The sequence below is a fragment of the Streptomyces virginiae genome, assembly GCF_000720455.1.
GTDB classification, from domain to species: domain Bacteria; phylum Actinomycetota; class Actinomycetes; order Streptomycetales; family Streptomycetaceae; genus Streptomyces; species Streptomyces virginiae.
In genome coordinates, this window is record NZ_JOAK01000001.1 from 56,415 (window position 1) to 168,855 (window position 112,441).

At 71.4% G+C, this 112,441-nt stretch carries 106 protein-coding genes, 4 tRNA genes and 3 pseudogenes (2 of these 113 only partly in view); 55 read left to right on the forward strand and 58 right to left on the reverse strand.

Annotated features, from left to right (window positions below; all coding sequences use genetic code 11):
- Window positions 1–363 carry the 5' portion of a uracil phosphoribosyltransferase gene (gene upp, locus IG86_RS0100290; RefSeq protein ID WP_030816862.1) on the reverse strand. Its footprint begins 273 nt before the window's first position, so only the first 363 of its 636 coding nucleotides appear in the window; its start codon is at window positions 361–363; its stop codon lies beyond the left edge, outside the window.
- 164 nt (window positions 364–527) lie between these two features.
- On the opposite strand from upp, the gene IG86_RS0100295 reads away from it, so the two are divergent.
- The 10 genes from IG86_RS0100295 (at window position 528) to IG86_RS0100340 (ending at window position 7,364) form a co-directional block, all read left to right on the forward strand.
- On the forward strand, window positions 528–1,469 hold the full coding sequence (locus IG86_RS0100295; RefSeq protein ID WP_030816865.1) for a universal stress protein: 942 nt from the start codon (window positions 528–530) through the stop codon (window positions 1,467–1,469).
- A gap of 84 nt (window positions 1,470–1,553) precedes the next feature.
- Window positions 1,554–1,733, forward strand: a complete 180-nt coding sequence (locus tag IG86_RS0100300; protein WP_030027564.1) for a hypothetical protein — start codon at window positions 1,554–1,556, stop codon at window positions 1,731–1,733.
- A 271-nt stretch (window positions 1,734–2,004) separates the two neighbouring features.
- The gene (locus IG86_RS0100305; RefSeq protein ID WP_030816866.1) at window positions 2,005–2,553 is read left to right on the forward strand and encodes a tRNA adenosine deaminase-associated protein; all 549 of its coding nucleotides are present in this window, start codon (window positions 2,005–2,007) and stop codon (window positions 2,551–2,553) included.
- 59 nt (window positions 2,554–2,612) lie between these two features.
- Window positions 2,613–3,041, forward strand: a complete 429-nt coding sequence (gene tadA / locus IG86_RS0100310; RefSeq protein WP_045936263.1) for a tRNA adenosine(34) deaminase TadA — start codon at window positions 2,613–2,615, stop codon at window positions 3,039–3,041.
- Between the two features lie 103 nt (window positions 3,042–3,144).
- Window positions 3,145–3,229, forward strand: a tRNA-Ser gene (locus IG86_RS0100315).
- Between the two features lie 153 nt (window positions 3,230–3,382).
- A complete protein-coding gene (locus IG86_RS0100320) occupies window positions 3,383–3,712 on the forward strand; it encodes a hypothetical protein (protein ID WP_030647093.1) in 330 nt (109 codons plus the stop codon).
- A gap of 365 nt (window positions 3,713–4,077) precedes the next feature.
- Complete coding sequence (locus tag IG86_RS43430; protein ID WP_167344740.1) at window positions 4,078–4,239, forward strand: hypothetical protein; 162 nt, start codon at window positions 4,078–4,080, stop codon at window positions 4,237–4,239.
- A 227-nt stretch (window positions 4,240–4,466) separates the two neighbouring features.
- Window positions 4,467–5,369 (forward strand): RNA polymerase sigma factor SigF, encoded by a 903-nt coding sequence (locus tag IG86_RS0100330; protein WP_234348758.1) that lies wholly within the window; start codon window positions 4,467–4,469, stop codon window positions 5,367–5,369.
- Between the two features lie 230 nt (window positions 5,370–5,599).
- Window positions 5,600–6,442 (forward strand): RNA polymerase sigma factor SigF, encoded by an 843-nt coding sequence (locus tag IG86_RS0100335; RefSeq protein ID WP_030027569.1) that lies wholly within the window; start codon window positions 5,600–5,602, stop codon window positions 6,440–6,442.
- 139 nt (window positions 6,443–6,581) lie between these two features.
- Window positions 6,582–7,364 carry a hypothetical protein gene (locus IG86_RS0100340; RefSeq protein WP_030893848.1) on the forward strand — a complete coding sequence of 261 codons (783 nt, stop codon included), beginning with the start codon at window positions 6,582–6,584 and terminating at the stop codon, window positions 7,362–7,364.
- Between the two features lie 76 nt (window positions 7,365–7,440).
- Here the strand turns inward: IG86_RS0100340 and IG86_RS0100345 are convergent, their stop codons facing one another.
- A complete protein-coding gene (locus IG86_RS0100345; RefSeq protein ID WP_030816873.1) occupies window positions 7,441–7,680 on the reverse strand; it encodes a hypothetical protein in 240 nt (79 codons plus the stop codon).
- A 117-nt stretch (window positions 7,681–7,797) separates the two neighbouring features.
- On the opposite strand from IG86_RS0100345, the gene IG86_RS0100350 reads away from it, so the two are divergent.
- Both IG86_RS0100350 and IG86_RS0100355 read left to right on the forward strand, forming a co-directional pair.
- Window positions 7,798–8,229, forward strand: a complete 432-nt coding sequence (locus tag IG86_RS0100350) for a MarR family winged helix-turn-helix transcriptional regulator (RefSeq protein ID WP_030816875.1) — start codon at window positions 7,798–7,800, stop codon at window positions 8,227–8,229.
- A 61-nt stretch (window positions 8,230–8,290) separates the two neighbouring features.
- Window positions 8,291–9,847, forward strand: a pseudogene (locus IG86_RS0100355) (MDR family MFS transporter); the annotation flags it as partial.
- Window positions 9,848–9,988: 141 nt separating this feature from the next.
- Here IG86_RS0100355 and IG86_RS0100360 read toward each other — a convergent pair.
- The 9 genes from IG86_RS0100360 to IG86_RS0100400 all read right to left on the reverse strand — a co-directional run bounded on the left by IG86_RS0100360 (window position 9,989) and on the right by IG86_RS0100400 (window position 19,297).
- Entirely contained in the window at window positions 9,989–10,609 is a 621-nt protein-coding gene (locus tag IG86_RS0100360) for a TetR/AcrR family transcriptional regulator (RefSeq protein ID WP_030816879.1), read from the reverse strand.
- 130 nt (window positions 10,610–10,739) lie between these two features.
- Complete coding sequence (locus IG86_RS0100365; protein ID WP_037941780.1) at window positions 10,740–12,911, reverse strand: glycosyltransferase family 39 protein; 2,172 nt, start codon at window positions 12,909–12,911, stop codon at window positions 10,740–10,742.
- Complete coding sequence (locus tag IG86_RS0100370; protein ID WP_051784897.1) at window positions 12,908–14,188, reverse strand: bifunctional glycosyltransferase family 2/GtrA family protein; 1,281 nt, start codon at window positions 14,186–14,188, stop codon at window positions 12,908–12,910. Before IG86_RS0100370 ends, IG86_RS0100365 begins: the two co-directional genes overlap by 4 nt.
- A gap of 25 nt (window positions 14,189–14,213) precedes the next feature.
- Complete coding sequence (locus IG86_RS0100375; RefSeq protein WP_037941781.1) at window positions 14,214–15,779, reverse strand: sensor histidine kinase; 1,566 nt, start codon at window positions 15,777–15,779, stop codon at window positions 14,214–14,216.
- The gene (locus tag IG86_RS0100380) at window positions 15,779–16,546 is read right to left on the reverse strand and encodes a response regulator transcription factor (RefSeq protein WP_030893860.1); all 768 of its coding nucleotides are present in this window, start codon (window positions 16,544–16,546) and stop codon (window positions 15,779–15,781) included. The genes IG86_RS0100375 and IG86_RS0100380 overlap by 1 nt, the downstream gene beginning before the upstream one ends.
- 76 nt (window positions 16,547–16,622) lie before the next feature.
- Window positions 16,623–17,504, reverse strand: coding sequence for an amidohydrolase family protein (locus IG86_RS0100385; RefSeq protein WP_030816889.1), 882 nt, complete (start codon window positions 17,502–17,504; stop codon window positions 16,623–16,625).
- A complete protein-coding gene (locus IG86_RS0100390; RefSeq protein ID WP_030816891.1) occupies window positions 17,488–17,826 on the reverse strand; it encodes an antibiotic biosynthesis monooxygenase family protein in 339 nt (112 codons plus the stop codon). The genes IG86_RS0100385 and IG86_RS0100390 overlap by 17 nt, the downstream gene beginning before the upstream one ends.
- 146 nt (window positions 17,827–17,972) lie before the next feature.
- Window positions 17,973–18,866 (reverse strand): DUF2797 domain-containing protein, encoded by an 894-nt coding sequence (locus IG86_RS0100395; RefSeq protein WP_030893866.1) that lies wholly within the window; start codon window positions 18,864–18,866, stop codon window positions 17,973–17,975.
- Complete coding sequence (locus IG86_RS0100400; protein ID WP_030816896.1) at window positions 18,863–19,297, reverse strand: Lrp/AsnC family transcriptional regulator; 435 nt, start codon at window positions 19,295–19,297, stop codon at window positions 18,863–18,865. Before IG86_RS0100400 ends, IG86_RS0100395 begins: the two co-directional genes overlap by 4 nt.
- Window positions 19,298–19,404: 107 nt before the next feature.
- Between IG86_RS0100400 and IG86_RS0100405 the strand changes: the two genes are divergently transcribed.
- Complete coding sequence (locus tag IG86_RS0100405; RefSeq protein WP_030893869.1) at window positions 19,405–20,316, forward strand: SMP-30/gluconolactonase/LRE family protein; 912 nt, start codon at window positions 19,405–19,407, stop codon at window positions 20,314–20,316.
- Between the two features lie 18 nt (window positions 20,317–20,334).
- Here the strand turns inward: IG86_RS0100405 and IG86_RS0100410 are convergent, their stop codons facing one another.
- From IG86_RS0100410 to IG86_RS0100420, 3 genes are all read right to left on the reverse strand, one after another.
- Window positions 20,335–20,700 (reverse strand): PH domain-containing protein, encoded by a 366-nt coding sequence (locus tag IG86_RS0100410; protein ID WP_030816900.1) that lies wholly within the window; start codon window positions 20,698–20,700, stop codon window positions 20,335–20,337.
- A 203-nt stretch (window positions 20,701–20,903) separates the two neighbouring features.
- A tRNA-Arg gene (locus IG86_RS0100415) sits at window positions 20,904–20,976 on the reverse strand.
- Between the two features lie 249 nt (window positions 20,977–21,225).
- Window positions 21,226–21,316 (reverse strand) — tRNA-Ser (locus IG86_RS0100420).
- Between the two features lie 186 nt (window positions 21,317–21,502).
- On the opposite strand from IG86_RS0100420, the gene IG86_RS0100425 reads away from it, so the two are divergent.
- The 3 genes from IG86_RS0100425 (at window position 21,503) to IG86_RS0100435 (ending at window position 25,979) form a co-directional block, all read left to right on the forward strand.
- A complete protein-coding gene (locus IG86_RS0100425; protein WP_030816902.1) occupies window positions 21,503–21,928 on the forward strand; it encodes an SSI family serine proteinase inhibitor in 426 nt (141 codons plus the stop codon).
- Window positions 21,929–22,048: 120 nt separating this feature from the next.
- Window positions 22,049–25,390 (forward strand): response regulator, encoded by a 3,342-nt coding sequence (locus IG86_RS0100430; protein WP_030893872.1) that lies wholly within the window; start codon window positions 22,049–22,051, stop codon window positions 25,388–25,390.
- A gap of 13 nt (window positions 25,391–25,403) precedes the next feature.
- A complete protein-coding gene (locus tag IG86_RS0100435; RefSeq protein ID WP_030647192.1) occupies window positions 25,404–25,979 on the forward strand; it encodes an antibiotic biosynthesis monooxygenase in 576 nt (191 codons plus the stop codon).
- Window positions 25,980–26,001: 22 nt separating this feature from the next.
- Here IG86_RS0100435 and IG86_RS0100440 read toward each other — a convergent pair whose 3' ends face one another.
- The 10 genes from IG86_RS0100440 to IG86_RS0100485 form a co-directional block, all read right to left on the reverse strand.
- Entirely contained in the window at window positions 26,002–27,651 is a 1,650-nt protein-coding gene (locus IG86_RS0100440) for a long-chain fatty acid--CoA ligase (protein ID WP_030893875.1), read from the reverse strand.
- 152 nt (window positions 27,652–27,803) lie between these two features.
- On the reverse strand, window positions 27,804–28,337 hold the full coding sequence (locus IG86_RS0100445) for a SigE family RNA polymerase sigma factor (RefSeq protein WP_030816909.1): 534 nt from the start codon (window positions 28,335–28,337) through the stop codon (window positions 27,804–27,806).
- Between the two features lie 136 nt (window positions 28,338–28,473).
- Window positions 28,474–29,640 carry a lipid-transfer protein gene (locus tag IG86_RS0100450; protein WP_030893878.1) on the reverse strand — a complete coding sequence of 389 codons (1,167 nt, stop codon included), beginning with the start codon at window positions 29,638–29,640 and terminating at the stop codon, window positions 28,474–28,476.
- Entirely contained in the window at window positions 29,637–30,020 is a 384-nt protein-coding gene (locus tag IG86_RS0100455) for a MaoC family dehydratase (protein WP_030893881.1), read from the reverse strand. The genes IG86_RS0100450 and IG86_RS0100455 overlap by 4 nt, the downstream gene beginning before the upstream one ends.
- Window positions 30,017–31,048 carry an acyl-CoA dehydrogenase family protein gene (locus IG86_RS0100460; RefSeq protein WP_030893884.1) on the reverse strand — a complete coding sequence of 344 codons (1,032 nt, stop codon included), beginning with the start codon at window positions 31,046–31,048 and terminating at the stop codon, window positions 30,017–30,019. The genes IG86_RS0100455 and IG86_RS0100460 overlap by 4 nt, the downstream gene beginning before the upstream one ends.
- Complete coding sequence (locus IG86_RS0100465) at window positions 31,048–31,995, reverse strand: bifunctional MaoC family dehydratase N-terminal/OB-fold nucleic acid binding domain-containing protein (protein WP_030893887.1); 948 nt, start codon at window positions 31,993–31,995, stop codon at window positions 31,048–31,050. Before IG86_RS0100465 ends, IG86_RS0100460 begins: the two co-directional genes overlap by 1 nt.
- Window positions 31,992–33,143 (reverse strand): acyl-CoA dehydrogenase family protein, encoded by a 1,152-nt coding sequence (locus IG86_RS0100470; RefSeq protein WP_030893890.1) that lies wholly within the window; start codon window positions 33,141–33,143, stop codon window positions 31,992–31,994. Before IG86_RS0100470 ends, IG86_RS0100465 begins: the two co-directional genes overlap by 4 nt.
- A 178-nt stretch (window positions 33,144–33,321) precedes the next feature.
- On the reverse strand, window positions 33,322–33,633 hold the full coding sequence (locus tag IG86_RS0100475) for a hypothetical protein (RefSeq protein ID WP_030893894.1): 312 nt from the start codon (window positions 33,631–33,633) through the stop codon (window positions 33,322–33,324).
- Window positions 33,634–34,064: 431 nt separating this feature from the next.
- A complete protein-coding gene (locus tag IG86_RS0100480) occupies window positions 34,065–34,478 on the reverse strand; it encodes a DUF6344 domain-containing protein (protein WP_030816920.1) in 414 nt (137 codons plus the stop codon).
- 293 nt (window positions 34,479–34,771) lie between these two features.
- Window positions 34,772–35,707: a LuxR C-terminal-related transcriptional regulator gene (locus IG86_RS0100485; RefSeq protein ID WP_051784927.1), complete on the reverse strand. Its 936-nt coding sequence runs from the start codon at window positions 35,705–35,707 to the stop codon at window positions 34,772–34,774.
- A 273-nt stretch (window positions 35,708–35,980) separates the two neighbouring features.
- Between IG86_RS0100485 and IG86_RS0100490 the strand changes: the two genes are divergently transcribed.
- Both IG86_RS0100490 and IG86_RS0100495 read left to right on the forward strand, forming a co-directional pair.
- Window positions 35,981–36,307, forward strand: coding sequence for a hypothetical protein (locus IG86_RS0100490; RefSeq protein ID WP_157854744.1), 327 nt, complete (start codon window positions 35,981–35,983; stop codon window positions 36,305–36,307).
- A 189-nt stretch (window positions 36,308–36,496) separates the two neighbouring features.
- The gene (locus IG86_RS0100495) at window positions 36,497–36,952 is read left to right on the forward strand and encodes an SCO4225 family membrane protein (RefSeq protein ID WP_030893902.1); all 456 of its coding nucleotides are present in this window, start codon (window positions 36,497–36,499) and stop codon (window positions 36,950–36,952) included.
- A 139-nt stretch (window positions 36,953–37,091) separates the two neighbouring features.
- On the opposite strand, the gene IG86_RS0100500 is transcribed toward IG86_RS0100495, so the two are convergent.
- The 6 genes from IG86_RS0100500 to IG86_RS0100525 form a co-directional block, all read right to left on the reverse strand.
- Window positions 37,092–37,181 (reverse strand) — tRNA-Ser (locus tag IG86_RS0100500).
- A gap of 49 nt (window positions 37,182–37,230) precedes the next feature.
- Window positions 37,231–38,187: a trypsin-like serine peptidase gene (locus tag IG86_RS0100505; protein WP_030816924.1), complete on the reverse strand. Its 957-nt coding sequence runs from the start codon at window positions 38,185–38,187 to the stop codon at window positions 37,231–37,233.
- 194 nt (window positions 38,188–38,381) lie between these two features.
- Entirely contained in the window at window positions 38,382–39,401 is a 1,020-nt protein-coding gene (locus IG86_RS0100510; RefSeq protein ID WP_045936269.1) for a YeiH family protein, read from the reverse strand.
- 26 nt (window positions 39,402–39,427) lie between these two features.
- A complete protein-coding gene (locus IG86_RS0100515; protein WP_030816928.1) occupies window positions 39,428–39,976 on the reverse strand; it encodes a cysteine dioxygenase family protein in 549 nt (182 codons plus the stop codon).
- A gap of 79 nt (window positions 39,977–40,055) precedes the next feature.
- Window positions 40,056–40,961 carry a LysR family transcriptional regulator gene (locus IG86_RS0100520; protein ID WP_030816930.1) on the reverse strand — a complete coding sequence of 302 codons (906 nt, stop codon included), beginning with the start codon at window positions 40,959–40,961 and terminating at the stop codon, window positions 40,056–40,058.
- Between the two features lie 89 nt (window positions 40,962–41,050).
- Window positions 41,051–42,619, reverse strand: a complete 1,569-nt coding sequence (locus IG86_RS0100525) for a trypsin-like peptidase domain-containing protein (protein ID WP_030893905.1) — start codon at window positions 42,617–42,619, stop codon at window positions 41,051–41,053.
- Window positions 42,620–42,855: 236 nt separating this feature from the next.
- Between IG86_RS0100525 and IG86_RS0100530 the strand changes: the two genes are divergently transcribed.
- The 3 genes and pseudogenes from IG86_RS0100530 to IG86_RS0100540 all read left to right on the forward strand — a co-directional run bounded on the left by IG86_RS0100530 (window position 42,856) and on the right by IG86_RS0100540 (window position 45,542).
- Complete coding sequence (locus IG86_RS0100530) at window positions 42,856–43,644, forward strand: glycerophosphodiester phosphodiesterase (RefSeq protein ID WP_173429155.1); 789 nt, start codon at window positions 42,856–42,858, stop codon at window positions 43,642–43,644.
- Between the two features lie 84 nt (window positions 43,645–43,728).
- Window positions 43,729–44,330, forward strand: a pseudogene (locus IG86_RS0100535) (ATP-binding protein).
- 237 nt (window positions 44,331–44,567) lie between these two features.
- On the forward strand, window positions 44,568–45,542 hold the full coding sequence (locus tag IG86_RS0100540) for a DUF5926 family protein (RefSeq protein ID WP_030647241.1): 975 nt from the start codon (window positions 44,568–44,570) through the stop codon (window positions 45,540–45,542).
- A gap of 182 nt (window positions 45,543–45,724) precedes the next feature.
- Here IG86_RS0100540 and IG86_RS0100545 read toward each other — a convergent pair whose 3' ends face one another.
- Both IG86_RS0100545 and IG86_RS0100550 read right to left on the reverse strand, forming a co-directional pair.
- Window positions 45,725–46,297, reverse strand: coding sequence for a hypothetical protein (locus IG86_RS0100545; protein ID WP_037941782.1), 573 nt, complete (start codon window positions 46,295–46,297; stop codon window positions 45,725–45,727).
- Between the two features lie 109 nt (window positions 46,298–46,406).
- Window positions 46,407–47,165 carry a bifunctional DNA primase/polymerase gene (locus tag IG86_RS0100550; RefSeq protein WP_030893909.1) on the reverse strand — a complete coding sequence of 253 codons (759 nt, stop codon included), beginning with the start codon at window positions 47,163–47,165 and terminating at the stop codon, window positions 46,407–46,409.
- 396 nt (window positions 47,166–47,561) lie between these two features.
- On the opposite strand from IG86_RS0100550, the gene IG86_RS0100555 reads away from it, so the two are divergent.
- Window positions 47,562–49,115, forward strand: coding sequence for a PP2C family protein-serine/threonine phosphatase (locus tag IG86_RS0100555; RefSeq protein ID WP_078905755.1), 1,554 nt, complete (start codon window positions 47,562–47,564; stop codon window positions 49,113–49,115).
- A 118-nt stretch (window positions 49,116–49,233) separates the two neighbouring features.
- Window positions 49,234–50,700: an aminopeptidase P family protein gene (locus IG86_RS0100560; protein ID WP_030893914.1), complete on the forward strand. Its 1,467-nt coding sequence runs from the start codon at window positions 49,234–49,236 to the stop codon at window positions 50,698–50,700.
- 75 nt (window positions 50,701–50,775) lie between these two features.
- Here IG86_RS0100560 and IG86_RS0100565 read toward each other — a convergent pair whose 3' ends face one another.
- Window positions 50,776–51,219, reverse strand: coding sequence for an ATP-binding protein (locus IG86_RS0100565; RefSeq protein ID WP_030816951.1), 444 nt, complete (start codon window positions 51,217–51,219; stop codon window positions 50,776–50,778).
- Window positions 51,220–51,480: 261 nt separating this feature from the next.
- Between IG86_RS0100565 and IG86_RS0100570 the strand changes: the two genes are divergently transcribed.
- The 9 genes from IG86_RS0100570 (at window position 51,481) to IG86_RS0100610 (ending at window position 61,224) form a co-directional block, all read left to right on the forward strand.
- On the forward strand, window positions 51,481–52,308 hold the full coding sequence (locus tag IG86_RS0100570) for a hypothetical protein (RefSeq protein WP_030816953.1): 828 nt from the start codon (window positions 51,481–51,483) through the stop codon (window positions 52,306–52,308).
- 110 nt (window positions 52,309–52,418) lie between these two features.
- Entirely contained in the window at window positions 52,419–53,144 is a 726-nt protein-coding gene (locus tag IG86_RS0100575) for a YcnI family copper-binding membrane protein (RefSeq protein ID WP_030893917.1), read from the forward strand.
- A gap of 76 nt (window positions 53,145–53,220) precedes the next feature.
- A complete protein-coding gene (locus IG86_RS0100580; RefSeq protein WP_030816958.1) occupies window positions 53,221–53,877 on the forward strand; it encodes an SCO family protein in 657 nt (218 codons plus the stop codon).
- Window positions 53,874–54,353, forward strand: coding sequence for a copper chaperone PCu(A)C (locus IG86_RS0100585; RefSeq protein WP_030816961.1), 480 nt, complete (start codon window positions 53,874–53,876; stop codon window positions 54,351–54,353). The genes IG86_RS0100580 and IG86_RS0100585 overlap by 4 nt, the downstream gene beginning before the upstream one ends.
- Before the next feature lie 22 nt (window positions 54,354–54,375).
- The gene (locus tag IG86_RS0100590) at window positions 54,376–56,352 is read left to right on the forward strand and encodes a copper resistance CopC/CopD family protein (RefSeq protein ID WP_030893920.1); all 1,977 of its coding nucleotides are present in this window, start codon (window positions 54,376–54,378) and stop codon (window positions 56,350–56,352) included.
- Window positions 56,349–57,635, forward strand: coding sequence for an iron uptake transporter deferrochelatase/peroxidase subunit (gene efeB / locus IG86_RS0100595; protein ID WP_385871273.1), 1,287 nt, complete (start codon window positions 56,349–56,351; stop codon window positions 57,633–57,635). The genes IG86_RS0100590 and efeB overlap by 4 nt, the downstream gene beginning before the upstream one ends.
- A gap of 42 nt (window positions 57,636–57,677) precedes the next feature.
- Window positions 57,678–58,613: a prephenate dehydratase gene (pheA, locus tag IG86_RS0100600; protein ID WP_030026448.1), complete on the forward strand. Its 936-nt coding sequence runs from the start codon at window positions 57,678–57,680 to the stop codon at window positions 58,611–58,613.
- 524 nt (window positions 58,614–59,137) lie between these two features.
- A complete protein-coding gene (serS, locus tag IG86_RS0100605; protein ID WP_030816969.1) occupies window positions 59,138–60,415 on the forward strand; it encodes a serine--tRNA ligase in 1,278 nt (425 codons plus the stop codon).
- Entirely contained in the window at window positions 60,412–61,224 is an 813-nt protein-coding gene (locus IG86_RS0100610) for an HAD family hydrolase (RefSeq protein ID WP_030893926.1), read from the forward strand. Before serS ends, IG86_RS0100610 begins: the two co-directional genes overlap by 4 nt.
- Before the next feature lie 137 nt (window positions 61,225–61,361).
- Here IG86_RS0100610 and IG86_RS0100615 read toward each other — a convergent pair whose 3' ends face one another.
- Complete coding sequence (locus tag IG86_RS0100615; RefSeq protein ID WP_063761482.1) at window positions 61,362–61,910, reverse strand: hypothetical protein; 549 nt, start codon at window positions 61,908–61,910, stop codon at window positions 61,362–61,364.
- Between the two features lie 163 nt (window positions 61,911–62,073).
- Here IG86_RS0100615 and IG86_RS0100620 point away from each other — a divergent pair, with 163 nt between their 5' ends.
- A complete protein-coding gene (locus IG86_RS0100620; RefSeq protein ID WP_051784898.1) occupies window positions 62,074–63,063 on the forward strand; it encodes a sensor histidine kinase in 990 nt (329 codons plus the stop codon).
- Window positions 63,064–63,073: 10 nt separating this feature from the next.
- Window positions 63,074–63,718 (forward strand): response regulator, encoded by a 645-nt coding sequence (locus tag IG86_RS0100625; RefSeq protein WP_030816978.1) that lies wholly within the window; start codon window positions 63,074–63,076, stop codon window positions 63,716–63,718.
- Here IG86_RS0100625 and IG86_RS0100630 read toward each other — a convergent pair.
- The 5 genes from IG86_RS0100630 to IG86_RS0100650 all read right to left on the reverse strand — a co-directional run bounded on the left by IG86_RS0100630 (window position 63,715) and on the right by IG86_RS0100650 (window position 67,976).
- On the reverse strand, window positions 63,715–64,377 hold the full coding sequence (locus IG86_RS0100630) for a rhomboid-like protein (protein WP_030816979.1): 663 nt from the start codon (window positions 64,375–64,377) through the stop codon (window positions 63,715–63,717). The two genes, IG86_RS0100625 and IG86_RS0100630, sit on opposite strands and share 4 nt — an antisense overlap.
- Window positions 64,378–64,460: 83 nt before the next feature.
- A complete protein-coding gene (locus IG86_RS0100635; RefSeq protein ID WP_030647296.1) occupies window positions 64,461–65,180 on the reverse strand; it encodes an ABC transporter permease in 720 nt (239 codons plus the stop codon).
- Between the two features lie 21 nt (window positions 65,181–65,201).
- Window positions 65,202–66,113 carry an ABC transporter ATP-binding protein gene (locus IG86_RS0100640; RefSeq protein WP_030026437.1) on the reverse strand — a complete coding sequence of 304 codons (912 nt, stop codon included), beginning with the start codon at window positions 66,111–66,113 and terminating at the stop codon, window positions 65,202–65,204.
- Window positions 66,110–66,997, reverse strand: a complete 888-nt coding sequence (locus tag IG86_RS0100645) for an ABC transporter permease subunit (protein WP_030816980.1) — start codon at window positions 66,995–66,997, stop codon at window positions 66,110–66,112. Before IG86_RS0100645 ends, IG86_RS0100640 begins: the two co-directional genes overlap by 4 nt.
- Window positions 66,987–67,976, reverse strand: coding sequence for an ABC transporter ATP-binding protein (locus IG86_RS0100650; RefSeq protein ID WP_078905756.1), 990 nt, complete (start codon window positions 67,974–67,976; stop codon window positions 66,987–66,989). Before IG86_RS0100650 ends, IG86_RS0100645 begins: the two co-directional genes overlap by 11 nt.
- 216 nt (window positions 67,977–68,192) lie before the next feature.
- Between IG86_RS0100650 and IG86_RS0100655 the strand changes: the two genes are divergently transcribed.
- From IG86_RS0100655 to IG86_RS0100665, 4 genes and pseudogenes are all read left to right on the forward strand, one after another.
- A complete protein-coding gene (locus IG86_RS0100655; protein WP_051784899.1) occupies window positions 68,193–69,077 on the forward strand; it encodes a M24 family metallopeptidase in 885 nt (294 codons plus the stop codon).
- Window positions 69,074–70,864 (forward strand): SDR family oxidoreductase, encoded by a 1,791-nt coding sequence (locus IG86_RS0100660; protein WP_030893935.1) that lies wholly within the window; start codon window positions 69,074–69,076, stop codon window positions 70,862–70,864. Before IG86_RS0100655 ends, IG86_RS0100660 begins: the two co-directional genes overlap by 4 nt.
- Before the next feature lie 23 nt (window positions 70,865–70,887).
- Window positions 70,888–71,046: pseudogene (locus tag IG86_RS44090) on the forward strand (metal-dependent hydrolase); the annotation flags it as partial.
- Window positions 71,047–71,056: 10 nt separating this feature from the next.
- Window positions 71,057–71,971, forward strand: coding sequence for a MerR family transcriptional regulator (locus IG86_RS0100665; protein WP_030816985.1), 915 nt, complete (start codon window positions 71,057–71,059; stop codon window positions 71,969–71,971).
- Window positions 71,972–72,087: 116 nt separating this feature from the next.
- On the opposite strand, the gene IG86_RS0100670 is transcribed toward IG86_RS0100665, so the two are convergent.
- Window positions 72,088–72,921, reverse strand: coding sequence for an aquaporin (locus tag IG86_RS0100670; RefSeq protein WP_078905757.1), 834 nt, complete (start codon window positions 72,919–72,921; stop codon window positions 72,088–72,090).
- Between the two features lie 134 nt (window positions 72,922–73,055).
- Here IG86_RS0100670 and IG86_RS0100675 point away from each other — a divergent pair, with 134 nt between their 5' ends.
- Complete coding sequence (locus IG86_RS0100675) at window positions 73,056–73,595, forward strand: RNA 2'-phosphotransferase (RefSeq protein ID WP_030816990.1); 540 nt, start codon at window positions 73,056–73,058, stop codon at window positions 73,593–73,595.
- Window positions 73,596–73,699: 104 nt separating this feature from the next.
- On the opposite strand, the gene IG86_RS0100680 is transcribed toward IG86_RS0100675, so the two are convergent.
- A complete protein-coding gene (locus IG86_RS0100680; protein ID WP_030893944.1) occupies window positions 73,700–74,605 on the reverse strand; it encodes an LLM class flavin-dependent oxidoreductase in 906 nt (301 codons plus the stop codon).
- A gap of 107 nt (window positions 74,606–74,712) precedes the next feature.
- Here IG86_RS0100680 and IG86_RS0100685 point away from each other — a divergent pair, with 107 nt between their 5' ends.
- A complete protein-coding gene (locus IG86_RS0100685; protein WP_045936272.1) occupies window positions 74,713–75,600 on the forward strand; it encodes a Cof-type HAD-IIB family hydrolase in 888 nt (295 codons plus the stop codon).
- Between the two features lie 11 nt (window positions 75,601–75,611).
- On the opposite strand, the gene IG86_RS0100690 is transcribed toward IG86_RS0100685, so the two are convergent.
- The 4 genes from IG86_RS0100690 to IG86_RS0100705 are packed head-to-tail and all read right to left on the reverse strand — an operon-like array spanning window position 75,612 to window position 83,511.
- Window positions 75,612–77,363 carry a sensor histidine kinase gene (locus IG86_RS0100690; RefSeq protein ID WP_078848041.1) on the reverse strand — a complete coding sequence of 584 codons (1,752 nt, stop codon included), beginning with the start codon at window positions 77,361–77,363 and terminating at the stop codon, window positions 75,612–75,614.
- A gap of 24 nt (window positions 77,364–77,387) precedes the next feature.
- On the reverse strand, window positions 77,388–80,966 hold the full coding sequence (cydD, locus tag IG86_RS0100695) for a thiol reductant ABC exporter subunit CydD (RefSeq protein ID WP_030816998.1): 3,579 nt from the start codon (window positions 80,964–80,966) through the stop codon (window positions 77,388–77,390).
- Between the two features lie 19 nt (window positions 80,967–80,985).
- A complete protein-coding gene (gene cydB / locus IG86_RS0100700; protein ID WP_030647345.1) occupies window positions 80,986–81,987 on the reverse strand; it encodes a cytochrome d ubiquinol oxidase subunit II in 1,002 nt (333 codons plus the stop codon).
- Window positions 81,988–82,005: 18 nt separating this feature from the next.
- Entirely contained in the window at window positions 82,006–83,511 is a 1,506-nt protein-coding gene (locus IG86_RS0100705) for a cytochrome ubiquinol oxidase subunit I (RefSeq protein WP_030817000.1), read from the reverse strand.
- Window positions 83,512–83,700: 189 nt separating this feature from the next.
- On the opposite strand from IG86_RS0100705, the gene IG86_RS0100710 reads away from it, so the two are divergent.
- Window positions 83,701–84,069, forward strand: coding sequence for a cyclophilin-like fold protein (locus IG86_RS0100710; RefSeq protein ID WP_107051790.1), 369 nt, complete (start codon window positions 83,701–83,703; stop codon window positions 84,067–84,069).
- A gap of 13 nt (window positions 84,070–84,082) precedes the next feature.
- On the opposite strand, the gene hisC is transcribed toward IG86_RS0100710, so the two are convergent.
- Entirely contained in the window at window positions 84,083–85,162 is a 1,080-nt protein-coding gene (gene hisC, locus IG86_RS0100715) for a histidinol-phosphate transaminase (protein ID WP_030817004.1), read from the reverse strand.
- A 361-nt stretch (window positions 85,163–85,523) separates the two neighbouring features.
- Here hisC and IG86_RS0100720 point away from each other — a divergent pair, with 361 nt between their 5' ends.
- The 3 genes from IG86_RS0100720 (at window position 85,524) to IG86_RS0100730 (ending at window position 89,169) form a co-directional block, all read left to right on the forward strand.
- Window positions 85,524–86,639 (forward strand): LacI family DNA-binding transcriptional regulator, encoded by a 1,116-nt coding sequence (locus IG86_RS0100720; RefSeq protein WP_030028209.1) that lies wholly within the window; start codon window positions 85,524–85,526, stop codon window positions 86,637–86,639.
- 260 nt (window positions 86,640–86,899) lie between these two features.
- The gene (locus IG86_RS0100725; protein WP_385871240.1) at window positions 86,900–88,204 is read left to right on the forward strand and encodes a metallophosphoesterase; all 1,305 of its coding nucleotides are present in this window, start codon (window positions 86,900–86,902) and stop codon (window positions 88,202–88,204) included.
- 149 nt (window positions 88,205–88,353) lie between these two features.
- Window positions 88,354–89,169 carry a membrane protein gene (locus IG86_RS0100730; protein WP_030893951.1) on the forward strand — a complete coding sequence of 272 codons (816 nt, stop codon included), beginning with the start codon at window positions 88,354–88,356 and terminating at the stop codon, window positions 89,167–89,169.
- 21 nt (window positions 89,170–89,190) lie between these two features.
- Here the strand turns inward: IG86_RS0100730 and IG86_RS44990 are convergent, their stop codons facing one another.
- Complete coding sequence (locus tag IG86_RS44990; RefSeq protein WP_053216830.1) at window positions 89,191–89,967, reverse strand: collagen-like protein; 777 nt, start codon at window positions 89,965–89,967, stop codon at window positions 89,191–89,193.
- A 323-nt stretch (window positions 89,968–90,290) separates the two neighbouring features.
- Here IG86_RS44990 and IG86_RS0100740 point away from each other — a divergent pair, with 323 nt between their 5' ends.
- Window positions 90,291–91,379, forward strand: coding sequence for a glycosyltransferase (locus IG86_RS0100740; protein ID WP_051784901.1), 1,089 nt, complete (start codon window positions 90,291–90,293; stop codon window positions 91,377–91,379).
- Window positions 91,380–91,463: 84 nt separating this feature from the next.
- Here the strand turns inward: IG86_RS0100740 and IG86_RS43855 are convergent, their stop codons facing one another.
- Both IG86_RS43855 and thiC read right to left on the reverse strand, forming a co-directional pair.
- Complete coding sequence (locus IG86_RS43855; protein WP_244305755.1) at window positions 91,464–92,414, reverse strand: hypothetical protein; 951 nt, start codon at window positions 92,412–92,414, stop codon at window positions 91,464–91,466.
- Between the two features lie 605 nt (window positions 92,415–93,019).
- Window positions 93,020–94,807, reverse strand: coding sequence for a phosphomethylpyrimidine synthase ThiC (thiC, locus tag IG86_RS0100750; protein WP_030893958.1), 1,788 nt, complete (start codon window positions 94,805–94,807; stop codon window positions 93,020–93,022).
- 211 nt (window positions 94,808–95,018) lie between these two features.
- On the opposite strand from thiC, the gene IG86_RS0100755 reads away from it, so the two are divergent.
- Window positions 95,019–96,395, forward strand: a complete 1,377-nt coding sequence (locus tag IG86_RS0100755) for a YibE/F family protein (protein ID WP_051784902.1) — start codon at window positions 95,019–95,021, stop codon at window positions 96,393–96,395.
- 92 nt (window positions 96,396–96,487) lie between these two features.
- Here IG86_RS0100755 and IG86_RS0100760 read toward each other — a convergent pair whose 3' ends face one another.
- The 4 genes from IG86_RS0100760 to IG86_RS0100775 all read right to left on the reverse strand — a co-directional run bounded on the left by IG86_RS0100760 (window position 96,488) and on the right by IG86_RS0100775 (window position 98,754).
- Window positions 96,488–96,937, reverse strand: a complete 450-nt coding sequence (locus IG86_RS0100760; protein ID WP_030647381.1) for an SsgA family sporulation/cell division regulator — start codon at window positions 96,935–96,937, stop codon at window positions 96,488–96,490.
- 97 nt (window positions 96,938–97,034) lie between these two features.
- On the reverse strand, window positions 97,035–97,781 hold the full coding sequence (locus tag IG86_RS0100765) for an IclR family transcriptional regulator (RefSeq protein WP_234315954.1): 747 nt from the start codon (window positions 97,779–97,781) through the stop codon (window positions 97,035–97,037).
- Window positions 97,782–98,058: 277 nt separating this feature from the next.
- Window positions 98,059–98,286, reverse strand: a complete 228-nt coding sequence (locus tag IG86_RS0100770) for a DUF5326 family protein (protein WP_030647385.1) — start codon at window positions 98,284–98,286, stop codon at window positions 98,059–98,061.
- A gap of 150 nt (window positions 98,287–98,436) precedes the next feature.
- A complete protein-coding gene (locus IG86_RS0100775) occupies window positions 98,437–98,754 on the reverse strand; it encodes a cupin domain-containing protein (protein WP_030817023.1) in 318 nt (105 codons plus the stop codon).
- A gap of 89 nt (window positions 98,755–98,843) precedes the next feature.
- On the opposite strand from IG86_RS0100775, the gene IG86_RS0100780 reads away from it, so the two are divergent.
- From IG86_RS0100780 to IG86_RS0100800, 5 genes are all read left to right on the forward strand, one after another.
- A complete protein-coding gene (locus IG86_RS0100780) occupies window positions 98,844–99,224 on the forward strand; it encodes a phage holin family protein (RefSeq protein WP_030817025.1) in 381 nt (126 codons plus the stop codon).
- A gap of 11 nt (window positions 99,225–99,235) precedes the next feature.
- Window positions 99,236–99,727: a low molecular weight protein-tyrosine-phosphatase gene (locus IG86_RS0100785; protein ID WP_030893965.1), complete on the forward strand. Its 492-nt coding sequence runs from the start codon at window positions 99,236–99,238 to the stop codon at window positions 99,725–99,727.
- Entirely contained in the window at window positions 99,724–100,893 is a 1,170-nt protein-coding gene (locus tag IG86_RS0100790) for a cystathionine gamma-lyase (RefSeq protein WP_173429148.1), read from the forward strand. Before IG86_RS0100785 ends, IG86_RS0100790 begins: the two co-directional genes overlap by 4 nt.
- Before the next feature lie 177 nt (window positions 100,894–101,070).
- Window positions 101,071–101,976 (forward strand): LysR family transcriptional regulator, encoded by a 906-nt coding sequence (locus IG86_RS0100795; RefSeq protein ID WP_030817035.1) that lies wholly within the window; start codon window positions 101,071–101,073, stop codon window positions 101,974–101,976.
- A gap of 60 nt (window positions 101,977–102,036) precedes the next feature.
- Window positions 102,037–102,516, forward strand: coding sequence for an NUDIX domain-containing protein (locus IG86_RS0100800; protein ID WP_030647396.1), 480 nt, complete (start codon window positions 102,037–102,039; stop codon window positions 102,514–102,516).
- A 57-nt stretch (window positions 102,517–102,573) separates the two neighbouring features.
- Here the strand turns inward: IG86_RS0100800 and IG86_RS0100805 are convergent, their stop codons facing one another.
- Both IG86_RS0100805 and IG86_RS0100810 read right to left on the reverse strand, forming a co-directional pair.
- Window positions 102,574–103,980, reverse strand: coding sequence for a globin domain-containing protein (locus IG86_RS0100805; protein ID WP_234315956.1), 1,407 nt, complete (start codon window positions 103,978–103,980; stop codon window positions 102,574–102,576).
- The gene (locus tag IG86_RS0100810) at window positions 103,904–104,554 is read right to left on the reverse strand and encodes an HAD family hydrolase (RefSeq protein ID WP_030817039.1); all 651 of its coding nucleotides are present in this window, start codon (window positions 104,552–104,554) and stop codon (window positions 103,904–103,906) included. The genes IG86_RS0100805 and IG86_RS0100810 overlap by 77 nt, the downstream gene beginning before the upstream one ends.
- 130 nt (window positions 104,555–104,684) lie before the next feature.
- Between IG86_RS0100810 and IG86_RS0100815 the strand changes: the two genes are divergently transcribed.
- The 3 genes from IG86_RS0100815 to IG86_RS0100825 all read left to right on the forward strand — a co-directional run bounded on the left by IG86_RS0100815 (window position 104,685) and on the right by IG86_RS0100825 (window position 107,300).
- Window positions 104,685–105,587: a GNAT family N-acetyltransferase gene (locus IG86_RS0100815; protein WP_107056187.1), complete on the forward strand. Its 903-nt coding sequence runs from the start codon at window positions 104,685–104,687 to the stop codon at window positions 105,585–105,587.
- A 14-nt stretch (window positions 105,588–105,601) separates the two neighbouring features.
- Window positions 105,602–106,063 carry a GNAT family N-acetyltransferase gene (locus IG86_RS0100820; protein ID WP_030817043.1) on the forward strand — a complete coding sequence of 154 codons (462 nt, stop codon included), beginning with the start codon at window positions 105,602–105,604 and terminating at the stop codon, window positions 106,061–106,063.
- Window positions 106,064–106,124: 61 nt separating this feature from the next.
- Window positions 106,125–107,300: a winged helix DNA-binding domain-containing protein gene (locus IG86_RS0100825; protein WP_030893972.1), complete on the forward strand. Its 1,176-nt coding sequence runs from the start codon at window positions 106,125–106,127 to the stop codon at window positions 107,298–107,300.
- A 16-nt stretch (window positions 107,301–107,316) separates the two neighbouring features.
- Here the strand turns inward: IG86_RS0100825 and IG86_RS0100830 are convergent, their stop codons facing one another.
- Entirely contained in the window at window positions 107,317–108,702 is a 1,386-nt protein-coding gene (locus IG86_RS0100830) for a serine hydrolase domain-containing protein (protein ID WP_030817047.1), read from the reverse strand.
- 9 nt (window positions 108,703–108,711) lie between these two features.
- Complete coding sequence (dnaB, locus tag IG86_RS0100835; RefSeq protein ID WP_030893973.1) at window positions 108,712–110,172, reverse strand: replicative DNA helicase; 1,461 nt, start codon at window positions 110,170–110,172, stop codon at window positions 108,712–108,714.
- A gap of 452 nt (window positions 110,173–110,624) precedes the next feature.
- Between dnaB and IG86_RS0100840 the strand changes: the two genes are divergently transcribed.
- Window positions 110,625–111,962, forward strand: a complete 1,338-nt coding sequence (locus IG86_RS0100840; RefSeq protein ID WP_030893976.1) for an MATE family efflux transporter — start codon at window positions 110,625–110,627, stop codon at window positions 111,960–111,962.
- 132 nt (window positions 111,963–112,094) lie between these two features.
- On the opposite strand, the gene rplI is transcribed toward IG86_RS0100840, so the two are convergent.
- A protein-coding gene (rplI, locus tag IG86_RS0100845; protein ID WP_030647419.1) for a 50S ribosomal protein L9 crosses the window boundary here: on the reverse strand, window positions 112,095–112,441 show its 3' portion. 100 nt of this gene lie beyond the right edge of the window; only the last 347 of its 447 coding nucleotides appear in the window; its start codon lies off the right edge, out of view; the stop codon is at window positions 112,095–112,097.

Here is a 112,441-nt window from a genome sequence, read left to right on the forward strand (position 1 = left end):
GAGGTCCTCCGGCATGCGGGTCGCGTACGTGGAGGCCTCCAGGGTCTCCTCGTTGCGGACCATGCCCATGAAGCCCACCTCGGCGGTCGGCAGCAGCCGCACCATGCCGTCCAGCATGCCCAGGCCCGCCCGCAGGATCGGGACGATCAGCGGCCGCGGGGCCGAGAGCTTCACGCCCGTGGTCGCGGCGACGGGGGTCTCGATGTCGGCCTGCTCGGTGCGCACGTCCCGGGTGGCCTCGTACGCGAGCAGGGTCACCAGCTCGTCCGCGAGCCGCCGGAACGTGGCGGAGTCGGTGCGCTTGTCGCGCAGGGTGGTGAGTTTGTGCGCCACCAAGGGGTGATCGACGACCTGCAAACGCACAACATCCTCCAAAACTCAGCCTGCGACCTGCAAAAACGGTCGCCCGACGCGACCTGCACCCAAAAGGCTACGCGCTGACGCGGCCCCTTCGCGTCCGAAGCGGCCGTCCTCGCCCACGGCGGCCTGCGGATGCGACGCGCGCGCCGGCCCAGCACGCTGGACTGATGAGCCACGCACCGGTGATCGCAGCCGTCGACGGGTCGGAGCACAGCCTCAAGGCCCTCCAGTGGGCGCGGGGCGCCGCCCTGCGGCACGGTACCGGGCTGCTCATCGCCCATGTACTGCCCGATCACGCCCAGTTGTACGCGGGCCGCCGGGCGGCCCTGCACGACGCCTCCGAGCCGGCGGAGTACCCCGACCCCGTGCACGACTGGGTCCGCAGCATGCTGGGCGGGGGCGCCGCGCTGCCCGACGGGGTCCGCTACGAGTCGCTGGAGGGCTCCGTCCCCGAGGCGCTGCGGGTGATCGGCGCGGGGGCGCTGATGCTCGTGATGGGTTCGCGGGGCCGCGGCGGCTTCGCCAGCCTGCTGCTCGGGTCGAGCAGCAGGGCGGTGGCCTCGACCGCCCCGTGCCCCGTGGTGGTGGTCCCGCACGCCGACCGCGACGCCGGGGCGGCCGGCTCCGAGGACTCCGCGGGACGCGTGGTGCTCGGCCTGCACGCCGCCGAGACCCCCGACGACGTGCTCTCCTTCGCCTTCGCGGAGGCGGCCGTGCGGGGGACCACCGTCCAGGTGGTCTCCGCGTACGCCGTCCCGCCCGCGCCGGCCCTCGTGATCGACAGGCCCTTCGAGGTGATCCCGCCGGAGGGCCTCGCCGACGAGGGGGACGGCGTACCGGCCGAACGGGAGATGCTCCGCTCCCAGACCCAGCGCCTGGCACCGCTGCGCACGCGCTATCCGGACGTCCCCGTGGAGCAGGCCGCGGTCCCCGGCGACCCCGCCGGCCGGCTGGTCGACGCCTCCCGCTCGGCGGCCCTGGTGGTGGTCGGCCGCCACCACCCGCGGCGCACCGCCATGTCGCTGCAGATCGGCTCCGTGGCGCATGCCGTACTGCACCACGCGCACGGCCCGGTCGCGATCGTCCCGACCCTCAAGGACGACGTCTGACCTGCACGGGGGTGGCATCAAACGCTCCGTCCGGGGCAAGGTGGGTGCAGGGGGAAACGACCGACCAGCCCAGGGTGGTGGCCGATGCCCGACACGCAGCCGAGCGACGACGCTCCGGAGACGGCGGCGCAGCGCCGAGCACGCCGCGCGCAGTTCCTGCGTGACCTGATGGAGGCCCGCGCCCTGCGCGATCGCGTACAGCCCCGCCGCGCCCGTGCGGCCCGTATGCGCCAGCAGATGCGCATGCGCACGTTCCGCTGGTGAACCGGGCGCGCTCCGGCGCGACACGAGCGGCCCGCCGGGCAACCGGCCGGGCCCCCGCCGACCCCGGAACGCCCCTGCGCCACAACCCCGCACCGGCCCCGGCGGGGCACGGCGCGGCACGACGCAAGCGCGGAAGACCTCTCGCAAAGCCGCTGTTTCTGCCACGATGCCGATTGGGCGGGGCAGGCGGCGAGCAGCACGGCCGCTTTGTCCCAACCTCCGGCCGGGGGGACCTCCAACCGGCACGCCTAAGACCAGTGGGAGAGTCACGGTGTATTTCGCCGCACTGCTCGCGCGCACCGAAGACGGGTGGGAAGCGAGCGACATGGAACTCGACGACGTCGAGTCCCTCAGTGATCTGATCGATCTCGCCCGGTCCGCCGCTGTCGACGACGACACGGTGGTCGCCCTCATCGAGCAGGAGGACGCCTGGTTCGGCGTCGTCCGCGTGGACGGCGAGGAGGACCCGCGGTATTTCGTGTCGAACGCCGCCGCGGCCGCCCGCAGCTCCTACGGCTCGATGCTGACCAAAGAGCTGCTGGGCAGCGACGAGGAGGACGACGAACTCGACGAGCTGGACCTGGACGGCACCGAGGACGGCGAGGAGGATGCCATCGCCGCGTTCACGGACGAGGACTCCGACGAGGACGGGGAGCGCGGGGCCGGCTCCGAGCCGGTACCGGCCGGTCCGCTCGGCGATCCCCGGCTGCTGGACGACCTCGGGGTGACCAACAAGCAACTGATGACCCTCGACGGGGACGCCCTCTCGGAGATCGCCGAGTCCCTCGGCGCCACCGAGGTCCTGGAGGCCGTCCGCTAGTGCTCACCGCGAACACCACCGATCCCGTCGACCCCGTGCGGGACCCGTGGCGGGACTCCATGCGCCTGGCGCTCCAGGAGGCCGCCCGGGCGGTGCCGGCCGGCGACGTGCCGGTCGGCGCCGTCGTGCTGGGCCCGGCCGGGGAACTCCTCGCCACCGGGTACAACGAGCGGGAGGCGAGCGGCGACCCCACGGCGCACGCCGAGGTCCTGGCGCTGCGCAGGGCTGCCGCCGCACGCGGGGAATGGCGGCTTCCGGGGTGCACCCTCGTGGTCACCCTGGAGCCGTGCGTGATGTGCGCCGGCGCGCTCGTGCAGTCGCGCGTCGCCCGTGTCGTCTACGGCGCGGACGACGACAAGGCGGGCGCGGCCGGCTCGCTGTGGGACCTCGTACGGGACCGCAGGCTCAACCACCGGCCGGAAGTGGTGCGCGGGGTGCTCGGCGACGAGTGCGCACGGCAGCTGACGGACTTCTTCCGCGACCTGTGAACGGGCTCGTGGGGGAGCCCGTGACGGGCTCGTGACGGGCTCGCGGTGGGGCTCGCGCACACCGATTTCAGCGGATGGGGTTCCTTAGGCTAGGATCCATCTCGGTAGTGTGTCCGAGTGGCCGAAGGAGCTCGCCTCGAAAGCGAGTATGGGGCAACCCATCGGGGGTTCAAATCCCTCCACTACCGCTCCGTTCGAGAGCCCCGCCCCGCAAGGGACGGGGCTCTCGTCGTGTTCGGGGCTGTTCCGGAGGCCGTTGCGGGCTTCCGGCGTTCAGCGCGACGGCCCGCCCGGTGCCCCGTACGGCGGTCCGTCCGATCGGCTCTCCGGAGGACAGCGGCGTGACCGCCCGCCCCGTCGGCCGTTGTCACGGCATGACCAAGACCCAGCGCATCCTCGCCGCCTTCGCCCTCGCGGGGGCCGCCGCGGGCCTCGCCGCACCCGCCGCCTCCGCGGACACGGCTCCGATCTCCCCGCTCACCCTCCCGGACGTGCCGATCCCCGCACCCGGGATGCCCGCGGGGACCCAGCCCGCCTCCGTCCAGGAGGTCGTCGGGAAGGTCGGCGACGGCGCGAACGGGCTCAACGCGCTGATGGACCTGCCCAACCAGCTGGCGCCCGTGATCGCCCCCGTACAGCCCCTCACCGACCTGGCCGGCGCCATCCAGTGACCGCGGCTCCGCAGCGGCACGCGAAGAAGGCCCCGACCGGGGCCGGGACCTTCGACGCGTAGGACGGGGGAAGTGGCATCGGGGGGACAAGCCACTTCCCCCGACGAGGACGGGCCTGCCGGTCCGGGCCGCAGTCAGGGGGAAGCTCGCGGCCCGGACCCCGCAGTGAGGCCCTGTCCCTCACCCACCGGTTTCCTGCCAGAACCGGTGGGCTCACATCAATCCTGTGCCCGCCGCAACCGCCGGCCGCCCGGCAAAGGGCCCGGACCACCGGGTCATTGGTCCCTAAAGGACAGGTGAGTGCCCAAACCTGACCGGTTAGACTCACCCGACTTGCAAGGACCGGTTGGGGAGGCCGCCCGCACGTGGACACCAAGAAGCTCATCACGGGTGCCCTCACCGTATTCGCCCTCTTCGTGATCATCACCCAGCCGAAGCGAGCCGCCGAGATCGTGGAAATAGGGTTCCAGGGGATATCGGATGCCGCCTCCGGCATCGGCGAGTTCATAACCGAACTGGTGCGCTGACCCGTACGCCGAAGCGGTTCCCGGACTTCCGGCCCCCCACTCGACGGGTGGGGGGCTTTTGCGTACCCACCGCCGGGCATAATGCCCCGATATGCCCAACTTGCCCTCAACACGGAGATATACGGTGCTTGCACACAGTGCACATCTCTTGTGATGCTATGACCGCTTTTGACGGATGAGTTGACTGAAGGGGTGGCGTGACCGTGCCGGCCAGTACTGCGCCTCAAGTGCCACCCCGACAGGACCCTCAGGTACCGCCCCAGCAGGAACCCCGTACGGGAACCCTCCAGCCGCAGCCGCCCGAGGAGCCTCCGGCAGCCGTCCCGCCAGTCCTCCCGGCAGCCCCGGCGGCCCCGAGACCGGCGAGCCGGGGTGCGGACACCCGGGCCCTCACCCAGGTCCTGTTCGGCCAGCTGAAGGGCCTCCAGCCGGGCACCAGCGAGCACGCGCGGGTCCGCGGGGCCCTGATCGAGGCGAACCTCCCGCTGGTCCGGTACGCGGCCGCCCGCTTCCGCAGCCGCAACGAGCCGATGGAGGACGTGGTCCAGGTCGGCACCATCGGCCTGATCAACGCCATCGACCGGTTCGACCCGGACCGCGGCGTGCAGTTCCCGACCTTCGCCATGCCGACGGTCGTGGGCGAGATCAAGCGGTACTTCCGCGACAACGTCCGCACCGTCCACGTCCCGCGCCGCCTCCACGAGCTGTGGGTGCAGGTCAACGCCGCCACCGAGGACCTCACCACCCTCCACGGCCGCACCCCGACCACCGCCGAGATCGCCGAGCGGCTGCGCATCACCGAGGACGAGGTGCTGTCCTGCATCGAGGCCGGGCGCAGCTACCACGCGACCTCGCTGGAGGCCGCCCAGGAGGGCGACGGCATGCCCGGACTGCTGGACCGCCTCGGCTACGAGGACCCGGAGCTGGCCGGGGTCGAGCACCGTGACCTCGTCCGCCACCTCCTCGTACAACTGCCCGAACGCGAGCAACGGATCCTGCTCCTGCGGTACTACAACAATCTGACGCAGTCACAGATCAGTGCCGAGCTGGGGGTGTCGCAGATGCACGTCTCGCGACTCCTCGCCCGGAGCTTCGCCCGTCTGAGATCCGCAAACAGGATCGAGGCGTAACCGGAACGGGTGTAGATCAATCACGTGTTTCCCGACAGAACGGGCTGATCACGTTCTGCCCCCTTCTGTCGTCGGAGCTATATGTCGACATGGCGCTACAGCGTGTTGCCGACATGTGACATTCTGCGTGAACCGCGTTTGCCGCGGCTCCGCCTCCGGTATTCAGGTGGAAGCTGCGTTCCTCTGACGGGCGCGCCGTACGCGACCGTCCGCGACCTCAAGGGGGTGGCATGTCCGTAGACCAGGGCAGCTCCAAGGTGCTCACGCTCGTAAAGCCCGTGACGCCGCCGGCAGTGTCCGAACGCTCGGAAGCCATCGACACCCGCACCCTCTCCCGCTCGCTCTTCCAGCGACTCGCCACCCTGGACGCGGACAGCCCGGAACGGGCGTACGTACGCGACACCCTGATCGAGCTGAACCTGCCCCTCGTGCGGTACGCCGCCGCCCGCTTCCGCAGCCGCAACGAGCCGATGGAGGACATCGTCCAGGTCGGCACCATCGGCCTGATCAAGGCGATCGACCGGTTCGACTGCGAACGCGGCGTGGAGTTCCCGACGTTCGCCATGCCGACCGTCGTGGGCGAGATCAAACGATTCTTTAGGGACACCTCCTGGTCCGTGCGCGTACCGCGCCGGCTCCAGGAGCTGCGCCTGGCGCTGACCAAGGCCAGCGACGAGCTCGCCCAGAAGCTGGACCGCTCGCCGACCGTCCCGGAACTCGCCGCCGTGCTCGGGGTCTCGGAGGAGGACGTCGTCGACGGCCTCGCCGTCGGCAACGCCTACACGGCCTCCTCGCTCGACTCGCCCTCCCCGGAGGACGAGGGCGGCGAGGGCTCGCTCGCGGACCGGCTCGGCTACGAGGACACCGCGCTCGAAGGCGTCGAGTACCGCGAGTCGCTCAAGCCGCTGCTGGCCAAACTCCCGCCCCGGGAACGGCAGATCATCATGCTGCGCTTCTTCGCGAACATGACGCAGTCGCAGATCGGCGAGGAGGTCGGCATCTCCCAGATGCACGTCTCCCGGCTGCTGACGCGCACGCTCGCGCAGCTGCGCGTGGGCCTGATCGGGGACTGACGCGGGGGCCGGATCGCCCGGTGGGGCGATCCGGTGCCGGACTAGTGCCGGCCGGACTAGTGCCGGCCGGACGCGTGTCGACCGATCGCGTACCGGCCGATCGCTTCCCAATTGACGGAGCGTCAGGAACACTGGCGCGATGCGAAAGGGATCGCGAGCGGCCACCGCCCTGCTCGCCCTGTGCTGCACGGCGGCCGCCGGCCTCACCGGCTGCGGCGGCCCGGCGCGCGAGGGCTTCTCCGCCGTGGGCGCCGCCGCCCCGGGCCCCGAGCGGGGCGCGGGGGAGAACGTCGCACCGCAGGGCGGGGTGGAGTTCCAGCAGCTCGGCGGCCCGTCCGCGGCGGGCGGATCCACCGAGTCGTCCGCTACGTCGGCCGCTCCCCCGGGATCGGGGACCGCGGGCGGTTCAACCCCGGGCGGAGCCACGACCACCCCTACCGGCGGCTCCGGAAGCACCTCCGGCACCTCGGGCGGCCCGGGCCGCACCACCCCATCACCCGGCGCCCCCGGCACGCCGACGAATCCCACCGGCCCCACGAGCCCCACGGGCCCGGCGAGCCCCACCGGCCCTCCCGGCAGGCCGGGCACGACGCCCCCGGCGCCGCCCCCGGCCACCCCGGCGCGCCTGACGCTGTCCGCTCCGGCCCGGTCGGCCGCTGCCGACCGCTGGTGCGAGCGGGTCACCGTGACCTTCACCAACACCGGGAGCACCGCGGCCCGCTCGGGCACGGTCAGCTTCGCGACGCACGTCATCGGCGCCCTCGGCATCGACTGGGCCACGATCACCACGACCCAGCCGCTGCCCGCACCCATCGCGGGCGGAGCCTCGAAGACGCAGACCTACACGGTGTGCCTGGAGGCCTGGCGGGTACCGCTGGGCATGCACGTGGACACCCGGGAGGTCACCGCGACCTGGAACTGATCGCGGCGACCCCTCGTCGGCCCGCGGCCGGCCACCGCCGGCCGCCGGCCCTCCGCATCCGCCGGGGCCCTCGGCCTCAGTGCAGGACCACCCAGGCGGCCGCGCCGATCACCAGCACGAGCGCGAGGACGAGCCCCACCTTCACGGCCGGACCGGAGGACTTGGACGCCTCCTGCTCGGCACGGCGCTGCTGGCGTGACCCCGGGCCCGCCTGCCGGGCCGGTGCGGCCTCCTCGACGAAGGCCCGGAACATCTGGGTGCTGCCCGCCGGGTCGTAGTTGCCCTCGGGGACCTGTGAGTTGTGGTTCTCAGCCATGGAGCAGGACCCTAGCCGGTTTTCCGATTCTTTTACCGCCCCACCCCCCGGATTAATTTGCCTGTAGCAACCACCCGCTTCTATGGTTGCCTCAAGCAACAAGATGGGGGTCGCCCGGTGCCTACACAGACAACGCGGACCACTCCGCACGAGGAGCTGGCCGGCCGGCTGACCGGGATCGGCGCGGTCAAGCGCGAGCTCGCCCGCAACCTGCCCGCCGACTGCCCGCCCGGTGCCGCCGCCGTACTCACCGTGCTCGACCGGCACGGGGAGATGCGGCTGAGCCGCCTGGCCGACCTCATGGCCGTCGACATCTCGGTCACCAGCCGGCACGTCACCCACATCGCCGACCGCGGCTGGATCGAGCGCGAGCCGGACCCGGGCGACGGGCGCTGCCGCATCCTGCGGCTCACCCCGGCCGGACGGGCGCTGCTCGCCGAGATCGGCGCCCGGTACACGGCCGCCCTGGAGAGAGCCCTCCACGACTGGTCCGCCCAGGACATCGACGTACTCAACACCCTGCTGGCCCGACTCCGATCGAGCTTCTAGCGGAAGGAAAGACATGGCCCAGTCGGAGACGACGACCGCCCCCGTGTCCACATCCGTGGACATGACCCATCCCCAGATCATGAAGGCGCTGTCCGGGCTCATGCTCGGCATGTTCGTGGCGATCCTGTCCTCCACGATCGTTTCCAACGCCCTGCCCCAGATCATCAGCGACCTCGGCGGCTCCCAGTCCTCGTACACCTGGGTGGTCACCGCCGCCCTGCTGTCCATGACGGCGGCCACCCCGCTGTGGGGCAAGCTGTCCGACCTCTTCAGCAAGAAGCTGCTGGTCCAGATATCCCTGGTGATCTACGTCCTCGGCTCCGTGGTCGCGGGCATGTCCCAGAACACCGGCACCCTCATCGCCTGCCGCGTGGTCCAGGGCATCGGCGTGGGCGGCCTCTCGGCCCTCGCCCAGATCGTCATGGCCGCGATGATCTCGCCCCGCGAGCGCGGCCGGTACAGCGGCTACCTCGGCGCGGTCTTCGCCGTCGCCACCGTCGGCGGCCCGCTGCTGGGCGGCGTCATCACCGACACCGAGTGGCTGGGCTGGCGCTGGTGCTTCTACGTCGGCGTGCCCTTCGCGATCATCGCGCTGATCGTCCTGCAGAAGACGCTGCGGCTGCCGGTGGTCCGGCGCGACGTGAAGGTCGACTGGCTGGGCGCGTTCCTGATCAGCGCCGCCGTCTCACTGCTGCTGATCTGGGTCACCCAGGCCGGCGACTCCTACGAGTGGATCTCCTGGCAGACCTGGGCGATGACGGGCGGCTCGGTGGTCCTCGGACTGCTCTTCGTCCTCGTCGAGTCCCGTGCGAGCGACCCGATCATCCCGCTGCGGCTCTTCCGCAACAAGACCATCACCCTCGCCTCGGCCGCCTCGCTCTTCGTGGGCATCGCGATGTTCTCGGGGACCGTGTTTTTCAGCCAGTTCTTCCAGTTGGCCCGTGGCGAGTCCCCCACGATGTCCGGAATCCTCACGATTCCGATGATCGGCGGCCTCTTCGTCTCCTCCACCGTTTCCGGTCAGGTGATCACCAAGACCGGTAAGTGGAAGGCGTGGCTCGTCTCCGGCGGTGTGCTGCTGACGGCCGGACTGGGCCTGCTCGGCACCCTGCGCCACGACACCCCGTACTGGCACATCGCGGTCTACATGGCGGTGACCGGCCTCGGTCTCGGCATGATGATGCAGAACCTGGTCCTCGCCACCCAGAACCAGGTGGCCCCCGAGGACCTGGGCGCGGCCAGCTCGGTCGTCACCTTCTTCCGCTCCCTCGGCGGCGCCATGGGCGTCTCGGCGCTGGGCGCGGTCATGGCCCACCGGGTCACGCACTACGTCCAGGACGGGTTCACCGCCCTCGGCCCGAAGGCCGCGGCCATGGGCCAGGGCGGCGCCGCCGGTGGCGGGATTCCCGACCTCGACAAGCTGCCCGCGCCCATCCGCGAGGTCATCGAGTCCGCGTACGGGCACGGCGTCGGCGACGTCTTCCTCTACGCCGCCCCCTTCGCGCTCCTCGGACTGATGCTGGTGGTCTTCATCAAGGAGGTCGCCCTGAAGTCGAAGCCCGCGGTGCACAGCCCGGCGGCGGCTTCGCAGGAGGCCGCGGCGGCCGAGGTCACGGACGCCGCCGTCAAGGCCTGATCCCCCAGCTGATCCCCGCAGCTGATTGCCGCAGCTGATTGCCGCGGCTGATCCCTGCGGATGATCCCTGCAGCTGTTGTCGACTGAGCGCCGCCGGACGGCTCCGGCGGCGCTCTGCTGCGCTCAGGCGGTGGCCTTGGCCTCGATGCCCGCGATCAGGACGTCGAGCGCCAGGCAGAAGTCGCCCTCGGGCGTCCGCCGCGCCGCGCCCCCGCAGCCGTGCAGGAACTGCCGGACGGCCAGGTGGGCGCCGGTCCGGGTGGCGCCCACCAGACCGGTGGCGTCCATCAGCCGCTGGAGGGCGGCGTCGAAGGCCCGCGCGTGCGGGCCGATGTTCGGGTAGGCGGCGCTCAGCGGAGCAACCCAGGGATGGTCCGCCAGCACCCTCCGGTATGCCCGGGCGAGGTCCTTCAGCCCGCCCGTCCAGCCGGTTTCCGCCGGCCCGCCGGACCCGGCCGGCAGGGCCAGCTCGCCCAGGGCCCGGTCCAGGGCCAGTTCGAGCAGATCGTGCTTGGTGTCCACGTACCAGTACAGGGACATCGCGGTGACCCCGAGCCCGGCGGCCAGCCGCCGCATCGAGAAGCGGGCGAGCCCCGCGGCGTCGAGCAGCCGCACGGTGGCTGCGGTGATCCGCTCCCGGTCGAGCCCTGAGGGTGCCTCGGTACGACGTCTGCCGGGTGTGGTGGGCCTGGCCACCAGCCACACGCTGGTCCGTGTCTCGCCTGGATCGGCCGCGGTCACCATGCGGGCACCCTCCTCGCGACAGATGGACCAGCCCGAAATGCCCGGTCCGCCCTCGTGATGCTAGCGGGACACCCCCTCGGGGGTGTCCCGCCGACCGGGCCGGATGACGGGGAATCAGGACGTCGGGGGATCAGGGCGTCGGGGCCGTCAGGTCGTAGAAGGTGGCTCCGCCGACCGTGGACTCCTTGTACGTGGCCTTGACCCAGTTCTCGATCTCCGAGCTGGTGCCGCCGCCCGGGCCTCCGGGGCCGCCGCCGCCACGGCGGCCGCCGTCCTCGCCGGCGCCCGCGGCGGTACCGCTGCCGCCCTGGCCGATGAACCAGTGGATCTTCCCGTCCCGGACGTACTGCTTGAACTGCTCCAGGGTCGGCGAGGGGTCGCTGCCGTTGAAGCCGCCGACGGGCATGACGGGGACGCCGGTGGCGAGCTGGTAACTGGCCGCGTTCTGCGAGCCGATGGCCGCCGCCGCCCAGGTGTAGGTGTCGGCGTCGGCGGTGAGGGCCGCCTTCGCCTCGGCACTGACCCGGGCGCCGTTGAGCAGACCGCCGGCGCCGCCGCCGGGGCCGCCGCCCGTCATGCCGCCGGGGAAGCCGCCCGCGCGCTCGGCTCCGCGGCCGTCCGCGCCCGGCGTGCCGCCCGGGCCCTGGCCCGGGGGTACGGCGCCCTGCGGCAGCGCGCCGCCCGGCTGCGGCCCGCCGCCCGGAACGCCCTGGCCGCCCTGGCCGCCCTGGCCGCCCTGGCGCAGTTCACCGAAGCCGCCCGGGCCACCCGGGCCGCCCATCATCCCGCCGGGTCCGCCCCGGCCTCCCGCCACCGCCGGTCCGGCGGTCACGATGGACCCGGTGTGCCCGGTGCTCACGGTGGTCAGGCAGTACGCGAACGGCCCCGCGAGGGCCGCCGCCACCCCGAGCCCCGCCGTGGCCCGCAGCACCTGCCGCCCGGCCCGCCCCGCGAACGGCAGAGCGACCGCGGCGAGCAGCCCGCCCACCAGCACCGCCCAGCGCAGCCACGGCAGGTAGCCGGTGGCGCGGCCGAGCAGGACGTACGACCAGACCGCCGTCAGCGCGAGCGTGCCGGAGAGGGTGACGGCGGCCGCCGCGCTGCCCCGCTCCTCCCACAGCACGGCGACGCCCATGCCGATCAGCGCGGCCACGAAGGGTGCCAGTGCCACGGTGTAGTACTCGTGGAAGATGCCCTGCATGTAGCTGAAGACCACCGCGGTGATCAGCAGCGAGCCGCCCCAGGCCAGGAAGGCCGCGCGCGCCATGCCGTCCACCGAGTCGGTGGCCCGGCGGGCCCGCCAGGTGATCACCAGCCCGGCCACGAGCAGGACCAGGGCCGCAGGCAGCAGCCAGGAGATCTGTCCGCCGATGTTGCCGGAGAACAGCCGGTCGATGCCGCTCTCGCCCCAGCGTCCGCCGCCGCCACCACCGGGGCCGCCCGCACCGCCCCCGACGCTGCCGGTCTCGTTGCCGTTGATCCGGCCGAGGCCGTTGTAGCCGAGGGTCAGCTCCAGGAAGGAGTTGTTCTGCGAGCCGCCGATGTACGGGCGGGAGGAGGCGGGCCACAGCTCGACGACGGCGACCCACCAGCCGCCTGCCACCGCCATCGCGCCCCCCGCGAGCAGCAGCTGCCCCAGCCGGCGGCGCAGCCCGGTGGGCGCGCAGACGGCGTACAGCACGGCGAGCGGCGGCAGGATGACGAAGGCCTGCAGCGTCTTGGTCAGGAAGGCGAAGCCGACTGCGGCCCCGGCCCAGAGCAGCCAGCGGGTCTGCGCCCCTTCGAGGGCCCGCAGCAGGCAGTACACGGTGACGGTCAGCAGCAGGGTCAGCAGCGCGTCGGGGTTGTTGAAGCGGAACATCAGGGCGGCGACGGGGGTCAGTGCGAAGGCGGCGCCGCTCAGCAGCGCGGCTCCCGGACCGAACTGGCGGCGCACGGAGGCGTACAGCACACCGGTGGTCGCCACCCCCATCAGTGCCTGCGGGACGAGGATCTGCCAGCTGCCCAGCCCGAAGAGCCGGACCGAGAGCATCATCGGCCACAGCGCGGCCGGGGGCTTGTCGACGGTGATGGAGTTGCCCGCGTCGGAGGAGCCGAAGAAGAAGGCCTTCCAGCTCTCGCTGCCGGCCTGAACGGCGGCCGAGTAGAAGGAGTTGGCGTAGCCGGAGGCGCCCAGGTCCCACAGGAGCAGGGCCGCGGTGGCGATCAGCAGCCCGGCGAGGGCGGGCCGTTCCCAGCGGGGCCGGGCGGTATGGGCTCCGGCCACGGCGGCCGGGAAGATCGGGAGTGCTGCCGTGGTCATCGGCCCTCCTTGGAAGTGGATGTGCGGGGATCGGTGCCGCGCCGCTCGGGGAAGACCCAGGCGCGCAGGAGCAGGAAGCGCAGCACGGTGGCTGCGAGGTTCGCGGTGATCAGGACGGCCAGCTCGGTGCCGTGCGCGGGATCGGGCGTGGCCGCTGTGAGGGCGGCGAGGGAGCCGCTGGTGAGGGCCAGGCCGATGGCGAAGACCACCAGTCCTTGGGCCTGGTGGCGTACGGCCCGTTCCCTGCCGCGGACGCCGAAGGTGAGCCGTCGGTTGGCCGCCGTGTTGGCCACGGCGGAGAGCAGCAGGGCGACGCCGTTGGCGAGCTGCGGGCCGACGCCGCCCCGGAAGGCGGAGTACAGCACCAGGTAGAGCAGCGTGGAGAGGACTCCGACGGTGCAGAAGCCGATGAGCTGGCGGGCGAGTCCGCCGTCCACGCCGGGCACTGCGGTGCGGTCGCGCGGGTCGTCGCCGAAGGGGCGGGCGAGCCGGTCGAGCGGGAGTGCTCCGACGGCCAGTGCCCGGCCCACGCGCCAGACGCCCTTGAGGTCCTCGGTGGCGGTCTTGAGGATGTGCACGGTGGAGTCGGGGTCGTCGACCCAGTCCACGGGCACTTCGTGGATCCGCAGCCCGGCCCGCTCGGCGAGCACGAGCAGCTCGGTGTCGAAGAACCAGCCCGTGTCCTCCACCAGCGGCAGCAGCCGCTCGGCGACCTCACGCCGGATGGCCTTGAAGCCGCACTGGGCATCGCTGAACCGGGCGGCGAGGGAGGACCGCAGCAGGAGGTTGTAGGCGCGGGAGACGAACTCCCGCTTGGCCCCCCGCACGACCCGCGAGGAGCGGGCCAGGCGGGTGCCGATGGCGAGGTCGGAGTGACCGGAGATCAGGGGGGCGACCAGCGGCAGCAGCGCGTTCAGGTCGGTGGAGAGGTCCACGTCCATGTAGGCGAGGACGGGCGCGTCGGAACCGGACCAGACCGTGCGCAGGGCCCTGCCCCGGCCCTTCTCCTCCAGACGGGTGCTGCGGACGCAGTCCAGTGCCGCGGCGAGCCCGGCCGCGACCTCGGGGGTGCGGTCGGTGCTCGCGTTGTCGGCGACCGTGATCCGGAAGGGGTAGGGGAAGGTCCGTGTCAGGTGCTCGTGCAGCCGGCGCACGCACGGCCCGAGGTCCTTCTCCTCGTTGAAGACCGGGATCACCACGTCGAGGACGGGCTCGCCGGGTACGGGCGCGAGGGGCGCCCGTACCGGAAGGGCCCCGGGAGAGGTGTCGGTTGGCATGCTCCGACCCTCGTGGAGCCGCCTGTCACCCCAGTGTGCTGAGCCTGTGGCCCGTCTGTGAGTCCGGATCCGCCGCTGCGGTGGCCCCGGCGAGCGGCAGAACGACCTCGAAGCGAGTCCGCCCCGGCTCGCTCTGTACGTTGACGCTCCCGCCATGGGCCGTGACCACTGCCTGGACGATGGCCAGCCCCAGGCCGGTGGAACCGGCGGCACGGGAACGGGAGGCGTCACCGCGGGCGAAGCGCTCGAAGACACGGGGGAGCAGCTCGGGCGCGATGCCGGGGCCGTCGTCCTCGATGCGCAGCCGGACGGCGGATGTTTCACGTGAAACATGGGCGGTGACGGTCGTGCCGGGCGGCGTGTGCGTACGGGCGTTGGCGAGCAGGTTGACCAGCACCTGCTGGATGCGGGCCGCGTCGGCGCGTACGGGCGCGGGCTCCTCGGGCAGGTTCAGGCGCCAGTGGTGCTCGGGCCCGGCGGCGCGGGCGTCGCTGACGGCGTCGACCACGAGCGGGGCGAGGTCTGTGTCGGTGTCGCCGGTGGACGGCGGGCGGCCGGCGTCGAGCCTGGCCAGCAGGAGCAGGTCCTCGACCAGGCCGGTCATCCGGGTGGCCTCCGATTCGATCCGGCCCAGGGCGTGCCGGGTGTCGGGGCCCGGCTCCTCACGGCCCCGGCGGGTGAGTTCGGCGTAGCCGCGGATGGAGGCGAGCGGCGTACGCAGCTCGTGACTGGCGTCGGCGACGAACTGCCGTACCCGCATCTCGCTCTGCTGGCGCGCGGTGAGGGCGGAGGAGACGTGGCCGAGCATCCGGTTGATGGCGGCGCCGACCTGGCCCACCTCGGTGCGGGGGTCGGCCTCGGCGTCCGGGACCCGTTCGTGGAGGGCGGGCTCGCCCTTGTGCAGGGGGAGTTCGGAGACCCGCGTGGCGGTGGCGGCGACCCGGCGCAGCGGGCGCAGGGCGACGCCGACCAGGGCCTGCCCGGCGAGCGAGGCGGCGATCAGCCCGGCGAGGGTCACGCAGACCTCGACCCCGACCAGGGCGCGCACCGTGGAGTCGACCTCGCTGAGCGGGAAGGCGAGGACGACGGTCCGGTCCGGTGAGGTGAGCACCCGGTAGGTGCCGAGGCCCGGCAGCTCCGCGCCCACCGCCCGCCCGGACGAGCCCTGCACGGCCTCCTGGGCGGCCTCCTGGGCGGCCTCGGCGAGGGTCGTGGTCTGGGCTTCGGTGAGGGCCGGCGGCACCTGGTCGGGAGACCATCCCTCGCGGCGGGTGTTGCGGGCGCTCCCTACGACCGTGCCGTCGTGGTCCAGGCGGATCCCCACGGCGTCCAGCGGGCTGCCGGGGGGCATGGCGAAGCCCGTACCGCTCTCCCGGGCCGCCTTCCCGCCGGGTACCCGGGCGGCCATCCTCAGGGACGTGTCCAGCCGCTCGTCGAGCTGAGTGACCAGGTACGAGCGCAGCGCGAGGGTGGTGACGGTTCCGATGGCCGCACCCACCACGGCGATCAGCGCCACCGCCGAGACGACGAGCCGGGTCCGCAGCGACCAGGGCCGGCGCCCGCCCGGTCGCCGGCTCCCGCGCGGTGCCACTACTCGGCCGGCTTGATCAGGTAGCCGGCGCCGCGCCGGGTGTGGATCATCGACGGCAGGCCGAGGCCGCTCTCCAGCTTGCGGCGCAGGTAGGAGATGTAGAGCTCGACCACGTTGGCCTGGCCGCCGAAGTCGTAGGACCAGACCCGGTCCAGGATCTGCGCCTTGCTCAGCACGCGCCGCGGGTTGCGCATCAGGTAGCGCAGCAGCTCGAACTCGGTGGCGGTGAGGTGGACCTCCCGGCCGTCCCGCACCACCTCGTGGCTGTCCTCGTCGAGGCGCAGGTCCCCGACGGTCAGGACCGAGCCGCCGCGCGCCGCCTGTGCCGCGCCCGAACGCCGCACCAGGCCGCGCAGCCGGGCCACGACCTCCTCCAGGCTGAAGGGCTTGGTGACGTAGTCGTCGCCGCCGGCGGTGAGACCGGCGATCCGGTCCTCCAGGGAGTCCTTGGCGGTCAGGAACAGGACGGGGACCTGGGGGATCTCCCGGCGCAGTCGGCCGAGGACGGCGAGGCCGTCCATGTCGGGGAGCATGACGTCGAGGACGACCACGTCCGGGCGGAAGCCGCGCGCGGCTCGCAGCGCCCCGGCCCCGTCGCCGGCGCTGCGGACCTCGCAGCCTTCGTAGCGCAGGGCCATCGAGAGCAGCTCGGAGAGCGAGGCCTCGTCGTCGACGACGAGCACCCGGCAGGGCCCGCCGTCGGGCCGCACCAGGGCCGTGTGGTTGCTGGTGGACGTGGACGCATGGGAGGTGGTCGTCGCAGTCATGTGCATACGCTCCCCGGTGCCTCTGAGAGCGTTCTTGCCCCAACCTGTGAATTTCCTGAGAAAGGGTGGGGCAGGGTCAGCCGGCGAGGCCGAAGAGCCGGGCGCCGTTGTCGTGGCAGACCGCCCGCAGCCAGTCGTCGCCCAGGCCCAGCCGTTCGAGGGCGACGAGCTGGTGCTCGTACGGGTAGGGGATGTTCGGGAAGTCGGTGCCCAGCAGGATCCGGTCGCCGAGGTCCGCGAGCCGTCCGAGGTCGGCGGGCGGGAATCCGCTCAGCCGTTCGGAGAAGTCGGTGAAGGCCATGGTCGTGTCGAGACGCACCGCGGTGTGGCGGTCGGCGAGGTCGAGGAAGTCCGTGTACTCGGGCATGCCCATGTGGGCGATGATCAGCGGCAGCCGCGGATGGCGGGCCAGCAGCCGGGCGATCGGGGCGGGACCGGTGTACTTGCCGGGGGCCGGCCCGGAGCCGCAGTGGATCACGGTGGGGATGCCGGCCTCGGCCAGCAGCCCCCAGACGGGGTCGAGCAGGTCGTCGTTCGGGTCGTAGCCGCCGACCTGGAGGTGCGCCTTGAAGATCCGGGCCCCGGAGGCGACGGCCTGGCGGACGTACGCGGCCACGCCCTCCTCCGGGTAGAAGGTCGCGGTGTGCAGGCAGTCGGGGGTGCGGGCCGCGAAATCGGCGGCCCAGGCGTTGAGCCAGGCGGCCATCTCCGGCTTGTGCGGGTAGAGCATGGAGGTGAAGGCCCGGACCCCGAACTCCCGCAGGAGCGCGACGCGCTGCTCCTCCTCGTGGCGGTAGGTGATGGGCCACTCGACGCCGGTCAGCGGCCCGACCGCGTCGAAGTAGTCCCACACCTTCTCCAGGACCCGCTCGGGCATGAAGTGCGTGTGGACGTCGACCAGTCCGGGCAGCCCGAGCCGCTCCCGGAAGGCGCGCACCGCGTCAGTCGTTGCGGACAAAGCCGTGACTCCGCTCGACGGTGGCGACGTGCAGGGTGTAGCTCTCGTACCAGTCCGCGCGGCCCTTCTTCATGGCCGCCTGGTGCTCCATGTTCTCCCGCCACACCGTGAGGGCTTCGTGGTCCCGGAAGTAGGCGACGGTGATGCCCAGGCCGCCGGGATTGCGCGCGGACTCGTAGCCGAGGTAACCGGGGATCGCCTGGACGATCTCCTCCATACGGTCGTTGCGCTCGTCGAACCCGGTCTCGTCCGAAGTGCGGATGCTGGTGAAAACGGCCATGACGTAGGGCGGTTCGAAGGCCGCCACCGGCTGAGTGGTCATGCCCTCCACCCTCGGTGGAGGGCCCCCGGCGTGTCCACCCGGATCGGCCCCGGACCGCCAAAGGGATCCAAGACTTGACCTGGTACGCGGGGCACTCATGCCCCGTGGACCGTCATGATCCCGCGCGGCCGCCGGCGTCCGCAACGTCAGAACAACCCGTCCTGTTCGGCGGGAGGGGCGGCCGCGGACGGGATCTGCGCCACCGGCACCGAGGTAACCGCCCCCTCACCCGGGGCGGCCAGCTCCCAGCCGGCCAGCAGCCGGGTGTCGACCACGAGCCCGTCCTCGAAGTGCAGGTCGGGCCCGGCGGCGCCGGCCAGCCGCCCTACGACGGCCCCGTCGGCCACCATCTCCGCGACCACCCGGTCCGGAGCCGGAAGCCCCGCCCAGCCGTCCATCCCGAACACCGCCGCGTGGTCGGCGACTTCGCACCCCAGCCGCTCCAGGGACTCCGGCCACCCGGCCAGCGCCGCCGCCCGGCCGTGCAGCTCGGAGACCTCCCGCGCCCGCTCCGGCGCATCCGGCAGGTGCGCCCGTACGGCGCGCTTGCGGGCGTACGCGATCCGGTCCGGCACCCCGAGCGCCGCCCGCAACAGCTCCTCGGTGCGCCGGGTCGCCATCAGCGGCCCCCGCCCCAGCCAGGTCCACGCCATCGCCCCCTGCTCCAGCAGCCGGGCGGAGCCGCGCTCCTCGGCGGTGATCCCGACCTTGACCATGCCGGGCCCGAACCAGGCCAGATAGACCCGGTAGGTCCGCGGATCGGCGGCGTTGGTGTCGGCCGCCACGGAGAACGACCGGTCGAGGCGGGCGCATTCGGGGCATTGCGCACTCCCTCCGCGACCGGGCACGGTGGCGGAAGTGGGGCAGGGCGTCCGCTTACCGGCCCTCCACACGCCGAGGCAGTGCCGCTCCCCGCGGGCGACGAAGGCCAGCCGCTGCCCGTATGCCGGCGCGCTGACCCGCTCGCCGCGCCCCTGGCCGTACCACCCGATGACGGGAGCGCAGCCCTTCCACCGGATCCCGGTGCACCACCAGGTCACAGCGGCAGCGGCCGCTCGAAGAAGCTGTCCAGGACGACGGTGGCGTGCGTACCGCTGACGCCGTCGATGGCGTAGAGGCGGCGCAGGACGTCCTGCAGCTGCTCGGTCGAGGCCGTGCGCACCTTCACCAGCACCGACGCGCTGCCCGCGATGATGTGCGCCTCCTGGATCTCGGGGATGGCGGCGAAGTCGTCCGCCGACTCGCCCATCCACGCGTTGGAGTCGACCATCACGTAGGCGAGGACACCACTGCCGACCGCTGCCGGGTCGACGTCGATGGTGGTCCGCCGGATCACCCCGCGCTCGCGCAGCTTGCGTACGCGCTCGTGGGTGGCCCCGGCCGAAAGCCCGACGGCCGTACCGAGAGCCGCGTAGGACTGCCCTGCGTCCTGCTGCAGGCGCAGGACGAGCGCCCGGTCGATGTCGTCCACGCAATCTTCCTCTCATGGGCCTGAGAACTCTTGCGAAGACGGTACCGGATCCTGCAATCTCACCATCGAACCGAACAGAATTCGGCAAATCTCTCTCAGGGGGAACCATGTCTGCCATAGTCGACCTCACCTTGTACGAGATCCTGGACGAGCGCTTCAAGACCGGCCGCTGCACCAACGGCGACGCCCGGCTGGAGCGGCTCTACGACGACTGCCGCTGGGCGGAAGGCCCGCTGTACCTGCCGGCCTGGCGGCAACTGGTGTGGAGCGACATCCCCAACGACCGGATGCTGCGCTGGGACGAGGCGACCGGGGCGGTCGGCGTCTTCCGCTCGCCCGCCGGCCACTCCAACGGCAACACCCTTGACCGCGAGGGCCGCCTGATCTCCTGTGAACAGGGCAACCGCCGCGTGACCCGCACCGAACCCGACGGCAGCATCACCGTGATCGCCGACCGCTTCGACGGCAAGCGGCTCAACAGCCCGAACGACGCGGTGGTCCGCTCGGACGGCTCCGTCTGGTTCTCCGACCCGGACTTCGGCATCACCACCGACTACGAGGGCCACCGCGCGCCCAGCGAGATCGGAGCCTGCAACCTCTACCGGGCCGACCCCTCGACCGGAGAGGTGCGCATGGCCGCCGACGGCTTCCTCGGCCCCAACGGCCTCGTCTTCTCCCCCGACGAGAGCGAGCTGTACACGGCAGACACCAGGGCGGGCCACATCCGCGCCTTCAAGGTCGCCGACGACGGCACCCTCACCGGCGACCGGGTCTTCACGACCTGCCCCGGCGTCGACAACATCCGCTTCGACGACGAGGGCCGGCTGTGGGCGGCCGCGATGGAGAACGGCGTCCAGTGCTACGCCGCGGACGGCACCCTGATCGGCCGCCTGCGCGTCCCCGAGCCCGTCTCGAACATCGCCTTCGGCGGCCCCAAGAACAACCGCCTCTTCATCACCGCCACCACCTCCCTCTACTCCCTGGTGATGTCGGTGACCGGCCTGCCCCGTGTCCTCTGAGACCGGCCGGACGCCGGGCTACCGGGCGACGAACTGCGTCAGGATCGCCTGCACCTCGTAGATGTCGACGCCCTTGGTGAAGGTCTTCTCGATCGGCGTCGAGCTGCCGGATATCCAGATCTTCAGCTCGGCGTCGAGATCGAAGTGGCCCGCGGTCTCCACGGAGAAGTGCGTGATGCTCCGGTACGGGACGGAGTGGTACTCCACCTTCTTGCCCGTGATCCCCTGCTTGTCGACGAGCACCAGCCGCCGGTCGGTGAACAGGATCGTGTCCCGGATCAGCAGGTAGGCCGCGTGCACCTGCTCCCCCTGCCCCAGCAGCCGCGCGTAGTCCCGCTGCGCCGACACGGGGTCGACGGTGTGCGCATTCCCGAACAGTCCCATGAGTGCCCCCGTTTTCCGGCTTCGGACGATCTTCAAGAACCGTACCGACGCCACCGGGTGGCCGGCGTCCCCCGCCAGAGCCATTCCGTCCCTGACACCTTCCGGGGGACCCCCTCCCCAACAAGGAGGAGACCCCGCCCGGCACATCCGGGGGGACATACGACAGAGGCCCCGGACTTTCGTCCGGGGCCTCTGCCCTGCTGTGCACTCGGCAGGATTCGAACCTGCAACCTTCTGATCCGTAGTCAGATGCTCTATCCGTTAAGCTACGAGTGCTTGGGCTTCCCGGGGTTTTTCGCCCCGTTGGCCTTGCGAGAACAACAATACATGGACCTCGCCGGGACGCGAAATCCATTAGCCAAACCCATCCTGACCTGCGGAAACGCCCTGGATGAAGATCGTCCGCGTGAGGTCGCGCAAGGGCCGGGCCTGAACGCCCCGCCGGCCACGCGAGCCCGGGCCGGCGCGCAAGCCCTGGAACGCATCGAAGCCCCGGTCCTGATGGACCGGGGCTTCGATGAACTGCGGAGGCGGAGGGATTTGAACCCTCGATGGGTGGTAAGACCCAAACCGCATTAGCAGTGCGGCGCCATAGACCGGACTAGGCGACGCCTCCAGCACACCCCCGCGTACGAGGGTGCGTGCAGATGATGACACAGGCGCAGGGCCCCTCACCAATCCGCTCCCACGGTACTAGGCGGGACGGGCCGAGGGCAAAGCCTTAAAGGCCCCGCCGCACGCAACATCGGCGCGCCCGCGTCGTTGGGCAGGCGAATGACGTACGGACGACCTGGAGTGCCCCATGCTGCGTCTCGCCGCCTTCGCCGTCACCTCGGCCCTGGCCACCGCGGCCGCCGGGCCGCTGCCCCCACTGCCCCTGGGACAGCTGCTGGCCCCGCCCGACCGGCTGACCATGACCATGGCCGACACCGGCAACCGACAGCTGGACCGGGAGTACAGGCTCGAATGCGGACCCGTCGGCGGTGACCACCCGGAGGCGGAGGGCGCCTGCGCGCGGCTGGAGCAGTTCGCCAAGGAGGGGCGCGACCCCTTCGCCCCCGTCCCTCCGGACCAGATCTGCACCAAGCAGTACGGGGGACCCGCGACCGCGCGCGTCACCGGAACATGGAACGGACGCAAGGTGAACGCCACCTTCCGCCGGACGGACGGATGCGAAATCAAGCGCTGGGACGAGTTGGAACCTCTGCTTCCGAGTGGGCGTTCCTGACCTGGGAGGATGCCCGGAAGGGGAGTCGCCGGCCCCACATCGGCCACCCCGCCGCGAGCCTGTGGCCTTAGACTCCTCCCGTGACTTGCCGGTAGTCGTTGGTCAGGGAGGAAGCTCGTCGTGAGCAGCAGGCCATCCCGAGGCGCTGCTCGCCTCGCAGCAATACTCGACGCCCTTCCGGACGCGCTGTTGCTCGTCAACGCCAACGGCACGGTCGTCAACGCCAATTCGATCGCGCTCGAGGTCATGGAGAGCCCCGGCACCGGGCTCGTCGGCCGGGGCGTGCTCGACCTCCTGCCCGAGTTCGACTCCAAGCTGATCCCCGGCTCCATGCGCCGGCCCGGCGAGGACGAAGGCGGCCGGACCAAGCCCAAGCGGATGGTCGCCCGCCGCACCGACGGCTCGGAGTTCCCCGTCGAGGTCACCAGCGCCCACCTCGACGGCCGCGACGCCTACCGCGAGCCGCAACCCGCCTACACCGGTGACGAGCTGCTGATGCTCGTGGTCCGGGACCTCTCGCAGACCGTCGACACCGAGGCCGAGCTGGCCCGCTCCCAGCGGCAGACCGAGATGATCCTGCGCGCCGCCGCCGAGGGCGTCGTGGGCACCGACACCGACGGACGGGTGGTGCTCGTCAACCCGGCGGCCGCCCAGATCCTCGGCTACCGCGCCACCGACCTCGGCAACCGCGAACTCCACGGCCTGGTGCAGCACTCCCGCGCCGACGGCTCGCCCTTCCCCTTCGAGGAGTCCCCGCTCGCCGACACCCTGCGCAGCGGGCGCAAGCACCGCGTACGCGGGCAGGTGCTCTGGAACAAGGCCGGGCAGCCGGTCGCCGTCGATCTGACCACCTCTCCCGTACGGGACGGGGAGCAGCTCGTGGGCGCCGTCATGACCTTCACCGACCGCCGGCCCTACGACGCCCTGGCCGCGCGCCACGCGCAGCTGCTCGCCGTCCTCGGGGACTCGCTGCGCGGGCCGCTGGACGAGCTGCGCGCGGAGCTGGCGACCCTGGCCGCCGACGACGCCGGACAGCTGTGGCCCGAGGCCAACCAGCTGCTGCACCACCTGGCCGCCGGCTACTCGCGGATGACCACCCTGGTGGACAACGTGCTCGGCTTCCAGCGCCTGGACGCCGGCCGCGAGAAGCTCGCCAAGAAGAAAGTCCTGATCAACGGAGTGGTCACGGCCGGCGTCGACGGCGCGGTCGAACTGATCGGGCCCGGGCGCGCGCAGTTCGCCGTCCACGCACCGACCATCGAGGCCGAGGTGGACGCCGAGCGGATCTCGACCGCACTCGCACACCTGGTCGCGGACGTCGCCGGTGTGGACGCCACCGGCAAGACCCGTCAGGGCAGCGGGTACAGCGACTCGACGATCGTGGTGGCCGCCGCACAGCGCGGCGATGTCGTACGGATCGAGGTGCGCGGCCCCTACGAGGGCGGCAACCCGGTCCACGAGCCGATCGTGCGGGGCATCGTGGCCGCTCACGGCGGCGTGCTGCAGACGGTGGAGGTCCCGGGCGCGCCCGGCGGGGCCTACGTGCTGGAACTGCCGCTCGGCTCGGGTGCCGGCACGGTGACCCTGCCCGAGCCGGCGGAGCCCCCGGCGGGCACCGGTCCGGACGGCGCCGGGACGGCCCCGGGCGCCGCTCCCGGCAAGGTCTCCGGCGGCCGGCGGGGCCGGCGCGGAGTGGACGCCTTCCTGGAGGACGAGACCGCGGGACCCGAGGCCGCGCAGGCCGGCCAGGGCGGGGGCGCGCTGGCGCTGCCGTCGGGCCGTCGGCGCGCCGGCGAGGCCGGCCCGACGGCGGGGCCCGAACTCGCGCAGTCCCCGGTGAACCCGGCGGGGCTCGGAACCGGACGCAGGCGCGGCCGGGCCGGTGACGACAGCGGCGAGGGCGGCGGCGAGGGCCAGGGCGGCCCCGGTCGGCCCGCGCAGCCGCAGGGCAGCGCGATGCCCGCGCTCCCGCCCGTGCCCGCGGTGCCCCCGGTGCCGGTGACCGAACACCCGGCCGGCCGACGGCGGGCGCTGGGTCCGGCCGGTCCGGCGCAGCCCGGCGGTCCCGTACCGGCGACGGGGCTCGGTCCGACGCCCGCTCCGGCCCGGCCCATCGCACCGGAGGGCGGCTTCGCGCTGCCGGCCGGTCCGGCTCCCGTTCCCCCCGTCCCCTCCGCTCCGTCAGCTCCTGCGGGCCCCGGTGCCGCCGCCTCCGAGGGCGAGAGCGGACCCGACGCCGAGGCACCGGCCGGGCGGCGTGCCCGCCGCGCGCTGGGCGCCCCCGGAGCCGAGCCCGCCGAGGCGTCGGCCGCACCGTCCGACGCTCCCGCCGAGAACCCGACCGGGCGGCGGCGTGCGCTGGCCGGCGCCCCCGCGTGGCCGGTTCCGGCAGCCCGTACGGCCTCCGAGGACGACGGGGCCACCGGCCAGGTCGCGGTCCCCGGAGCGCGCCAGTCGCAGGACGCGCCCGCGCAGGGGCAGGCCGCGCAGCCGATCAGTGTGCGCGCTCTGGGCACCCTCGGCCAGGGCATCGCCGTCGACCCCACCGCCGCGGCCCCCGCTGCGGCTTCCGGGTCCGGCCGGCGCCGCCGGCTCGCCGAGCCCAGCCCGCAGGGCCGAGCCTTCGCCATAGGCGCCCCGGAGGCGGGCGCCGACGAGGGTCCCGAGCCGCTGGACGGCCCGGGCGGTGCGGTCGAGGTGGTCAACCGGCCCGTGCCGCAGCCCGTGGACGACGAACTCCCGCCGGAGCCCCTGGACAACCCGCGCCGGCTCCTGGTGTGGCCGGCGCCCGATGTGCAGACGCAGCAGGCGCTCAGCGACCGGGGCTACCGCCCGGTGGTCGTCCACTCCCGTGAGGAGGTGGACGCGCAGATCGCCGCGTTCCCCGCCGCGCTGTTCGTCGACCCGCTGACCGGGCCGATCACCCGGACCGCCCTGCAGTCGCTGCGGCAGGCCGCGGTGGCCGCCGAGGTGCCCGTACTGGTCACGGCCGGGCTGGGGCACGCCACGCGCGAGGCGGCGTACGGAGCCGATCCGGCCGTGCTGCTCAAGGCGCTGGCCCCGCGCGACAGCGAGCAGCATCCCTCCCGGGTGCTGCTGATCGAGGAGCACGACGAGATCGCGACCGCGCTGACCGCGGCTCTGGAGCGGCGCGGCATGCAGGTCGCCCGGGCCGGCGCGGACACCGACGCGGTGGAGCTGGCGACGCGGATGCGGCCGAACCTGGTGGTCATGGACCTGATGCAGGTGCGCCGTCGGCGGGCCGGGATCGTGGACTGGCTGCGGGCGAACGGGCAGCTGAACCGGACCCCGCTGGTCGTCTACACGGCGACCGGCATCGATCCGGCCGAACTGCCGCGCCTGGCCTCGGGCGAGAGCGTGCTCTTCCTCGCGGAGCGGGCGACCACGACGGACGTCCAGGGCCGCATCGTGGACCTGCTGGCCAAGATCGGCACCAACTAGCGATCCTGGCCCGATGGCCATCATCAACACGACCGAGCACACCGTCCCCGCCGACAACGGGGAGGTGAACCTGCTCATCGCGCGACAGGTGGAGCCGGGGCACGAGGAGACGTTCGAGGCCTGGGCCCACGGGATCCTGGAGACGGCCGCAGGATTCCCGGACCACCTGGGCTACGGGCTCTTCCGGCCGGCGACGGAGGGCGGTCCGTGGTTCCTGGTCCACCGCTTCCGCAACCAGGCCGCCTTCCAGCGCTGGCAGGACTCCCCGGAGCGGGCGCAGTGGTTCTCCAACTGCCTGGGCCACCACCACACGGAGATAGCCCGGCGGGAACTCCACGGCATGGAGACCTGGTTCGCCAAGCCGGGTACGACCCGGCCCGCGCCGCCGCGATGGAAGATGGCGATCAGCTCTGGGCTGGCCATCTTCCCGATCTCGCTCGCCGGCAACGCGGTGCTCGGGCCGTACCTGGTGGATCTGCACTTCGTACTGCGCACGGCCGCCTTCGCCGTCGTGTTCAGCACGCTGATGACCTATGTGGCCATGCCCGCCGTCAGCAGGCTGCTGCGGCCATGGCTCACGCGGGGTTAGGCCCCCTCGGGGCCCGGGGGCGTCAGGCGAGCTTGGTGACGTCCAGTGCGCCGTCCGCGTACTGCTGGCGGATGACCTTCTTGTCGAACTTGCCGACGCTGGTCTTCGGCACGGCCGCGATGATCGTCCAGCGCTCCGGCAGCTGCCACTTGGCGATCGAGTGCGAGAGGAACTCGCGCAGCCCCGTGTAGTCCACGGTCGCGCCCTCCTTGAGGACGACCGTCGCCAGCGGCCGCTCGCCCCACTTCTCGTCGGGTACGGCGACCACCGCGGCCTCGGCGACCTCGGGGTGCGCCATCAGCGCGTTCTCCAGCTCGACACTGGAGATCCACTCGCCGCCGGACTTGATGACGTCCTTGGCGCGGTCGGTGAGGGTGAGGTAGCCGTCGGGGCTGATGACGCCGACGTCCCCGGTCTTGAGCCAGCCGTCGGCGCTGAACTTGTCCTCGGGCGTGAAGGGTTCGCCGGACGCACCGCCGTAGTAGGCGCTCGCGATCCAGTTGCCGCGCACCTCGAGTTCGCCGGCCGACGACCCGTCCCAGGGCAGCAGGTCGCCGCCGGGGCCGACGAGGCGGGCTTCGACGCCCGCGGGGAAGCGGCCCTGCGTGATCCGGTAGGGCCACTCCTCCTCGGCGCTCAGACCGGCCGGCGGGTGCGCCATCGTGCCCAGCGGGGAGGTCTCCGTCATGCCCCAGGCGTGGCAGACGCGGACCCCGAGCTTGTCGTAGGCCTCCATCAGGGAGGGCGGACAGGCCGCGCCGCCGATGGTGACCTGCTTCATCGAGGTCAGGTCACGCGGGTTGGCGGTGACCTCGGCCAGCAGCCCCTGCCAGATGGTGGGGACGGCCGCGGCGTGCGAGGGCCTCTCCCGCTCGATCATCTCGGCGAGCGGGGCGGGCTGGAGGAAGCGGTCCGGCATCAGCATGTTGATGCCGGTCATGAAGGTGGCGTGCGGCAGGCCCCAGGCGTTCACGTGGAACTGCGGAACGACCACGAGGGTGGTGTCCTTGTCGGTCAGCCCCATCGACTCGGCCATGTTGACCTGCATGGAGTGCAGGTAGAGCGAGCGGTGGGAGTAGACGACGCCCTTCGGCTCCCCGGTCGTGCCGGAGGTGTAGCACATCGCGGCCGCCTGGCGCTCGTCCAGCTCGGGCCAGTCGTAGCTGTCGGAGCGGCCTTCGAGGAGCTCTTCGTACTCGTGCACGCGCACGTTGGCGCCGTCGAGCACGGAGCGGTCGCCGATGCCGGTCACGACGACGTGCTCGATGGTCGGCAGGTGCGGCAGCAGCGGGGCGAGCAGCGGCAGCAGGGTGCCGTTGACCAGGACGACCCGGTCGGCGGCGTGGTTGACGATGAAGACCAGCTGCTCCGGGGGAAGCCGCAGGTTCAGGGTGTGCAGGACGGCGCCCATGGAGGGGATCGCGAAGTACGCCTCGACGTGCTCGGCGTTGTTCCACATGAGGGTTGCGACCCGGTCGTCCTGCTGCACTCCGAGCTCGTCGCGCAGGGCGCCGGCGAGGCGGGTGGCCCGGGCACCGATCTCGGCGAAACTCCGGCGGTGCGGCTCGGCCTCTCCGGTCCAGGTCGTGACCTGGGACTTCCCGTGGATCGTCATCCCGTGACGAAGTATGCGGGTGACGAGGAGCGGTACGTCCTGCATGGTGCTGAGCAAAGCGTCCTCCCGGTGAGCGCTGCGGCGCTGCGGCGGCTACGGATGCTGCCGATTCTGCTCACATACCGGTCGGTCTGTCACTACCCGAGGGTAGAACCCGCCTCGTGTTTCACGTGAAACAGCCCCTTGTTTCACGTGAAACAACGCCCGTCTCAGCGGACCGGGGTGAGCTCCGGGTCCTCACGGAGCTTGCCCAGCGCGCGGGAGACGGCGCTCTTGACCGTGCCGACCGAGACTCCCAGCAGCTCGGCGGTCTGCACCTCGCTCAGGTCCTCGTAGTAGCGCAGGACGACCATGGCACGCTGCCGGTCGGGCAGCCGGGTCACCGCACGCCACATCGCGTCGCGCAGCGCCTGGGCCTCGGCGGGGTCGGAGGCGGGGGCCGGCTCGGTCTCCGGGAGTTCGTCGCAGACGAACTCGTCGACCTTGCGCTTGCGCCACTGGGAGGTACGGGTGTTGACCAGGGTCCGCCGGACGTAGCCGTCCAGTGCGCGGTGGTCCTCGATGCGGTCCCAGGCCACGTACGTCTTCGCGAGGGCGGTCTGGAGCAGGTCCTCCGCATCGCACGGGTTGGCGGTGAGGGAACGCGCGGTGCGCAACAGGACCGTGCCGCGGTTCCGGACGTACGCCGAGAACGACGGGTACGGCGTCGGGTTCGAGGCGAGCGGGCACACAGGCGGGGTCATGTCTCCACGCTAGGAGCGCCCGCCAGCCCTGGAATCGCCCGTAGGTGCCGATGGGGGATCCATCTCAGGTTGTAGGAGTAGGGCCATCCCCACCCCCTGAAGGTGGAGGGGGCGGGGCCCGGCACGGACCGGGGTCTCAGCCGTCGGCGCCGAGGATCAGCCCGGACGTCGGCACCCCGGTGCCGGCCGTGACGAGTGCGTGCGAGGCTCCCGCCACCTGGTTGACGGAGGTGCCGCGCACCTGGCGGACGGCCTCGGCGATGCCGTTCATGCCGTGCAGGTAGGCCTCCCCGAGCTGGCCGCCATGGGTGTTGAGCGCGAGCGCGTCCGCGGCCACGAAGTCGGCGGCCACGCCCGGCTCGCAGAAGCCGAACTCCTCCAGCTGCATCAGGACGAAGGGGGTGAAGTGGTCGTAGAGGATGCCGACGTCGATGTCGGAGGGTCGCAGCCCGCTGGTGCGCCACAGCTGGCGCGCGACCACGTCCATCTCCGGCAGGCCGGTCAGGTCGTCGCGGTAGAAGGAGGTCATGCCCTCCTGACGGCGTCCGGCTCCCTGCGCCGCCGCGGTGATCACGGCGGGCGCGCGGCGCAGGGAGCGGGCCCGCTCGGTCGTGGTGACGACGAGGGCCTGGCCGCCGTCGGTCTCCTGGCAGCAGTCCAGCAGCCGCAGCGGTTCGACGATCCAGCGTGAGGCGGCGTGGTCGGCGAGGGTGATCGGCCTGCCGTGGAAATAGGCGGCCGGATTGTTCGCGGCGTGCCGTCGGCCGGTGACGGCGACGTGCCCGAAGGCTTCGGGATTGAGGTTGTAGGTGTGCAGGTAGCGCTGGGCGGCCATGGCCACCCAGGAGGCAGGGGTCAGCAGCCCCCAGGGCAGCGACCAGCCCAGTGCCGCGCCCTCCGCCGAGGCCTCGCGCTGCTGGACGCCGGAGCCGAAGCGGCGTCCGGAGCGCTCGTTGAACGCGCGGTAGCAGACCACGACCTCCGCGACCCCGGTGGCGACGGCGAGGGCGGCCTGCTGGACGGTGGCGCAGGCCGCGCCTCCGCCGTAGTGGATGCGGGAGAAGAAGGACAGCTCCCCGATGCCCGCCGCCTGCGCGACGGTGATCTCGGGGCTGGTGTCCATGGTGAAGGTGACCATGCCGTCGACGTCTGCGGGGGTGAGCCCGGCGTCGTCGAGGGCCGCGTGCACGGCTTCGACGGCGAGCTTGAGCTCGCTGCGGCCGGAGTCCTTGGAGAACTCGGTCGCGCCGATGCCGGCGATCGCGGCCCGGCCGCCGAGCTGGTCCCGGGTGCGGACGCTCATCGCGCCACCTCCGCGGTGACCGTTCCCGACACGTGGTGGCCTATGCCATTGGTTCCGACGACCCGGATCTCGACGGTGTTGCCGAGCACAGCGGTGACGGTGCCGGTGAGGGTCATGGTGTCCCCCGGATAGTTGGGGGCGCCGAGGCGGATGGCCACCTTGCGCAGGACGGCCCGCGACCCGAGCCGGTCGGTGATGTAGCGGCCGACCAGTCCGTTGGTGGTCAGGATGTTCATGAAGATGTCGGGGGAGCCCTTCTCCCGCGCGAGCGCCGTGTCGTGGTGCACGTCCTGGTAGTCGCGGGAGGCGATCGCGCCCGCGACGATCAGGGTGCGGGTGACCGCGATCTCCAGCGGCGGCAGCGTGTCGCCGACGTTCATGCCTGTTCTCCCTCGGCTATCGACGCCCCCAGCTCGGCCAGCAGCTCGCTGCCGCAGCCCAGGTAGGCGTCCAGCTGTCGTCCCCACAGGAAGTGCCGGTGGACCGGGTGGTCGAGGTCGGCGCCCATGCCGCCGTGCAGGTGCTGGCCCGCGTGCACGACCCGCTTGCCGGCCTCAGAGGCCCACCAGGCCGCCGTCAGCGCGTGCTCGCGCGCCGCGAGCCCCTGGTCGATGCGCCAGGCCGCTTCGTACGTGGTGACCCGGATCGCCTCGGTGTCCATGTGGGCGTCGGCCGCGCGCAGCATGACGCCCTGGTTGGTGGAGAGCGGCCGGCCGAACTGCTCGCGGGTGGAGGTGTACTCCACCGCACGGGCGAGCGAGCCCGCGCAGACGCCCGCCTGGAGCCCGGCGAAGGCGGTGCGGGCGGCGGCGAGGGTGTGCTCGTAGGCGCCGTCGGACCCGATGCGTTCGGCCCCGGCCCCGCTGAGGACCAGGCGGCCCGCCGACCAGGGGGCGGTGGTCTCGACCGGGGACGTCCGTACGCCGGGCGCGTCGGTCCGTACGAGCCACAGGGCCCGCTCGGCGTCCGGAACCAGTACGTGCGTGGCGTCGCGCAGCCAGGGGACGGCGGGGGCGGTGCCGGTGAGCCGGCCGTCCTCGGCGGTGATCCGGCCGCGGGCCGGGAAGGCGCCGGTGGCCACCGCGTCCCCGTTGCCGAGGGCGGGCAGCAGGCGGGCGCGTTGGTCCGCGCTGCCGTGGGCGGCCACGGGGAGGATCCCGTACGCGCAGGTGGCGGCGTAGGGGACCTGCGCGGTGGTGCGGCCCTGTTCCTCCAGGAGCAGGACCAGTCCGAGCAGGCCGATCTCCTCGACGGCTGCGGTCAAGCCGGCGGCGGTGAGGGCCTTCCAGAGTTCGGCGTCGCTGCCGGTGCCGGCGGCGGCGAGGCGCTCATGGGTGGCGAGGTCGGAGAAGATCCGGGCGGCGAGGCCGGCCGCGGCGGCCTGTTCCTCGGTGGGGTGGAAGTCCATCAGCCCTCGCTCCCGCGGAAGACGGGGAGTTCGAGGTCGTCGTCGACGCGCAGGAACTCCAGCTGGACGGGCAGGCCGATGCGCACCTTGTCGTACGGGACGCCGGTGATGCTGCTGATCATGCGGACCCCTTCGGCGAGCTCGACGAGCGCGACCGCGTAGGGCGGATCGAAGGCCGGGAACGGCGGGTGGTGCAGGACGACGTAGCTGAACACGGTGCCGGCGCCGGAGGCCTCGACCGTGTCCCAGTCGGGGCTCGCGCAGGCGTTGCAGCCGGGGAGCCAGGGGAAGCGGAGGGTGGCGCAGGAGGTGCAGCGCTGGATCAGCAGTCTGTGGTCGCGGACCCCGTCCCAGAAGCCCTGGTTGTCGCGGTTGACCACGGGGCGCGGGCGTCGCGCCGCGGTCTTCGGGCGGGGCCCGGGCTCCTGCGCCGGTCTTGCGGCGGGCGCGTACTTGAGGATCCGGAAGCGGTGGGTGCCGGCGGGCTGCCCGCCCGCCCGGACGTCCATCCGGGTGGTCACGAAGTGGCCGGTGCCCAGCTTGGTCGTCTTGCGCGGCGACACGGACTCGATGACGGCGTCGAAGGTGATCGTGTCGCCGGGGCGCAGCGGACGCAGGTACTCCTGCTCGCAGTCGGTGGCGACGACGGAGGTGAAGCCGGCGCCGTCGAGGAGCGCGAGGAGCTCGTCGTAGGCGGAGGAGCGGTCGGAGTGACCGGAGAGCCCGCCCATGGTCCAGGCCTGGAGCATGGTGGGGGGAGCGATGGCGTCCGGCCCGGAGTAGGCGGGGTTGGTGTCGCCCATCGCCTCGCACCAGTGGCGGATCATCGGCTCGTTGACCGCGTCCTTGCCCCGGCCGGCGGTGGCGGCCGGCTGTCCCTCGAAGGCCGCCAGCAGCGCGTGGAACCGGGCCGCCTCCTCGGCCGTGCCGGTTGCGTCCGCCGTCATCGCTTCCTCCCCTTCATGCCGAGCCGCATCATGGCGACGATCTCCCGCTGGACCTCGCTCACCCCGCCGCCGAAGGTGTTGATCTGCGCGGCCCGGTTCATCCGTTCGAGCTCGCCGCCCGCGAAGGCCGCGAGGCCGCGTACGAGCGCCTCCTCGCCCACCACCTCCTGGCACATCCGGTACACCTCGACGGCGGACTCGGTGCCGAGGAACTTCACGCCGCTGGCCTCGCCGGGGGCCAGGCTGCCGCTGCCCACGTCCTGGACGAGGCGCCAGTTGAGGAGGCGTACGGCGGCCAGCCGGGCGTGGGCCTCGGCGAGGCGGGAGCGTACCCAGGGCAGGTCGGCGGGCCGCTCTCCGGTGGCCGGGTCGGGGGTGCGGGCGTGCCGGAGCGCGTGCCCGTAGAAGTCCTCCGCCTGCATGCCGATGGCTGCGAGGGCCACGCGCTCGTGGTTCAGCTGGTTGGTGATCAGTCCCCAGCCGCCGTGCTCGGGGCCCACGAGGTTTCCGGCCGGCACGCGGACGGAGTCGTAGTAGGTCGCCGTGGTCGTGAGTCCGCCGACGGTGTCGATCGGGGTCCACGAGAAGCCGGGGTCGTCGGTGGGGACGAGGATGATCGAGATGCCTTTGTGCTTCGGGGCCTGGGAGTCGGTCCGGCAGGCGAGCCAGATCCAGTCCGCGTTCTGGGCGTTGGAAGTGAAGATCTTCTGCCCGTCGACCAGCCAGTCGGCTCCGTCGCGGACCGCCCGGGTGCGCAGTGAGGCGAGGTCGGTGCCGGCCTCGGGCTCGGAGTAGCCGATGGCGAAGACGATCTCGCCCGCGAGGATCCGGGGGAGGAAATAGTCCTTCTGCTCCCGGGTCCCGTACTTCATCAGGGTCGGGCCGACCGTGTTCAGCGTGACCATGGACACCGGGGCGCCGGCCCGGTAGGCCTCGTCGAAGAAGACGAACTGCTCGTCCGCGCCGCGCCCCTGCCCGCCGTACTCGACGGGCCAGCCGAGGCCGAGCAGTCCGTCGGCGCCGATGCGGCGCAGGAGCGCGCGCTGGCGTGCCGGATCCTCGGGGACCCCATCGGGCAGCAGTTCCTTGAAGTACGCGCGCAGTTCGGCACGGAGCCGCAACTGGCCATCGGTCGGGGCGAGGTGCACGGCGCAGGCCTCCCGGCATCGCATCATCGAGGTAACTGACTGTCCGTCAGATTTGCCCGTGGTGTCAAGGTCGAGAGGGGGAGGGGAGCCGGGCACGCGCGAGGGCGCCCGCACGACCGGACCCCAGCCGGTCCGGTCGCACGGGCGCCCTCAAGATTCGGAGCGGCTGATGCCGCTGTCACCACCAGGGGTGGATGTTGACCGCCACGTTCGAGTTGGACTGCTGGAGCGCCGTGAAGGCCGAGCCGTTGACCTGCGCGGTGTTGTTCCGGTTGGAGGCGCCGGAGCCGGTGGCCACCTGCTGCGAAGTCGACGAGTTGCCGTTGTTGTCGCCACCCACGCCGCTGCCGATGATGCTGGCGACGCTCGCATTCGATCCGTCGTTCGCGAAGGATCCGTTGTCGGCCGCCGCCACCCCGCCGAAGAGCGCTACGGCGAGGGGAAGAGCGGCGACGGCGGCGATGACGCGGGTGGTACGGATGCTTGCCATGTCTTGATTCCTCCAGAGAATCGAAGTGGGAGTTGCCCCAAGGCAGTTGGCCGACCGCCGCCGCGCCCGGACATGCCGAAAAGGGCCGCGCCGTCCGGGAACCCCGCCGTCTCCCGGGCCTGCGGCCCTGCAATGCCAAGCTTCACGCCCCCTGCGCGCTCCCCGGCGCACGCCGGGGTGATCCATCCGTGCCCCGCTGCCGGGACACCGCGTGGCGCGATCCGCGGTCACGACCGACCGGGCTCCAGCGCCTGCCTACGCTCCTGCTGCTGCATGCCGTACGTGCCGTCTGTGGTCCTGCTCCTGCGTGCCGCACTGGCTTCTGCGGTCCTGCTCCTGCGTGCCGTACGTGCGTCCGTGGTTCTGCTCCTGCTGACGTACCCGGCGCTTCTGTCTGCGTTCCCACTTCGTCCGGACTCGCCCGTACGGTGCTACGCGGCGAGCGCCAGCGACTCGCGGGCGGCGGGCTGCGCAGCCGGGGTCAGGACGCGGGTGGCGGGCCCCTGGGCGGGGACCAGGACGCGGGCGGCGGTTCCCGGGGCGGCGCCCATGGCTGCGGCGGTGGTCGAGCGACGGACACCGGGGGTCTTGCCGTGGGCCTCGGCCCGGATGCGCTGCTTCAGGGTCGGCGGGAGCGAACCGCCCCGCATCATCTCCCGCCAGCTCCGCGGGGCCGTGACGGCCGGCCGGCGCACGGGGGCGGCGACGGTAGCCGCGGCGGCGCCACCGGCGGTGGGGGCGGCGGCCGGAGCCACCTTACCGCCGAAGCCGAGGGCGGAGAGGACGGCCACGAGGGCGGCGAGGACGGAGGTCCAGATCGACGTGAGGATGGTGCGGTCAGTCATGACGGAGTGCCTCGATTCGCGATGTTCCGACGGGCGGATCTGAATACATTCGTCATGATGTGGGGGCAACTGCACTGCGTTCATCACACGCGCCGATCTTCCGACAAACACCACTCGGAAGGACCAATCCGGCCTTTCACCCCCTCCCGCATCCCCTTGCGGCCGGGCCCTCGGGACCGCCCCGAACCAGGCCCGACCTGCACCGTTGTCCCGGCACACAGGCAGCCGGCCCGCAATCCGAGATCGCGCTCGCAGGCCTTACGACAGACGGGAGGCGGGGTGCCCGGCGCGGATCAGAGCCAGCCCTGCTGGGCCGCCTTGAGGCCGGCCTCGAAGCGGCTGCTGGCGTGCAGTCGTTCCATGAGCGCGGACATCTGGCGTCGGACGGTGCGCAGGGACACCCCGAGGCGTTTTCCGGCCGCTTCGTCCGTCATGCCCGAGGCCAGCAGTTTGAGGAGTTCGAGCTCGGCCGCAGAAGGGGTGGAGTCGGTACTGCGGGGGCGGTCGGCGCCGAGGGGTACGGCTGAGTCCCAGGTCTGATCGAACAGGGTCAGCAGGGACGCCACGATGCCCGGCGCGCTGGTGCAGAGGGCACCCAGGCGGGAGTTGGCCGGGTCGATCGGGACAACCGCCACGCTGCGGGCGAAGATCAGCAAACGGGGCGGCAGCAGGGGGCTGGTGCGCACCTGGCCGCCTTCCTGCGTCAGCCACCGCGCGTAGGCCAGCGTCATCGGATCATTGCGGGCGCTGTCCTGATAGATCGAGCGCATCTCGATGCCACGGCCCAGTGCTCGTCGGTCAAGCGGGCGTGACGCCTCCAGACTGGCCTCGGACAGGGCACCGCCGGGCAGGATCGCCAGGCACTCCCGCGTCAGCCCGTGGGCGAGCCCTTCGAGCCGGCTCTGGATGGCGTCCATGCCCACCAGGCGTTCCGCGCCGTCGACCTCGGTATTGGGGCGGAGCTCGGCGAATTCGGACACGGCCCGGGCGGCTGCGGCCTTACTGCGGGCCAACTCCTCCTGACGCCGGGCCAGCTCCTCCTCCTGGCGGCGCAGCAGCAGTTCCAGACCCACCTCGGGACTGACTGCGCGCAGCGCACCGGGGGTGTCCCGCGACGGCCTCAGCAGGTCGAGGTCGACGAGCCGATCCAGGCCCTCCCGCACCTGTGCCTCGGCGAGTCCGAGGCTCGCGCACAGCTCCGCGATACCCCCCGACGGGTCCGCCAGCATCCCCCGGTAGACGGCTTCCACGTCCGGTCCCAGCCCCACATCTTCATCTGGTCAGCAAGGTGATCCGAAGGAAACGGCCTAGCTCCGGTGTGCTCAGCGATGCAGTTCGACATGTTCGTCGAGACGGCCTGAAATGCGGCCCCGGGCAGCGGGATGGCGCTCTCGGCGCGGGAACCGGGCAGGAGTTCGGGGGCGTGTGTGCTCCGGTACGTGAGATCGAAAGGGAGAGGTCAGGCACAGATGACGGCATCGGGGGAGGGCAAGGAGCCCGGCTTGGGGTGGTTCGTGACGGGGCCGCTGCTCGCCGTGGCGGGCACTGTGCTGGGAACCGCTCTGGCATCGCAAAGGTGGGCGGACTGTGCGCACGGGATGGACGCGCCGACCCGTACGGGATTTGTGATGATCATGCCGTTCGCCTGGATCGGCATGACCCTACTGCTCGGGCTTTTCCAGACCATCTTGGTGGCGGTGCTACCGGATCAGACCGAACCCGAGGTCAAATGGGTGGCCCTGTTCGTGGCGGCCTGTGTGCTGACCCTCCTGTACTCCTTCGGGATGGGTTCCCCGGACATGACGCCGGACGGCTCCTGCGTGCGGTAGCAGTCCACCCTCGTCAAGGGGGCGAACTTTGCCGGCACTAGTGCATGGTGTCCCTGGCGTTCTTGTCGTGCACGGCTGTGACCAGGTACGCACGGCCGAGCAGGATGAGTAGGCGTACTCAGGTGGCGGTCTTCGGCAGCTTCGAGACTGGGCGCAGGTCGAACGAAGTGGAACGGAACGGGGAACGTGATGGTGCGGCGCTGGTCGAAGGCTGAGATGTGGGTGCCCGGTGCGTACCTGGCGCTGGTCGTCGGGATGCTGGTCTACGTCGCGGTCGGCAGCCGGATCGGGGACATCGGGATCTTCGGAGCCTGGCCCATCCTGGCCACGGCGCCGGTCAGCCTCGTGCTGCTGACGTCCTTCGGACCCGCGGCGGACGCCCTGGACTCGGCCCCGCCCATGGATCCCCATCCCCAGTACGGCTCCGAGCCGCCCACGAAGCTGCCCACGGACTACCCCTCGGAGTCGGGCCCGCTCCCCGCGGACTGGGTACCGGACACATCCGTGGACCCCAAGCTCGACATGTTGGACGGCTTCGGCTTCTACGCCTCGGTCCTGATCGGCGCCCTGGTCAACGCCGCGGCGATCTGGGCCCTGTTCCGCTACGTGGCTCGGCGGCGCGACTCCAGGAGTGCGCAGGTCTAGCGCCATGATCCTGGCCCACAGATGGCCCATACGCGCTGGTCAACAGCGGGATACGGGTGCATCAAGGTGAGACAGGATGAGCAGAGAGGGCGGGCACCCTGATCGGGCACCCGCCCTCTGACCTGCTACTTCTCTGACCTGGCGGTGGGTGTGGGATTTGAACCCACGGTGACATCGCTGCCACGACGGTTTTCAAGACCGTTCCCTTAGGCCGCTCGGGCAACCCACCTGGCCGGTACAGAGTACCGGCCGGGCGGGGGTGGCGGGCGACTGTGAGGTCAGGAGGCCTGAGCCTTGTCGTAGGCGGCCTTCGCCTCGTTGCCGAGGTACGGGCCGTACATCCGGTTCGGCAGGAAGGTGTAGCCGAAACTGTTCACCGACACCTGGGTGCCCAGGCCCGTGGCCTCGTTGAAGTCCTGGAACCAGGGGCCGCCACTGGAGCCGCCGGTCATGTTGCAGCCCAGGCCGTGGTCCTTGGTGAGCAGGAAGTCCTTGCCGCTGTTGCCGCTGCAGTAGACCAGCTTCGTGCCGTCGTACGGGGCCGCCGCGGGGAAGCCGAAGGAGTACATCTTCTTGTTGTAGCCGCCGTTGAAGAGGACTCCCTGGGCGCCGACGGCCTGGCTGAGGGTCTGGCCGTTCAGCGGGGCGACGACGGCGAGGCCGACGTCCATGTTCATGTCCTCGCTCGCCGCCCACTGGTCGGTGGCGAAGGTCTTGGTGGCCGACCACTGGCCGTAGGGCGCCGACCCGTTGTTGTAGGCGGGCACGAAGACCCAGTTCGTGTGCCAGGCGCCCTGGTACTTCACGCAGTGGCCGGCCGTCATCACCGTGCTGCCGTTGGCGCTGGTGATCGAGTTGCCGGAACAGGAGGCGGTGCGGCCGCCCATCGTGAAGAAGACCCGGCCCGACGTCTTCACGACCGCGCCGCCGCCCGTCCAGACCCCGCCCGCCTGCGGGAACGCCGTGGGCGATGCGGCGGAGAGGGCAGCGGTCGGGGCGACGGCGGTGGGAACCGCGGAGGTGGCCACCGGGGTGCGGGCGGCGCCGGGGACCGCTGTCACATCGAGCGGCGTGGCCTCCCGCATCCGCTCGGCGGTCCAGAAGCCCTGGGTGTGCTGCTGCCGGAAGGACGCCGGGGTGTCCGCCGCGATCGAGGGGGTGGCCGCCGTCAGGACACCCGCGACCAGGGCGCCCGCGGAGAGCAGGACGGACAAGGCCGTGCGATGACGATTCACGCATGACTCCTTCTGCCGTGCCCGGACCGGTCGGAGCCGGGCAGGGTGGGGGTGAAGAGCGGTCGGTGCGGATCGGCTGTGCGTGGTGCGGCTTGCCGGGGCAGAGTGGCACGGCCCCGCGTCAAAGTCAGCGGCCAGTCAGAACGTTCGGTCGGTTCCGGCCAGGAAATGGCCAACTCCCGGCCGTTGCAGCGTCATACGGTGAGCATCACGCCCCCGTACGAGACGCCGGCGACGACCACCCACGCGCCGAGCCCCAGCGCCGCCGCTCGCCCCCCGGTCCGCGCCAGCGTCGGAAGGTGCACCGCGCTCCCCAGGCCGAACAGGGCCGCCGCCAGCAGTGCCTCCTGCGCGGTGTGCGCCCACTCCAGCGCTACGTCGGGCAGCACGCCGGTGGCGCGCAGCGCGGCCGCGGCCAGGAATCCGGCCACGAACAGCGGCACGGGGGCCGGCCGGCGCCCCGAGGGGGTGCGCACCCCGCGCCGCCGGGCCCGTACCGAGAAGGCGACCGCCGCCACCAGCGGAGCGAGCAGGGCCACCCGCATCAGCTTGACCAGCACGGCCTCGCCGAGGGCGTCCGGGCCCGCGGTCTGCGCGGTCGCCACCACCTGGCCGACGTCGTGGACACCGGCGCCGACCCAGCGTCCGAAGGCTAGATCGGAGAGCGCCAACGGGTCCTGGAGGAGGGGGAGTACGGCGATGGCGAGGGTCCCGCAGAGGGTGACCAGTGCCACCGAGGCGGCGACGTCCTCCTCGTCGCTGCCCGAGACCTCGCTCACCGCGCCGATCGCCGAGGCCCCGCAGATCGAGTACCCGGTGGCGATCAGCAGTGGCTGATCACCCGGAAGCCCGAGCCGGCGGCCCAGCCAGAGGGTGCCGAAGAAGGTGGCCGCGACCACCCCGACCACCATGGCCACCGTGGTCCAGCCCAGCCGGAGCACCTGGTCCAGCCCCAGGCCGAGGCCCAGCAGGACGATGCCGATCCGCATGAGCCGCCGGCCGGCCAGGGAGAGACCGGCCCGCGCGGCCCCTCGCACGAAGGTCCGCGGCCCCGGGACGTGCGCGACCGCGATGCCCAGCACCACCGACGCGGTCAGCATCGGTACGGCCGGCACGAGGTGGTGGACGCACCAGGCGACCAGGGCTCCGCCCGCGGCCAGCGCCAACCCGGGCCAGGGAGTGGATGTTTCACGTGAAACATGCCGAACCGCCATGCCCTGTGGGCGGTGGAGGAGTGCCATCAGTCGACGGGGAGCTTGTAGACGCGACGGATGCTGGTGCCCAGCCGGGACACGTCGGCGCCGTACACGTGCACCGATATCGCCTTTGTGGAACAGGAGTTGCGGACCTTGTGGATGTCCCCGGGCGGCGCGAAACCGCAGACCTCGCCCTGGGCGTTGACCACGTCCTCCGTCGCCACCAGACGGGCGGGACCGGCACCGGGCGCGAGCCGGAAGCGGCGTTCGCTCTCCTCGCCCTGGTGCACTCCGGCCACGCACCACGAGACGTGGTCGTGGATGCACGTCTCCTGTCCGGGCAGCCACACCAGTGCCACCACGGAGAAACTGCCGTCGGACTCCGCGTGCAGGATGTGCTGCCGGTAGCGCTCCGGGTCGCCCTCCTGCTGCGTCGGCGTCAGCAGGTCGGGCGCCCCCAGATGCGGGGCGAGCCGTTCGCCCACCAAGTAGGCGGTGAGGTCGGGAGCCAGTCCCCGCTCCACGACCGTGCGGATCTCACTGACGAGGGCGGCCATCCTCGTGGTGGTACGGGCCGGTGTGGTGGTGGTCATACGGGCAGCGTGCGGGCGTCGCTCCATCGCGTCCAACGACAGTTGTGACGGGAAATCCCAAGCAGCGCTTATGGATCGGTCAGCAGCCGACCCGGTTCGCGGCCACCTGCTTCAGCGCGTTCAGCACCACGGCCGTCGCCGGGATCCGGAGATGGTCCCGGTAGACGTACGCGGCGATGTGCCGGCGCGCGGCAGGCTGGAGCGCCCGTCCGCAGACCCGGCTCAGTGAGAGCGAGGGGAGGACCAGCGCGGGCATCATCGCCACGCCAAGGCCCTGTGCCACCAGGCTCTGCACCACCAGGTTGTCGTCGGTGGCGAAGCGGATGTCGGGCACGAAGCCCAGCTCGGCGCACTCGTGCAGCAGGTTCGCCCGGCAGCGCGGGCAGCCCGCGATCCACCGCTCCTCGGCGAGGTCGGCCAGGTGCACGGCGCGGCGCCGGGCCAGCGGATGCCCCGTCGGCAGCAGCACCGTCAGCTGGTCCTCCAGCAACCTGACCTCGGCGACCTCTTCGGGTATCTCCTCGTGCAGGCCGGGATAGGTGAAGGCCAGCGTGATGTCGCACTCGCCCCGCTCCAGCCGGCGCAGCGACTCCGGGGGCTCCCCCTCCAGCAGTTCCACCTGTACGCCGGGATGGTCCTTGGCCAGGCCGCTCAGTGCTTCCGGGACGAGGGTGACGTTGGCGCTGGGGAAGCCGCACAGCCTGACGCGGCCGGTGCGCAGGCGTGCGTACGCCCGCAGCTGGGCCTCGGCGGCGGAGATGTTGCCGAGGATGGTCTCGGCGTGCCGGGAGAGGGACTCCCCGGCCTCGGTGAGCTGCATCTTGCGGCCCACGCGGGTGAACAGCGGGGTGCCGACGGCGCGTTCGAGCGCCTTCATCTGCTGGGTGATGGCGGGCTGGGTGTACCCCAGCACGCGGGCGGCCGCCGAGTAAGAACCGGAGGCGACCACCGTGTGGAACGTCCGTATGTGCCGAGAATCGAACACCAGCGAAGCATAAGCGGACGTTGGAGGGGCCGTGGGCGGAATCCCGCCCACGGCCCCTCGTCACCGGGCCACTGCCGTGGCCGGTGGTGCTACTTGTCGCCGACCCGCGAGCCGAGGGTGATGTCGACGGTGGTCGGCTTGCCGTCGCGCAGGTAGGTCAGCTTCACCGTGTCGCCGGGCTTGTACGTCCAGATCATGCTGATCAGGGTCGGGCCGCTGTCCACCGGCTTGCCGCCGAAGTCCGTGATGATGTCGCCCGGCTTGAGGCCCGCCTTGCCGGCCGGCCCGTTGGGGTCGACGAGCTCGTTGGCGGCCGCGCCCTGGTCGGAGATCTTCGCGCCCTCGGCCTTGGCCTGGAGGTCCACGGAGACCGAGATCACCGGGTAGACCGGCTTGCCCGTCTTGATCAACGATTCGGCCACGTTCTTGGCCTGGTTGATCGGGATGGCGAAGCCGAGGCCGATGGAGCCAGCCTGACCGCCGCCGAAACCGCCGTTCCCGGCCGACTGGATCGCGGAGTTGATGCCGATGACCGCGCCGCGGCCGTCGAGAAGCGGTCCGCCGGAGTTGCCCGGGTTGATCGAGGCGTCCGTCTGGAGCGCGCTCATGTACGAGTTCTTGCTGCCGGTGCCGTCACCGGAAGCGACCGGGCGGTTCTTGGCGCTGACGATGCCGGTGGTGACCGTGTTGGACAGGCCGAACGGTGCGCCGATCGCGATCGTGGCGTCGCCGACCGCGACCTTGTCGGAGTCGCCGAGCGCCAGCGGCTTGAGGCCCGCAGGCGGGTTCTTCAGCTTGAGCACGGCGACGTCGTAACCCTGGGCTCGGCCGACCACCTCGGCGTCGTACCGCTTGCCGTCGGAGAAGGTCGCGAAGAGCTTGCCGCCGTTCGCGGCGGAGGCCACCACGTGGTTGTTGGTGAGGATGTGGCCCTGCTGGTCGTAGACGAACCCGGTGCCGGTGCCGCCCTCGCCGTCGCCGGCCGAGGCCTCGATGGTGACCACGCTGGGCAGGGCGCCCGCGGCGAGTCCGGCGATCGAGCCGGCCTCGCGCTTGAGGTCCTTCGGGGTGTTGGTCGCGCTGATGGTGGTCGAGCCGCTGCCGTTGTTGCTGCGCTCGGCGGCCCAGTAGCCCACGCTGCCGCCGATGCCACCCGCGACGAGGGCCGCCACGAGCACGGCCGCGATCATGCCGCCCTTGCCCTTGGACTTGGGCCCGGGGGCGCCGTCGGCGGTCGGGTGAGCGCCCCACACGGGGCCACCGCCCGCGCCGCCGGCGCCGTACGCCGGCACAGTGGGCGGCGGGGGCGGCCAGCTCTCGGCGCCGTGCGCGGCCGGGGCGGGAGCCTGGCCATAGGCCTGGCCGTAAGCGGGGTCCTGGCCGTAGCCCGGCGCCTGCGCCGCGGGCACCGGCGGGATCTGCTGGGTCGGCTCGCTGCCCGGCGCGGGCGTCGGCGGAAGCTGCTGGGTCACCTGCTCACCAGCGGCGGGCGCCGCGGCGGGTGCGGCAGGCGGGGCGGCCGGGGCGGCGTCCTGCGGGGCGTGGTCCGGCCGCGGAGCGGGCCCGGGGGCCGCCGCCGTCTCGGAGCCCTGAGCAGGGGTTACGGACGGGGCCGCGGGGGGTGTGGGGGCCGCGGTGCCCTCGTTCTCGGTGCTCACAGCTCTCTCTCCTCGTCACACACAGCTGCAGAATCTGGCGATATCGATCCGGCTGAACGTTCGACGTGCCGTACAAGTTCCAGGGCAAAGCCTTTCCCATGCCCCGTCAGAGCACTGTAAGCCGGACCTGTGCATCTCCCCCCATTCTTTATGTCCGACATTTCGGACGCACTCGCAGGGCCGGACCTCGACCGCCGGGGGGCTGACGGTGGCACCATGACCCGGTGACCCACGCAATGCCGCGCACCATCCAGGTCGTCGCCCACCGCGGCGCTTCGGAGGACGCCCCCGAGCACACCCTGGCCGCCTACCGCAAGGCCATCGAGGACGGCGCGGACGCCCTCGAATGCGACGTCCGGCTCACCGCCGACGGCCATCTGGTCCTGGTCCACGACCGCCGGGTGAACCGCACCTCGAACGGCCGCGGCGCCGTCTCCGCCCTGGAGCTGGCCGATCTCGCCGCCCTCGACTTCGGCTCCTGGAAGGACCGCGAGGAGTCCCCCGACTGGGACGGCGACCCCGAGCGTACCTCCGTCCTCACCCTGGAGCGCCTGCTGGAGCTGGTCGCGGACGCCGGACGGCCGGTACAGCTCGCGATCGAGACGAAGCACCCGACCCGCTGGGCCGGACAGGTGGAGGAGCGCCTCCTGTTCCTCCTCAAGCGCTTCGGCCTGGACGCCCCGCCGCCCGGCGGACCCCACCCGGTCCGGGTCATGAGCTTCTCCGCACGCTCCCTGCACCGGGTGCGGGCCGCCGCACCGACGGTCCCGACCGTGTACCTCATGCAGTTCATCTCGCCCCGGATGCGCGACGGGCGGCTCCCTGCCGGGGTGACCATCGCCGGCCCCGGAATGCGGATCGTCCGCAACCATCCGGGCTTCATCCGCAAGCTTCAGGACGCCGGCCATTCCGTGCACGTATGGACAGTGAACGAGCCGGAAGACGTTCAGCTCTGCGCTGATATGGGTGTGGAAGCGATCATCACGAACAGACCCCGTCAAGTTCTGTCCCAACTGGGGCGCTGACGTCCCCATTTGCGCACCCGCCACCCCCACCCCGCCCGTCACAGGGTGTGCTCCGGCGCATCCGCTCCGCATTCGGCCGCGCGAATGCGTCAGAGCGGCCCCCTTCGGCGGTTTCCGGTCCAGGCCAAAGGGGCATCCAGACCATGCGTGGGGCTAAGGAGGTTCCGGGGGTGGCGTTGGTGGTGGCACAAGAAGTGCCCACGTCGTCGTGCATGGACGTACGCCATGGTCCTGCGGGCGTGGGTGAGGCCAGGCACCGGATGCGCGAACAATTGCGTATCAGCGGGGTGGCCGAATCGGTCGTGGACGATGCCGTACTGATCCTTTCCGAACTGCTCAGCAACGCCTGCCGACACGGCAGGCCACTGGGCGCGCGGGAAGTCGGGGACGGGGAGATACGCGCCGCATGGCGCATCGACAGGGCGGGGCGGCTGACGGTCGAGGTCACGGACGGGGGTGGGCCGACCCGGCCTGTTCCTTCCACGCCTTCGGTCACCGCACGCGGCGGCCGGGGGCTGAACATCATCAGCGCCCTGGCCCAGGACTGGGGTGTCCGGGACGGAGCGGCGGGTGAGGTCACCGTCTGGGTGATCGTCGCCTGTGGGCCCCGGCACGACGATTTCGCTACGCGCGTTGCGCCCCCGGCGATCGACTTCAGTACGGCATTCGACGATCTCGATGTCTGAACCCGCGGATCCGGAACCCAGGACACCCTGGCACCGGCATCCCTGACCGCACAACAGCTCAACCGACCGCACAACAGCTCAGCAGCAGCACAGCAGTACCGGTCATCCGTACAGGCGGCCGTCCGGGAGCGCACGCCGACCGTGCTCCCGGCCGCACCCCACCGGTTCCGGCGGTACGAACGGCTAGGCTCGCGCCCAGACACGACGCCGTACCGCCGCAACCGGGAGACACGCACGATGGCCAAGAAGCGCCCCGCAGCCAAGTCTGCAAAGCCGCAGCTCAACAACGGTGAAATCCCTGTTGTGGGCGCCCGCGAGCCCTGCCCCTGCGGATCCGGGCGCCGCTACAAGGCCTGCCACGGCGCAGCCGCCGCGCACGCCGTCACCGAGCACGTCCAGCGCCCCTTCGAGGGCCTGCCGGGCGAGTGCGACTGGGTGGCGCTGCGCGAGCTGGTGCCCGCGGCCACCATCCCGCTGTCGCTGAAGGGCGGCCTGCCCGAGGGCGTCCCCTCCGTCACGCTGGTGACCGTACTGCCCATGGCGTGGCCGGCGCTGCGTCGCGAGGACGGGTCCGTCCTGCTCGGCCTGCAGAACGAGACGTCCACCGGGGACCTGAGCCGCGACATGGCCGACACCCTGGAGCGGGCGCTCGTGGCGGAGCCGGGAACTCCGGTCGCTGCCCGCCGGGTCCCCGCCGAGGGTCCCCGACTTCAGGATCTCCTGGACGCCGACGGCGGTTTCGAGCCGGTTGTGCACACCGGCTTCGAATTCTGGATTCCGGAATCCGAGGGCGGCCAGAACGCGTCCCCGGAGATCGCCGCCTCGCTGGAGCGCGCCAACGCGGCCGCCATCCCCACCGTCAAGCTGACCGGCGTAGACGCCGCCTACTGGTGCGAGACGCCGGACAAGAACCACCTGCGCTGGGTCATGCCGCACCCCGAGGAGAAGCTGCTCGACGCCCTCGCGCGACTGCACGCGGCCGGCACGTCCTCGCTGGGCGAGGGCACGAAGCTCGTCGGCTCCTTCCGCGCCCACGGGCTGATGGTCCCGGTCTGGGACCTGCCGACCGGAGTGACGGCCGACGACGTCGAGAAGCCGGCGGCGGAGCTCGCCGAGCGGCTGGCCAAGGCGCTGGCCACGGATGCTCCGCTGACCACGGAGGAGCGCAGGGCGCGCGGCGGTCTCACCAACCGCCAGGTGACCCTCAGCTGACGCCGCGCGGACGCCCGGAGCCGGTGACCGGAGTCACAACTCCCGCTAATCGTCTGCAAATCGGTGTCTGAATATCAGAGATCGAATTTGCGAACAGGCGATCTCTTGTTACCGTTCTTGTAGCCCGGTCGCTGGTGCATCCCCCGTCGCCAGCGACCGGGCCCTTCCTTTTACGGCGGTTCTCAACCGTCACCCGGTGCCGGTGAGTTGCTCCCGGACCGCAAGAGCAGCTTCCCTTCATCATCCGGAACTGCAAACTCCGCAACTGCGGAGTAACTCTCCGGCTCCCCGGCCGAGTCCTCCTTGGGCGTCTCGCACAGACCGGGTTCGTCACCGGCGCCGACCGCACAGGCGATCTGCACCGTGCGCCCGGCCGGCCCCATCACCGTCAGCACGGCATCCAGCGCGCGACCACTTGTGTTCCGGTAGTAACTCCTGCCCCACGTCCGGCCTTCGGCCACGAGAACGCACGTCTGCGCCTCCACTCCGTGGGGCGAGGACAGCTCGGGGCCGCAACGGGAATCCGTACGGGGCTGCTCCGCCGGGCCGGACTGCTCGGTCGCGGCGGGCGCCGCCGGGCGGCCGGCCGGCGCGGGGGTGGTGCGAGCGGGCTCCGAAAGGCCGAGGGTCTTGAACAGGCCGCCGCCCTTTCCGTCATCCTGACCGGCAAAATCAGGCCCGGCGATCGCGCCGGCGAGCGGGAGCGACAAGATGATCAGCACACCGGCGCCGATACCGATCAGGCGGAGATTCATTCGCCGAAGATAGCGATGCGGGAAAGGGGCGCGGAGATCCCCGCGCCCAATTCCCTTGGAAACTCGTCCCGCTGGCACCCGTACGAGTGATCCTGCGGGACCTCGCAGGTCAGTACGCGAGCCGGCTTCCGCCGCCGGGCGCACCGCTGCTCGCCTCGACCAGCGCGTCCACGACCGCCTCGACGTCGGGCAGCCAGAGTTCGGTCCCCGAGGCCTGCGGCGCCCGTGCGCCAGGGGACTTCGGATCCGCCGGACGCGGAGGCGCCGGACGGGGTTCGCGCTCCCAGCGCACCTGGCCGCCACTGGACGCGGCGGACGGTGGCAGCAGCAGGTAGCCGCCCTCGCCGTGGAACCGCAGCGAGGAGGGAACATGGTCCTTCGCGTAGAGGAGTTCCCCGAGCCGCTCCAGCGAGTACGGCGCCACGAGCAGCGCCCACCGGGTGGGGGTGGCGACGACCGGCCCGAGGCGCATGCCCTGCGCGTCGAGTCGTACGAGGGCCCGCGCGGCCGCAGCGGCCGGGAGGCTCACCGCGCAGGGGGCGGATCCGCCGGTCGCCATCAGGACGGGCGCGGTGGGCCGGTTGGTCCACCACCAGGCCACCATCCGGGGGTCGGTGGAGGCGGCGAGCAGACCCGGATCGAAGGGATGCGCGCCCGGGACGGCGCAGTCGGGGTCGGGGCAGGCGCAGCGCGCCCCGTCGGTACTCGACCGGCCGACGCCGGGCAGGACGGGCCACTGGAACGTGGTGGCGCAGGTGAGCGCCGCTTCGAGGAGGGAGGAAGTACCGCCGCTGTGTACCCGGTCGGGGCGTAGGGATTGAAAGCGATCGCGGAGCCGCTGGAGACGCCTTCCGAGGATCTCGCGCATGAGCGCTCGTTCCTTTCCGTTGAACGCCGAGGGCCACATCACACCATGTAACCGGAGACTCACCACACGTACAGGTTTCGCGTCACTGTCCGCCAGAGGCAGGTACACACGGTTCGTGCAGTTTCTTACGGGTCCATCAAACGTCCGGCGGGGATGGAGCGCGACCCGCGCCGACCGCCGAGACCGGCTGCCGCCACTAAGGACGACGACCCGCGACCGAGTGGTTCCCGGTACGCCAACTGACCTCAGCCACCACCGAGTACGTACCCGACCCCCCTACGGAGCTCGTCCAGTCGACCTCAAAAACCGACTGCTTCCAGCTTTTTCCGGCCAAGTTCTAGCCTTGGCCCGACAGTGAGTTGCCGCCTCACGGACACCAGGATTCCCACCTGGGCAATGCTGGACATGCATCCATGTGTGCGTGTAGATGTGGATTCCTTGATGGCGGCGCAGCACGATCTGGGGGTTTGCGATGCTATTTGGCGAATCGCACCAGGTGGAAAGGCGGACGCCATGAGCGCCCCGCATCTGCCGAAAGTGGCTGGAATCGATCCAGCAGTCACCGCGTCACCGCACACTGCGGCGCCCGCGCCCGCCCGGACCACCCCGGCGCCGGCCCCCGCGCCGGCCGCGGGCAGTCTCATCCAGGACCGCCTGGCGGGCATGGTCTCGGACCTCACCACCCTGCACGAGCTCACCGAGCGCCTCGCCCGCGCAGGCGACCTCGACACCTCCCTGCACGAGTTCCTGCGCGCCGGGGCCGCACTCGTCGGCGCCCGCCGCGGCCTGATCGTCCTGGAGCCCTCCGACGGGCTCGGCCCCACCACCACGATCGGCCTCGGCCTCGGCCACGCCGAACTGGGCCACATCGAGACCGTGCCGCGCAGCGCGACCCCCTACGGGCGGATCCTCGACGGACTGCCCGACGCCCAGGGCGGCTCCGACTTCCTCCCCGAGTCGGACGCGCCCCCCGGCACCGGCGGGTTCGCAGCCCCGGTGGACCCCCGCCACCGCGAAGTCGCCGCCCGCCTGGGCTACGCCGCCAGCTACGCGCTCCCGCTGACCGCCGAGGCCACCGGCCGGCTCGGGGCCGCCGTATGGCTCTACGACGAGCAGGCCGAACCGAACGACCGCCAGCGCGACCTGGCCGGGCTGTACGTGCGGCACGCCGCCGAGCACCTGGCGCGGATGCTGGAGGTGGAACGATCCCGCACCCGCCTGGCCACCGTCGCGGAGGAGCTGCTGCCCAGCCGCCTCCCCCGGATCCCCGGGGTCCAGCTCGCGGCCCGCCACCACACGGGACCGCGCGGCGGAGGCGACTGGTACGACGCGCTGCCCCTGCCCGAAGGCGCCCTGGGACTGGCCGTGGGATCCGTCACCGGCTCCGGCCCGAGCGCCGTCGCCGCCATGGGACGGCTGCGCGCGTCACTGCGCGCCTACGCCGTCATGGAGGGCGAGGACCCTGTGGCCGTCCTGTCCGACCTGGAACTGCTGCTGCGGCTGACCGAACCCGCCCGCTGCGCCACCGCGCTCTTCGCCTACTGCGAGCCCGCCGGAGGACCTCAGGCCGACGGCCGGGGCAGCAAGATCATCCTCGCGGGGGCCGGACACACCCCGCCGCTCCTGATCGGCGAGCACCGCACCGAGTACGTGGAGACCTCGCTCTCCGCCCCCCTGGGCATGCTGTCCTGCTGGGAGGCGCCGAGCATGGAGATCGAACCCGTTCCCGGAGAAACGGTGCTGCTGTACACCGACGGGCTGCTGCGCCACACCGGCGACCCGATGGACCGGGCCTACGCGCGGCTGCACGCGGCAGCCGCGGGCGTGCCCCGCGCCGCCCGGGAGGACCCGGCGGCCCTGTGCGACCACATCCTGCGGACCGTGCTGCCCGACGGGGGGCCCTCCGACGCCCCTGAGGACATCGTGCTGCTCGCAGCCCGCTTCGAGTGATCCGCCGCGGGTCCCGGACCGTGACAACCCGCACGATCCGGACCACGCCTTCCCCGTACACGCATACGATGGATGAGGTCCACACCCAGGTCCGTACCGTCGTAGCTGAGGAGAAGACGTGGCTGACGAGCTCACCCCGGAGACCCCGGAAGAAGAGCAGCCCAAGAAGACGCACAAGCAGCGCAAGAACGGTCTGTACCCGGGCGTCAGCGACGAACTCGCCGAGAACATGCGCACCGGCTGGGCGGACACCGAGCTGCACGGCCTGGAGCCGATCGCGCAGGCCGCGCACACCGCCGCCCGGCGTGCCGCGCTGTCCGAGCGCTTCCCCGGTGAGCGCCTGGTCGTCCCCGCGGGCCGGCTGAAGACCCGCTCGAACGACACCGAGTACCCCTTCCGCGCCTCGACGGAGTACGCGTACCTCACCGGCGACCAGACCGAGAACGGCGTGCTGGTCCTGGAGCCGTCCGGGCCTGCCGGGCACACCGCGACCATCTACCTGCTGCCGCGCTCCGACCGGGAGAACGGCGAGTTCTGGCTGTCCGGCCAGGGCGAGCTGTGGGTCGGCCGCCGCCACTCCCTCACCGAGGCCGAGCAGCTCCTGGGCATCCCCGCGAAGGACGTCCGCGAACTCGCCGAGGCCCTCACCGAGGCCGAGGGCCCGGTGCGCAACGTGCGCGGCCACGACTCGGTGATCGAGTCGGCCCTCACCGACAAGGTGACCAAGGAGCGCGACGAGGAGCTGCGCGTCTACCTCTCCGAGGCCCGCGCCGTGAAGGACGAGTTCGAGATCGGCGAGCTGCAGAAGGCCGTCGACTCCACCGTCCGCGGTTTCGAGGACGTCGTGAAGGTCCTCGACAAGGCCGAGGCCACGTCCGAGCGCTACATCGAGGGCACCTTCTTCCTGCGCGCCCGCGTCGAGGGCAACGACGTCGGCTACGGCTCGATCTGCGCCGCCGGCTCGCACGCCTGCACCCTGCACTGGGTCCGCAACGACGGTGACGTCCGCTCCGGTGACCTGCTGCTGCTCGACGCCGGTGTGGAGACCCACTCCCTCTACACCGCCGACGTCACGCGCACGCTGCCGATCAGCGGCACGTACACCGACATCCAGCGCAAGATCTACGACGCGGTCTACGAGTCCCAGGAAGCCGGCATCGCCGCGGTGAAGCCGGGTGCGAAGTTCCGCGACTTCCACGACGCCTCCCAGCACGTGCTGGCCGAGAAGCTCGTCGAATGGGGTCTGCTGGAGGGCCCGGTCGAGCGCGTCCTGGAGCTCGGCCTGCAGCGCCGCTGGACCCTGCACGGCACCGGCCACATGCTCGGCATGGACGTCCACGACTGCGCCGCCGCGCGCACCGAGGCCTACGTGGAGGGGACGCTGGAGCCTGGCATGTGCCTCACCGTCGAGCCGGGCCTCTACTTCCAGGCCGACGACCTGACCGTGCCCGAGGAGTACCGGGGCATCGGCGTCCGGATCGAGGACGACATCCTCGTCACCGAGGACGGCAACCGGAACCTGTCGGCCGGGCTGCCCCGCACCTCGACCGACGTCGAGGCGTGGATGGCGCGCCTGAAGGGCTGACGTCCCGAGGACCGGCGTCCGCGCCGGAGCGTGTCGGTGGGCGGGATCCCGTACGGGGTCCCGCCCACCGGCGTACTACGACACCTTCAGCAGCGCGTCGTCGCGCCACTTCAGCATCTTGTCGAAGCTCACCACGGCGCCGCGGCCCGGCCGGTTGCGGAACCGGACGTGGTCGGAGAGCTCGGCGATCAGGTGCAGGCCCCGGCCGTGCTCGGCCAGGGCGGGTCTGCGGCGGGCCACCGTGGCGGGCGGGAACCCCGGACCGGAGTCGGTCACCTCGATACGGCAGCAGTCCCCGTCCAGATAGGCCGTGACGTGGTACGCCTCGGTCTCGTCCGGGATGTCACCGCCCCCGCCGTGCTCCACCGCGTTCGCACAGGCCTCGCTCAGCGCCACCGAGAGATCGAAGGAGATGTCCGGGTCCACCCCCGCGGTCTCCATCGTCCCCAGCAGCAGTCGCCTGGCGAGCGACACGCTCGCGGCTTCGCGCCTCAAGTGGAGAGACCACCAGATGCTCATACGGATACCTATTGCCGCCCGCGAGGGGCCGTAAGCGCCCTTGGGCCGTACCGGGACCCCATTGCGCCCGTCCGGCGGATGCGGCTCGCCCGGAGGGCGGTGTATGCGGTGGCGTGCGGCCCGGACCACGCCGAGGAGAGGGCCGGACCGCGTCCGCGGCGGGAGCGGACCTGTGGGGACCGCCTTCGCAGAGCGGGCTCATGCGGACCTTCCGGACCTGCCGTATGGAGGACATCAGCGCAGTGCGATGATGACCCGGCCATGTCTGACCCCCACGCGACGCACGCCGGAGCCGGCCTCCGGCTCATCCGGGCCGCGGTGTTCACCGCGGTCTGCGTCGTGCTGTCCGCGGCCGGGCACGCCCTGGCGTCCTGCGCCACCGTGCCCTGGTGGTCCCTGTGCATCGGCTTCCTCGCCGTCTTCGCGGTCGCGGCCCCGCTCGCGGGACGCCGCCGGACACTGCCCGGCATCGCCGCCGGGCTCACCGCCGGGCAGCTCTCCCTGCACGCGCTGTTCGGCCTCGGCCAGCACAGCACAGCGGCGGCGGCTCAGGCACCCGGCGGCGCGTCCGACGGCTCGCTCGCGGAACTCGCCTCCCGCCTGGTGTGCGGGGGCAACTCCGTCCCGCTGAGCCCGGCCGACGCCCGCCGGATCCTTGAGGCCGCGGGCCTGGACCCCGCCGCCCTGGCCGCCCAGGCCGGGCAGGTCGCGGAGCAGGGCCACGGGGCGCACGCGCACGCGGCCCGGGCCGTCACCACCGCACCCGAGACCGGCCTGTTCAGCCCGGCCATGCTGCTCGGGCACCTGCTGGCCGCGCTCGTCGCCGGCTGGCTGCTCGGCCGCGGCGACGCCGCGCTCTTCCGGCTCGTCGAACTGTCCCGGCTCACCGCCGAGGCCGCCCCGGTACGCCCGCTGCGCGCCGCGCTGGCCTTCGTACGCGCCCTGGGCGCCGGACTCGGCGCGCCCGCCCGCACCCCGCGGACCGGTCGCCGGACCGAAGCCGACCACGCGGCCCCGACGGGCCGGGAAGCACTCCAGCACACGGTGATCCGCCGCGGGCCGCCCGCGGCGTTCGCCCTCGCAGCCTGACGCGGCACCCACCTCCCCGGAACACACATCGGGGGCACCGGTGCCGCGTACTCCGCGCGCGCCCGTGCGCGGAGCGACCGCCACCACTGCTTCCGTGGAGTGTTTCTGCCATGAAGACCTCTCGCGTCTCCTTCGCCGCCGCCCTCGCCGCCGGCTCCGTCCTCGTCCTGTCCGGCACCGCCTTCGCGCACGTCGGCGTACAGCCGGTCGGCGAAGCCGCCAAGGGCGGGTACGCGACGCTCAACTTCAAGGTCCCCAACGAGCGCGACAACGCCTCGACCACTCAGCTCGAGGTCAACTTCCCGGTCGACCAGCCCCTCACGTCCGTCATGCCGCAGGACGTCCCCGGCTGGACCGTGAACGTCGAGAAGACGAAGCTCGACAAGCCGCTGACCGTGCACGGCAAGCAGGTCAACGAGGTCGTCACCAAGGTGACCTGGTCCGGCGGGAAGATCGGGCCGGGCATGTTCCAGCAGTTCCCGGTCTCCGTCGGCAAGCTCCCCGAGAACGCCGACCAGATGGTCTTCAAGGCGATCCAGACCTACGACAACAACGAGGTCGTGCGCTGGATCGAAGAGGCCAAGGAAGGCGCCGCGGAGCCGCAGACCCCGGCACCGGTGCTGAAGCTGACCGCCGCGAAGGGCGACGACCACCACGCCGGCGCCAAGACCGACGAGGCGAAGAACGCGGAGAAGGACGCCGCCGGGCACGGCCACGACGAGGCCGCGGCCGACCACGGCTCCGACACCACCGCGCGCGCCCTGGGCATCGCCGGCATCGTCATCGGACTCGGCGGTGTCGCCTTCGGCGTCGCCTCGCGTCGTCGCTCCGCCTGACGTGCCGCGCCCCCGGGCGCTGTCGCTCCGTACATCCCCAGCATCCCTACATCCCCGATCCCAGGGACATCTCTCCATGCGCACCACACGTGTGACGGCCGCCGCGCTCCTCGCCGCGGCCGTACTCACCCTGACCGCCTGCGGCGGCGCTGAACCCGTCAAGAGCAGCGGGGTCACCCAGATCGCCGGCGGCCAGAGCGGCGACAAGGCCGCCACCGTTCTGGACCGCCCGTTCAACAAGCCGGAACTCGTCCTGACAGACACCACCGGCAAGCCGTGGAACCTCCGCGAGCAGACCAAGGGCAAGCCGACGCTCATCTACTTCGGCTACACCAACTGCCCCGACGTGTGCCCGCTGACGATGAGCAACATCGCCGTGGCGAAGAAGAACCTCCCCAAGGAGGACCAGGACAACCTCCGGGTCGTCTTCGTCACCACCGACCCCGAACGGGACACCTCCGAGTCCCTCGGCGCGTGGCTCAAGGCGCAGGACCCGTCCTTCGTCGGACTCACCGGGGACTTCGCGACCATCCAGGCCGCCGCCCGGACCCTCGGCATCGGCATCGATCCCGCCAAGAAGGAGGCCGACGGCAGCGTCGTCTCCATGCACGGCGCGCAGGTCATCGCCTTCTCGCCCAAGACCGACGAGGGCTACGTCCTCTACGGCGAGGGCACGACCGTCGACGACTACGCCAAGGACCTGCCGAAGCTCATCAAGGGGGAGAACCCGTGAACACCCGCACCACCCGCATCCTCGCCGCCGCCCTCTCCCTGACGGCAGCGCTCGCCATATCCGGCTGCTCCGGCGACAGCGAGCCGAAGATGACCGTCAGCGGCGCCTTCATGCCGCAGCCGGTGAACGACAAGATGGCCGGTGCCTTCATGGTCATCAGCAACCCCACCGAGACCCCCGACAAGCTCACCGGTGCCACCTCACCGCTCTCCGACGATCTCCAGATCCACGAGACCAAGGACCAGAAGATGCAGCAGGTCCAGTCGATGGACGTGCCGGCGGACGGCGAGCTCCGGCTGGAGCGCGGCGGCAACCACATCATGTTCATGGGGCTCAAGAGCACTCCCAAGGTCGGCGACAAGGTCACCGTCGAGCTCCGCTTCGAGAAGGCCGGCTCCGTCAAGGTCGAGCTGGACGTGAAGGACCGCACGTACAACGCGCAGGCCCCGACATCCACGGCCCACAGCGGCCACTGACGGACCGAGGACCGACAACGCCATGACGGCCACCGCCCCCGCCCCCTCCACGGCCCGCGCCCGTGCCACGGCATTGCTGCCGCGGCTCGCGCTGGTCCTCGCAGCCCTGTTGGCGACCCTGTTCACCGCGGCCGCACCGGCCACGGCGCACGCCGCACTCACCGCGAGCGACCCCACGGACGGGGCGGTGGTCGCCACGGCACCCGCCCAGGTCACCCTCTCCTTCTCGGAGCAGGTCGCCATGGGCGACGACTCCATCCGCGTCCTCGACCCCCAGGGCAGGCGGGTGGACACCGGTGAGCTGCGCGACATGTGCAGCGGCAACACCGTCCGCTACGGCACCGCCCTGCACTCCGGCCTGCCCAACGGCACCTACACCGTCGCCTGGCAGGCCGTCTCCGCCGACAGCCACCCGATCTCCGGCGCGTTCACCTTCTCCATCGGCGCGCCCTCGGCCACCGAGGTCTCCCTCCCCACCACGACGGCGGGCGGCGGACCCGTCGGGATGGCCTACGGCATCGCCCGCTACGCCGCCTACGCCGGCTTCACCGTCCTGGTCGGCGGCGCGGCGTTCATCCTGCTGTGCTGGCACCGGGGCGCCGCCGAGCGGCCGCTCCAGAAGCTGGTCGTGCGGGCCTGGGTCACCCTGACCGCCGCCACCCTCGCGATGCTGGTGCTCCGGACTCCGTACACGGGGTCCGGACGGTTCGCCGACGCCTTCGACCTGGACGGGCTCAGGGCGGTCCTGGAGACCAAGACGGGGGCGTCGCTGGTGTCCCGGCTGCTCCTGCTGGGCGCGGCCGCCCTCTTCGTCGCGGTGCTCTTCGGGGTGTACGCACGCCATGTGCAGGACGCCACGAGCGAGGAAGAGGACAGGGACACCGGCGACCTCACCTTCGGCCTGGCCATCGGCGGCGCCGTGGTCGCCGGCGGCATCGCGGCCACCTGGGCCCTCTCCGAGCACGCGTCCACCGGTATCCAGCCCGGCCTCGCCATGCCCGCCGACATCCTGCACCTGCTGGCCGTCGCCACCTGGCTCGGCGGACTCTCCGCGCTGCTCGTCGCCCTGCACAAGGTCCCCGGGATCGAGCGCTCGGCGGTCCGGCGGTTCTCCGGGGTCGCCTTCGTCAGCGTGGTCGTGCTGGCCGTCACCGGCGTCTACCAGGCCTGGCGTCAGACCGGCAGCTGGTCCGCCCTCAACGGAACCGAGTACGGGCGGCTGCTGCTCCTCAAGGTCGCCCTGGTCGCCGTCCTCCTCGGCGTCGCCTACATGTCCCGCAAGTGGACCGCCCGGCTCGCGGAGGCTCCGGCGGCCGGCGAAGGGGCGGCCTCGGAGGCGGGTGGGCAGGAGGTCGCGGCCGACGATGTTTCACGTGAAACATCGCCCGTCGCCGCGACGGTCACCGTCCCGGCCGACGCCGCCGACCCCAAGCGAGCCGCACAGCTCGCCCGGCAGCGTGCCGCCCTGGAGAACGCACGCGAGAAGCGGGTGCGTGACGCGGACCCGGACCGCGCCGGCCTGCGCCGCTCGGTCCTCGCGGAGGCGGCGATCGCCGTGGTCCTGCTCGTCGTGACCACGGTCCTCACGAGCACCGAGCCGGGGCGCACGGTCGAGCAGGAGGCGGCCCGCGGCTCCAGTGCCACCGCGGTCCCCGACCGCGCAGTGAAGATCACCCTGCCCTTCGACACCGGCGGCCAGAACGGCAAGGGGTCGGTCCGGCTGGAGCTCGATCCGGGCCGGGTCGGCGCCAACACCCTGCACCTCTGGGCGGACACCGGCGACGGGCAGCCCTTCGACCTCCCCGAGATCAAGGTCGCCTTCACCCTGCCGGCCAAGGACATCGGCCCCCTCCCGGTCCTGCCCGACCATGCCTCCCCCGGGCACTGGACCGCATCCGGCGTCCAACTGCCGCTCGCCGGCGAGTGGCGCATCGACGTGACCGTCCGTACGTCCGACATCGACCAGACCACCGTCCAGAAGACCGTGAAGATCGGCTGACCAGCGTGACCGAGAGCAACCCCGACATCGAGATCTCCCGGCGCCGGCTGCTGGGCACCGTCGGCGCCGCGGGCGCCGCCGGCCTGGCCCTCGGCGGCGCGAGCGGCGCCCTCGCGCACTCCGCGCTCGCCGGCTCCGGGAGCGGCTCCGCCACCGGAGCGGCAGGGAGCCTTTCCTCCCTCGGAGCCACCCAGGTGGCGTTCCACGGGGACCACCAGGCGGGCATCACCACACCCCTGCAGGCCAAGGGGCACGTCGTCGCCTTCGATCTGGCCGCGGGAGCGGGCCGCACCGAGGCCGCCGCGCTGCTGCGGCGCTGGTCCGACACCGCTCGGCGGCTCATGGCGGGCGAGACCGCCCCGACCGCCGACAGCGGTATCGCGCTCGACGCCGGGCCGTCCTCCCTCACCGTCACCTTCGGCTTCGGGCACTCCTTCTTCGAGCGCACGGGCCTCAGCGCCCGCCGACCCACCGCCCTCGACCCGCTGCCCGACTTCTCGTCCGACCGGCTCGACGCCCAGCGCAGCAACGGCGACCTGTGGGTCCAGATCGGCGCGAACGACGGACTCGTCGCCTTCCACGCCCTGCGCGCACTCCAGAAGGACGCCGGGGACGCCGCGCGCGTCCGCTGGCAGATGAACGGCTTCAACCGGTCCCCCGGTGCCACCGGCACCCCGATGACCGCCCGCAACCTCATGGGGCAGGTCGACGGCACCGGCAACCCCAAGCCCTCCGAGCCCGACTTCGACCGGCGGATCTTCGTACCCGCCGCGGGCCCGGGCCCCGCTGAGCACGCCTGGATGGGCGGGGGTTCGTACGCCGTCGTGCGGCGCATCCGGATGCTCCTCGACGACTGGGACAAGCAGTCCCTCGCGCAGCAGGAGCAGGTCATCGGCCGGACCAAGGCCACCGGCGCCCCGCTGACGGGTGGCGGGGAGACCACCGAGATGGCGCTCGACAAGATCGGCGCCGACGGCAAGCCCGTCATCCCGTCCAACGCCCACGCCCGGATCTCGGCCCCCGAGCAGAACGGCGGGGCCGCCATGCTGCGGCGCCCCTTCTCCTTCCACGACGGGATCGGCTCCGACGGCGCTCCCGACGCCGGGCTGCTGTTCATCTGCTGGCAGGCCGACCCGCTGCGCGGGTTCGTACCCGTACAGCGCAAGCTCGACCGCGGCGACGCGCTGTCGGCGTTCATCCGGCACGAGTCGAGCGGCCTGTACGCGGTTCCGCCCGGCCCGCGCAGCGGCGAGTACGTGGGCCAGCGGCTGCTCGAAGGGTGAACAGCACCGCGGTGGCCGGCACCCCGGCATTAGGCTGATCGCATGTCAGCCACCCGCTTCACGTATCTCGGTCCCGAGGGCACCTTCACGGAGGCCGCCCTGCGCACCCTGCCGGAAGCCGCGACCCGGGAGCTCGTCCCGATGGTGTCGGTCCCGGCTGCCCTGGACGCCGTGCGGGGCGGCGAGGCCGCGGCCGCGCTCGTCCCGATCGAGAACTCGGTGGAGGGCGGGGTCACGGCCACCCTCGACGAGCTGGCCTCGGGCGAACCGCTGATGATCTACCGCGAGGTGCTGCTGCCCATCGCGTTCGCCCTGCTCGTACGGCCGGGGACCGCCCTGTCGGACGTGAAGACCGTCACCGGGCACCCGGTCGCCCAGCCCCAGGTTCGGAACTGGCTGCGGGCGAACCTGCCCGATGCGGTGTGGGAGTCGGCGGCGTCGAACGCCGACGGCGCCCGGCTGGTCCAGGAAGGGCGCTTCGACGCCGCCTTCGCGGGCGAGTTCGCCGCCGCCACCTACGGCCTCGTCCCACTGGTCACCGAGATCCACGACGCGGAGAACGCCGAGACCCGCTTCGTCCTGGTGGGACGCCCAGCGCGGCCGGCCGCTCCGACGGGCGCGGACAAGACGTCCGTCGTGCTCTGGCTCGGCGACGACCACCCCGGTGCGCTGCTGGAGCTCCTCCAGGAGTTCGCGGTCCGCGGGGTGAACCTGATGCTGATCCAGTCCCGTCCGACCGGACAGGGCATCGGCAACTACTGCTTCGCCGTCGACGCGGAGGGCCACATCTCCGACCGGCGGGTCAGCGAGGCGCTGATGGGCCTCAAGCGGACGTGCCCGCAGGTCCGCTTCCTGGGCTCCTACCCCCGGGCCGGTGTCGCTCAGAGTGACGTCCGCTCCCCGCGGGCCGGAACGTCCGATGGCGACTTCACTGCTGCCTCCGACTGGCTGGCACGCTGCCTCGACGGCCGGGCGTAGCGTCGTCCACTGTCCACAGAGTTATCCACAGGCGGAGATGGGGACCTGGGGACAAGTCGACAGAGCGGCGCGACAAGGTCGACAAATCGGTCGGGGGGCCCAGGTTTCGCGCGGGGAAGCGGTAGGTGAACGCCGTCACCCCTGCATCCCCGTTCAACTCTTTGGAGCGAGTCATTCCCACCCGAATGAGTGTGTGAGGGCGGTTTGAACCCCGATTCACCTCGGCCATCCGCCGATCAGGAATGATCTATTCCTGTGTCCACAGATGCAGCACACAGCCTGTGGATAAGCTGCGGACGGTCACAATTCCTGTGGACAAGAACCTTCTCCGGCCCTGCTCAGGGCCCGCTCGGGATCCGGCATTGTGCCCCTTTTCGGGGAATGGGACCGCTTTTATTGACAGTCCGAGAAGGGTCACTTCCGGTCAGCGATCAAGACTTATCCATTCGTTGCAATTGGGACATAGCGACACGCAGCGTGATATCGATGTGATCCCAGGAAGCCCAGCCCGGTAGCCTGGAGGGGTGATTGACCTCCGGCTGCTCCGTGAAGACCCTGACCGTGTCCGCGCCTCGCAGCGCGCTCGTGGAGAGGACGTCGAACTCGTCGACGCCCTGCTCTCCGCGGACGAGCGCCGCAGGTCCTCTGGCATGCGCTTCGACGAACTGCGCAATGAGCAGAAGTCGCTCGGCAAGCTCATCCCGAAGGCCTCCCCGGAGGAGCGGACGGAGCTGCTGAAGAAGGCCGAACAGCTCAAGCAGGACGTCAAGGCCGCCGAGGCCGAGCAGAACGAGGCCGACGAAGCCGCCAAGCGCCTTCTCCTCCAGCTCGGCAACATCGTCCACGAGGACGTGCCGGTCGGCGGCGAAGAGGACTTCACCGTCCTGGAGACGCACGGCACCATTCGCGATTTCGCCGCCGAGGGCTTCGAGCCCAAGGACCACCTGGAACTCGGCGAGCTCCTGGGCGCCATCGACGTCGAGCGCGGCGCGAAGGTCTCGGGCTCGCGCTTCTACTACCTGACCGGTGTGGGCGCCCTGCTGGAGCTGGCGCTGGTCAACGCCGCCATCGCCCAGGCCACCGAGGCCGGCTTCATCCCGATGCTGACCCCGGCGCTGGTCCGCCCGCGCGCCATGGAGGGCACCGGCTTCCTCGGCCAGGCCGCGGAGAACGTCTACCACCTGGAGAAGGACGACTACTACCTGGTCGGCACCTCCGAGGTCCCGCTCGCCGCGTACCACATGGACGAGATCATCGAGGGCGACAAGCTGCCGCTGCGCTACGCCGGCTTCTCCCCGTGCTTCCGCCGTGAGGCCGGTACGTACGGCAAGGACACCCGCGGCATCTTCCGCGTCCACCAGTTCGACAAGGTCGAGATGTTCTCGTACGTCGCGCCGGAGGACGCCGAGGCCGAGCACCAGCGGCTCCTGGAGTGGGAGAAGCAGTGGCTGACCAGCCTGGAGCTGCCGTTCCAGGTGATCGACGTCGCCACCGGTGACCTGGGCGCCTCCGCCTCGCGCAAGTTCGACTGCGAGGCGTGGATCCCGACCCAGGGCAAGTACCGCGAGCTGACCTCCGCGTCGAACTGCGACAGCTTCCAGGCCCGCCGCCTGTCGATCCGCTACCGCGACGGCAAGAAGACCCAGCCGCTGTCCACGCTGAACGGCACCCTGTGCGCGGTTCCGCGCACGATCGTCGCGATCCTGGAGAACCACCAGCTGGCCGACGGCTCCGTGCGGGTGCCCGAGGCGCTCCGTCCGTACCTCGGCGGCCGCGAGGTCCTGGAGCCGATCAACAAGTGAGCCCGGCCCCGTTCCCGTACAAGCTCGTCGCGACCGACCTCGACGGCACGCTGCTGCGTGGCGACGACACCGTCTCGGAACGCACCCGTGAAGCGCTCGTCGCGGCCACCGCGGCGGGCGCGGCCCACATCATCGTCACCGGCCGCGCCGTCCCCTGGACCCGGCACGTACTGGACGATCTCGGCTACAAGGGGATCGCCGTCTGCGGCCAGGGCGCCCAGGTCTACGACGCGGGTGCGCACCGGCTGCTGACCTCGGTGACGCTGGACCGGCAGCTGGCCGGGCTGGCGCTCTCGAAGCTGGAGGCGGAGGTCGGTCCGCTGGCCCTTGCCGCCAGCCGTGACGGGGTGGACGGGGAAGTCCTCTTCGGGCCCGGCTACCAGGTGCAGGAGGGCCTTCCGGCCCTCTACCTGGAGGACACCGCCGCGGTGTGGACGGCGCCGCTCAACAAGCTCTACATCCAGCACCCGGAACTGGACGACGACCAGCTCGTCAAGGCGGCCCGGGTGACCGTGGGCAGCCTGGTCGACGTGGTCATGGCGGGTCCCGGCATCGTCGAGATACTGCCGCTGGGCCTGACGAAGGCCACGGGCCTGTCCCTGGCCGCGCGCCGGCTCGGGGTGAAGGCGGCGGAGACGATCGCCTTCGGCGACATGCCGAACGACATCCCGATGTTCGGCTGGGCCGCCCACGGGGTGGCCATGGCCAACGCCCATCCGGAGCTCAAGGCGGTGGCCGACGAGGTGACGACCTCCAACGAGGAGGACGGGATCGCGGTCGTGCTGGAGCGCTTGGTGGGCGCCGCATAGCGCGCAGGACGTACGAGAGGTCCGGGGCAGCCCGCGCCAGAAGGCGCGCTCGAAGTGGCTGCCCCGGACCTTTTGTTGCTCCCCGCACGACTCACTCTGCCCCGGCCCCGTCGCCCTTACCAGCGATTTTCCTCGCATCAGCCGAGAAGTCGGCGGCGCCTGAAGTAGGCGACGGTGAGCACGCCCAGCAGCGGCCCCCACAGCAGCAGTGGTGCGTAGCTCACGTTGAAGATCCACAGGGCGAGTCCGGTGGGCGCGTCGGGGTTCGCGGCGTTGACCTCGTTCCACGTCACGGCACCGAGGCAGGTGATGGCGGTGAGCGCCAGCGCGCCCAGCGCCGCGGGGACCACCGCCACCAGCGGGTGGAAACGGCGCCCGCCCAGCCGGGGGATCCAGCGGGGCAGCTCCTCGCCCCAGCGCCGGACCAGACCGAGGCTCAACAGGCCCAGGCCTTCCTGCAGGAGGGTGACGAGAAGGAGGACCAGGGATTCCCGGCCCGGGTAGTACGAGTGGTGCAGATCGCTGCCGGGGCCCCAGCCCATGGGGATGCCGGCCGCGATCGCGAGCCGCCACACGCAGCTGGGGACGACGGTCAGCGAGGCGAACGTTGCGAGCCGGCGCAGCCGTACGGAGACCCCGGGTACGGCGTCCAGTGCCTGTGAGGCGGATGTGGCGGTCGGGGTCATCGTCCAAGTCCTGTCCGGGAGGGGCTGGTTGACGGCTCCAGCCTCCTCGGCCCCGGCTCTGCGGACCATCCGCCGATCAGCAGGCCGGACGGCGCCGCCGGGCGGCGCGGATCTGCCGAACGGCAGATGGCCGGCCGTCCGCGTGCGCTCGTAGGGTCGGTTCATGAGCGTCAACCTCCGTGTCGTATGGGCCCCGTTGCTGGCTTCTGCCGCGCTCGCAGGCATCACCGCCACCGTCCTGGGCATGCCCGCGACGTGGCTGCTCGGCTGGGCGGGCCTGCTGCTCCTGCTGCTCGCCCTGGTGGCCCGCTGGTCGCCGGTGCGTTCGGGGACCGTCGCGGGGGTGCTGGGCCTGGTCGCGGTCTCGGTGTGGCCGCTGCCGCTGGTGTGGGAGACCGGCTCGTGGCTGGACCTCTGCGGCGTGGCGGGCTTCTGGGCCGTCCCGGCGCTCGGGGCCGCACTGGCCGGCGGTTACCTGCGCCGCCAGGCGACCCGGATGGAGCAGGCCGTACGCGATGCGCGGCGCGACCAGCAGCTGGAACTGGCCCGGGACCTGCACGACTTCGTGGCGCACGACGTGAGCGCCATCGTGGTGCAGGCGCAGGCCGCGAGGTTCGTGGCCGAGCAGGATCCCGGGCAGGCGGTTCGCGCGCTGGAGCGGATCGAGACGGCGGGACTGAGCGCGCTGGCGTCGATGGACCGCACCGTGCACGCGCTGCAGGAGGCCGCAGGCGGGCCGACGGCTCCCGTTCCGGGGCTGGCCCGGCTGCCGGAGCTGGTGGAGCGCTTCGAGGGCGGAGCCCTGGACGCCGACCCCGTGGCGGTGAGGGAGCTGTCGCGGGAGGCGGACACCACCGCCTACCGGGTGGCCGTCGAGGCGCTGACGAACGTACGCCGGCACGCGCCCGGAGCGGCCGTGGTCCGGGTCGCCGTACGCCGGGCGGGCGCGGGTATCGAGCTGAGCGTGACCAACTCCGCGGCTCCCCGTGGCGGGGGCGGGCTGTTGGCCCGCCGCAGGCGGGGCGGTACCGGGCTGGCCGGTCTGCGGGCGCGGGTGGAGGCGGCGGGCGGAACCCTGCGGGCCGGGACGGACGAGGACGGCGGGTGGCAGGTTTGCGCCGTCTTCCCGGCACAGGAGAACGCCCCCAGGTGATCATGGCGGCGTGACCACACGCATCCTGATAGCCGACGACCAAGAGGACATCCGCAGCGGCTTCCGGCTCATCCTCGATTCGCAGCCCGACATGACCGTCGTGGGGGAGGCGGCGGACGGCGAGAGCGCGGTGGCGCTGGCCCGGCAGCTGCGGCCCGACGTGGTGCTCGCGGACATCCGGATGCCGCGGCTCGACGGGCTGGAGGTGACCCGGCTGCTGGCGCCCGAGACGCGGGTGGTGGTCGTGACCACCTTCGACCTCGACGAGTACGTGCACACCGCGCTGCGCAACGGAGCCTGCGGTTTTCTGCTGAAGCGGTCCGGACCGGCGCTGTTGATCGAGGGCGTACGGGCCGCCATGGCGGGGGACACCCTGATCAGTCCGCAGATCACGGTGCGCCTGCTGAGCCGGCTGACGCAGCCTGCTCCGGTCGCCCGACCGGCGGCTCATCCGCTGACGGAGCGGGAGCTGGACATCGTACGGCTGGTGGCGCGGGGGCTCACCAATGCCGAGATCGGCGCGGAGCTGTTCATCACCGCGGGCACCGCCAAGACCCACATCGCGAACGTCCAGGCGAAGACCGGGGCCCGGAACCGGGTGGGGATCGCCGCATGGGCATGGGAGCACGGCGTAGCGAAAGCGGAGGCCGACTAGTGACGTTTCACGTGAAACGCCGGCGTTGTTTCACGTGAAACAGCGTGGCGCGTGAGCGGCCAGGAAAGCAGTCCGACGGCGAGCGCGATGGCGTGGCCGAGGTCGGTGAAGGTGCCTCCGGTGGCGAGGGGGATCCCGAAGAAGGCGATCGCGCCGGCCAGGTAGAACCATCTCCAGGGACTGGGGAGCCGGTAGGTGAGGACACCGATGGAGGCCGCGAGTCCGTAGCTGACGCCGATGTCGACGACGTGGGTCATGCTGCGCGGGGCACGGTGGTCCTGGATGGCCGTCAGAAGGACCTTCTGGCTGATCAGGGTGGCGACGACATGGGCGGTGGCCACGATCACGAGCCAGCGCAGGGTTCCGAGCCAGCGTTCGACGGGGGCGTGGAACACCTCGAAGAGCACGGCGTACAGGGCCAGTGAGGCAGGGTTGGCGATCCAGAACGCGCTGCTGACGAGTGCTCGGACGGGGTGCTGGACGAGCTGGTGGATGTTGCTGCTGTTGCGGTGGAGCAGGACGCGGTCCACCTGGTCGGGGGCTATCGCGACGATGATGCTGGTCACGGCGATGATCAGCAGCCAGATGTGCGTTCCGGGCGAGGAACGTATCCAGGACCGCAGGGGCCGGGAAGGCTCCGGGTCGGTTCGCTCGCTCATGCACCGATGATGACCCGCAAAGCTGTGCCCCGCCTGGCCGATGGGCCGGGCGGGGCACGGTTGCGCGAGTGCGGCGGCCGGGCCTACTCCTCGCCGGCCAGCGTGAGGCGGCGCAGCTTCTGGCCCGCGTAGACCGTGGCTCCGACGGTGACCACGACGAGCAGGACCGAGGCCGTGGGCAGGGCCACCGTGGCGTCGACGTAGCCCTCCCCGGCGACCTTCTCGGCCAGGGCCAGGGCCCACTGCTGGACGCTGAGGGTCTTGGCGCCCGAGACCAGGCTGCCGAAAAGCGACTCCCAGATCAGGGCGTAGACCAGGCCGAAGACGACCGCGTGCCGGCTGACCGTGCCCAGAAGCAGGAACAGTGCGCTGTAGGCGATCGAGGCCACGAGTGCGGCGATGGTGTAGGCGACGGCGATCTGCTGGCCGTTGCCGTTGAGGATGAAGCCGGCGATCAGGGTGGGGATGGCGGAGAAGGCCATGGTGACGGCGATCGCCACGATCAGCTTGGTCATGATGATCTTCGGGCGCTTCACCGGCTTGGCCAGCAGATAGACGATGGAGCCGTCGTCGATCTCGGGGCCGATGGCACCGGTGCCGGCGATGACACCGATCAGCGGGACCATCGTGGCGAGGGCGAAGCCCCCGAGGAGGTCGGCAGCGACCTTGTCGTCCACACCGACGAAGGCACGGACCACGAAGGCGATGACGATCAGCAGGGCGGGAAGCGCGAAGAGGATCAGCGCGCGGCGTCGGCCGAGCAGGGCCCGGTAGGTGAGCCGGGCAACGGTGGGGTCGTACACGTACATGGGTGCCAGCTCCTTTCAGGCCGTGACGAGGTAGGAGAAGACCGACTCGAGGGACTCGTCGGAGGGTGAGACCGTCAGCAGCCGGATGCCGTGCTGTCGGGCCACGACGGGCAGCAGTTCGGTGAACCGGCCGAAGTCGACGGCCTGGATGCGCAGCGCGCCCTCCTTCAGGTCGACCTCGATGCCGGCCGTGGAGGGGTCGGCGATCAGGGCCGCTGCGAGGGCCCGGTCGTCGGAGGAGCGGACCAGGTAGCGGTGCGGGCGGTCCGTCATCAGGCGGCGGATCTTGCGGAAGTCGCCGGAGGCGGCGTGCCGTCCGGCCACGACCACCTCGATGTGGGAGGCGAGCTGCTCGACCTCCTCCAGGATGTGGGAGGAGAACAGGACGGTGCGTCCTTCGTCGCCCATGCGCCGCAGCAGGTCCATCAGCTGCATGCGCTGGCGGGGGTCCATGCCGTTGAACGGCTCGTCCAGGAGCAGCACGGACGGGTCGTGGACGAGGGCGGACGCCATCTTCACGCGCTGGCGCATGCCCTTGGAGTAGGTGGAGATCTTGCGGTCCTGCGCGTACTCCATCTCGACGGTGGCCAGTGCGCGCTGCGCGGCCGCGTCGTCGAGGCCGTGGAGCTCGGCGTTGGCGACGACGAACTCACGGCCGGTGAGGAAGTCGTACATCGCCTCGCGCTCGGGCACGACGCCCACCTGCTTGTAGATCTGCTCGTTGCGCCAGATCGGGGCGCCGTCGAGGGTGACGGTGCCCGTGGAGGGGGCGAGGAAGCCGCCCATCATGTTGATGAGGGTGGACTTGCCCGCGCCGTTGGGGCCCAGCAGTCCCGTGACGCCGGGGCCGATGCGCATGGTCACGTCGTTGACGGCGACGACGTTCCCGAACCAGCGGGAGGTGTGGTCGATGTCGATGGTGGTCACAGCCCGGCCTTCCGGTAGCGGGCCATCAGGGCGGCGTAGGAGCCGGCGATCAGGCCGAGGGCGACGAGCAGGTAGACGAAGCCGGTGCCGGCCGAGGGGCCCTCACCGCCGGGGAAGGCGGAGGTGGCGCCGAGGAACGCGGTCTGCACGCCGTCGATCAAGGTGATCGGGGAGAACAGGCCCAGCCAGTCGATGGCTTCCGCGTTCCCGGTGCTGTAGGCGATGCCCTGCACCGCGGTGACCGCCCCGTAGGGGATCAGCAGCACCGCGATGATCGCCGCGACGCCGAACCCACGGCGCGGCGTGAGCGCGGCCATCACCAGGCCGATCCCGGAGAAGAGCAGCGACAGCAGCAGAACCGACACGAGTCCTTGCCCGAATCCCTTGGTCTGGTCGGCGAAGTCGAACTTCGCCAGGAGCGCGCCGATCCACATGATCAGCAGCGGGGTCGCGGTGAGGATGAACATGGCCGAGGCCATGGCCGCGTACTTGGCGACGACGTAGTCGACGCGCTCGATGGGCCGCGAGAAGTAGAGCGGGACCGTCTTGAAGCGCAGGTCGCGCGAGACGGACTGCGGCGCCTGGGAGGCGAGGTAGAGGCCGATGACCACCTGGGTGGTCAGGGCGTACGTCGTGTACTTGATCGGCAGGTCCGTGGAGCCGGGCACCGCGATGGCGACCGCGACGATGATCAGCGCCGGAACGCACATCACCGCGAAGAGCAGCATCGGGAGGACCTTGGACTTGGCGGACCGGCCGAGCCCGTAGGCGCCGCGCAGGGACTGGGAGAACAGTGACGTGCGGGCGTAGGCACGGCCGAGCCGCGGTCCGTCGTAGGACCGGTAGCCGATGTTGTGGATCTGCGTCGACGTTTCAGGCGCCATCGGAACCGGCTCCCTTCTGCTGAGCGGTGTACGCGGGGTGGTCGTTGTCGCGGAAGACCTCCGCGATGTGGTGGCGGCGCTGTTCCATGCGGACCAGGCCGATGCCCAGCTCGGCGACGGTGTCGCGGATGGTGTCGTAGGTGTGCTCGCCGGTGGCCTCGACGAGGAGGATGTGGCCGGCTCCGGGCAGGCCCTGCTCCTCGCCGGCGTGCAGGGCGATGCCCGCCTCGGTGAGTGCCTTACGCAGGGCGGCGCTGCCGTCCGGGTGGGCGTCGGAGTCGGTGACCTCGACCGCGAGGGTCGTGGTGGTCTGGGTGAAGTCGCTGGTGGAGCTGGAGCGCAGCAGCTTGCCGCCGTCGACGACCACCACGTGGTCGCAGGTCCGCTCCAGCTCGCCGAGGAGGTGGGAGGTGACCAGGACGGAGATGCCGAAGTCGGTGTAGACGCGGCGGATCAGGCCGAGCATCTCGTCGCGCCCGACCGGGTCCAGGCCGTTGGTCGGCTCGTCGAGGAGGACCAGCTGGGGGTCGTGGACGAGTGCCTGGGCGAGCTTGACGCGCTGCTTCATGCCCGTGGAGTAGCCGCCGATGGGGCGGTAGCGCTCCTCGTACAGCCCGACGTGGCGCAGGGTGTCGGCGGTGCGCTCGCGGGCCGCGGTCGGCGGCAGCCCGGACATGCGCGCCATGTGGACGACGAACTCGGTGGCCGAGACGTCGGGTGGCAGGCAGTCGTGCTCGGGCATGTACCCGACGCGTTCACGGATGGCGCTGCCATGCGTATTGACGTCGAGGCCGAGCACGGCGGCGCTGCCCTCGGTGGCGGGGGACAGTCCCAGCAGAATCTTGATCAGCGTGGACTTGCCGGCTCCGTTGGCGCCCACGAGCCCGGTCACGCCGGGTCCGATGTCCAGGGAGAGCCGGTCGAGGGCGGTCACTCGGGGGTACCGCTTGCTCAGGCTTTCGGTCGCGATGACAGTCACGGATCCGACGTTAGTGGCGTGGCCCTCGTCAGGCGTCAGACCTGGAGCTGGATCCGGTCTCAGCCTTCCGGCGTACATACCCGTACTGGAGGCTGATGTGGACCGGACAACTTTGTCCACAGGTCCGTGCACGACCCTTGACGTGATCTCCGGTCATTGTCACATTCATCAGTGTCAACTTACGGGCGCGTACGGCTCTACGGATGGACGGCTGACATGGCTGGGGACACCAGGCAACGCACCGCGCGACACCCCGGACGGCACTCCGGGCGGCCCTCCGCCGACCTGAGCGGGTTCAGAGAGGTGCAGCGCCTCTCGTACGAGTGCGCCGAGGCGGTCGCGGCGCAGCTGCGTCCCGGAGTGACCGAGCGCGAGGCGGCGCGCATGCAGCGCGAGTGGCTGCGCGACCGCGGGGTCCGGGACTGGTTCCACCTGCCGTTCGCCTGGTTCGGGGACCGCACCGCCTTCGCGAACTTCCGCATCCCGCTGCAGTTCTTCCCGACCAACCGGCGGCTGGAGCCGGGGATGCCGTTCATCCTCGACATGGCCCCCGTCTACAAGGGCTTCTCGGCGGACATCGGCTACTCGGGCAGCCTCGGCCTGAATCCGGTGCAGGACCGGCTCATGTCCGATCTTCAGGCGCACCGGAGGCTGATCCTGGAGCAGGTGCGCGAACGCCGCTCCCTGCGCGAGATCTACGAGGACGTCGAGCGGCTGATGAACCGGCAGGGGTACGCCAACCGGCACCGCGCCTACCCCTTCGGCGTGATCGCCCACAAGATCGACCGGGTCAAGGAGCGGCGCTGGTCGCCGACGGCGTTCGGTTTCGGCACGCAGTCCCTCAAGGGGCTGGCCAGTGACGCCCTGCACGGGCACCGTGAGGGCTGGTCCCCGCTGTGGAGCCCCTACCACTTCTCCGACCACCCGCCGCAGCCGGGCCTGTGGGCGGTGGAGCCGCACCTGGGCTTCCGGGGCACCGGCGCGAAGTTCGAGGAGATCCTCGTGGTGACCGACTCCCGGGACCCCGAGGAGAGCGCGTTCTGGCTGGACGACGATCTGCCGCACGTGCGGCGCTGGGCCGAGGAGGAGAAGGCAGCATGAGCGGCGTGAGCGGAGCAGGAGCGGCGGATCTCCCGGGTGCGCGGGAGCAGTGGGTGCGCACCGGCGGGATCGAGTTGTGCGTGGTCGAGCTCGGTGAGCGGGGCCGCCCGACCGTACTGCTGGTGCACGGCTACCCGGACAGCAAGGAAGTCTGGACGGAGGTCGCCGAGCGGCTCGCGACGCGCTTCCACGTGGTGCTCTACGACGTACGCGGCCACGGGCGCTCCACCGCGCCGCAGCCGCTGCGCGGCGGCTTCACCCTGGAGAAGCTGACCGACGACTTCCTGGCGGTGGCGGACGCGGTCAGTCCGGACCGGCCGGTGCACCTGGTGGGCCACGACTGGGGTTCCGTACAGGGCTGGGAGTTCGCGACGGTCGGGCGTACGGAGGGGCGGATCGCGTCCTTCACGTCGATGTCGGGGCCCTCCCTGGACCACTTCGGGCACTGGATCAAGAAGCGCATGTCGCGGCCGACCCCGCGCGCGGCGGCGCAGCTCCTCGGCCAGGCCACCAAGTCCTGGTACGTCTACATGCTGCACACTCCCGTGCTGCCGGAGCTCGCCTGGCGCGGACCGCTCGGCAAGCGGTGGCCCAAGATGCTGCAGCGCGTCGAAAAGGTGCCGGCCGGCTCCTACCCGACGGCCTCGCTGCCCTCGGACGCGGCGCACGGCGCCTGGCTCTACCGCGACAACGTGCGGCCGAGGCTGCGCCGGCCGCGCTCCGACGCCTTCGCCCATGTACCGGTGCAGCTGATCACTCCGACCGGGGACGCGTTCCTGTCAGAGCGGCTCTACGACGGTCTGGAGCGGTGGGCGCCGGACCTGCTGCGGCGGACCCTGCCGGCCAAGCACTGGATCCCCCGGACCCGGCCCGACCAGCTGGCCTCCTGGATCGCGGAGTTCGTCACGGCCCGGGAGGAACCGGCCGCGCGGGCACCTCGGCAGAAGGCCCCGGCCAAATACGCCGACCGCTTCGGCGGCCAGCTGGTCCTGGTCACCGGCGCGGCCAGCGGCATCGGCCGGGCCACCGCCTTCGCCTTCGCCGAGGCGGGCGCACGGGTGGTGGCCGTGGACCGCGACGCGGAGGGCGCGGCGCGCACGGCCGACATGGCCCGCCTCGTCGGCGCCTCCGAGGCGTGGGCGGAGTGCGTCGACGTCAGCGACGAGCAGGCGATGGAGAAGCTGGCGGCGAAGGTCGCCGCCGAGCACGGAATCGTCGACGTCCTGGTCAACAACGCCGGCATCGGCCTGTCGGGAGCCTTCCTCGACACCACCGCCGAGGACTGGAAGAAGGTCCTGGACGTCAATCTGTGGGGCGTCATCCACGGCTGCCGGATCTTCGGGAAGCAGATGGCCGAACGCGGCCAGGGCGGCCACATCGTCAACACCGCCTCCGCCGCCGCCTATCTGCCCTCCCGCACCCTGCCCGCGTACAGCACCTCGAAGGCCGCGGTGCTGATGCTGTCGGAGTGCCTGCGCGCGGAGCTCGCCTCGAAGTCCATCGGGGTCTCCGCGATCTGCCCCGGCATCGTCAACACCAACATCACCGCCACCTCGCGTTTCGCCGGTGTGGACGAGGCCGAGGAGAAGCGCCGCCAGGAACGCTCCTCGCGGCTCTACGGCCTGCGCAACTTCCCGCCGGAGAAGGTGGCCGACGCGATCCTGCGCGCCGTGGTCCGCAACGAGGCGGTCGTGCCGGTCACGCCCGAGTCCAAGGGGGCCCTGTGGATGTCCCGTTTCGCACCGCGCGCCCTGCGGCGCATCGCCCGAGTGGAGCCCAAGTTGTGAGCGGGGACCCGTATCCGGCCTCGCCCACGGGGAGAGAGCCCGGCACGGCCATATCCCGCTACTTCCGGCAGTCGTACCATCCCTCGCAGGAGGGCTCGCTGCGCAGGGCGGTCGAGTACCTTGCGGCTTCACCTGCCGCCCGGGCCGCAGCCGGCGCGGTCGGCCGAGCCGCCATGTCGTAGGGAGCCGGGATTGTCCGATCAGGCGGTAGCCGAGTACAGGATCGAGGATCTGGCGCACCACAGCGGAGCGACGGTGCGCACGATCCGCGCGTACCAGGACCGCGGTCTGCTGCCCAAGCCGGAGCGGCGGGGCCGCTCCAACGTCTACCGGGACACGCATCTGGCGCGGCTGCGCCAGATCGCCGACCTGCTGGACCGGGGCTACACCCTAGCCTCCATCAAGGAGCTTCTGGAGGCCTGGGACGCGGGGCGCGGCCTGGGCGGCGTACTGGGGCTGGTCGCCGAGGTGCACGGGCCCTGGACCGACGAGGAGGCGGCCCGGATCAGCCGGGACGAGCTGAACGAACGGTTCGGCGGCCTGCCGGACGACGACGCGGTGGGCGAGGCCTGCGAACTGGGCGTGCTGGAACGGATCCCGGGGCGCCCGGACCAGTTCCTGGTGCCGTCCCCGCAGGAGCTGGCGGTGGCCGCCGAGCTGTACGCGGCCGGAGTGCCGCTCGCGGCGATCACCGGACACCTCCGGGAACTGCGCGGCCAGGTGGAGCACATCGCCTCGCGGTTCCTGGAGTTCACCACCGAGCACGTCTTCGCGCGCTACCTCGGGCACGTGCCGCCCACGGACGCGGACGCCGCGGAGGCGGCGACGATGGTGCGGCGGCTGCGGCCGCTGGCGCAGCAGACCGTGGACGCGGAGCTGGCGCGGGCGATGCGGCTCTTCGCGACCCGGCACCTGCAGCGGCACCTGGGAACGGCCGGCACCCCTCAGCCGACGGGTTCCTCGCCGGTCGCGCTGCCGGCCGGGACGGTACGGGCGGTGCAGGAGCTGGTCGGCGCCGACCACGTGGCGGAGTTCGTGCGGGCCGCGACGGAGCGGGAGCTCCAGGCCCGGACGATGAACGACCTGGCGCGCCGGGCCACCCGGTAGCGCCCGAACGGAATTGGTCCACAGGTTCCACAGGGCGGATCACGCGTTTGCCGTCAAAACCCACCCAAACGGCTGTGGACAAGTGCCCTTTTCCTGTGGGCAACTGAGACGGCGTCTCAGCCCACGGTCTGGTACGCGGCCCTGTCGGGGCCCTCGTCGTCCGCCGGGGCGACCCCGGGGAGCGCGGCCGGCGCCGCCGATGCGCCCGGCTTCGGCTCGGCTTCGAGGCCTTCGCCGCCCTCACGTCGGTCGCTCGCGCCGTCCTTCGCCCCGGTCCCGTAGAGGAGGGCCGCCAGGGCCAGACCGAGGATCCCTCCGGCCAGCTGGGCGGCGACGAAGCCCGGCAGCGACCCGGGCGCGATGCCGGTGAAGGAGTCGCTGAAGCTGCGCCCGATGGTGCCGGCCGGGTTGGCGAAGGAGCCCGAGGAGGTGAACCAGATCGCGGCCGCGATGTACGCCGCCACCGCCGCCGGTACCAGCCCGGCGCGCCCGATGCGCCCCAGCCCCTGGATCACGAGGACGAGACCGGCGGTGGCGATCACCTCGCCGACGAGCAGGTGGCCCCCGTCGCGCACCTGGGTGGCGAAGGTGCCGGGGGTCCGGCCGAACATGGCCTCCGCGACGACGGCGCCGCCGATGGCACCGGCCGTCTGGGCGACGACGTAGACGGACGCCTCACGGCCGCCGAGCCCCGTACCGCCGGTGCGGCGGGCCCACCAGGAGGTGAGGGTCACCACCGGGTTGAGGTGGGCGCCGGAGAGCGGCCCGAAGAGAGTGATGATCAGCCCGAGGCCGATCGCCGACACGAACGAGTTGGCGATGAGGGCGACACCGGTGTCGGAGCTGAGTTCCGCGGCCTTGAGCCCGGAGCCGATCACGACCACGAGCAGGCCGGCGGTCCCGATCAGCTCGGCAGCCGCACGGCGTGGCAGAGAGGTATGGGCTGTCATGGGTTCTCCCCCAGGGCGGAAGTAATAATGGAAAATATATTCCGCATCTTGGAATGGGGGTAGAGGGTGTCCATCGGCGCGCGGCCGCCGAAAATCGCTGCCGCAGGGCCTCCGGAGCGGGCACGCTGGGGCGCATGGATGAAAGACGCACCGTGAAGGTGTCGAAGTACGTCTCGAAACACCTGCGGCACCAGCCGGAACGGATCGGACTGGTGCTCGATCCCCATGGCTGGGTGGAGATCGACGACCTGCTGCGCGCCGCCGCCGCGCACGGCTTCCACTTCAGCCGCGCCGAGCTCGACCATGTCGTGGCCGCCAACGACAAGCAGCGGTTCGCCGTCGACGGCACCCGCATCCGCGCCAGCCAGGGGCACACCGTGGCCGTGGACCTGGACCTGCCGGAGGCCGAACCGCCCGCGTACCTCTACCACGGCACCGTGGCCGCCGCCCTCGACTCGATCCGCGCCGAGGGCCTGCGCCCGATGGCCCGCCACCACGTGCACCTGTCCCCCGACCGGGAGACCGCGACCCGGGTCGGCGCGCGCCGCGGCCGGCCCGTGGTGCTCAGCGTGGACGCCGGGGCGATGCGTGCGGCCGGGCACGTCTTCCGGATCAGCGCCAACGGGGTGTGGCTGGTGGACGCCGTGCCCCCGCAGTTCCTGCGCTTCCAGTAGCCCGGACGGCGCCCACACCCACGTCCACCTCCACGTCCGCCCCCACGTCCGCGGCCCCACGGCTTCCGCGCCGATCGGTGAGGGTCGGGGCTTCCGAGGAAGGATCAGCTGTCGAGCTGCGCCAGGGCCTCGGTGGCGATCTTCTCGAAGACGGCCTCGTCGGCGGCGAAGTCGGAGTCCGGGATCGGTGCGTGGACGACCAGCTCCGTGAAGCCCAGCTCGCGGTGCCGGCCCGCGAAGTCGACGAACGCGTCCACGGACTCCAGCACGGTGTTGGCCTCGGGAGTGAAGCCGGTCAGCAGGATCTTCTCCATGGGCTCGGGGGCCCGGCCGATCTCCACGAAAGCCTTGTCGAGCCGTTCGAGCTGCCCGCGCAGGGCCTCCAGCGACTGCTCGGGCGTGCCGCTCTCGAAGAGCTTCGGGTCGCCCGTGGTCACCCATGCCTGCCCGTGCCGGGCGGCGAGCCGAAGACCGCGCGGACCGGTCGCGGCGACCGCGAACGGAAGCCTCGGCCCCTGCACGCAGCCGGGGATGTTGCGGGCCTCCTCGGCCGAGTAGAAAGTGCCCTCGTGGCTCACGGAGCCTTCGGTCAGCAGCCGGTCGAGCAGCGGCACGAACTCGGCGAAGCGGTCGGCGCGTTCACGCGGGGACCAGGCCTCCTGGCCCAGCGCCGTGGCGTCGAACCCGTTGCCGCCGGCGCCGATGCCGAGGGTGATACGGCCGCCGGAGATGTCGTCCAAGGTCATGAGGTCCTTGGCGAGGGTCACTGGATGACGGAAGTTCGGCGAGGTGACGAGCGTGCCCAGGCGCAGCCGCTCGGTTGCGGCGGCCGCCGCGGTCAGGGTGGGAACCGCACCGAACCAGGGGCCGTCGCGGAAGGTCCGCCACGACAGGTGGTCATAGGTGTAGGCCGTGTGGAACCCGAGCTGCTCAGCTCGCAGCCACTGGTCTCGGCCCCCCTCGTGCCATCGACGTACCGGAAGGATCACCGTGCTCAGACGCAGACTCATGCGTCGAGCGTACGGCGGGCCGATGTTTCACGTGAAACATTGCGTTTCACGTGAAACACCGCTCACGACGGCAGCCTGGCTTGATCATGGTCCGGTCCTCCGCTCACATGGGCGAAGATGGAGCCGTGACCTCGGCTCCTCAGCGCCCGGACGGGCCAATTCCCACGCCCCGGCTCATCGCCACCGATCTCGACGGCACCTTGCTGCATGACGACAAGTCCGTCTCGCCGCGTACCGTCGCCGCACTGGCGGCTGCTGAGGAGGCGGGGATCGAGGTCTTCTTCGTCACCGGCCGCCCCGCCCGGTGGATGGATGTGGTCGCCGAGCATGTCCACGGACACGGCCTCGCGATCTGCGCCAATGGCGCGGCGGTGGTCGACCTGCACGCCGGGCGGGAGTTCGTACAGGTCAGGGCCCTCCCCAGGGACGCCGCGCTCTCCGTCGTCGAAGCCCTGCGCGCGGCGGCACCCGGCACGTCCTTCGCGGTCGAGCTGACCACCGGCATCAACTACGAGCCGGACTACCCGCCCTTCTTCAAGGATCCGGGCGCCAACCTCGCGACCGCCGAGGAGCTGCTCCACGAGAACACGGACGAAAGCTCCGCGCCCGTACTCAAGCTGCTGGCGCACCACGCCGAGATCACACCGGACGAGTTCCTCGCACTGGCCCGCTCCGCCGCGAGCGAGTACGCGTCGATCACCCGGTCCAGCCCCACCTCCCTGCTGGAGATCAGCGGGCACGGTGTGTCCAAGGCGAGCACCCTGGCGCTGTGCTGCGCTGAACGGGGCATCACCCCCGAAGAGGTCGTCGCGTTCGGGGACATGCCGAACGACGTGGAGATGCTCAGCTGGGCCGGCACCTCCTACGCGATGGGCAATGCCCACCCCGATGTGATCACGGCCGCGTCCGGCCGGACGGTCGCCAACAACGAGGACGGCGTCGCCCTCGTCATCGAGCGCATCCTGGCCGAACGCCTCGCGCGGCACCAGGCGTAACCGGCGCAGTGCTACTGGAGCGGGGCCTCCCACACCAGGGTGGTCCCGCCGCCGTCGTCCCCGATGCCGGGGCCGTAGGAACTCGTACCGCCCAGCGACTCCGCCCGGCGCCGCAGGTTGCGCAGGCCGCTGCGCCGCCCGCTCTCGGGGATGCCCACCCCGTCGTCGGCGACTTCCAGCCGGACTCCGGCCCTGCCGTCGGGCAGCATGACGGTGCAGTCCAGGACCACCTCGATCCGGGACGCCTCGGCGTGCCGGAAGGCGTTGGACAGCGCCTCGCGCAGCGCGGCGATCAGGTTCTTGCCCACCAGCTCGCCGACGACCGTGTCGATCGCTCCGAGGAAGCGGTGGGCGGGTTTGAAGCCCAGCGGGACGGCCGCCATGTTGATCTCCCGCAGAACGCGGGTGCGCAGCCCGGACGGGGCTTCCGCGGGCCCCTGCTGGAGGGCGAAGATCGCCGTGCGGATCTCCTGGATCGTCACGTCCAGTTCGTCCACGGCCTTGCCCACGCCGTCGCGTACCTCGGGGACGATCGACCGGCGCTGTGCGCCCTCCAGCATCATCCCGGTGGCGAACAGTCGCTGGATGACGAGGTCGTGCAGATCCCGGGCGATCCGGTCACGGTCCTCGAAGACCGCCAGCCGCTCCCGGTCGCGTTGCGCTTCGGCCATCATCAGCGCGAGCGCCGCCTGCGAGGCGAACTGGGTGGCCAGGGTCCGCTCGGCCTCGGTGAAGGGCCGCTTGCCGCGGCCGCGCGGGGTGACCAGCGCTCCCAGCACCCGCCCCCCGCTGTGCAGGGGCAGCATCATGCAGGGGCCGTACTGGCTGGTGAGCCGGCTGATCATGCGGGGGTCCGACGAGGCGTCATCGGTGAAGACCGGCTCCCCCCGCAGCAGGTGGTCGACCACCGGGCTCTCGGCCGGGATCACCACGCCGAGGGACGTGGCGGGGTTCTCCGCCGATACCGCGACGATCTCCATCCCGCCCTCCTCGGCCGGCAGCAGGACGATCCCGGCGGCGGAGTCGGCCAGTCGGCGGGCCTGCTCGGCCACCACCGAGAGGGCGTCGTCGGCGTCCCCGCCGGACAGCAGGGCGGTGGTGACCGCGACCGAGCCGTCGATCCAGCGCTCGCGCTGGGTGGCGGCCTCGTACAGGCGGGCGTTGCCGATGGCGATGCCCGCCTCGGTGGCCAGCACCCGGACCATGTGGAGGTCGTAGTCGTTGAACTCGACGCCGCCCATCTTCTCGGCCAGGTACAGGTTGCCGAAGATCTCTCCCTGCACCCGGATCGGGACGCCGAGGAAGGTCTTCATGGGCGGATGGTGCGCCGGGAAACCCGCCGAGCGCGGGTCCTTCGTCAGATCCGCGAGCCGCACGGTGTCGGAGTGCGAGATCAACGCTCCGAGCAGGCCCCGCTTCCCGTCCGGGCGGTGCCCGATCTTCCGGGACAGCTCGGGGCTGATGCCGTGGGTGACGAAGTCCGAGAGCCCGCGGCCCTCCGTGTCGACGACGCCGATCGCGGCGTAGCGGGCGTCCGCCAGCTCGGCCGCGGTCTCGCAGATGCGGTCGAGCGTGGAATGGAGCTCCAGGCCGGTGCCGACGGACCGCATGGCCTCCAGCAGCTGCGGAACCCGGGCCGTGAGTTCGGTGGACAGGCCGTGCAGGCTCTTGGTGGCCTGGGTGGCTGCCACCAGGGGGTCCGGGGTTCCCGGCGATGGATCCGGCAGGGGATCCGGTGATTCCTGCGACGGCTGCGCTGACATGTCCCTGAGCCTAGTTAGTCCCCATTAGAGGGGAAAGTTGGCCAAACTCCCGTCCGTTTCCCGTTCGCGCTCCAGCATCCGGCGCAGCGGCCCCTCGGCGGCGGCCAGCTCCGCGTACCCGCCGCGCTGCACGACCTCGCCGCGGTCCAGCACGACCACCTCGTCGACCGCCTCCAGGCCGGCCAGCCGGTGCGTGATCAGCACGGTGGTCCGGCCCTCGGTCGCGGCCAGCAGGTCCGCGGTCAGGGCGTCCGCCGTGGCCAGGTCCAGGTGCTCGGCCGGCTCGTCCAGGACCAGTACGGGGAAGTCCGCCAGCAGCGCCCGGGCCAGGGCCAGGCGCTGGCGCTGGCCGCCCGAGATCCGCTCGCCGTGCTCACCGACGAGCGTGTCCAACCCGTCCGGCAGGCCGTCCGCCCACTCCAGCAGACGGGCCGCGGCCAGGGCGTCCCGCAGCTGCTCCTCGCTCGCTCCGGTCCGGGCCAGCCGGAGGTTCTCCCGGACCGAACTGTCGAAGAGGTGCGCGTCCTGGGCGCAGAGGCCGACGAGCGCGCGTACGTCGTCGCCGTCGAGGGTGCGCGCGTCGGCGCCGCCCAGGCTGTAGGACCCTTCGGCCGGGTCCAGGAACCGGAGCATGACCTGGGCCAGCGTGGTCTTGCCCGAGCCCGAGGGGCCGACGACGGCGATACGGCGGCCGGCCTCCAGGGTGAGGTCCAGCCCGCGCAGCGCGTCCCGCTCCTGACCCGGGTGGCGGGCGGTGAGCCCGGCCAGCCGGACCGGGAAGGGGGAGGCGGGAGCGGCGGCGGGCTGCTCCGGCTCGGCGACGGGGACGGGGGCGTCGATGACCTCGTAGACGCGTTCGGCGCTCCGGCGCACCCGCTGGCGGTACTGGACGGCGAGGGGGAGTCCGCTCACCGCTTCGAAGGCGGCGAGGGGCGTCAGGACCGCGACGGCCATGGCGACCCCGGACAGCCGTCCGTCGTGGACCGCGTTCGCGGCGACGGCCGCGGCGGCCACGACCGTGAGTCCGCAGACGAGGGCGGACAGCCCGCCGCCCAGACCTGCCGCGGCGGCGCCCCGGGCGGCGATGCGCGTCAGGGCGCCGTCGCTCTCGCGGGCCCGGCCCTTTCGGTCCTCCAGCGCGCCGGCCACGGTCAGCTCCGCGGTGCCGGTGAGCAGGTCGGCCACCCGGGTGGCCAGGTCTCCCCGGGCGGGTGCGAGCCGGCGCTCCGCACGGCGGGCGCAGGCACCGCTGACCAGCGGCACCCCGGCGCCCGCGGCGAGGAGCCCGACGGCGAGCACCGCTCCGGCCTCGGGCAGCAGCCAGGTGGTGAAGGCGACGGAGCCCGTCCCGACGAGCACGGCGGTGCCGACGGGCAGCAGCCAGCGCAGCCAGTAGTCCTGCAGGGCATCGGCGTCGGCGACCAGCCGGGCCAGCAGGTCACCGCGGCGGTGCTCGCGCAGCCCGGCGGGCGCGATGCGCTCCAGCCGCCTGTACACCGACACCCGCAGGTCGGCGAGCATCCGCAGGACGGCGTCGTGCGAGACGAGCCGCTCCGCGTACCGGAAGACGGCGCGGCCCAGTCCGAAGGCCCGGGTGGCGGTGACGGCCACCATCAGATAGAGGACGGGGGGCTGTTCGGAGGCCCTGGAGATCAGCCAGCCCGACACGGCCATCAGGCCGACGCTGCAGCCGACGGCGAGCGACCCGAGCAGCAGGCCCAGCCTGAACCGTCCCTGCCATGCCCTGGCCACCGCCCGCACCCGGCGCAGCGGATCGGCTCCGCGCGCGTCGGAGGTGCCGCCGGGCCTCACCCGCTCGGGAGCGGCGCCGAGGATCCACTCTCCGGCGTCCGGGTCGAGACCACCAGGGGAGGGCTCTTCGGCATCCGCCCCGGACACTGCGGGGCGGGGGAGCGGCCCTGCGAGCAGGGCGGGTCCGGGGCGGGCAACGTCGGGGGCGGGACCGGCCGTCATCCGGACCACCCGGTCCGCGACGGCGAGCAGGGCCGGCCGGTGCACGACCAGGAGCACCGTCCGCCCCGCGGAGAGCCGCCGGACCGCGTCCACGATCCCCGCCTCGGTCTCGCCGTCCAGCGCCGCCGTCGGCTCGTCCAGCAGCAGCACCGGCCGGTCCGCCAGGAAGGCCCGGGCCAGCGCCAGGCGCTGGCGCTGGCCGGCGGAAAGGCCCACACCGCCTTCGCCCAGCAGGGTCTCGGGCCCGCGCGGCAGCGCGGACACGAACTCCCAGGCCCCGGCGTCCTCCAGGGCGGCGGCCACCTCGCCGTCACCGGCGTCCGGGCGGGCCAGCCGTACGTTCTCGGCGACGGTCCCGGCGAAGAGGTGCGGCCGCTGCGGTACCCACGCGATCTGCTCCCGCCAGTGCTCCGGGGACAGCTCGGCCAGGTCCGTGCCCGCGATCCGTACCCGCCCGGCGGTCGGCCGCACGAATCCCAGCAGGACCTGGAGCAAGGTGGACTTGCCGGCCCCGCTCGGGCCGGTGAGGGCCACGCACTCCCCCGGTCCGACGGTCAGCGAGACGGGACGGGGCGAGTCCTCGTCGCGTCCCTCGTAGCGGACGGCGACCCCGTCGATCTCCATCCGCAGGGGGGCGCCGCCCGCCAGGTGCGCCGTACCGGCCGGGACGGCATCGGGGGTCTCCAGGACCTCGAAGATCTCCTCGGCGGCAGCCAGCCCTTCGGCGGCCGCGTGGTACTGCGCGCCCACCTGCCGCAACGGCAGGTAGGCCTCGGGGGCCAGGATCAGGATGACCAGGCCGGTGTAGAGGTCCAGTTCGCCGTGGACCAGTCGCATGCCGATGGTCACGGCCACCAGCGCGACGGACAGGGTCGCCAGCAGTTCCAGGGCGAAGGACGACAGGAACGCGATGCGCAGCGTCCGCATCGTCGCCCGCCGGTAGTCGTCGGTGATCTTGCGGATCGACTCGGCCTGCGCCTTCGCCCGGCCGAAGACCTTCAGCGTGGGAAGACCGGCCACCACGTCGAGGAAGTGCCCCGACAGCCGCGACAGGAGCCGCCACTGGCGGTCCATCCGGGACTGGGTGGCCATGCCGATGAGGACCATGAACACCGGGATCAGGGGGAGGGTGACCACGATGATGGCCGCCGACACCCAGTCCTCGGTGACGATACGGGCGAGCACCGCCACCGGCACCACGACAGCGAGCCCCAACTGGGGCAGGTAGCGGGAGAAGTAGTCGTCGAGCGCGTCCACGCCCCGGGTGGCCAGCGACACCAGCGACCCGGTCCGCTGTCCACCCGGGCGCCCGGGCCCGAGCTCCGCGGCCCGGTCCAGCAGCCGCCGCCGCAGCTCCGACTTGACTGCCGCGCCGGCACGGTGCGCGGCCAGCTCCGTCAGCCACGCGATCAGCGCCCGGCCGAGCGCCACCGCCGCGAGCAGCAACAGCGGTGTACGGAGCGCCGCGCCGTCGAGACCCTCCTCGAAGGCACCGACCACGATCTCGGCGATGAGCATCGCCTGCCCGACGACCAGCCCCGCCCCGGCAAGCCCCAGGGCCACCACCGCCCCCAGGAAGAGGCGGGTGGAACGGGCGTAACGGAGCAGGCGCGGGTCGATCGGTTTCACGTGAAACATCCCTCCGGGCTCAGTGGGCGTCGACGATGTGCTGCGTCCCGATCCGCTTGCGGAACACCCAGTACGTCCAGCCCTGGTAGAGCAGCACGAGCGGGGTGGCCACCGCGGCAAGCCAGGTCATGATCTTCAGGGTGTACGGGCTGGACGAGGCATTGGTGACCGTGAGGTTCCAGGCTGCGTCGAGCGAGGAGGGCATCACGTTCGGGAAGAGCGTCAGGAAGAGCATCGCGACGGCCGCGGCAATGGTGATCCCGGACAGTGCGAACGACCAGCCCTCGCGGCCCGCCAGGTTGAAGCCGAGCGCCCCGAGCAGGGCCAGCACCGCCACGGCCATCGCGACCAGGCTCTTCCCGTCGCCGCGCGAGACCTGGGTCCAGATCAGGAAGACCAGGGCCAGTACCGCAGCGACGAGGCCCAGCACGGTCGCCATCCCCCGCGCGCGGTCCCGGATGTCACCGACGGTCTTGAGCGAGGCGAAGACGGCGCCGTGGAAGGTGAACAGGGTGAGGGTGACCAGTCCGCCGAGGAGGGAGTAGACGTTGAGCAGGTCGAGGAAGCTCCCGACGTACTCCTTGTTCTGGTCGATCTTCACGCCCCGCACGATGTTGGCGAAGGCCACGCCCCACAGGAAGGCGGGGATCAGCGAGGTCCAGAAGATCGCGTGTTCCCAGTTGGTCTGCCAGCTGTCCTCAGGGCGCTTGTGCCGGTACTCGAAGGCCACCCCGCGGATGATCAGGCAGATCAGGATAAGCAGCAGCGGCAGGTAGAAGCCGGAGAAGAGCGTGGCGTACCAGTCGGGGAAGGCGGCGAAGGTCGCACCGCCGGCCGTGAGCAGCCAGACCTCGTTGCCGTCCCACACGGGTCCGATCGTGTTGATCAGGACCCGCTTCTCCGTTCGGTCGCGGGCGAGCAGCTTGGTCAGTACCCCGATGCCGAAGTCGAAGCCCTCCAGGAAGAAGTAGCCGATCCACAGGACGGCGATCAGCACGAACCAGACGTCGTGGAGCTCCATGGTGCGTTCTCCTCAGCCTCAGTACGAGAAGGCCATCGGCCGGTCGGGATTCTTGTCGTCCCCGCCGATCTTGGTGGGCGGGTTGAGGTCGGCCTCGGTGAGCTCCGGCGGGCCGAGCTTGACGTACTTGACCATGAGCTTGACCTCGATCACGGCCAGCACGGCGTAGAGCAGGGTGAAGCCGATCATCGACGTGAGCACCTCGGCCTGGGAGACGTGCGGCGAGACCGCGTCCCGGGTGCGCAGGACTCCGTAGACCACCCACGGCTGGCGGCCCATCTCGGTGAAGATCCAGCCCCAGGAGTTGGCGATGAGCGGGAAGCCCATGGTCCAGAGGGCGACGATCCAGTAGAGGTTGCCGAACTTGGGGCTCAGCGCCTTCTTGAAGAGCACCAGGTTCGGGACCTCGTCCTCCCCGGTGCGCAGCCCCGGCGGCAGCAGGAACTTCCTGCGGGTCAGCCAGAGCCCCAGCACGCCGACACCGAGCGAGGCCATGCCGAAGCCGATCATCCAGCGGAAGCCCCAGTAGGCGACCGGGATGTTGGGCCGGTAGTCGCCCGGCCCGAACTTCTCCTGCTCGGCCTTGTTGACGTCGTTGATGCCCGGGACGAAGGAGGTGAAGTCGTCGTTGGCGAGGAAGGACAGCAGGCCGGGGATCTCGACGGCCACCTTGTTGTGGCCCTTCTCGACGTCTCCGTAGGCGAAGACGGAGAAGGGCGCGGGCGCCTCGCCGTCCCAGAGGGCCTCGGCCGCGGCCATCTTCATGGGCTGCTGCTTGAACATGACCTTGCCGAGGAGGTCACCGCTGATCGCCGTGCCCAGGCCGGCGATGATCAGGACGACGAGGCCCAGGCGCAGCGAGCTGCGCATCACGGGAACGTGCTTCTTGCGCGCCAGGTGGTAGGCGGAGATGCCGGCCATGAACGCACCGCCGACGAGGAAGGCGGCCGTGATGGTGTGGAAGAACTGGGTGAGCGCGGTGTTCTGGGTGAGCACCAGCCAGAAGTCGGTGAGCTCGGCCCGGCCGCGCTCCTCGTTGATCCGGTACCCGACCGGGTGCTGCATCCAGGAATTGGCCGCCAGGATGAAGTAGGCGGACAGGACGGTGCCGATGGACACCATCCAGATGCAGGCCAGATGGATCTTCTTGGGCAGCTTGTCCCAGCCGAAGATCCACAGCCCGATGAAGGTGGACTCGAAGAAGAAGGCGATCAGCGCTTCGAAGGCGAGGGGGGCACCGAAGATGTCACCCACGAACCGCGAGTAGTCGGACCAGTTCATGCCGAACTGGAACTCCTGGACGATGCCGGTGACGACACCCATCGCGATATTGATCAAGAAAAGCTTTCCCCAGAACTTGGTGGCCCTGAGGTACTTCTCCTTCTCGGTGCGCACCCAAGCGGTCTGCAGGCCGGCCGTGAGCGCGGCGAGCGAGATCGTGAGGGGCACGAAGAGGAAGTGATAGACGGTGGTGATGCCGAACTGCCATCGCGCCAGGGTTTCTGGCGCCAGAGCCAGGTCCACGTCCTCGTCTCCTTCGTGTCGCCGTGATCACAAGGGAAGTCCGCCTCCCGAGACCACTCAAACCAGGAGGAAGCAGACGCGCTTGTGAACGCGTTCACATTCACAAGCATTATGGCGCACTGCTTTCGGCGACCTTCACGCGGGGTACCCCTCTAGCCAATCCATTCAACAGATTGTTGAATGCGGCTCATGCAGATTCGAATCTCCTGGCCAGCGGGCCAGCTCACCGCAACCCTGGACGAGACCCCGACCAGCAAGGCGCTGGCCGAGGCCCTTCCGATCTCCGCCTCCGCCCACACCTGGGGCGAGGAGGTCTACTTCGACACCGGCGTCTCCGTGGCCCTGGAGGACGACGCCCGGCAGGTCGTCGAGCCCGGCACGGTCGCGTTCTGGACCGAGGGCGACGCCCTCGCGCTGCCCTACGGCCCCACGCCCATCTCACGCGGAGGCGAGAGCCGCCTGGCGAGCCCGTGCAACGTGCTCGGCTCGTTCGACGGCGACCCCCGCCTGCTTTCCACCGTTCGCGACGGCGATCCCGTCCGCGTGGAACTGGCCTGAACCCCGCCCGCTCCTAGAGCTCCTTGAAGAACGCCTCCGCCGTGTGCAGGAAGAGGTCGTTCGCCTCGGGCTCACCGATCGTGACCCGAAGGCCCTCGCCCGCGAAGGGCCGGACCACCACACCGGCCTTCTCGCAGGCCGCCGCGAACTCCACGGTCCGCTCGCCCAGGCGCAGCCACACGAAGTTCGCCTGCGTGTCCGGCACGGTCCAGCCCTGCGCCCGCAGCGTCTCGTGGACCCGCGCACGCTCGCAGACCAGCGCCCCGACCCTGCCCATCAGCTCGTCCTCGGCCCGCAGCGAGGCCACGGCCGCGTCCTGCGCGAGCTGGCTGACGCCGAAGGGCACCGCCGTCTTGCGCAGCGCCGCCGCCACCCGCTCGTGCGCGACCGCGAATCCGACCCGCAGGCCGGCGAGCCCGTACGCCTTGGAGAACGTACGCAGCACGGCGACGTTGGGGCGGTCGCGGTACAGCTCGATGCCGTCCGGGACGTCCGTGTCGCGCACGAACTCGCGGTACGCCTCGTCCAGGACCACCAGTACGTCCGAGGGCACCTGGTCCAGGAAGCGCTCCAGCTCGGCCCGGCGCACGGCGGTGCCGGTCGGGTTGTTCGGGTTGCAGACGAAGATCAGCCGGGTCCGCTCGGTGATCGCCGCGGCCATGGCGTCCAGGTCGTGCACGTCCCCCTCGGTCAGCGGGACCTGCACCGAGGTCGCGCCCGAGATCTGCGTGATGATCGGGTAGGCCTCGAAGGAGCGCCAGGCGTACATGACCTCGTCACCCGGGCCCGCCGTGGACTGGATCAGCGACTGGGCCACGCCCACCGAGCCGGTGCCCGTGGCCACGTGCTCGACCGGCACGCCGAACCGCTCGGCGATCTCGTTCACCAGGCCGGTGCAGGCCATGTCGGGGTACCGGTTGAAGGCCCCCGCCGCCGTGACCGCGCTCTCCAGCACCCCCGGCAGCGGCGGGTACGGGTTCTCGTTCGAGGACAGCTTGTACGCGACGGGCCCGCCCGCGGCAGCCGGCTTGCCGGGCTTGTATGTCGGAATGCCGTCCAGCTCGGCGCGCAGCTTCGGGCTGTTCTCGCTCACCGCAGGTCCTCCTCGACCGTCCCGTACGACGTCGCCGTCGACTCAATACTGCTCACCTTATGAGGATTCCGCCCTTCCGAGAATGGGGGCGCCTGGAATGCGGGGGAGCGCGCGCATATATGCGCGCGCCGGTGGCCTGCGCCGTGGCGCGCATCCCTCGTGCAGGTGAGTTGCGACCGAGTTGAAACCGCGCCGCTTTGGCATGCCCGGTCCCGCCGACAAGCTCCACCACCAGCCTGAACGATCAAACGCCTTTATTTCCAAGGTCATTGGGGGTGGCGAACCATGCAGAAACGTGCCTGTCAACGCGTGCATATGCACTCGGACCGCCCACCCCACCGAGCCCTACTATCGGCTCGCCATGACAGCAGCAGGGAAGCATCAGGTGAGCCGGACCGAGACCACCCGGCGGGCCGCCGGCCGACAGGGCCGGGCCGGCATCAGGGACGTGGCCGCCGCGGCGGGCGTCTCCATCACGACCGTCTCCGACGCGCTCAATGGCAAGGGACGGCTGCCCGACGCCACCCGCCGCCACGTTCGCGAAGTCGCCGACCGGCTGGGCTACCGCCCGTCGGCGGCCGCCCGCACCCTCCGTACCGGCAAGTCGGGCCTCATCGGCCTGACCGTGACCACGTACGGGGATGAACCTTTCACCTTCACCGAATTCGCCTACTTCGCCGAGATGGCCAGGGCCGCCACCTCGGCGGCGCTCGCCCGTGGCTACGCCCTCGTCATCCTCCCCGCCACCTCACGCCACGACGTGTGGTCCAACGTCGCCCTCGACGGCACCGTCGTGATCGACCCCTCCGACCACGATCCCGTCGTCACCGAGCTGGTCCGCCAGGGCCTGCCCGTGGTCTCCGACGGCCGGCCCGCCGGCTCCCTCCCCGTCACCGCCTGGGTCGACAACGACCACGAGGCCGCCGTGCTCGGCCTCCTCGACCACCTCGCCGCCGCCGGCGCCCGCCGGATCGGGCTGCTGACCGGCACCACCACCGACACCTACACCCGCCTGTCGACCACCGCGTACCTCAACTGGTGCGAGCGCGTCGGCCAGGACCCCGTCTACGAGTCCTACCCCGCCCACGACCCGTGCGCGGGCGCCGTGGCCGCCGACCGGCTCCTCGCCCGCCCCGACCGCCCCGACGCCGTCTACGGGCTCTTCGACCCCAACGGCACCGACCTGCTCGCCGCCGCCCGCCGTTACGGCCTGCGCGTCCCCGAGGACCTGCTGCTCGTCTGCTGCAGCGAGTCCACCGTGTACGCCAACACCGAGCCGCCCATCACCACCCTGTCCCTCAAACCGCGCCGCATCGGCACCGCCGTCGTGCAGCTGCTCATCGACGCGATCGAGGGCGTGGACACGGGACGCCCGGTCGAACAGGTCGTCCCGACCGAGCTGATCATCCGCACCTCGTCGCAGCGCAGGCAGCCCCGCACGACCGTCAGCCCGCCCCGATCTCCGGCCCAGGACTGACCGCCAGACCGTCCGGTCGGCCTGATCGGCGGTCGGTCCAAGATTTCAGCAACGGCAATATCGGGCAAAAACGGTAGGAACGATACGCTCCGCAAAGGATTCACCACCCCTGGTGCGTCACACAGCGCGAGCCGCATTCCTATGATGGGCGCACGACATCACGGACCCTCCTCCCCGGAGGTCAGGAGGGTCCGCAGGTGTACGGCAGCGCGACGGTGGTGGAGGGGTCGATGACTCAGGGGGCCGGTCAGGGACCCGCGATGCGGACGGAAACGCTGCGGGACTTCCGGGTGCCAGTCACCGAACCCGCCGCGCCGTACGCCGTATCCACCGGTATGCCCGACGAGGCCCCCGTGTACGGCGAGTACCCCGCGTACTACGAGGACGACGCACGGACCGCCGCGGTGCCGCTGCAGCCCGGCTACGCGCCACAGCCTCCGGCGCCCCCCGCGCCGCCGGCCCCGCACCACGATCCGCGCCAGGACCCGCGCCACGATCCCCGGCACGCCCCGCGCCAGGAAGAGCACCTGCACGCGCACGGCCAGGGCCACCCGCACCCTCAGGCGCACGCCGAAGCCGACGCCGAGCCGGTGCACACGATGAGCCAGGGCGGCCCCGAGGAGGACGAACCCGACGGCTACACCCCGACCTACCGGGACCTCCCCGTCATCGGCTCCGGCGCGCTCGGCGGCCCCGGCGACACCGTCCAGGTCCAGTACGTCCCGCAGGACGTCGCCGGGCCCGGCCCGCTGTACGTCGTCGGCGACGTCCACGGCTACCTCGACGAGCTCGTCACCGAACTGCGCGCCCAGGGTCTGATCGACTCGGAGGGCCGCTGGTCCGCGGGCAACGCCCGGCTCTGGTTCCTCGGCGACTTCACCGACCGCGGCCCCGACGGCATCGGCGTCATCGACCTCGTCATGCGGCTGTCCGCCGAGGCGGCCGCCGCCGGCGGCTACTGCAAGGCCCTGATGGGCAACCACGAACTGCTGCTCATCGGCGCCAAGCGGTTCGGCGACACCCCCGTCGTCTCCGGCGCCGGCACCGCCACCTTCCAGGCCGCCTGGCTGCTCAACGGCGGCCAGCGCACCGACATGGAGCGCCTGCAGGACGTGCACCTGCAGTGGATGTCGCGGCTGGACGCGGCCGTGCTGGAGGAGGGCCACCTGCTGCTGCACTCCGACACCACGGCCTACCTCGACTACGGCGACTCCATCGAGGACGTCAACGACACCATTCACGAGCTCCTCAATCGGGGCGACGTCGACATCACGTGGGATCTGTTCCGGAAGTTCACCAAGCGGTTCGCCTTCCGCGACGAGGAGACCGGCCCCCAGGCCGTCCGCGAACTCCTCGACACCTACGGCGGCAGCCGCGTCGTGCACGGCCACAGCCCCATCCCGTACCTGCTCGGCGAAGTGGGCACCGAGGACGGCGACGACTCGCGCGGACCGGAGGCCGTGGACGGCCCGCACGTCTACGCGGACGGCCTCGCCATCGCGATGGACGGCGGCGTGACGATGGCGGGCAAGCTGCTCGTCGTACGGCTTCCCCTGAGCGACTGAGAGCTTACGCAGAGGGGTATTTCCGGAAAGCCCCTGTCACGGCGTGGTGTGGGCGCTCTACCATCGCTCTATCCGTAGCAGGCTCTCCTCCGTTCCAGCCGGCACCCGGGTCTACGCGCGGCAAACCGGCTTCTACGGAGCATCGGGGGATGCACATGACCAGCGCTCCGCACCTGCTGACCGAGGACCGACCGGAGTTCGACCGGCTCATCGACGAGGCACTGCGCGCCGCGAACGAACGGCCCGAACTCGCCAGTCTCGGCGAACGGCTGAACGCCGAACAGCTGCGCACGATGGCCCAGGGCGCCAGCGCCCTGCTGGCGGCCGCGGCCGCCGCCGAGTACGACCACTACGTGAAGGTCCGCGGGGAACGACGCGACGGGGTGCTCTCCGCACCCGCCACGACGGGGGACGAGGACGGCGACCGAAGCAGCGGCGGCGCGGGCGTCAGCGCCGTGGTCGCGGTCCTCGCGCCGGTCCTGGCGGGCACCGCCATGCTGATCTTCCTGCTCGTCGGCTACATCCTGAAGATGATCGAGCCCGAACCGGCCTTCGCGCAGACCATGCTGACGGCGGGTTGGCTCTTCGGGGCGCTCACCGCGGCCGCCCTGCTCTTCGCCGTCATCGGGCTTCTGGTCACGGCCGTCCGCAACAGCGCGACCGAAGTGGTGGCGGACGAGACCGAGGCGATACCCGACGAGGTGGCGCGGGCCCGCGAGGCCTGGCGCCACGCCCTGCTGGAGCGCGGCATCATCCCGTTCCTGCGGGACGCGCTGGCCGATCCGAGTGCGGGCCCGGGCTTTCCGACCCCCCGCACGCCAGGGGCCGGGCGCATCCCCAGTCTGGGGTACACCCGGCCCGACTTCACCAGTCCGGGAGCCCCTGCGCAGGGCTCCCCTCCCGGCTACACGCCACCGGACTTCACCAGCCCGGACTTCGGAGGCCCGGACCACCGGCCGGAGTAGGTGCTCCGGCCGGAACCGGACCTACTTCAGCGCCTTCGGCAGGTGGTTGGGGTCCATGGGACGGATCGGCTGTGCGTGGGTACGCAGCGGCGGCGGGTCGCCCGGGTTGGGCTGCGGTACCGCGTCGTTCCACACTCCGTCACACTCGAGCTGGTCGGGAGTGCCCGGGTTCACGTCGCAGAACGTCTCCCAGATCTCGCCGCCGACGGTGATCACTTCGATGACCAGCCGGTTGGCCTGGTGGCCGATGGAGACCCCGCAGGCGCCGGTCGGGTAGTCACCCTCCTCGTTGGTGGTGAGGTCGTACCAGATCCAGGGGCCCACCGTGGTGTTCTGGATCTCGCGAACACCGGCGTAGGTGATGCCGTCGGGAGTGAGTGCCGCCTTGAACTCGCGGTCGTTGTTGTCGCGGACGGCGTCGACGTCCACGCAGGCGCCCGCGCCGGTCGCACCCGTGGCGCCGGTCGCGCCGGTCGCACCCGTGGCGCCGGTCGCACCCGTGGCACCGGTCGCGCCGTCCTGGCCGTCCTCGCCCGGCTCACCCTGCGGGCCGCGCGGACCCGTAGGGCCCGTCGGACCCCGCTTGCCCTCACACTCATCGCCGCCGCGTGGGCCCGCCTGGGCGCCCACAGCCCTCGGATCCCAGGTTGAATCCTCCTTCGCCTTGCAGTCGCCGCCACCGGCCGGGCTCGCCGTCCGGACGGTCTCGGCCGCCTGGACGGTCTGTGCCGTGGCGAACGCCGGGCTGGCGATGCCCGCCACCACCAGGGCGAGGGACGCCAGCGCACCTCCCTTCACCACAGCACTCCGCCGGCGGGCTACCGGGCCAAGGGCTGACCTGTTCCTGCTCACGGGGCTCATATACGCCGCTCCTTCTCGAAACCGGATCGAACGATGTGCGATCGGCCCGGGCGGGCCGCCTCGGCCATAGTGGGGAAATCGGATTTGCAGAAACCCGCCGCCTCGCTCGGCAGTCATCTCATCGGCCCAGCAACAGGCCCCCAATGGCGGCTCTCATCGTGGCTTCCTTGCACCCCATTGGCCGGATCCCTACGGTCGCCTCACGATCGTCTTCACCACCACCGTGGACGGGATCCTTGAAAGCAAAAATCTGTCTGAACATGATCGTGAAGAACGAGGCCGCGGTGATCAGGCGCTGTCTCGAATCCGTACGCCCTTTGATCGACACCTGGGTGATCGTGGACACCGGGTCGACGGACGGCACCCAGGAGATCATCCGGGAATTCTTCGCCGACCTTCCCGGTGTCCTGCACGAACGCCCCTGGAAGGGATTCGACGGCAGCCGCACCGAGGCGATCGACCTGGCCCGCTCCAGCGCCGACTACCTGCTGTTCCTCGACGCGGACGACGTGATCGAGGTGGACCCCGGATTCCTGATGCCGGAGCTCACTTTCGATTCGTACGGCGTCGCGGTGCACCACCGGCCCGTCATCCACTGGCGGCCCGCTCTCGTCTCCACCCGATTGCCCTGGAAATACGTCGGCGTTCTGCACGAGTACCTCGATTGCGACGCGCCGTTCACCCGGGGGGTCGTCGAAGGTTTCCATATCCGCATCGTCGGCGGCGGAGCCCGCCAGGGCGAAGGGGGCAGCCGGGAGAAGTACCTGCGCGATGCCGGGATCCTCGAAAAGGGCCTGCGCGAAGAGCCCGGGAATGCGCGCTACGCCTTCTATCTCGCCCAGAGCTGGCGGGACGCGGGCGAACCGGAGAAGTCCCTGGCCGCCTACGACCACCGGGCGACCATGGGCGGCTTCGCCGAGGAGGCCTTCTGTGCCCAGCTCTACGCGGCGCGGCTCGCGGCGGGCCTCAAGCGGCCGCCGGCCGAGGTGATGGACCGCTACCTCCGCGCCCACGAGAACCGCCCCGGGCGGGCGGAGGCGCTGGGCGACCTGGCGCGCCTGTGCCGGCTCGAAGGCCGCTTCCAGCTGGCGTACCTGTTCGCCCGTCAGGCGTCGCGGATCCCGCGCCCCGACGACATCCTGTTCGTCGAGTTCGACTGGTACGAGTGGCGCGCGCTCGACGAGCTCGCGGTCGCCGCCTACTGGGTCGGCGCGTACGAGGAGTCGCTGGAGTGCTGCGACCGACTCCTGCGGGAGGGCGGGCTTCCGGAGAGCCAGCGCGAACGCGTCGGCGAGAACCGTGCGTTCGCCCTGTCCAAGCTCGGCCCGGAGTACCAGGTGGTGGCCTGAGGGCCCCGCCGCCGTCGAACGGCCGAGGGGCCGGCCGCATCCGTCACGATCCGGGATGCGTCCGGCCCCTCTGCGCGAGCCCTCCTAGGGGAGGCGGTTCATGGGTGCTCCGCGCATCGTGTCCCCCTTGAAGGACTTGCCGCGGAGGACTCCTGTCGGGCCGGGGGTCAGTTCGAACCACCCCTCGTCCCAGACGAAGTTGTTCATGTTGGTGTCACCGTGTGTCTGGTAGACCCTGTTGTCGGTGGTCAGGACCTGAATGTAGGCGTTGTTGCCCTGGTCGATGATCGAGATGCCGCAGGCCCGACCGAAGGGGAAACCCGGGTTGTCGGCGTCCGTGATGTTCTGCCAGACCGGAACACCTCCGGTCGTGCTCGCGCGACCGGCGTAGGCGATGCCGTTCGTGAGGACGGCGCTGAACGACTCGGTGTTCGAGGGCGCGTAGCTGTCGATGTCGCTGCAGGGACCGGTGGCGCCCGTCGCGCCGGTGGCACCCGTGGCACCCGTGGCACCGTCAGCGCCATTCGTACCCGTGGCGCCGGTCGCTCCGGTGGCACCGTCCTCGCCGTTCACCCCGGAGGTGCCGGTGCTGCCCGTGGCGCCCGTGGCGCCGTCCGTGCCGGTCGCACCCGTGGCACCGGTCGCACCCGTGGCGCCGGTCGCACCCGTGGCACCGTCGGCGCCGGTCGCACCTGTGGCGCCCGTGGCACCGGTCGCGCCGTCAGCACCGTCCGTACCCGTGGCGCCGGTCGCACCCGTGGCACCGTCAGCGCCGTCAGCACCGGTCGCGCCCGTGGCACCGGTCGCACCGTCAGCACCGGTCGCGCCGGTCGCGCCGGTGGCACCCGTCGCACCGTCGGCGCCCGTCGCGCCCGTCGCGCCCGTGGCGCCGGTGGCGCCCGTCGCACCGTCAGCGCCGTCGGCGCCGTCCGCACCCGTCGCGCCGGTGGCACCGGTGGCGCCAGTGGCGCCCGTCGGTCCTGTCGGTCCGGGCCTGCCCTGCTCACACCTGTCGTCGCCGTTGGGGCCGGCCATGAGGCCCGCCGCCCAGGGGCCCTCGTCCGGACCGTGGTCAGGGTTGAAGTCCGGGCCCTGGTCCGGGTTGAAGTCCGGTCCTTGGTCCGGCCCCTGATCGGGACCGCGGTCCGGGCGGTGGTCCGGGCGGTGATGATGACCATTCGGCCTGCAGTCGTCCCCACCCGTGGGGCTCGCCGCGGTGACCCGCTCAGCCGCTTGGACGCTCTGTGCCACGGCGACGGCGGGGCTGGCCATCCCCATCATCACCAGGGCGAGCGACGCGAGCGTGCCTGCCTTGCGCCAGCTGCTCCTGGGCAGCGGGCCAAGGGGCGACCTGGACCTGTTCTCGGGGCGCATACCACTCCTTCTCGAAACCGATCGAACGATGGAGGCCGGCCTGTCCGGCCACATCGGTAGCGTGGGAACCGCGGCCCTCAGCGGCGGGACACCGCGCAGACAAGTCCACTCATCGGACTATCGATGCGACACCAATGGCCGCCGTGGCGAACACGGCCCCGCCCCATCTCCCGACGGCACGAAAAACGGGCGGACCCGCGACTCCCCCCATGGGTCGCGGGTCCGCCCGTCAGCCGGGTCCTGCCGTCCTGTCCGGCCGATCGGCCTCAGTCGGCCAGCGGCAGGTAGACGCGGTTGCCCGAGGCCGCGAACTCGGCGGACTTCTCCGCCATGCCGGCCTGGATCTCATCGGCCTTCAGGTCCCCGCCGTGCTCACGGCGGATGTCCTGCGAGATCTTCATGGAGCAGAACTTCGGACCGCACATGGAGCAGAAGTGCGCGGTCTTGGCCGGCTCGGCGGGAAGGGTCTCGTCGTGGAACTCACGGGCCGTGTCCGGGTCCAGGGCCAGGTTGAACTGGTCCTCCCAGCGGAACTCGAACCGCGCGTCGGACAGGGCGTCGTCCCACTCCTGCGCACCCGGGTGGCCCTTGGCCAGGTCCGCCGCGTGCGCGGAGATCTTGTACGTGATGACGCCGGTCTTCACGTCGTCCCGGTTGGGCAGGCCCAGGTGCTCCTTGGGCGTGACGTAGCAGAGCATCGCCGTGCCCCACCAGGCGATCATCGCGGCGCCGATGCCCGAGGTGATGTGGTCGTACGCGGGCGCGACGTCCGTGGTCAGCGGGCCGAGCGTGTAGAACGGCGCCTCCTCGCAGATCTCCTGCTGGAGGTCGATGTTCTCCTTGATCTTGTGCATCGGGACGTGGCCCGGGCCCTCGATCATCGTCTGGACGTTGTGGCGCTTGGCGATGGTGTTCAGCTCGCCCAGCGTCTTCAGCTCGGCGAACTGGGCCGCGTCGTTGGCGTCCGCGATGGAACCGGGGCGCAGGCCGTCACCCAGCGAGTAGGTGACGTCGTACGTCGCCAGGATCTCGCAGAGCTCCTCGAAGTTCGTGTAGAGGAAGTTCTCCTTGTGGTGCGCGAGGCACCACGCGGCCATGATCGAGCCGCCGCGCGAGACGATGCCGGTCTTGCGGCGGGCGGTCAGCGGCACGTACGGCAGCAGCACGCCGGCGTGGACCGTCATGTAGTCGACGCCCTGCTCGGCCTGCTCGATGACCGTGTCCTTGTAGATCTCCCAGGTCAGTTCCTCGGCGCGGCCGTCGACCTTCTCCAGCGCCTGGTAGAGCGGCACGGTGCCGATCGGCACGGGCGAGTTGCGCAGCACCCACTCGCGGGTGGTGTGGATGTTGCGGCCCGTCGAGAGGTCCATGACCGTGTCCGCGCCCCAACGGGTCGCCCAGGTCATCTTCTCCACCTCCTCCTCGATGGAGGAGGTGACGGCGGAGTTGCCGATGTTGGCGTTGACCTTCACCAGGAACTTCTTGCCGATGATCATCGGCTCGATCTCGGGGTGGTTCACGTTCGCCGGAAGCACCGCGCGGCCTGCGGCGATCTCCTCGCGGACGACCTCGGGGGAGACGTTCTCGCGGATCGCGACGTACTCCATCTCCGGGGTGATCTCGCCCCGGCGGGCGTACGCGAGCTGCGTGACGGCGGCTCCGTCACGGCCCCGGCGGGGCTGGCGGGGGCGGCCGGGGAAGACCGCGTCGAGGTTCTTGAGGCCACCGCGCGGCGAGGTGTGCTTGATGCCGTCGTCCTCGGGGCGCACCGGGCGGCCGGCGTACTCCTCGGTGTCGCCGCGGCCGATGATCCAGTTCTCGCGCAGCGGCGCGAGGCCCCGTCGCACATCGGTCTCGATCTGCGGGTCGGTGTACGGACCGGACGTGTCGTACAGCGTCACGTCCTTGCCGTTGGTGAGGTGGACCTGGCGGACCGGCACCCGGATGTCGGGGCGGGAGCCCGCCACGTAGCCCTTGTGCCAGCCCGGCTTGCGCTCGGTCGAGCCGTCGCCGTCCTGGCTGACGGCAGGCGTGCGTGCGTGCTGAATGGTCATGAGACCTATCTCCCTACGCCGGCATTACCCGGTAACAGGTTCGGCGGTCGACGCAGCCTCCTCCCGTACGCATCTGTGATGCGATGACGGTGATCAGCGTCCTCTCAGCCCGGTGCTCCGAGCTCCCGCGTTGTGCAAAGTAGCCCCCACGCTAGCGTCATCCATGGCGTGCTGAACAGTGGGCCCCCTCATCTCTTGCGATGATCTGCTGGTGACGTCCTCGCCGCAGCCCCCCACCGAGCCCACCGAGCCCAGTGCGCACTCCGGCCACGCGCACGACGGCCACGGGCATTCCTCCGGCCATTCCCACAGCCATGGCCATGGCCCAGCCGCCCCCGTCTCGAAGCACCTGCGCAAGGTCATCGCGGCCGTACTGATCCCCTTCGCCGTCGCCGTCTTCGTCGGCATGGCAGTCCTCTGGCCGGGGGGCACGCCCGGGCACGAGCGGACCGGGGTGGGCTTCGACCGGCAGACCCAGCAGGCCAAGGTCGTCTCGCTGGAAAACGTCGACTGCAAGTCCGTGAACGCCGCGCAGGTACCGGCGGCCGGTGGGGCCTCCGCCCCGTCGGGCGGCGGGGCCCGGGCGGCGCAGACCGGCGAGTGCAAGAAGGCCACCGTCGAGATCGGGAGCGGCCCGGACAAGGGACGCACCTTCGTGGAGATCGTCCAGCCGGGCGCGCCACGGCAGTTGGCGGACGGCCAGGAGGTGGTGGTGGCGTACGCCCCGGACGCGCCCCGCGACCTCCAGTACTCGGTGATCGACGTGAACCGCAAGCTGCCGCTGGCGGTGCTGGCCGGCATCTTCGCGCTGGCGGTCGTGCTCGTCGGGCGGATGCGCGGGCTGTTCGCGCTGATCGCCCTGGTCGTCAGCTTCGGTGTGCTGACGCTCTTCATCCTCCCCGCCATCCTGCAGGGGTCGAACCCTCTGGTGGTCGCGGTGGTGGGCGCGAGCGCGATCATGCTGATCGCGCTCTACATGTGCCACGGCCTGACCGCCCGTACGTCGGTGGCCGTCCTCGGCACGCTCGTGTCGCTGCTGCTGATCGGCCTGTTGGGCTCGGTCTTCATCGACTGGGCGTTCCTCAGCGGCAACACCGACGACAACACCGGGCTGATCCACGGGCTCTACCCGGACATCGACATGAGCGGTCTGCTGCTCGCCGGCATCATCATCGGTTCGCTGGGTGTGCTCGACGACGTGACGGTCACCCAGACCTCGGCGGTCTGGGAACTCCACCAGGCCGACCCGTCGATGGGCCCGCGGTCCTTGTACCGGGCCGCCATCAGGATCGGCCGCGACCACATCGCGTCGGTGGTCAACACCCTGGTGCTGGCCTACGCGGGCGCCGCGCTCCCCCTGCTGCTGCTGTTCTCTATCGCCAACAGCAGCATGGGGTCGGTGGCCAACAGCGAGCTGGTCGCGGTGGAGATCGTACGGACCCTCGTGGGCTCGATCGGGCTGGTGGCCTCGGTGCCCGTGACGACGGCGCTCGCCGCGCTGGTGGTTTCCGCGGACCGGCCGGAGTCCCCGGCCACCGCACCGGCTTCGGGACCGGTGCGCGGCCGGGGCCGACGGCGCAAGCGCTGAACGGCGGTTCAGCCTGAGCGGCGGTTCAGGACGGGCCGCAGTTCAGGATGAGCCGCGGTTCGGTGCGAACGGCGGTTCGGTCCGGCCGCGGCTCAGCCGGCGTTCTGCTCGTTCTGCTTCGACTCGGCCAGGATTCTGCCGAGCGCCTCGTCCAGGTGCTCCTCGAAGTCGCCCGTGTTCCGCTCCTGTCCGAGCGGAACGAGCCGGTCGGTGCGGTCGAGGAACGCGACGAGCGGCGCCGCGCTGGCACGGAAAAGGGCCCGGTCGCCGCCGACCTGGAGCCGGATGTGGACGTCGGACAACTCCTCCGGGCTGGTGGGGGCGATGTGCACATCGCCGTCTCCGCACGGCTTGTTGATGCCGTCGAGGAGGAGCTCCCGGCCGAACGCCCAGGTCACGGGCGCGTCTCCGGGAAGGTGGAAGGTCAGGCGGACTGCGTAGGGATCACGGGCGTCGTACCGGAGTTCCACCGGGATCCGGAACGAGAGCTCCTCGGAAACGAGGAAGCTCATCATGACCTCTGCCTGTACCGACTCGCGCATTGACTACCCCGCTGTAGTGGAAGTGGCCAGGAATGATCCCCCAAGGCCCTCTTGACAAGAGTGGTGGAAGCGCTAGCAGATCACAAGGAGTGAGTTTTCAGATACTGATAGAGAACGAGAGGGTGCTCAACAGCGCGCCTACTTCACTCCGTAGTCGATCGACTACATACAGCAATCGATCTTCCTGATGCAGGGGCAAAGAAATGGCCATAGTTGCGGCCGCATCCCCGGCCGTGATGGGGATGGCGGCACAGACCGTGCCGAGGGCATATTCCTGCCGCTCGATTACAGGCTGCATTCGCCCGAGGGCCCCGATCCGGTTCTCCAAGGAGCGCAGATCGCGCACGGTATAAGGGGTGATGGCCTCTACCGGATGGCGGTCGTAATAGTCCTTGCGCGCGTCCTCGTCGAGCTGGCCGAGCAGGCACTGCCCGATGGCGTGCGCGTATCCCGTCGCACGGAAGTCGGCCCACTCCTCGCACGCGGGACTGCCGGGGGTGTCCGAGACGCCCACGACCTCGATTTCACCCTCGCGGTAGACCGCGAAGTAGACGGGTGCCCCGACCACGTCGCGGAAGTGCGCGAGCGAGTCGAGGATCATGCTGCGACGTTTCTGCTGGAGTCCCCCGCCGGCCAGCCTGCAGGCCGCGTCGCCGAGTACGAAGACTCCGCACTCTCTGCGCAGATAGCCCTCGTGCGTCAGGGTGCGCAGCAGGTGGTAGGCGGTGGGAAGCGGGAGCCCGGCCTCACGCGCCAGCTGCTTCGCCGGGGCTCCCTCACGGTGGGATCCCGCGGCTTCCAGCAGCCTCAGCGCCCTCTGCACCGAACCGATCAGTGTCGGCACACCGGCATTGTGGACCGCAGACACAGCTCACCCCCAGGCGTGGTGGCGGGCCTTCAGGGGTGACCCGCTCGGCGGGGGTCACCCCCGCGCATGCCGGTCCTGGGGGTCGCGCTCGGCGGGTCGTCGGCATCACCACAGGTCAGGGGGTGATACCGGCTCTCGGTGCCCAGGCAACGGCACAGATCGCGACTCTATCGACCGATTCCGGGGCCGTGAGCGGTTCAGGGCGCCACGTTCCCTCAGCTGGGTTAATCCCGCAGCCGCCCCCGCCCGTCACCTACCACTCGCCGGACGAGGACTTCGAAGTTCCGCCGCCGAGCTTCTTCACGACGAAGATCAGACCGCCGACGAGGCCGACGAAGAGGAGCAGCTTGAAGGCGAACGAGATCAGTGCGCCCAGGATGCTGGTGATGACGCCGCCGAAGACGAACAGGGCCAGCAGCGGGACGGCGACCCACTTCACCCACCAGGGCATGCCTGCGAATATCTCTCGGATGCCGTTCATGTCCTCGACCTCTTCCCGGTCTTCCCGTCTGTGACTTCCTGCTCTCGATGCTAGGAGTCAGCGGGCGCCGATCGGGGCCCGCGAGCCCCCGGAGTCCCCTGATCCGCCCCTTAGGGGGATCAGGGCCGCGACCCTCACCCGCGCCGCCGCTCAGCCCTCGGGCGGAGAGAACACCACCATCACCTTCAGGTCCTCGGTGATGTGGTGGAACTTGTGCGGGACGCCCGCCGGGACGTAGACGACGCTGCCGCGCGCCACGGTGGTGGTCTCCTCCCCGACCGTGATCGAGGCCCTCCCGCTGACGACGAAGTACACCTCGTCCTGACCGTGCGGGCGCTGCGGATCGGTCTGGCCGGCGTCGAGCGCGTACAGCCCGACCGACATGTTCCGCTCGCGCAGGAACTGCAGATAGGCGCCGTCGTTGGCGGCCCGTTCCGCTTCGAGGTCGTCAAGCCGGAAGGCTTTCATCGTGGTTGTGCCCCTTGTACTCGATCGTTCCCTCGCATCCGCTGATCTGCGGATGTCCCACCGGGATCTTCTCTGCCACGATCAGACACATGACGAATTTCGTAGTCAAGACGCTCGCCAACGCGGCGGCCCTGGCCGTCGCCGTGTGGCTGCTCGCCGGCATCACCCTCGACGACGGCAGCAGTCTCGGCCGCCGGACCCTCACACTGATCCTGGTCGCCCTGGTCTTCGGCCTGGTCAATGTGATCGTCAAGCCGCTCGTGAAGCTGCTTTCCCTGCCGCTCTTCGTCCTCACCCTGGGGCTGTTCACGCTCGTTGTGAACGCCCTGATGCTGCTCCTGACCTCGTGGCTGGCCGAGCAGCTCGATCTCAGTTTCCATGTCGACGGGTTCTGGACCGCGCTCCTGGGCGGCCTGATCATCTCCGTCGTCTCCTGGGCCGTGAACATGGTCCTTCCCGACAAGAACTGAGCGGGCCGCGCATGTACCGCGTCTGCTTCGTCTGCACCGGCAACATATGCCGCTCCCCCATGGCCGAATCCGTCTTCCGCGCCCATGTCGAACGGGCCGGACTCGACGCCCTCGTCGAGGTGGACAGCGCCGGGACCGGCGGCCGGCACGAGGGCGACGGCGCGGACCCGCGCACGGTCTCCGTCCTGGAGGCCGCAGGCTACGCGCAGGACCACCGCGCCCGGCAGTTCCGTTCCTCCTGGTTCTCCAGCCTCGACCTCGTCATCGCACTCGACGCCGGGCACCTGCGGGACCTGCGGGCACTCGCACCCACTCCACAGGACGCCGCGAAGGTCCGGCTGCTGCGGTCCTACGATCCGGCGGCCACGGCCGGGCAGCACGACGTACCGGACCCCTACTACGGCTCGATCGACGGGTTCGAGGAATGCCTGGAACTCATCGAGGCCGCCGGCCCCGGTCTGCTGGACGCCGTACGCGAGGCGATGAAGGAGCACACCGCGTGAACGAGCACTTCCCCGAAACGACCGGCGCTGCGATCGGTGACGGCACCCGCGCCGTGCGCGCCGGTCTGCCCGAGGCCGTCAAGAACGAACCGCCCCTGCCGGGGCCGGTCTTCGCCGCCCACTTCCACCTCCCCGGAGACGTCGAGGGCCCCTACGCCTACGGGCGCGACACCAACCCGACCTGGACCCTGCTGGAACGGGCGATCGGGGAGCTGGAAGCCCCCGGCCAGGACGTGCACACCGTCGTCTTCGCCTCCGGCATGGCGGCGGTCTCCGCCGTTCTCCTCTCCCAGACGCGCACGGGCGACACCGTCGTCCTGCCCGACGACGGCTACCAGGCGCTGCCGCTGCTGCGGGAGCAGCTGGAGGCGTACGGGATCCACGTGCGCACCGCCCCCACCGGATCGGACGCCCAGATCGAGGTCCTCGACGGCGCCCGGATGCTGTGGATCGAGACGCCGTCCAATCCCGGGCTCGACGTGTGCGACGTACGACGCCTCGCGGAAGCCGCGCACGCCGGCGGGACCCTGGTGGCGGTGGACAACACCCTCGCCACCCCGCTGGGACAACGCCCCCTGGAGCTCGGGGCGGACTTCTCCGTGGCGAGCGGCACCAAGGGCCTCACCGGCCATGGCGACCTGCTGCTCGGGTACGTCGTGTGCCGCGACCCGGAACTCGCCGCCCGCGTCCGGGGATGGCGCAAGATCGTCGGAGCGATCCCCGGCCCCATGGAGGCCTGGCTCGCCCATCGTTCGCTGGCCACGATCCAGCTGCGCGCGCAGCGCCAGTGGACCAACGCACTGGCCGTCGCGGAGGCGCTGAGCGCGCGCCGCGACGTGAGCGGCGTGCGCTACCCGGGGCTGACCACGGACCCCTCCCACAAGACGGCCGCCCGGCAGATGCGGGGCTTCGGCTCGGTGGTCTCCTTCACGCTGCCCGACCGGGCGCACGCGGAACGGTTCATGGCCGCCCTGCACCTGGTCGAGGACGCCACGAGTTTCGGTGGCGTGCGGTCCACAGCCGAGCGGCGCGGACGGTGGGGCGGCGACGCCGTCCCCGAGGGCTTCATCCGCTTCTCCGCCGGGGCAGAGGACACCGATGACCTGGTCGCGGACGTCCTGCACGCCCTCGACCGGGCCCTGGAGCCGGCCGGTCACGATCGCTGAACAAGCCGTGGAAAGGGCAGTCCGAGCCTCCCCCCTAGTGGCTCGGACCGCCCCGGGTTCCGCGCGCGAAGAACCACGCGACAAGGCTAATTGACTCTGCGTCAGAGTCCAATCACGGTAGCGACAGGGGCCTATCTGCATATTTATAGTTGTAGACCCCCACCGAGAGGTGTCGCGATGGATCTGGCCCTGCTGCGCACCTTCGTCACCGTCCACCGGGCGGGCTCGTTCACGCGGGCCGCGGCCCTCCTCGGACTGTCCCAGCCCGCCGTGACCTCCCAGATCCGCACCCTGGAGCGCCAGTTGGGGCGGCCGCTCTTCCACCGCCGGGCCCGCGGTGTCACCCCCACCGCCGTCGGCGACGAACTCGCCCACAAGGCCGCCCCGCACCTCGACGCGCTGCTGCGGATCACCGAGGCCGAGCGGGAGGACGCGGGCGGGCTGCGCTCCCTCCACGTCGCCGGGCCGCCCGAGTTCCTGTCCCTGCGCGTGCTCCCCGCCCTGGCACCCCTCGTCGGCCAGGGCCACACCCTGCGCGCCACCTTGCAGAGCGACTCCGGAACCGTCCTCGACGGGCTCGCCGCCGGACACCACGACCTCGCCGTCACCACGGCCCACCCGCGGGGCGGCCCCTTCACCGCCACCGCGCTGTGCGACGAGGAGCACGTCCTGGTCGCCGCCCCGTACTGGGCCGCCCTCGTCGACACGGAACGGCTGCGGGACGACGGTCCCGGGGCCCTGGAAGGCATCCCGCTCGTCGAGGTCCACGAGACCCTGCCGCTCGTCACCCGGTACTGGAGCGCAGTCTTCGACGTCCTGCCGGCCGCCAGGTCCCTGAGCGCCACCGTGGTCGCACCCGACCTGCGCGCCGTACTGGAATGCGTCCTCGCCGGCGCGGGGCTCGCGGTGCTGCCCCGGTACCTGTGCCAGGACGCCCTCGACAGCGGCCGGATCGCGGCCGTGGCGGAGCCCCCCGTACCGCCGCTGCGCACCTGGTTCCTGGTCTTACGGGCCGGGAGTCCCGCCCTCGCCCACCTCGCCAGGGCGCGCGAGCGACTGCTGGAGGCCGCCGTGCACTGGTGAGCCCCCTGTTTCCGGCCCGTGGCGCGTTTCAGAAGCGGAGCGGTGGGCCACTCTTCTCCCATGACCGAACGTCCCGTGGTCAAACGCACCGCCCGCGCGATCCTGCTCGACGGTGACGACCTGATCCTCATCAAACGCACCAAGCCCGGCGTCGACCCGTACTGGGTCACCCCCGGCGGGGGAGTGGAGTCCTCGGACGCCACCGTCGTCGACGCCCTCCACCGAGAGGTCCACGAAGAACTCGGCGCGAAGATCACCGATGTCGTGCCCTGCTTCGTCGACACCGTCGAGCACATCGCCGACGGCGGGGTGACCGGCGTGAAGGTGCAGCACTTCTTCGTCTGCCGCCTCGAATCGATGGACCCGAGCCTGCGGCACGGCCCCGAGATCGACGAGCCTGCGGGCGAGTACGAGATCGTCCGCGTGCCCTTCAACCGAGTGGGCATCGCAGCGGTCCATCTCGTCCCGCTGTCCCTACGTCACTACCTGGACGGCAACATCGAGGGCGTGCGCGCCATGCACGCGCCCGACCTGGGCTGAGGCCGTTGCGGGGCCGGTGGGCTGCCACCGGTCCCGGACCGGCCGTGCCCGCCGGTCTCACCCGGCGATGCCCGCCAGCTCCTCGACCGCGTCGTGCCTGATCCGCTCGCCCGGAATGCCGATCCGCAGGAGTTCGTCCACCCCGCTGCGGATCATCGCGGGCGGTCCCGAGATGAACGCGTCGTACGAGCTCCACGGCCCGTGCTCACCCACGGCGTGCGGCAGCTGTCCCGCCAGGCCGTCGCCGACCACCGGCCGCACCGACAGCCACGGGTGCGAGCGCTGGAGCCCCAGCAGCGTGTCCTTGTCGTACAGGTCGCTGTCGCTGCGCGCCCCGAAGAACACCTCGACCGGTCGCCGCTCCCCGTGTACGGCCACGTCCTCGATCAGCGCCTTGATCGGGGCGATGCCGGTGCCGCCGCCCAGGCACAGCATCCCGTTGTCGGTGCTGTGGTCCACCACCATCGACCCGGCGGGCGGCCCCAGGCGCAGCACGTCCCCGGGGCGGGCGTGGCGCACCAGCGCGTTGGAGACCCAGCCCGCGGGGACGGCCTTGACGTGGAAGGAGAGCAGTCCGTCGGCCCGGGGGGCCGAGGCGAAGGAGTAGTGCCGCCACACCCGTGGCCACCACGGGGTCTCCAGGCTCGCGTACTGGCCGGCCAGGAAGGCGTAGGGCTGGTCGGGGCGGACGGTCAGCACCGCGATGTCCGGGGTGCGCAGGTCGTGGGAGACCACCTCCGCGTGCCACCAGGCGGGCGTCTTCACCTCGTCCGCGGCCGCCGCGTCGATCATGATCTGGGAGATCGCGGTGTACGCCCGCACCCACGCGGCCTCGGTCTCCGGGCCCCAGCTCTGTGTCGCGAACCGGGCCAGCGCCCCGACGAGGGCCTCGCCGATCACGGGGTAGTGGCCGGCCATGGTGCCGTACTTGCGGTGGCCGGTGCCCAGGCGGCAGAGGTAGGGGGCGAGTACTTCAGGATCGTCGATGTGCTCGGCGGCGGTCAGCAGTGCCTTCAGCAGGCGGTCGCGCTGGGTGTCCATGGCCACCGGGAACATGCCCCGCACTTCCGGGTGCCCGGTGAAGACCAGGGCGTAGAAGTACGAGGTCACCTTGTCGGCGACCGGGGCGATCTCCGCGAGGGTCCTGCGGATGAGCACGGCATCCGGTGAGGGCTCGGCCGCACCGCCCTCGGAGGGTATCCGGGCCGCTTCGCGTCTGGCCGATCTGGTGGGCGGAGCGTCCATGCGGTGCCTCGCTTCGAGCATCTCGGTCGGTCTGCACACGCCACGGTCTATGAATCCGTGGTTCCCGGTTTCACAGCGTGCCAGCCGTCCCAGAGGCCTGCGGGGAAACGCGGAAAATCCGCGTTTCGAACCCACTTTCCTCCTAAGATGCGTCAACTCCCGGGCGCGCCACCGCCACGAGCTGGTATACCTCCCGCAGATCCCGCCCCTCGTAGACATGGCTCGCCCGCGCGGCCAGATGCGGTCGCGCATTGACCGCCACCGAAACGGATACCGCCTCGAAGAGGTGGATGTCGGTCGCCGAATCCCCGTACGCCACGCAATCGGCCCGGGTCACACCGAACTGCTCGCAGAGCCGGTCGGCCACCATGACCTTGGCCTCGGGGGTCAGGATCCCCGCCGCCTCCACGGGCCGGGTGAAGGGCACTTCCGGGAAGACCGACCCGTGGGCGGCATGAGCGCCCCACTCCAGCAGCAGTTCCACGAAGAACGACGGTGACAGGGAGACCACCGCGCAGTACTCCCCGCGCTGCCTGATCTCCTGCCAGACGTCCCGGATTCCCGCGAGCCACGGAGCACCGTCGAACGCGGCCCTGACGTGCTCCGGCGTCAGCCCGGCCCACAGGGCATGTGCCGCCACCGAGAACTGGTGCGGCCCGATCTCCCGCGCGGCGAAGGACCGCTCCAGCTTGGCGATTTCGGCACTCACCCCGAGCTGGCGGGAAATCTCCACCGGAGCCGCCGAGCCGTACATCAGCGTTCCGTCGAGGTCGAAGAGGTGCAGGCGCGTCATAGCCCCCGAGGCTAGTGGGTTGGTTTCACGTGAAACACCGTGTTTCACGTGAAACATCGTCCGGCGTTTCACGTGAAACATCGGCTCAAATCCTCTGGACGGCTCCCGGCCCATGATCCAGTCTGGGCCGGTGACACCACCACACATCACCGATCTGCCGATCCGGGCGCTGACCGTGGACGATCTCCACCGCTGCGCCGACCTGTCCGAAGATCGTGGCTGGCTCCGCGAGGACCACAAGTGGGGACTGCTGCTCGCCGCCGGAAACGGCTTCGGCGTGGACGCTCCCGACGGCCGGGGCCTCGCCGCCGCCTGCGTCGTCACCCGGTACGGCAGCACCTCCGCCGGACCCGGACTCGCCGCCATCGGCATGGTTCTCGTGGCCGACCGCTACTCCCGACAGGGCATGGGACGCGCCTTGATGACCCACGTCTGCAATGACGTACTCAAGGGCATCCCACTCACCCTGCACGCCACGCCTCATGGGCGCCCGCTCTACGAGGAGCTCGGGTTCAAGACCACGGGCCGCGCCGAGATGCTGGTGGGCGCCTTCCGCGAGGACGGCACATCCGACGATCACGGCACCGCTCGGGTGCGGCCGGCGGTCGCCGACGACCTTCCCCGCATCGTGCGTCTGGACGCCGAGGTCTTCGGCGCCGACCGCACGCACATGCTCACGCGGCTGCCCGCCTTCGCCGACCAGCTGCTCGTCGCCGAGGAGCACGGCAGGGACGGCGAGGACGGCACGCTCACGGGATACGCCGCGGCCTGGCCCAACATGCACACCCATGTCATCGGCCCGCTCGTCGCCCGCGACACCGGCACCGCCAAGTCCTTGATCGCCGCTCTCGCCAGGAGCACGGACCGTGTCCTGCGCACGGATGTCGACGTACGGCACGAGGAACTGCTGGCGTGGCTCAAGGAACGAGGCCTGGAGTCGGTGGCCTTCAACGCCGTGATGACCCGGGACATCCCCGACCTGCCCGGTGACTGGACCCGCCGCTGGGCGCCGCTGACCGTGGCCGCGGGCTGAGAGGAGCTGCCATCGTGACCGACTCTCCCGACCCGGCGATCCGGCCCGCCACCGAGGCCGATCTGCCCGCCATCGTCGCCATGCTGGCCGATGACCCGCTCGGCGCCACCCGCGAGTCCCCGCAGGACCTCACCCCGTACCGCACGGCACTGGAGCGTCTCACCGGTGACCCGAACCAGCACGTGGTCGTCGCGGTGCGGGCCGGCCGGGTCGTGGGCACCCTCCAGCTGACGATCGTCCCCGGCCTCTCCCGCAAGGGCGCCACCCGCTCCATCATCGAGGGCGTCCGCGTCCACGCGGACGAACGCGGCAGCGGACTGGGCACCCGGTTCATCGAGTGGGCCATCGAGAAGTCCCGCGCCGAGAACTGCGCACTCGTCCAGCTGACGTCGGACGTGACCCGCACCGACGCCCACCGCTTCTACGAACGGCTCGGGTTCACCGCGTCGCACGTCGGGTTCAAGCTCCAGCTCTGACCAGCCGCACCGTGGGCCGGGCCGGGACCCTGTGTCGGCGGCCCGGCCTACGATCGGGAAGATGAGCGCCAGTCTCCCCCTCATCAGCACCGCCGAGCGCCGCAGCCGGCTCGGCCGACGCCACCGGCTGGCTCCGTCGGCCCGCGTCACAACGGTCGCGGAGGCTGCGGACTCCGTCGTCGCCCTGCACGCCACCGACGCCGCGACCGTCTTCCTCTCCGCGCGGGCCCGGCTCGCCGAGGGCGGCCCCGGAACGGTCGAGCAGGCGCTCTACGACGACGTCCGGCTCGTGCGGCTGCTCAGCATGCGCAACACCCTCTTCGCGGTGTCGACGGAACTCGCCCCGTATGTCGACGCGTCGACCGCCCGTGCCATCGCCGTCAAGGAGCGCCGCACCTTCCTCAAGCACCTCGACGAGGACGGGCAAGGACTCGACGCCGAGTGGCTGGCCCGGACGGAGGCGGTCGCGCTGGACACCCTCGACACCCACGGTCCCCTCACCGGCAGTCAGCTGTCCGCCGCCGTGCCCGCGCTGCGCCAGAAGATCACCCTCAGCCGGGGCAAGAAGTACGAGGCGGAGCAGGGGGTCGCCACCCGGGTCATCCGCCTGCTGGCCGCCGACGGCCGGATCCGCCGGGACCGGCCACGCGGTTCATGGACCTCCAGCCAGTTCCGCTGGGTCCACACCGCGCCCTGGCCCGCCGTACCGGCCGCCGAGGCCCGCGCGGAGATCGCCCGCCGCTGGCTGCACGCGTACGGCCCGGCCACCGAGGCCGACCTCAAGTGGTGGACGGGCTGGACCCTCACGGACGTCCGCAAGGCGCTCGCGGCCGTCGGCCCCGACCAGGTACGCCTCGACGACGGCAGTACGGCCCTCGTGAGCCCCGGGGACACCGCGCCCGAGCCGGCCCCCGAGCCCTGGGCGGCGCTGCTGCCCGCGCTCGACCCCGCCGGCATGGGCTGGGCCGACCGGGGGTTCCACCTCGATGCCGCCCACCGGTCCGCCCTCTTCGACTACGCAGGCAACATCGGGCCCACCGTGTGGTGGAACGGCGAGATCGTCGGCGGCTGGGCCCAGCGTCCGGACGGCGAGATCGTCTGGCGATTGCTGGCCGACCCCGGCCGCGCCGCCGAGAAGGCGATCACCGCCGAGGCCGCCCGCCTCACCGCCTGGGTGGGCGACGCACGCGTCACCCCGCGCTTCCGCACTCCGCTGGAGCGTGAACTCGTCGCCTGAGACGGCCCCCGGGCTGTCAGCCGATGCCGCGCCAGCCCTGCGGGGCGACCCCGCCGGGCACCGGGGCTGCGGGGTCGTACGGCTCCCTCGTGAACACGAAGGACGCCAGATCGAGGTGGCTCACCGAGCCGTCCTCGCGGCGCACCGCCCGCAGCGTCTCGCCCGTGTAGTACCCGGACAGCCCGGTCCAGCTGCCGTCGGGCTCGGACCGGAACCGGGCCGTACGCCCCGTCCCGCCGACCGGCGCCAGCTCCAGCGAGCCGTCGGCGAGCAGCCGCACCACCTGGGCCGAAGTCCCCCAGTACCAGGGGCCGCACACCTCGAGAGGCACCTGATCCGCCTCCCGGAACGGCCGCCACGGCCGGGGGAACGGGGGCTCGGCATCCGCCACGATCCCCACGAGATCGGCGGCCACGGCCGCGGCCGGCAGCCCCGATGTGCAGTTGGCCAGCACGACCGCCGCCACGTCGTCGGCCTCGCTCAGCCACAGCCCCGCGACGAACCCGGGCAGCGACCCGCTGTGGCCCGCCAGCCGGCGTGCGCCCTGGGCCATCAGCTGCACCCCCAGCCCGTAGCCGAGATCGGCGAACCCGGGCTCCGGAGGCGACGCCGGGCGGCGCATCTCCCGTACGGACTCCGCGCTCAGCACCCGCTCGTCACCGCGCAGCAGGAAGTCGGCGAACCGGGCGAGGTCCCGGGTCGTGGACCACAGCTGACCGGCCGCGGCCATCAGCCCCAGGTCCTCGAGCGGCTCGGGCATCATCACGTCCGCCCACGGGTGCACCGCCCAGCCGCCCGCGTGCGGGGCCTGCGGCAGGCCGCTCGTACGGTCCAGGCCCAGCGGCTCCAGCACCTCGGCCCGCAGGACCTCCTCCCAGGGCCGGCCGCGCAGCGCCTCCACCAGCGAACCCAGCAGGGTGTAACCGGGGTTGGAGTAGTGGTGCCTGCTGCCCGGGGTCAGCTTGAAGGGCTCCTCACCCAGCACGTCGACGAGCTCGGGCCGCTGTGCGCCGGGGGTGCGCTCCCACCACTCGCCGGGGGTCTCCGCGGCCAGCCCGCCGGTGTGGGCGAGCAGTTGGGCGATGGTCACCCGGCCGGCGGCGGTCCCCGGGAGATGCTGCTCCAGCAAGTCGTCGAGCCTCAGCAGACCTTCGTCCCGCAGGCGCATGACGAGGACGGCGGTGAAGGTCTTGCTGATCGACCCGATCCGGTACTGGACGTCGCCGTCCGGGCCGTGCCCCTCGACGGAGGTCCGGGAGCCCTCCCAGACCACCTGCCCGGCGCGGAGCACGGCCGCCACGACCGACGGCGCTCGGCCCGTGCTCTGCGCGACGGCGATCCGGTGCCTCAGCGCACGCCGGGTGGTGGGGAGCAGTTCACGGTCCTCGGCAAGCTCATCCATGATCGGATGCTACGTGTTGGCCATGTCCACGAAGCGCGAATAGTGGCCCTGGAAGGCCACGGTGATCGTCGCGGTGGGACCGTTTCGGTGCTTGGCCACGATCAGGTCGGCCTCACCGGCGCGGGGGGACTCCTTCTCGTAGGCGTCCTCGCGGTGCAGCAGGATCACCATGTCGGCGTCCTGCTCGATCGAGCCGGACTCACGCAGGTCGGAGACCATCGGCTTCTTGTCGGTTCGCTGCTCCGGACCACGGTTCAGCTGGGAGAGCGCGATCACCGGGACCTCGAGCTCCTTCGCCAGCAGCTTGAGGTTTCGGGACATGTCCGAGACCTCCTGCTGACGGCTCTCGGGTCGGCGCGAGCCGCCCGACTGCATCAGCTGGAGGTAGTCGATGACCACGAGCGAAAGGTCGTTGCGCTGCTTGAGCCGGCGGCACTTGGCCCGGATCTCCATCATCGACAGGTTGGGGGAATCGTCGATGTAGAGGGGGGCGGCGGAGACGTCCGGCATCCGGCGGGCCAACCGGGTCCAGTCGTCGTCCGTCATCGTGCCCGACCGCATGTGGTGCAGCGCCACCCTGGCCTCCGCCGAGAGGAGGCGCATGGCGATCTCGTTGCGCCCCATTTCGAGGGAGAAGATCACGCTGGGCAGGTTGCTCTTGATGGAGCAGGCCCGGGCGAAGTCCAGCGCGAGAGTGGACTTACCCATGGCCGGACGGGCCGCGATGACGATCATCTGGCCCGGGTGCAGGCCGTTGGTCAGCGAGTCCAGGTCGGTGAAGCCGGTGGGGACGCCCGACATCTGCCCGCTGCGCGAGCCGATCGCCTCGATCTCGTCGAGGGCGCCCTCCATGATGTCGCCCAGCGGCAGGTAGTCCTCGGAGGTCCGCTGCTCGGTGACGGCGTAGATCTCGGCCTGGGCGCTGTTGACGATCTCGTCGACGTCGCCGTCGGCCGCGTATCCCATCTGCGTGATCTTCGTGCCGGCGGCGACCAGGCGGCGCAGGACGGCCCTCTCGTGGACGATCTCCGCGTAGTACTCCGCGTTCGCCGCCGTCGGCACCGACTGGACGAGGGTGTGCAGGTACGAGGCTCCGCCGACCTTGCTGATCTCGCCGCGTCGCGTCAGTTCGGCGCCGACGGTGATCGGGTCGGCCGGCTCGCCCTTGGCGTACAGGTCGAGGATGGCCTGGTAGATCGTCTCGTGCGACGGCCGGTAGAAGTCGTGGCCCTTGATGACCTCGACGACGTCGGCGATGGCGTCCTTGGAGAGCAGCATGCCGCCGAGCACCGACTGCTCGGCGTCGAGGTCCTGCGGAGGGACTCGCTCGAAGCCGCCGCCACCGTCCCAGGAGCCGCCCTCGCGACCCCGGTCGTGCTGCTCGTCGCCGCGGCCCCGGCCCTCGCTGTTACGGCGCGGACGGGCGGGCAGACGGTCACTTGGACCGCTGTCGGCCCAGGGGTCGTCCATGGGCTCGGGCATGCTCACCGGGCCGCCTCCTCCCGTCCGCAACGCGGACCTCGCCGTGCGACTCTTTCTACGACACGGCTCTGACATTTGGGGCACCCGAATCGGCTGTCGGCGAGTCGGGCAACGCACCACGGTAGGGCCGGGAGCGGCGTCAGCCAATCTTGTTATCCACAGGCTCTGTGGATGAGATGTGGATGACGGCGCCAATGCTGTGGGTAACTCCCCGGAAGCTGTGCACGGACCGGGGGACGACGCTGTGGACAAAATCACCCGGGGCACCCCATTACCCCGTCTGACCTGGGGTTTCCTCTTCCACCGACGGCGGGCGCGAAATTTGTTCGCCGCGCTCTCGAGAACGCCTCCAACGAGGCGGGGAGAACCCGCAAGTCAGCGCGTCGGTAAGGATCCAGATGGTGTTGCGTCCATTACCTGTGGAAGATTAGATTGGTCGCATGACACAGGCCCTCGCAGCACCCACGGCGGGGCCGAGACGGCACGACCGAGAGATCTTCGCTCTCGCTGTCCCCGCCTTCGGCGCCCTCGTCGCCGAGCCCCTCTTCGTGATGGCCGACAGCGCCATCGTGGGACACCTCGGCACCCCCCAGCTGGCCGGCCTCGGCATCGCCGCCGCCCTGCTCACCACCGCCGTGAGCGTGTTCGTCTTCCTCGCCTACGCCACCACCGCGGCCGTCTCCCGCCGGGTCGGCGCGGGAGACCTGCAGGCGGCCATCCGGCAGGGCATGGACGGCATCTGGCTGGCTCTGCTGCTCGGCGTGGCCGTCATCGCCGTGGTGCTGCCCTCCGCACCCTCGTTGATCTCCCTCTTCGGCGCGTCCGACAGCGTCGCCCCGCACGCGATCACCTATCTGCGCATCTCCGCGCTCGGCATCCCCGCGATGCTCGTGGTCCTGGCGGCCACCGGGGTGATCCGCGGCCTCCAGGACACCCGTACACCGCTCTACGTAGCGATTGGCGGCTTCGCCCTCAACGCGGGACTGAACGTCGCGCTCGTCTACGGTGCGGGCCTCGGCATCGCCGGCTCCGCCTGGGGCACGGTCCTCGCCCAGTGCGCCATGGCGGCCGCCTACCTCGTCGTGGTCGTGCGCGGGGCCCGACGGCACGGCGCCTCCCTGCGTCCCGACACCGCCGGGATACGCGCCTGCGCCCAGGCCGGGGCTCCGCTGCTGGTCCGCACCCTGTCCCTGCGCGCCATCCTGATGATCGCGACCGCCGTGGCCGCCCGGCTCGGCGACGCCGACATCGCGGCCCACCAGATCCTGCTCTCCCTGTGGAGCCTGCTCGCCTTCGCCTTGGACGCCATCGCGATCGCCGGGCAGGCGATCATCGGCCGCTACCTGGGCTCGGGCGATACGGACGGTGCAAAGGCGGTCTGCCGCCGGATGGTGCAGTGGGGCATCGCAACGGGCATCGTGCTCGGTCTGCTGGTGGTCCTGGCCCGCCCGGTCTTCATCCCGCTGTTCACCAGCGACCCGGCCGTCGAGAACGCCCTGCTGCCCGCCCTGCTGGTGGTGGCCCTTGCCCAGCCCGTGTCCGGCATCGTCTTCGTACTGGACGGAGTCCTGATGGGCGCGGGCGACGGCCGCTACCTGGCCAGGGCCATGCTCGTGACGCTTGCCGCCTTCACCCCGGTCGCGCTGCTCGTCCCGGCCCTGGGCGGCGGGCTGACGATGCTCTGGTGGGCCATGACCCTGATGATGCTGGTCCGGATGCTCACCCTTCAGCTGCGAGCCCGTTCCGGCCGATGGGCGATCGCGGGAGCCACCCGGTAGGTGTTTCACGTGAAACACCGCCCCGGCGTCGTCGTGTTTCACGTGAAACACCGCCTGCCGATCCGGCCCGGAGGGCCCAGGAAACGGCGAAGGGCCGCACCCCATCGGGGTGCGGCCCTTCACGTGCAGCCCTTAGGCGGCGATGACCTCGATGCCCACGTTCGCGGCCACGTCGGCGTGCAGACGCACGGAGACCTGGTACGAACCGAGGGTCTTGATCGGGGAGCCCAGCTCAACGCGGCGCTTGTCGACCTTCGGGCCACCGGAAGCCTCGATCGCCGTGGCGATGTCGGCCGGGGTCACGGAACCGAAGAGACGACCGGCGTCACCCGCGCGGGTGGCCAGACGGACCTTTACGCCCTCGAGCTTGGCCTTGACCTCGTTGGCCTGCTCGATGGTCGCGATCTCGTGGATCTTGCGGGCGCGGCGGATCTGCGCCACGTCCTTCTCGCCACCCTTGGTCCAGCGGATCGCGAAAC

Coding starts and splice junctions, on each gene's coding strand:
- IG86_RS0100295 (WP_030816865.1), top strand. CDS start 528: ATGAGCCACGCACCGGTGATCGCAGCCGTCGACGGGTCGGAGCACAGC.
- IG86_RS0100300 (WP_030027564.1), top strand. CDS start 1,554: ATGCCCGACACGCAGCCGAGCGACGACGCTCCGGAGACGGCGGCGCAG.
- tadA (WP_045936263.1), top strand. CDS start 2,613: ATGCGCCTGGCGCTCCAGGAGGCCGCCCGGGCGGTGCCGGCCGGCGAC.
- IG86_RS0100335 (WP_030027569.1), top strand. CDS start 5,600: ATGTCCGTAGACCAGGGCAGCTCCAAGGTGCTCACGCTCGTAAAGCCC.
- IG86_RS0100340 (WP_030893848.1), top strand. CDS start 6,582: ATGCGAAAGGGATCGCGAGCGGCCACCGCCCTGCTCGCCCTGTGCTGC.
- IG86_RS0100345 (WP_030816873.1), bottom strand. CDS start 7,680: ATGGCTGAGAACCACAACTCACAGGTCCCCGAGGGCAACTACGACCCG.
- IG86_RS0100360 (WP_030816879.1), bottom strand. CDS start 10,609: ATGGTGACCGCGGCCGATCCAGGCGAGACACGGACCAGCGTGTGGCTG.
- IG86_RS0100365 (WP_037941780.1), bottom strand. CDS start 12,911: ATGACCACGGCAGCACTCCCGATCTTCCCGGCCGCCGTGGCCGGAGCC.
- IG86_RS0100370 (WP_051784897.1), bottom strand. CDS start 14,188: ATGCCAACCGACACCTCTCCCGGGGCCCTTCCGGTACGGGCGCCCCTC.
- IG86_RS0100380 (WP_030893860.1), bottom strand. CDS start 16,546: ATGACTGCGACGACCACCTCCCATGCGTCCACGTCCACCAGCAACCAC.
- IG86_RS0100390 (WP_030816891.1), bottom strand. CDS start 17,826: ATGACCACTCAGCCGGTGGCGGCCTTCGAACCGCCCTACGTCATGGCC.
- IG86_RS0100405 (WP_030893869.1), top strand. CDS start 19,405: ATGTCTGCCATAGTCGACCTCACCTTGTACGAGATCCTGGACGAGCGC.
- IG86_RS0100410 (WP_030816900.1), bottom strand. CDS start 20,700: ATGGGACTGTTCGGGAATGCGCACACCGTCGACCCCGTGTCGGCGCAG.
- IG86_RS0100425 (WP_030816902.1), top strand. CDS start 21,503: ATGCTGCGTCTCGCCGCCTTCGCCGTCACCTCGGCCCTGGCCACCGCG.
- IG86_RS0100435 (WP_030647192.1), top strand. CDS start 25,404: ATGGCCATCATCAACACGACCGAGCACACCGTCCCCGCCGACAACGGG.
- IG86_RS0100445 (WP_030816909.1), bottom strand. CDS start 28,337: ATGACCCCGCCTGTGTGCCCGCTCGCCTCGAACCCGACGCCGTACCCG.
- IG86_RS0100450 (WP_030893878.1), bottom strand. CDS start 29,640: ATGAGCGTCCGCACCCGGGACCAGCTCGGCGGCCGGGCCGCGATCGCC.
- IG86_RS0100455 (WP_030893881.1), bottom strand. CDS start 30,020: ATGAACGTCGGCGACACGCTGCCGCCGCTGGAGATCGCGGTCACCCGC.
- IG86_RS0100460 (WP_030893884.1), bottom strand. CDS start 31,048: ATGGACTTCCACCCCACCGAGGAACAGGCCGCCGCGGCCGGCCTCGCC.
- IG86_RS0100465 (WP_030893887.1), bottom strand. CDS start 31,995: ATGACGGCGGACGCAACCGGCACGGCCGAGGAGGCGGCCCGGTTCCAC.
- IG86_RS0100475 (WP_030893894.1), bottom strand. CDS start 33,633: ATGGCAAGCATCCGTACCACCCGCGTCATCGCCGCCGTCGCCGCTCTT.
- IG86_RS0100480 (WP_030816920.1), bottom strand. CDS start 34,478: ATGACTGACCGCACCATCCTCACGTCGATCTGGACCTCCGTCCTCGCC.
- IG86_RS0100485 (WP_051784927.1), bottom strand. CDS start 35,707: ATGCTGGCGGACCCGTCGGGGGGTATCGCGGAGCTGTGCGCGAGCCTC.
- IG86_RS0100495 (WP_030893902.1), top strand. CDS start 36,497: ATGGTGCGGCGCTGGTCGAAGGCTGAGATGTGGGTGCCCGGTGCGTAC.
- IG86_RS0100510 (WP_045936269.1), bottom strand. CDS start 39,401: ATGGCGGTTCGGCATGTTTCACGTGAAACATCCACTCCCTGGCCCGGG.
- IG86_RS0100515 (WP_030816928.1), bottom strand. CDS start 39,976: ATGACCACCACCACACCGGCCCGTACCACCACGAGGATGGCCGCCCTC.
- IG86_RS0100530 (WP_173429155.1), top strand. CDS start 42,856: ATGCCGCGCACCATCCAGGTCGTCGCCCACCGCGGCGCTTCGGAGGAC.
- IG86_RS0100540 (WP_030647241.1), top strand. CDS start 44,568: ATGGCCAAGAAGCGCCCCGCAGCCAAGTCTGCAAAGCCGCAGCTCAAC.
- IG86_RS0100545 (WP_037941782.1), bottom strand. CDS start 46,297: ATGAATCTCCGCCTGATCGGTATCGGCGCCGGTGTGCTGATCATCTTG.
- IG86_RS0100550 (WP_030893909.1), bottom strand. CDS start 47,165: ATGCGCGAGATCCTCGGAAGGCGTCTCCAGCGGCTCCGCGATCGCTTT.
- IG86_RS0100555 (WP_078905755.1), top strand. CDS start 47,562: ATGCTGGACATGCATCCATGTGTGCGTGTAGATGTGGATTCCTTGATG.
- IG86_RS0100565 (WP_030816951.1), bottom strand. CDS start 51,219: ATGAGCATCTGGTGGTCTCTCCACTTGAGGCGCGAAGCCGCGAGCGTG.
- IG86_RS0100570 (WP_030816953.1), top strand. CDS start 51,481: ATGTCTGACCCCCACGCGACGCACGCCGGAGCCGGCCTCCGGCTCATC.
- IG86_RS0100575 (WP_030893917.1), top strand. CDS start 52,419: ATGAAGACCTCTCGCGTCTCCTTCGCCGCCGCCCTCGCCGCCGGCTCC.
- IG86_RS0100580 (WP_030816958.1), top strand. CDS start 53,221: ATGCGCACCACACGTGTGACGGCCGCCGCGCTCCTCGCCGCGGCCGTA.
- IG86_RS0100590 (WP_030893920.1), top strand. CDS start 54,376: ATGACGGCCACCGCCCCCGCCCCCTCCACGGCCCGCGCCCGTGCCACG.
- pheA (WP_030026448.1), top strand. CDS start 57,678: ATGTCAGCCACCCGCTTCACGTATCTCGGTCCCGAGGGCACCTTCACG.
- IG86_RS0100615 (WP_063761482.1), bottom strand. CDS start 61,910: ATGACCCCGACCGCCACATCCGCCTCACAGGCACTGGACGCCGTACCC.
- IG86_RS0100620 (WP_051784898.1), top strand. CDS start 62,074: ATGAGCGTCAACCTCCGTGTCGTATGGGCCCCGTTGCTGGCTTCTGCC.
- IG86_RS0100630 (WP_030816979.1), bottom strand. CDS start 64,377: ATGAGCGAGCGAACCGACCCGGAGCCTTCCCGGCCCCTGCGGTCCTGG.
- IG86_RS0100645 (WP_030816980.1), bottom strand. CDS start 66,997: ATGGCGCCTGAAACGTCGACGCAGATCCACAACATCGGCTACCGGTCC.
- IG86_RS0100655 (WP_051784899.1), top strand. CDS start 68,193: ATGGCTGGGGACACCAGGCAACGCACCGCGCGACACCCCGGACGGCAC.
- IG86_RS0100660 (WP_030893935.1), top strand. CDS start 69,074: ATGAGCGGCGTGAGCGGAGCAGGAGCGGCGGATCTCCCGGGTGCGCGG.
- IG86_RS0100670 (WP_078905757.1), bottom strand. CDS start 72,921: ATGACAGCCCATACCTCTCTGCCACGCCGTGCGGCTGCCGAGCTGATC.
- IG86_RS0100675 (WP_030816990.1), top strand. CDS start 73,056: ATGGATGAAAGACGCACCGTGAAGGTGTCGAAGTACGTCTCGAAACAC.
- IG86_RS0100680 (WP_030893944.1), bottom strand. CDS start 74,605: ATGAGTCTGCGTCTGAGCACGGTGATCCTTCCGGTACGTCGATGGCAC.
- IG86_RS0100685 (WP_045936272.1), top strand. CDS start 74,713: ATGGGCGAAGATGGAGCCGTGACCTCGGCTCCTCAGCGCCCGGACGGG.
- IG86_RS0100690 (WP_078848041.1), bottom strand. CDS start 77,363: ATGTCAGCGCAGCCGTCGCAGGAATCACCGGATCCCCTGCCGGATCCA.
- cydB (WP_030647345.1), bottom strand. CDS start 81,987: ATGGAGCTCCACGACGTCTGGTTCGTGCTGATCGCCGTCCTGTGGATC.
- IG86_RS0100710 (WP_107051790.1), top strand. CDS start 83,701: ATGCAGATTCGAATCTCCTGGCCAGCGGGCCAGCTCACCGCAACCCTG.
- IG86_RS0100720 (WP_030028209.1), top strand. CDS start 85,524: ATGACAGCAGCAGGGAAGCATCAGGTGAGCCGGACCGAGACCACCCGG.
- IG86_RS0100725 (WP_385871240.1), top strand. CDS start 86,900: ATGCGGACGGAAACGCTGCGGGACTTCCGGGTGCCAGTCACCGAACCC.
- IG86_RS0100730 (WP_030893951.1), top strand. CDS start 88,354: ATGCACATGACCAGCGCTCCGCACCTGCTGACCGAGGACCGACCGGAG.
- IG86_RS0100740 (WP_051784901.1), top strand. CDS start 90,291: ATGATCGTGAAGAACGAGGCCGCGGTGATCAGGCGCTGTCTCGAATCC.
- IG86_RS43855 (WP_244305755.1), bottom strand. CDS start 92,414: ATGGCCGGCCCCAACGGCGACGACAGGTGTGAGCAGGGCAGGCCCGGA.
- thiC (WP_030893958.1), bottom strand. CDS start 94,807: ATGACCATTCAGCACGCACGCACGCCTGCCGTCAGCCAGGACGGCGAC.
- IG86_RS0100760 (WP_030647381.1), bottom strand. CDS start 96,937: ATGCGCGAGTCGGTACAGGCAGAGGTCATGATGAGCTTCCTCGTTTCC.
- IG86_RS0100770 (WP_030647385.1), bottom strand. CDS start 98,286: ATGAACGGCATCCGAGAGATATTCGCAGGCATGCCCTGGTGGGTGAAG.
- IG86_RS0100775 (WP_030817023.1), bottom strand. CDS start 98,754: ATGAAAGCCTTCCGGCTTGACGACCTCGAAGCGGAACGGGCCGCCAAC.
- IG86_RS0100780 (WP_030817025.1), top strand. CDS start 98,844: ATGACGAATTTCGTAGTCAAGACGCTCGCCAACGCGGCGGCCCTGGCC.
- IG86_RS0100785 (WP_030893965.1), top strand. CDS start 99,236: ATGTACCGCGTCTGCTTCGTCTGCACCGGCAACATATGCCGCTCCCCC.
- IG86_RS0100795 (WP_030817035.1), top strand. CDS start 101,071: ATGGATCTGGCCCTGCTGCGCACCTTCGTCACCGTCCACCGGGCGGGC.
- IG86_RS0100800 (WP_030647396.1), top strand. CDS start 102,037: ATGACCGAACGTCCCGTGGTCAAACGCACCGCCCGCGCGATCCTGCTC.
- IG86_RS0100805 (WP_234315956.1), bottom strand. CDS start 103,980: ATGTCTACGAGGGGCGGGATCTGCGGGAGGTATACCAGCTCGTGGCGG.
- IG86_RS0100810 (WP_030817039.1), bottom strand. CDS start 104,554: ATGACGCGCCTGCACCTCTTCGACCTCGACGGAACGCTGATGTACGGC.
- IG86_RS0100825 (WP_030893972.1), top strand. CDS start 106,125: ATGAGCGCCAGTCTCCCCCTCATCAGCACCGCCGAGCGCCGCAGCCGG.
- IG86_RS0100830 (WP_030817047.1), bottom strand. CDS start 108,702: ATGGATGAGCTTGCCGAGGACCGTGAACTGCTCCCCACCACCCGGCGT.
- dnaB (WP_030893973.1), bottom strand. CDS start 110,172: ATGGACGACCCCTGGGCCGACAGCGGTCCAAGTGACCGTCTGCCCGCC.
- IG86_RS0100840 (WP_030893976.1), top strand. CDS start 110,625: ATGACACAGGCCCTCGCAGCACCCACGGCGGGGCCGAGACGGCACGAC.